Here is a 101,886-nt window from a genome sequence, read left to right on the forward strand (position 1 = left end):
GATGTGTATAAGAGACAGGGGAACCCTCCGCGGCGCCATCGCGTGCCTCGTCAGGGGGTGATGGTGGTCTGGTCGTCGATGATGTTGGTGGCGTCCATCAACGGACCCTGATCGGCTTGCGGGCCCTCCGCGTTGAGCTGAAGCACGAAGACCGCGCCTTGGCTCGGGATCACCACCGTCTTCTGCGCGATGACGCGGGTGCCGCCGTCCTTCTGATACGTGCCGCCGATCTGCCACGCCTGGAAGCCGCCGAGCGTGGACGCTTTGCCGTCACCGCTGCCCTCGTATCCGGGCAGGTTCTGCACCTCGCCCGGTGCGTACTGGATGATCTTCGCCGGGTCCACGTCGCCGGTGAACTTGGAGAACAGCGCCGAGACGGTGGGCGGATCGGCGGGGTTGCTGGGCTGGGTCATAACAATGCCGCCATACGACGTGCCGGAGTTCTGGTTGAGCTGCCAACCGGCGGGCACCGGAAGGTCGACGTTGGGGCCAGGATCGCCGTGGTGAACGGGTGTCTCGGTGATGTGGTTGTCCTTGACGTAGTCCGCGATGGTGTATTTCGCTTTCGCGGCCGGGGCGGAGCTGGTTGCAGCCGACGTCGTGGACGTCGAGGTGGATGTGGACGTCGAGGTCGACGATTGACTGCCGGACTTGTGGTCATTGCCGCAACCGACGAGCGCCAAACTCAGCGCTACGGAAATGGTTGCTAGCGTCAAATGTTTCATAATCCAATCTCCCGAAAATTGGGGCCGGTACCAGCGCCGGCCACGCCGAAATGACAGTAGCCGAAATGGCCTGCAACTTCGCCGGTATCTTTTGCACTTTTTGGCGGTAACGCGACCGGCCCGTAAATCGTTATCCAATTCGTGTGGAAAACACTCACCCAGAACCGCGTTGTCCAGTAAGAGACAGGTATGCGGTCACGAAGGGCCCTCGTCGCGCTGCTGGCGGCGTCGGTCGTCTTCATGGCTTTCGTCGCTGCGGCGCCGCCCATTGCGTACGACGGTGAGCCCGGATTCGTTGCCAATCCGGTCGACCACGTCGCCACGCTGGTGGGCACCGGGACGGGCGGCCAGACGGTGGGGGAGATCAACAACTTCCCCGGCGCCACCGTGCCGTTCGGAATGGTGCAGTATTCACCGGACACCGAGGGCAATTATGCCGGCTACAACTACGACAACCCGCGCTCTACCGGATTCAGCATGACCCACGCCTCTGTGGGCTGCGCCGCGTTCGGCGATATCTCAATGTTGCCGACCACCAACGCAATTGGCTCGCAGCCGTGGAGGGCCTGGGAGCGAATCGCCCACGACGACACCGAACGCGGCGTGCCGGGCTATTACACGGTGCGGTTTCCGGGAACCGGGGTGAAGGCGGAACTCACCGCCACCACGCGCACGGGTGTCGGCCGATTCAGCTTCCCGCGCAACGGCCGCCCCGCCCTCCTCCACGTGCGCTCCGGCGCATCGCTCGCGGGCAACTCCCGCGCCACCATCCAGATCGGTGAGGACAACACCACGATCACCGGCTGGGCCACCAGCGGCGGATTCTGCGGAAAGAACAACACCTACACGGTCTATTTCGCCATGAAGTTCAGCCAGCCCTTCACCTCCTACGGGGCCTGGGACGGCAATGCGGTTTATCCCGGTGCGCGCAGCGCGAATTCGCCATACAGCGGTGGATACGTCGAATTTCCGGCCGGGGCGGTGTTGGAGGTGCAGACCTCGATCTCCTACGTCGGCATCGACGGAGCTCGGGCCAACCTCGCGGCGGAGGGTGCTGCGAGCTTCGACGACGTCCGCGGCGCCGCGTCGAGAATGTGGAACACCTCGCTGTCTCGCATCGCGGTTGCCGGCCGCAATGCCGACGATCTGGAAACGTTCTACACCGCGCTGTATCGATCGCTGTTGCACCCCAACACCTTCAACGACGTGGACGGGCGTTACGTGGGATTCGACGGCGCCGTGCACACCGTGGCCGCGGGGCGCACGCAGTACGCCAACTTCTCTGACTGGGACACGTACCGATGTTTGGCGGCTTTGCAGGCGCTGCTGTTTCCGGACCGGGCGAGCGACATGGCCCAATCGCTGGTGAACGACGCCGAGCAGAGCGGAGCGTTGCCGCGCTGGGCGCTGGCCAACGCCGCGACCGCGGAGATGAGCGGGGACAACGTGGTACCGCTCATCGTGAACTTTCACGCCTTCGGGGCCGAGGACTTCGACACCAAAACGGCCCTGCGCTACATGGTGAATGCGGCGACGAAAGGCGGTGTCGGGCTTAACGGTTACGTCGAGCGGCCGGGAATCGACACGTACCAGCGATTCGGTTACGCGCCGTTCTCCTTCGAGTTCCGCACCGATGGCTGGGTCGCCGCCGCGTCGATCACGCTCGAGTGGTCGGTCGACGACTTCGCCATCTCGCGGTTCGCCGATTCGCTCGGAGACAAGGCGACCGCCGCCGAATTCCAGGTTCGGTCGCAGTACTGGCAGAACCTGTTCAATCCGACCACCCGGTACATCTCGCCCCGCAGCTGGACCACTTTCTTCCGCGCCGGCCCGGCGTTCGTGGTGTCCCCGTCGGACTTTGGCCAGGTCGGCTTCGACGAGGGCAACGCCGCGCAGTACGTCTGGTGGGTGCCGCACAACGTGGCCGGCCTGGTGACGGCGCTGGGGGGCCGCCCGGCGGTGGCCGGCCGGCTCGACGGTTTCACCAGGAAACTCAACGTCGGTCCCAACGAGCCCTATCTGTGGGCCGGCAACGAACCCGGCTTCGGCGTGCCGTGGCTGTACAACTACATCGGTCAACCCTGGAAGACGCAACGCACGGTCGACCGGGTCCGCGGGCTGTTCGGACCGACGGCCGACGGGGAGCCGGGCAACGACGATCTGGGCGCGCTGGCCAGCTGGTACGTCTGGGCTGCCCTGGGCCTCTACCCGAGCACCCCGGGGACCTCGATCCTTACCATGGCCGCGCCGCTCTTCGATCGTGCCGCGATCGCGCTTCCCGGCGGCAAAACCATTCGGATCTCCGCACCGGGTGCGTCCGGACCACACCACCTCAAATACATCAGCGGGCTGCGCGTCGACGGCCGGCCAAGCGATCACACGTGGTTGCCCGAGTCCTTCATCCGCACCGGCGGGGACCTGAACTTCTCGCTCGCCGGCTACCCGGACAGGCGTTGGGGCACAAATGAATCGTCCGCGCCGCCCTCGTTCGGTACGGGCAGTGCGGCCGTAACCGTCAACGTCCCCAGTCCCATCGTCACGATCGAGCCGGGCACGACGGGCACCGTGAAACTCGACGCCCAACGAATGATCGGTGATGCCGGCGGCTACACCGTCACCGGCACCGCCTCGGACGTCGGTATCACCGTGACGCCCACGACGGGACAGTTCTCCCCGGACGGGTCGGCGACCATCGACGTACCCATCAAGGTCGAACGGTCGGTGCCCCCGGAGTATTACCTGGTGTACTTGACCTCTGAGGTCGGCCAAAGCGCGCGCACCTCAACCATTCTCGTGGTCGTGCAGCCGGGAACGGAGTGATCCGGGGCGTGCTTTAGATCATTTCGTTCTTGGTCAACCACCGCATCACCGGCCAGCCGGCGAACACGGGCAGCCAGCAGGTGAGCACCCGATACAGCAGAACGGACGGCACGCCGACGGCCGCCGGCACCCCGAAGGCGGCCAGGCCACCGATCAGCGCCGCCTCGACCGCCCCGACCCCGCCGGGCGTCGGCGCGGCTGACGCCAGTGTCCCGCCGACCATGGTGACCACGGTGCAGGTGACGAACGAAGCACCACCGCCGAATGCTTCGACGCTGGTCCACAGGGCCAGCGCCGCACCCAGAGTCGTTCCCGCGCAGCCGAGTACGATCAGCGCCAGTCGTTTCGGTTCCCGGGCGACCTCGACGAGGTCGGTTGTCACCTCTTTGAGTTTGGGGCGCACGTCGGTGGCCAGCCAGCGTCGCAGCGTGGGGACGAACAGAAAAGTGCCGACAATCCCGAGCGCGAGGCCCGCGATCAGGTAGAGGACCGTGGCGGTGGGGACGAAGTGAGACAGGTTCATCGACGCCCCGGCGACGGTGCTGAACAGGATCAGCAACACGAGGTGCATGATCACCTGCACGGATTGCTGCAGGGCCACCGCCGTGGTGGCCCGCACGGCGGACAGCCCGCCACCCTTTTGCAGGTACCGTGTGCTCAGCGCGAGGCCGCCCACTCCTGCCGGGGTGGTGGTGGCGGCAAAAGTGTTGGCCACCTGCGCGATTGACAGCCGCCAGAAGTTCACCGTCTCGTCGGCGGCCGCCCACAGCGCGGCGGCCGCCCCGACGTAGGTCAGCGCCGAGACCCCCAGGCCCAGCAGCGCCCACCACCAGTTCGCGGTCCTCAGTTGGGAGAAGAACGTGGGCGCGGTGCTGATGAAGGGGTACGCGACATAGACCAGGGCGCCGAAGAGCACCAGTTGGATGATCTGGCCGCGGGTGAATCGGGTAATGGTTTCGGGTTTGATCCGATCGGCACCGGTCTGCCGCTTCACCTCCGCGCGGGCGGCCGATATGACGGCGCCCGCATCCGAGATGGACCTGCGAATGGGTCGCGGCACAGCGACTTTCGTCAATCGACGCGACGCGTTCAGGATGGTATCCCGGTCGAACGCCTCGATCGCGGCGGCCACCGCCGATTTGGGGTCATACAGGGCCGAGGTCGTCACCAGCAGCTGGGCGATGTCGGATTGAAGTTGAGCTTCGGTGGCGCCGTATTCGGCGCTGTGGAAGCCGCCGAAGAGCACGGCGCCGTCGTCGACGGTGATTTCGTTGCCCCGCAGGTCGCCATGCGCGATCTGCTGATCGTTGAGGCTCCGCAGCGCTCGCCACACCTTCTCCACCGGCGTGGACTGCGCGCATCGGCGGAGAGGCAGGCCATCAGGCGGCTTGTGCGAGTACAGGATCCAGCCCCGATCGAGGGTGGCGACGGCGATCGTCGCGGTGTTGGCCAGGTTCACCTGCCCGATGGCGATCGTCATCAGGGCGCGATGCTCGACGGCGCGGCGCATGGAGGTCACCAGGGGCGCGGTCTCGGTATCGCGCAGCCGCAGCTTGATCCACAGCTGGCGCAGCGTGCCGCCGCTGCGCTGATGCGGGCCGTAAAGCTCGACGACCGCTGCGCGGTCGGGCTCGTCGCCTCCGGCCGAAAGGACGAGCGGGCCGCGGCCAGCCGGCCGGACCACGCTGAGCCGCGAAACCACGAACCCGCGCCTGGCCATCGCGCGCACGGCCGCCTCCAGGGGCACCTCGAGCGCGGGGGTGCCGACCACGAGCACCACCAGCGAGCCGACGAGCCAGCCGACGGCCAGGCCCAGCAGGGCGCGGGCGGGCACGATGGCGCTGACGACGAGGTGGATCGGCACGAACGCCAGTAGCAACGCCCACCACCAATGCCGCCAGCGCGCGGGCAGCCACGGCCCCGAGACGGTCAGCACCGCCGCCAGCATCCCGATCCAGCGCGGGTCGTCGAGGAACTGCCCCAACACGGTCTGCAGGCGTTCGGAGAGGTCGAAGTGCCAGCGGGGCGCCGAAAACCCGTTGCCGCCCACCGACAGCGGCAGCGCCGCGAGTAGCGCGGCCGCCGCATACGCCCCGAGCAGTTTCCATTGCCGACCGACGATAAGACCGATCAAGATCATGAAGGGCAGGGCCAGGATCGCCAGGCCGTACGCGAGATACACCAGATCGGCCTGTCGGGGGGAGAGCACCCCGACGATCTGCGAGATCGACTTTTCCAGCGCGTCCCACTGCGGCCGGGTGATCAGCGAACTGGTGATCACCACGGCGAGGAAGGTCGCGCTCGCGGCCAGCCGCAGGATGTCGTTGGTGCGCCGGGTCAACGGCTGCAGCAAGCTGCCGGAAACGCTGATCTCGCGCCCGTCGACTCGCATGTTGTGACGATCCTTCGGATCCGTTCGGCGCCGCTGATCGATCCCGCTCGCCGGCTCGCCGACAACTTAACGCCCATACCCGCTTGCGCGACAGCTCCCACCCACCGGGCGCGCGTAGGGTCGTGTACGTAGGTGAGCTAGCGAATCGGAGGGCGTGAGCGTGGGGAGAACGGACAACGACACCTGGGAGATCACCGAGAGCGTGGGGGCGACGGCGTTGGGGGTGGCCTCCGCCCGCGCGGCCGAGACGCGCAGCGAGAATCCGTTGATCCGGGATCCCTTCGCGCAGGTTTTCCTCGACGCCGCCGGCGACGGGGTGTGGAACTGGCATTCGGCGCCGCAGCTGCCGGACGAACTCGTCGAGGCCGAACCCGAGTTGCCGTTGCAGATGCAGGCGATGGTCGGCTACATGGCCTCGCGTACAGCCTTTTTCGACGAGTTCTTCCTGGCCGCGACGCGCGCCGGCATCCGGCAGGCGGTGATCCTGGCGGCGGGCCTGGACGCGCGGGCATGGCGGCTGCAGTGGCCGGACGGCACGACCGTCTATGAGTTGGACCAGCCCCGGGTGCTGGACTTCAAATTGTCGACGCTGGCCGAACACGGGGCGCAGCCCGCGTGCCACCGGATCGCCGTCCCGGTCGACCTGCGCCACGATTGGCCGGCGGCGTTGCGGCAGGCCGGGTTCGACCCCTCGGCGCCCAGCGTGTGGTCGGCCGAGGGGCTGATGCCGTACCTGCCGGCCGCCGCACAGGAGCTGCTGTTCGACCGCGTCCACGGGCTGACCGCCCCCGGCAGCCGGGTGGCCGTGGAGGCGCTGGGTCCGAAGTTCCTCGATCCGGAGTTCCGCGCGAAGCGCTGTGCGCGGATGGACCGGGTCCGCGCCTTGATGGCGCGGGTGGACCCCGACCGAGAGGTGCCGAGGACCGACGAGCTGTGGTACTTCGAGGAGCGCGAGGACGTTGGTGACTGGTTCCGCCGCCATGGCTGGAGCGTGACCGTCACCCCGTCCGACAAGCTGATGGCCGGCTACGGCCGCGCGGCGCCCAAGGAGGTCGAGGACGCCGTGCCGGGAAACCTGTTCGTGTCCGCCGAGCGGGCGGGAAACTAGCGGCCGTCTGCTTCGGAGTCCTCGCGACGGCCAGCGCGCCAATGCCGGTATCCGCGGCGTGCGGCGAACGCGCCGACCACGGCGGTGACGCACCAGACCGCGATCGCGGCGTACGCCAACGGCGACGACCGGTTCCCGATCGAGGCGCCCAACGCGGTGTAGACGAACGCTCGCGGGACCGACCCGACGAACGCGCCAATGGCCATCTGCCACAACGGAACTCCGAATGCCCCGAACGCATAGGACGCGAGCGCGTCGGAGATGCCCGGGACGAAACGCTGACCGACCACCGCCCACAGGCCGCGGCGTTCGACCAAGGCGTCCATTCGGTCGGTTCGTTTCGGCCCCAACAGCGCACGCGCGCTGTCCCGGCCGGCCCGGCGGCCGATGAGGCTGGCGACGACCGCGGTACCCACGGTCGCGCCGAGCGTCACGAAGACACCGAGGACAGGACCGAACAACAGCCCGCTGGCCGCGGCCAGAATCGAGCCGGGCACGAACAACGCGCCCAGGACGGCCGATACGGCGACGTAGGTCACCGGCGCCGCCGGACCAGTCGCCGACACCGCGCGCCGCACCTCCTCGACGTTGATGATTCGCGCGATTGCGACCAGGTAGAACAGCACGAGGAGGAACACGACGAACACGCCGAGCCGCACGATGTGAGTACGCCGGGAGGTGGGGTGGGCGTCGGGTAAGGAATCGTCGCTGTCGTCCATGCTGACCGCGATTCTTCCGCACCGGCCCGCGAAAGATGTCACGGCCCGTGCGCGGCCGCCGTAGAGTGCTACGCATCAGGGAGTTGAATACCTGTGAGAGGCCTTCCTCGATGCCCGAGCACCCTGAACCACCGCGGGGCAAGCGGATCGTCGTCTGCCTCGACGGCACCGCCAACCAAATCGGAGCCGGGAATCTCACCAATGTCGCCAAGCTCTTCGAGATGCTGGAGAAGGACGATCCGGTCGGCCAGCTCGCCTACTACGACCCCGGTGTCGGCACCTTGGCGCCGGCATCGGCGCATTCGTCGCTGTCCCGCGCCAAGGACTTACTGTTCGAGCAGGCATTCGGCCTGGGGCTGAAAGGCAATGTCGCACAGGCCTACCGGTACGTGATGCAGCATTGGCGTCCCGGCGACGCGCTCTACATCTTCGGCTTCAGCCGCGGCGCCTACACCGCGCGTGCGTTGGCCGGCATGTTGCTGCGGCCGGGGTTGCTGCGGCCCGGCTCGGAGAACCTGCTGCCGTACGCGGTCGAAAAGTACGCCATCAACCGGTATTTCACCGAGGACGAATATGCCCACTGGGCCGAGTTCGCCCGCGCGTTCTGCTGGCGCACCGAGGACGAGCCGCTGTTCTCCACTGTGCGGCAGAACAGCCCGAATCAGGTGTGGTACCACGCGGTGCCGGTGGCGTATCTCGGTTTGTGGGACACCGTCAAGGCGGCCGGCTTCCTGCGGTTCGGCAACCTGCGCTGGCCCTACACCCGCTCGCTGCCCAACGTCGCGCGCATCCGGCACGCAGTCTCGATCGACGAACGCCGCCGTCCCTACCGGGAGTACCTCGTCGAACGCCATCCGCGGGGGCTGGAGGAACGCTGGTTCGCCGGCGTGCACGCCGACGTCGGCGGCACGTTCATGCCCGATCACCGGCTCGCGACGATCGCGTTGAAGTGGGTCACCGACGGGATCGTCGGCGAACTGGCGATCGACGCGGCGGCCTACCGGCAGCAGTGCGCGGTGACCGAAGACTTCGCGGACGCGCCGATCCACCACAACGGCAAGCTGTGGTATCTGGTCGGCTGCCGGCGCCGGCCGATGGGTCCCGACGCGCTGGTGCATCCGAGCGTGCTGGTGCGCCGTCGCGACGACCCGGGCTACTTACCGAATTTGACCGAAGAGACGCAACGGCTCAGCGCCGACCCGACCGACTGGACGTCCCCCGCGTTGTGAAGGAGAAACCCCATGGCACTCAGTTCGCTGACCACTCTCGACCAGTACAAAGCCGCGCCGTTTCCGCCAGGCTATCCCGACAACACGCGAACGTTCTACAGTCCGGTCGACCGTGTGCATGAGGCCCTCAAGGATTTGTTGACCTCGGCCGACAAGAGCGTCGTGGTCGCGATGTACGGCTACGATGACACCGAACTGAATTCGGTGCTGCAGTCCTCGCTGAACGACGAAAAGATCTATGTACAAATGAGTCTCGACTCCACGCAAGCCGCGGGGAAGTCCGAGCGCGCTCTGCTGGCCCCGTGGCTCAACGACAAGACCGGCAACAGCATCGCGATCGGTCACAGTGAGAAGTCGGCGATCATGCACCTGAAGATGGTGATCATCGACGGCGTCGACGTCATCACCGGTTCGACCAACTGGTCCACCGGCGGAGAATCCAAGCAGGACAACCAACTCACCGTGATCCGGGACCCGTACGTGTGCGCGGAAGCCCGTTCACGGATCGACATCATTCACGACGGCATGCTCAAGCAGATGGCGGCCAAGACGCAATCCGGCGGCGCGCACTAGGCGACACCGCCCTAACCTGAGGCGCGCAGCCGCTGCGCCAGTCCGGTCGCCCGCACGGCGCGGCGCTCGATCGCCGCGCGCACCGAAGCCTCGGAACCTGCCACCCGGACCTTGGTCTTCGCCCGCGTCACGGCCGTGTAGAACAATTCGCGGGTCAGCAGCCGCGAATCCTCCGGCGGCATCAGCACCGTCACCTCGTCGGCCTGGCTGCCCTGGCTCTTGTGGATCGTCATGGCATGCATGGTCTCGATGTCGGTGAGCCGGCTGGTCGCGAAGCTCAGCGTCCCGGCGGCGCCGGCGATGACGGCCCGCAGCCCGTCGCTGCCGACCACGACCACTCCGGCATCCCCGTTGTAGACCTTGAGCCCATAGTCGTTGGCGATCACCAGGACTGGCCGACCGGCATACCACGCCGACGATATCGGCTGACCGGTCTCCTCCGCGAGCCAGCGCTCCACCTGCCGGTTCCAGTGCGACACCCCGTACGGTCCGTGCCGGTGCGCGCACAACAGCCGGTGCTCGTCGAGCGTCGCCAACGCCGCCCCGGTGGCGCCGAGCACCGCGGCCTCCCGCACCCTCAGCGCGTGCGGAACCAGGACCGCGCGCAGCCGGTCGGTCGGCCCGTCGGAGTCGAGCCACTCGACGTGGTCGCTGCCGGCCCGCAGCAACTCCAGCACGCGGTCGGCGTCGCCGATCCGAATCGCTTCGGCCAGCGCACCGATCGACTCGCCGAAGCGATGCGGCGTGCGCAGGGCCGCGACCCGCACGTCGTCGCGGGTAGCGAGCCCGTCCACCAGATCGGCCAGCACCGCGCCGGCTTCCACCGAGGCGAGCTGGTCGGGATCGCCCACCAGGATCAGCCGGGTATCGGGTCGTACCGCCTCCAGCAGGCGGGCCATCATCGTCAGCGATACCATCGACGTCTCGTCCACGACGATGACGTCGTGCGGCAGCCGGTTTCCGCGATTGTGCTTGAATCGCACCGACGTATCCGGCCGCGAGCCCAGCAGTCGATGCAGCGTCGTCGCCGGCAAGCCCACCAGGCGCGCTCGGTCCGCGGCGTCCAGCCGCTGCACCTCGGCGGCCACCGCCTGGGCGAGCCGCGCCGCCGCCTTGCCGGTCGGCGCGGCCAGCGCGATCCGGGGCCGCGGGAGGCCGGCAAGCTCGGCCTGCCCGGCCAGCACGGCAAGCAGCCGCGCCACCGTGGTGGTCTTGCCGGTGCCCGGCCCGCCCGTCAGCACGGTAACCGCTTGCGAGACCGCGATTTCGGCGGCCGCCCGTTGCTCGTCATATCCGGGTGGAAAGAGCCGCTCCAGGGCGGGCGCATCGCTCTTCGCCCGGGGAACGGAAAGCGCGAGCAGGTCGGCGCACACCTGTTGCTCCTCGAGCCAGTACCGGTCCAGGTACATCAGTTCCCCGAACAGCCGCAGCACCGGCGGCGAGCCGAGCAGCGGACTGGACCGCACGGCGGCCATCCACTCGTCGGCGTCGGGCCAGGGCAGGTCCGCATCGCCGACCTGCGCGGCAACCGCCCGCAGGTCCACGCACACCGAACCGCCCCGCAGCGCGCGCACCAGCAGCGCGACCGCCAGCGCCACCCGCTCGTCGGGCTCGCCGGCGAGCGCCGTAAGCCGCTGCGCCACATGGATATCGGCGGCCTCGAAGACGCCGGCCTCGGTATACGTCCGCAGCAGGCCCTCGGCGGCGATCGCCTCCAGCGTCACGCGATCGCCCTCCCGTCGAGCAGGTCCGACAATTCGGCTACCAACGATGACGGCGGCCGCCAGCTGAACACCCCCGCCGGGTGCCCGTCGACCACGGGTGTGGTCGCGCCGCACATCCCGCGCACGAAGAGGTAGAGGACGCCGCCGAGATGCCGGGCCGGGTCGTAGTCGGGCAGCCGCCACCGCAGAAACCGGTGCAGCACAACGCTGTACAGCAGCGCCTGCAGCGGGTAGTCCGAGTGCAGCATCCCCTCGACCAGCCGTGGCCGCTCGTAATCGGCGGACGTCAGCGTCCTGTCGGGATCGCCGAGCCAGTTGGTTTTGTAGTCGACCACCAGATAGCGGTGCGCCGCGCCGTCGGGCACGCGCAGCACGGCGTCGACGGAGCCGGTGAGGTAGCCGCGCAACGGCTGATCACCAAGGGGGCGGCTGATCAACCGATCGGCATAGGACGCCAGCGCGTCGTCGGCCGGTAGGTGCGCGCGCAGTAGCGCCCCCATGTCCGCCAGGCGGATCTCGGGCGCTGCCGAGCGCAGATCGCCGCCGGCCAGCGGGAACTCGAAGTCCAACTCGCGCAACCGATCCCGGAGCCCGATCCGGCGCAGGGTCAGATCTCCGGCCAGCGGACCCAACGGCGTGTCGTGCATCGGCACCATGGCCGCGGCCAGCACGTCCGGGGCCACGTCGACCGGCCACCACACCGAGTGGCTGCGGATGTGCGACTCCAACTCGGCGGCCAGATCGGTGGCCAACGGGTCGGTCGTCTCCAGCACGGCGTGCACCAGCGTGCCGAACTTCGCGCCCATCGGCAGGTCCGCCATCGGCGACGGCACTTCCGGCCCGGATACGCCCTGGGCCAGCGGAATATCACCGGCTTCGTCGTCCAATTCGGTGACCTCCGGCTCGCTGCTCACCCCGATGGACCCGAAGGTTTCCGCCACCCGGATCAGGCCGGAGTACGAGGTGCGCCGCCACCCCGTGTCGATGGCGCGGTGAAAGTGGCGGCTGTCCAGGCCGGAGGGCACCGGCTCGGGCGGCACGGACGGCGCCGCGGCCACCACCGACCGCTCGATCACCGGACCGCCCGCCTCCTCCCATTCGCGCAATCGGGCCATCGCGTCGTCGTCGGAGATCTTGGGCGGTTCGCATCGGTCGGGTACGGAGGCCTCTCCCGGTCGGCGGCCGCGCAGCAACCGCGACAGTCCGCCGTTGGGCTCGTCGAACGCCGGCGACCACCACGCCACGACCTGTGCCTGGGCGCGGGTCAGCGCGACATAGGTCAGCCGGCTGTCGTCGCTGGCGTCCTCCTTGCGGCCCAGCCTCTCGACGGTTTGGAAGTCGGGACTGTCCTTGCCGCCGATGTGCAGGCAGCGCACGCCCTCGTCATGGAACAGCACCACGTCGCGGTCCTGGGTATTGCGGTTGAACGCGAACGGCAAATACACGATCGGGTATTGCAGGCCCTTGCTCACGAACACGGTCATGATCTGCACGGCCGCCGCATCACTGTCCAGGCGCCGGTTGCGTTCGGGCGCGCCGCCGCGTTCGTCGCGTTGCCTGCGCAGCCAGTCGCGGAGCGCGGGCAGGCTGGAGCGCTCCCGGTGCGCGACCTCCTGCAGCAGCTGCGCGATGTGTGCCAGGTCGGTCATGTGGCGTTCGCCGCCGTGGGCGGACAGCACGCGATCGCCCATGCCCGACAGCTGGGCGGCCTCGAAGATGGCCGCGACGCCGCGTTCGCGGGCGTGACCGGCCCACTCCCGCAACGTTTCCGCGACCCGGTCGGTCAGGGTGTCACCGCCGGCCGCCAGCGATTCCGCGGTCTCGCCGAAGAACATCGTCGCCGACGCGGCGCGCACCATGCCGGGCCGGTGCGGTTGGTCAAACGCCTCCAGCAGGCAGAGCCAGTCCTCGGCGGCGTCCGAGGAGAACACGTCGGAGTCGCCCGTGTACACCGCCGGTACGCCCGCGTCACACAGCGCCTTGAAGCAGGCGGCGGCGTCCTTGTGCTTCTCCACGATCACGGCGATGTCGCGGGCCTGCAGCGGACTGCCGCCGAACGTCGCGCCGGCCGCCAGCAACGCACGGACATCGGCGGCCAGGTCGGCGCCGATGTGCGCCCGCAGCTCGTCGATGGGTAGGTTTTGAATCCCGCGACGGCCCAACGTTTCTCGTTGCACCACCCGCAACCGGAACGGATCGTTGTGCGGGGCGCCGGCGAGCCGGTGACCCCGGTGGTAGGCGTCGACGTCGTCCACCACGATCGCGGGGTCGCCCAGTTGGGCGCCGCGCAGCACCACCTGCAGGCGATCGATGAGCGCCGCGTCGCTGCGCCAATTGACGGCCAGCGTCTTCTTCTCACCCGCCGTCTCGGCCGCCCGCAGATACGTCACGATGTCGCCGCCGCGAAACGCGTAGATGGCCTGCTTGGGATCACCGATGAGGATCACCGTCGAGCGCCCGCTGAACGCGCGGTCGATCACCTGCCATTGCACCGGGTCGGTGTCCTGGAACTCGTCGACCATGACGATCGGCCAGCGGTGATGCATGCGGACCCGCGCGGGGGAGTCGTCGGTGGCCAGCGCATCGGCGAGCCGGCTCAGCAGGTCGTCGTAGTCGAGGACGCCCAGCCGCCGCTTGCGCGTGTCGAGTTCCGCGAGAACGTCTTTCGCGAAGGTTACGCACACGGCGGCCCGCGAACCGGGCTCGGGGTCACGCGGCCGCAGCTGCGTCGAGGGATTCCTGACGACCTCACGCGCCAGCCGCAGCGCCTCGCGGTAACCCAGTGCCGGATCGTCGCGCTCCTGCCCGAAATGCGCGAGGTAGAGGTCGTCAACGATCTGGACGATCAGCTCGTCTAGGCTCTCCAGCAGCGTGACGTTCGCGGCGGTGTCGCCGGCCACGCCCAGCGACTTCAACACCAGCTGGCAGAACTGGTGCGTGGTGGCGATCGTCGCCGCGTCGAAGCGGGCCAGCGCGTCGCGGAGGCGCTGCTTGCGCACCGCGCGCTGGTCGTCGGTGCCCTCCAGAAGATAGGCCACCAGCTCGTTGGCGCCGGCACCGTCGCCGAAAGCGGCCACCGCCTCGACCATTTGGCCGCGCACGCGCTCCCGCAGCTCCTGGCTGGCGGCACGACCGAACGTGATGAGCAACATCTGGTCCAGCGTCGCCACACCCTCGGCGACGTAGCGGGTCACCAGGCCGGCCAGCGCGAACGTCTTGCCGGTGCCCGCGCTGGCCTGCAGCACGGTGGTGGACCGATTGGCGGGCAGCGGTCCGAGCAGGTCGAACCGCTCGATCATGTCGGCTTCCTTTCGGCACGCAGCATCGGCAGCCAAACCCGGGCGGCGTACGCGCCCAGCCGGGTGTCTTCGCTGTCGTGCTCCTCACCCGGGCGCGGCGGCCCCATCAGGTCGGTCAGCCGCGTGTTCTTGCCCCACGCGCGCACGTGTGCGGGTGCGGAGTCCTCCGCGGGATACCGCTCACTGGATTTCCACCGGTATTGCGCCTCGCGCAGCGGATCGTCGCCGCAGTGCCGGGCGGCCGCCCATGCATAGGATGTCTTGATGGGCAACGGAATCGGCTCCCGGCGCCCGGCGTCGTAGATCGCCACCAGCTCACGCAGCACCGCCGAGGCGTCCTCGTGTGGCCGCCCGAGCCCCTCCACCCGCGGGGTGGTGCCCCTCTTGAGGCGGCCGATGCACACCGCCGACCAGTCGCGGTCGGGGTCGTGAGCGATCAACGCCAGCAAGGGAATCCACGACTCGAGCAGATGCTTGCCGTCCAGCTTGGAGTAGGTCACCGACACCAGCCGCTCCCCGTACACCGGTGCCACCGTGCCCGTGAGCCGCCGTCCGGAGCCGAGATCGATGTCGACGTCGTACGCCCGGGCGTCGGCCCGGCGGTGCTGCTGCGCGGCGGCCGCCAGCAGGGCGGCCTGATCGCGAATCTCGGTTGCCCTGCGCCAGCCCAGTTGGCCCGGTGGCAGGGTCCCCCGTCGCCACTCGGCCTGCCGGGCGTCGTCCGGTGTCCACCCGCGCAGGATGTCGCTCAGCATCCGGTCGCCGACCGTCCACTCCTCGAGGCCGTCGAGGTCGACGGGCATGGCGTCCTGCACGCCGTCCACATCCCGCGGCAGCGTGAACTCCAGGGCGCGGAAGAAGCCCTTGACCGGGTCCTTGAAGAAGCTCACGAGGTCGGCGAGGACGACGTCCTCGGCCGGCGGTGCCGGCAGCGGTCCCGAAATGAACCGGGGCGCTTCGCCGCGTTCGCCCGCGGCGGCCCGCGCCGCCCGCAGCACGGTCGGGTCGAAGCTGAACGGATCTTTCGGCACCAGCTTTCCCGGGATGACGTTGCGAACGTCGAAGGGCTGCAACGGATGCTGGACGACGATGCGCCCGCGAACCTTGCCCGTCTTCTCGCTCGACGCGGTCATGTCCAGGGTGTCCAGAAGCTCGGCCAGCGGCACCGCGGGCGGGCGCGGCTGGCCCGAGTACTCGTTGGCGCCGGTGTAGGTGATCACCAGCTTCTCGGTGGCCGCGCCGATGGCGTCCAGCAGCAATTGCCTGTCCTCCGAACGGATGTCGCGTTCGCCGGTCATCGGGTCGCGGGCCAGCGCGTCGTCGCCGTCGACGACACCGAGCCGGGGGAACACGCCGTCGTCGAGGCCCACCAGGCACACCACCCGGTGCGGCACCGAGCGCATCGGGATCATGGTGCAGACCGTCAGCGTGCCGCTGCGGAAGTTGGCCCGCGTCGGGCGCCCGGCGAGGCGCCCCTCGAGCAGTGCCCGGATGTCGGGCAGGCGCAGCATCGTGCCGGCGTGCGGTCCGGCGTCGGCCAGCGTCGAGGCGAACTCCCGGTGCATCTGACTGGTCTGCCACAGGTCCGAGTCGTCGATGCGCGTCAGCAGATCGATACCGTCGGCCAGCGCGGCCAACCAGTCGCGCAACGGCCGCGCGCCCGTGAGCGAGTCGACCGCATGTTGCAGGCGTTCCACGAATTCGGCGAACTGCCCGGCCAATTGGACGCGATTGCTGCTGACATCGTCGAGGGGCAATGTCGCGTCCAGCCAGGCGTGCGAGTCGTCGGACATCGCGACGCCGGCCAGCACCCGGTCGATGCCGAAACGCCAAGTGTTGTGCACGAAGTCGACGTGGTACGGCCGCCTATGTTCCTGGTCGAACCCCCACCGGATGTTGGCCTGCCGGACCCAGCGGGTGATGGCCTCCAGGTCGTCGTCGGTGAAATCGAATCGGGCGCGCACGGGTGCCACCTCGGCGAAGTCGAGCACCTCGCTGGCCGTCACCCGGCTGCCGGCCAGCGCCAGCAACCGCGAGGCCACGCCGAGCAGCGGATTGGTCTGCAGCGGAGAGCGGTCTGCGAGCCGCACCCGCAACCGATGCGCGGGATGCGCGCCGTGCACCACGTCGCCCAGCCCGAAATCGGCGACGATCAGCGGCGCGTACGTCTCGATGTCCGGGCACATCACCAGGATGTCGCGCGGCTCCAGCGTCGGGTCGTCCTGCAGCAGGCCGAGCAACACCTCGCGCAGCACGTCGACCTGGCGCACCGGCCCGTGGCAGTTGTGTATCTGCACGGAGCGGTCATCGTCGGCGAGGTTACGCCCTTGCGGCCGAACGGTATCCGCGGCGATGTCGGATTGCAGCCAGCCGAGCAGCGTGCCGGGACGTTCCGGCACTGGGAGATGCTCGTCGGTCTGCGGATCGGCGGGCAGGCCGCGTTGGAGTTCACGCAGGTCGCGCCCGAGCGTGGCCAGCAGCGGATGGCCCACGGTGCGATGGCCGGTGTCCGCGCGGCGGGGGATGGCACCGCGGGTGTCGGCCAGCGCGCGCCACAATTGGTCGCTGGGATGAGGCAGCCACAGGTGCAACTCGTGGTGGGCGGACAACGCGTCCAGCAGCTCCAGGTCGGTGCACGCCAACCGGGTATGGCCGAACAGGGACAGCCGCGCCGGCAGGTCGGCCCGACCTTCGCGCAACCCGGTGAGGGTCTTCTGGTGCCGGATGTGCGGGGGATCGGCGGGCACGGCGGCGACCAGCGCCCGCCAGAGCTCCGGTTGCCAGGCCAGGTCGGGGTCGAGGTCACCCGGATCGCCCGCCAGCCAGTCGGCCAGCAGGCTCGGACGTTGCCTGGCGTACGAGGCGAACAGGCCGGCCAGCCGGCGTGCCACCGAGTAGCGGCGGCCGCGGCGCAGCTCGGCCTCCGCCTCCGTCGGCGCGAAGTGGCCCAAATGCGTTGCCAGGGTGCGGCACCACGGCTGATCCAGCGAGCGGTCGATCACCTGCAGCAGCGACCAGGCCATCGCGTCCGGCGACCACGGATCCTCGTCCGCGGGGCCGGTGAGTTCGGCGATCAGGGAGCCGGGGCTACGGAATACCACCCCGGCGCACACGCCATCATTACCCCGGGCACGACCGAGCACATGCGAGAGCCGCTGGCTGAGCCAGCGCTCCACGCCGCGCGCGGGCACCAGCACCAGTTCTTCGGCGAACGGGTCGGTCTGCGGGTTTGCCAGCAGGGCGCCGAGGCCGTCGGCAAGGAGATCGGTGCGTTCGGCACGGTGGAGATGAAGCGCCATTGCGGTGCAACGATAGACCCCGACACCGACACCGGGAGGCAGGACGGCCTTCGAGGTCGCGTGCCGGCGCGATCACCGGGCGGTGGTGACCCATCGCCCGCCGCGATAGCGACAAAAGTCCCTGCACCGGTCGGCTCCGCTGTGCCAGGCTGAACCCATGGCCGGCGTCGCGGATGCCATCGGGTGGGTGAGTAGGCAGATCGGGGACCGGGTTCCCAAGGCGGACCTGGATCAGCGCGACCCGGACTTCATCCGAGACCAGCTGCCCGGCACCTGGCTGGTGGCGTCGCTCTATTTCCGGGCCGACGTCCGCAGACTCGACCGCATCCCGGCGCACGGCCCGGTGCTGCTGGTCGGCAACCACAGCGGCGGCAACGTCCCGCCCGACACCTTCGTCTTCACCCTGGCGTTCTGCTCGTACTTCGGCGTGGAGCGCCCGTTCTATCAGCTCGCGCACAACCTGGTCACCCTCTACCCGCCGCTGCGCTGGCTGCGCAAATTCGGGACCGTGGCGGCCAGCCCCGAAAACGCCCGTCTCGCTTTGGAATCCGGCGCAGCCGTGCTGGTGTACCCGGGCGGCGACTACGAGGTCTTCCGCCCGTCCTGGCAGCGGCACGTCGTCGACTTCGGTGGCCGCAAAGGCTTCGTGCGGCTCGCCCGGGAGACCGGCGTGCCGATCGTTCCGGTGGCCAGCGTCGGCGGCCAGGAGACGGCATTCTTCCTCGGCCGCGCGCAGTGGCTGGCCAAACTGTTGCTGCTCGACAAGGTGGTCCGGCTCAAGAGTGTGCCGATCTCGCTGGCGCTGCCGTGGGGCCTCAACGTCAGCGACCTGCTCGGGCATATCCCGTTGCCCGCGAAGATCGTCATCGAGGTGCAGGAGCCGATCACGGTGCACGACGATGACCAGGCGGTGTACGACGCGGTGATCGCCAGCCTGCAGGCCGGTGTCGATCGGCTCGCCGCCCAACGCCGATTGCCGGTGATCGGCTGATGCGCGTCGAACGGCGGATCGTCGTCAATGCGGACCGCGACACCGTGTGGAAGGTGCTCAGCGACCCGGATCGCTACCCCTCGTTCCTGCCGCACCTGGAGCGCTGGGAGACCCTGACCGAGGGCCCGGCCCGGGTGGGCGCCCGCTACACCGTGCTGTGGAAGATCGGCTCGATCCCGGTGGGCGGCATCGCCGAAGTGGTGGAGTTCGATACGGCGCGGGATCTGGCCTGGATCAACATCACCGGCGTCACACAGCGGGGCCGGTTCCGGTTGCGCGACGGCGGGCCGGGCCGAACCCGGGTGACATTTCGGCTCGCCTACAGCTCGGAGGGCGGGCTGCTGGGCCTGATCGCCGATCGGGTGGCGGCGTTCTGGGTCGGTCGTTCCCTCGATGAGAGCCTGAAAAGCCTTCGGCGCCTTGTCGAGTCGTGACCTGCGCCTACTTGGCCAGCGTGAACTGGTTGATATCGATGTAGCCGTCCCGGAAAGCCTTGGCGCAACCGGTCAGATACCTCATGTATCGCTGGTACACCTCTTCGGACTGGATCGCGACCGCCTCGCTGTGGTGTGCCTCGAGCGCCGCGGCCCACAGGTCGAGCGTCCGGGCGTAGTGCAGCTGCAGCGACTGCCTGCGCAGGAGGTTGAAGCCCATCTTCGAGGCGTGGAACTCCACCATCTCGATCGGCGGCAACTGGCCGCCCGGGAAGATCTCAGTGGCGATGAAGCTGTTGAAGCTGGTCTGCTCCTCGGTCATTGGCAGGCCGCGTTCGAGGATCTGCTCCGGGGTGAACATGGTGATCGTGTGCAGCAGCATCACCCCGTCGTCGGGCAGCACCCGGAAGGCCGTCTGGAAGAAATCGTCGTAGCGGTCGTACCCGAAGTGCTCGAAAGCGCCGATGGAGACGATCCGGTCGACGGGCTCGTCGAACTGTTCCCAGCCCTGCAGCAGCACCCGCCTGCTGTGGGTGGTGTTCATGGCGTCGAACATCTTCTGCACATGGGCGGCCTGGTGCTCGGACAGCGTCAAGCCGATGACGTCGACGTCGTATTTCTCGATCGCGCGGCGCATGGTGCCGCCCCAGCCGCAGCCCACGTCCAGCAGCGTCATCCCCGGCCGCAGGCCCAGCTTGCCGAGTGCCAGGTCCATCTTGCGGAACTGCGCCTCTTCCAGCGGGATGTCTCGCATGCGATCGAAGTAGGCGCAGCTGTAGGTCATGGTGGGGTCGAGGAACAGCCGGAAGAAGTCGTCGGACAGGTCGTAGTGCGCCTGGACGTCCTCGAAGTGCGGCGTCAGGTTCTCCGTCATACCAGCTACGCGCCTTTCTGAAACCGGGCCATTCAGCTGTACACGAGCGGGCGGCTCAGCTGGTTCAACCCTGACTTCCCGTAACTGCCGGAATCAAACTTCGGCGCGCGTATGCGGGGAATTCGGATGAGGCTACCCCCGTTTACCCGGAGTCGGCTGGAGAATGAGGAGGAACAAATGGAGGCTTGGGACGCGATCCGCGCCCGGCGCAACGTCCGGCAGTACAAACCGGACTCGATTTCCGAAGACGACCTCAACCGCATCGCCGAGGCCGGGTGGCGCGCGCCGTCGGCGAAGAACCGCCAGCCGTGGGACTTCGTGATCGTCACGGACCGGGCGCAACTGCTGGACCTGTCCACCGTCTGGCAGGGCGCGGGGCACATCGCCGCCGCGGCGGCGGCGATTGCCATCGTGGTGCCCGTGCCGCCCGACGAGCGCCGGGTGGTGACCGACAATTACGACGTCGGGCAGGCCACGATGGCGATGATGATCGCGGCCACGGACCTGGGCATCGGGACCGGGCATTCGTCGGTGGGGGACCAGGAGAAGGCGCGGGCCATCCTCGGTGTCCCCGAGGACCGGCTGGTGGCCTTCCTGCTCGGCGTCGGCTATCCCGCCGACCGCCCGCTCGCCCCGATCCGCACACCGAACCGGCGGCCGTTCGACGAGGTCGTCCACCACGGTCGTTGGTGAGGAAGCGGTCTTAAGCTCTTCACCGTGCACGACCACCGGGGCGACTACGGAATCGACGGCTCGTTTCACACCGTCTCGGCGCGCTGGCAGGCGATGGGCATCGCCGCGCAGGCCGCCGCCCTGGCCGGGTGGGGCGCTATCAGCTGGGCGCGCGGCAAGCGGGTGCCGGCTGCGCTGGCAGCGACGTCAGCCGTTGGGATCGCCTCTAGCGCAGCCCTTTACGCGTACGCGACGCGGGTCGGCAAGTTCGTCGTGTGGGACCGGGTGCTGGGCGACCTCGAGCTGCGGGGCGACGAAACGGTGCTCGACCTCGGCTGTGGGCGCGGTGCGGTGCTGCTCGCCGCGGCCAAGCGGTTGCCGAGGGGCCGGGCGATCGGCGTCGATCTGTGGCACGCCGACCAGACTGACAACTCCCCGGCCGCCACCCTGGCGAACGCGGCGCTAGAGCACGTCGCCGATCGCGTCGAGGTGCACACCGCCGACATGGCCGCCCTGCCCGTGGCCGACGACAGCGTTGACGTGATCGTCAGCAACCTGGCTATCCACAACATCGCGACGCGCGCCGGCCGGCGCAAGGCTCTCGACGAAGCGGTCCGGGTGCTGCGCCCGGGTGGGCGGCTGGCCATCGCGGACCTATGGGAGACGCGCCAGCATGCCGCGCACCTACGGGAACTGGGTTGGCGAAACGTGCGGCGCCGCAACCTCGGCTGGCGTATGTACTACGGCGGTCCGTGGTTTTCCACCCGCCTGGTCACCGCGACGAAGCCGGGGTGAGGACCGCCCGATCCTCACGGCACGCGTCGCCGCCGGCGTGCATGCTTGGGGCCATGAACAGACACGAGATCACCGAGCAGATCGTCCTGGCCCGCCTGAGGCTCGGCCTGACGTGGCAGCAGCTGGCCGAGGCCATCGATCGGCCGGTGGTATGGACCACCTCGGCGCTGCTGGGCCAACACCCCATTCCCGCTGAGCTGGCAAGGATTCTCGCCGAGAAGCTGAACCTGGAGGAGTCGGTGGTGCCCGTGCTGGCGGCACCGCCCATGCGTGGCGGGCTGCCGACCGCCGTGCCGACCGACCCAACGATCTACCGCCTCTACGAGGCCCTGCAGGTTTACGGCGGCGCCATCAAGGAGCTGATCCACGAACAGTTCGGCGATGGCATCATGAGCGCGATCAACTTCAGCGTCGACCTGCAGAAGAAATCGCACCCGTCCGGCGACCGCGTCGTGGTGACCCTGGACGGCAAATTCCTTCCATATCAATGGGTTTCGGCGGGTGCCTGAAATGGCCGACGAGGCGAAGCCGGTAGACCTCGTTCTCTCCGGCGGCGGCGTGAAGTTCATCGGCCTGGTCGGCGCGGTCGCCGCGCTCATGGATGCCGGCTACTCGGCCTATCGGGTGTCGGGTGTTTCGGCCGGATCGGTGGTCGCGGTGATCTCGGCGGCCGCGTCCAACGGGGATCAACTGACCAGTGGTCAGGTCAGGGAACTCGCGCTGTCGGTGCCTTTGCGCAGTTGGCGGGACGCGGGCCCGGTGCCCTTCGTCGGGTCTGCCTGGGGGCTGGTGCGAGACACGGCCATGTACCGCGGCGATTTCGCCCACGAGTGGATCCGAAGCGAGCTGAAGAACCTGGGGGTTGTCACGTTCGGTGATCTCGCGCTCGACGACGCCGACCTTCCTCCCGAACGGCGCTACAAGGTGGCGGTCACGGTCGCCGATGTCACCGCGGCGCAGCTGGTGCGACTGCCCTGGGACTATCAGCGGCTTTACGGGCTCGATCCCGACGAGCAACCCGTCGCGGACGCGGTCCGCGCCTCGATGGCGATCCCGTTCTTCTACCCCCCGGTCAGGCTGACCGACACCATGGGGCTCACGTCGAACCTGGTCGACGGCGGGGTGCTGTCGAATTTCCCGGTCGACTCGCTGGACCGCACCGACGGTAAACCGCCGCGTTGGCCGACGTTCGGGATCACGGTGATGCCCAAGCTCGCCGAGGGCGTGGAACAGGTGTTCCCGGCGTTGCGCCCGCTGGGTTTCCTCAAGCAGTCGGCCCTGCTGCAAAGCCTCTTCACCACCATGCTGGTCGGCCATGACCAGGCACAGCTGAGCCTGCCGTGGGTCAAATGCCGCACCATCGGAGTCGCGTCCACCGACGTGAGCGTTCTCGACTTCGGTATTTCCAGGGGGCGCCTGGAAGAGCTCTGCGACAGGGGCTACGCGGCCGCGCAGGATTTCTTGTCGACCTGGGACTGGCCGGCGTATCTGGACCGCTTCCGATCGTCGCGGAAGTGAAGTGACGGCACGTCGCGCACATGTCAGACTGGCGGCGAGGAGGCGAAGGAACGCGGTGGCGGCTAGCAGCGGCCACCGCGTTCGCCATTCAGTTCATCAATACCTGTGGCGAAAGTTCCTTCAGCATCGCGTTGGCCCAGCGCATCTGGCGCAGCGTCTCGGGGTGGCAGCGCGACGCCAAGCTCAGCAGTTCGGGATCCTTGGCGGCCTGCGCGCCCTGGGCCAGCAGCTCCCAATCCAGTGACGCCCCCGCCGCCAGGCGGTGAATCCGCCGCAAGTCGGCGAGCAGCACCAGGCCGGGCTCCGGCCGGTGCCGCAAGATGCCGCTCATCCAGGACTGCACCCCTCCGGTGATCACGCGGGTGCGGGGCTCGGCGGACAGGTGCAGACCGTAGTGGCGGCCGTGCTCGGCCAGTTCGTTCAGGTGCTGCTGCGACCAGCCGGCCAGGTCTTGCGCCAGGTGATTGATGTCCTGGTCGCTGTGGTGCCGCGCGGCCACCAGGTTGAGCTTGTGGGCCAGCTTGCGTTCGGAGCGGTGCAGCTCGCGGATCGCCATTTTGAGCTTCATCGCCGGCCCCCGGTCGCCAGGACTTCGGTCACGCCGGCGGCCGCCCCGCCAGCCGTGGCGGGCACCGTCCCATTGACCGGCGCGGACGCCGTGGTGGTGGGCGCGTGCGCGGCGCCGTTTCTTTCGGCCTGGCCCGCTCGACTCTTCTGGATCCGAGCGGCCGCGGTCTTGTAGATCGGCTGCTTGGAAACAGGATCCCAATCGGTGGGGGTGAGTTCGTTGCCGGCCCGCTGGTGGGCCTTGCTGCCGGTGTCCCAATAGCCGTAATGGAAGGGCACGAACAAGACGCCGTCGCGGATGCCGCAGATGCGGGCGGCGCAGGTGACGCGGCCGCGCGGCGTGCCCACTTCCACAAGGTCGCCCTCGCCGATGCCCAGTCGCCGGGCGTCGGGTTCCGAGACTTCCACCCAGACGTCGGGCGCGGCATCCTGAAGTTGTTGTGCCCTAGCGGTTTTCGTGCGGGTGTGGAAGTGGTAGACGGTGCGGCCGGTGATCAACGCGAACGGATACTCGGAGCTGGGTCGCTCGTGCGGGGGAAGGTATTCGGCCGCCCTGATGATGGCCTTGCCGAAGGGATTCATGGAGCGGTATTCATCCGGCTGCAACGGGGCGCCCGTGATCAGGTCTTTGCCGTAGGCCTCGCAGTAGTCCGGTGCCGCCCAGAACTTGGCGTCGGCGTAGAGCCGTTCGGTGCCGTCGGGATGCTCTGCGTTGCAAGGCCACTGGATGCCGCTGCCGCCACGCAGCTTCTCATAACTCAGGCCGGTGTAGTCGCACGGCCGGCCCGCGGTGCATTGCTTCCACGCCTCGAACGCCGACTCGGGATCGGTCCACGGCGGGAACGGTTGGCCGTCCTTGTCGCGGAAATCCATCCGACGGGCATAGTCCAGGAAGATGTCGAGATCCGAACGCGCGGAACCCGGTGGCTCCACGGCCTTTTCGGACAGGTGGACGGTGCGGTCCGCGTTGGTGAAGGCACCGGTCTTCTCCCCCCACGCCGCGGCCGGCAACACCACGTCGGCCAGCGCAGCGGTCTCGGTCATGAAGATGTCCTGGACGATGAGGAACAGCCGCTCCTGGGAGAAGATGTCACGGATTCGCGGCAACTCCGGCAGGGACACCGCGGGATTGGTGGCGGTTACCCACAACATCCGCAGGGTCCCCTCCTCGGCGAAGCGGAACATCTGCATGGCATGGGTCGGCGGGGCGTAGTGCGGAATCTGGAGGGGCTCCAGGTTCCACAACTTCGCCAGTTCCTTGATGTGGGAGTCGTTGGACCAGTTGCGGAAGCCGGCCAGGTCCCCGTCCGCGCCGCACTCGCGGGTGTTCTCGGCGGTCGGCTGCCCGTTCATCTGCAGCACTCCGCAGCCGGGCTTGCCCAGCATGCCGCGCACCAGGTGAATGTTGTTGACCTGCACCGCCGCCGCGGTCGCCTGGTGTGATTGATAGAAGCCCTGCAACACGGTGGACAGCAACCGCTCGGCGGTGCCGAGTAGCCGCGCCGCGCGCCGGATGTCCTCGGCCGCCACCCCGCAAATCTCGGCGACCCGTTCCGGCGGGAACTCCTCGACCCGGCTGCGCAGCTCGCCGAAACCGACTGTGTGCGTGTCGATGTAGTCCCGGTCGATCCAACCGTGGCCGATGATCTCGTGCAGCAGGCCGTTCATCAACGCCACGTTGGTGCCGGGCAGCGGCGCGAGGTGAACGGTGGCGTGCCGGGCAACCGGCGTGAGCCGGGGGTCGACGCACACGATCGCCGGCGGCGAGTTGCCGGCCAGCCGGTCCAGCATCCTGGCCCACAACACCGTTTGCGTCTCGGCGACGTTGTGGCCGAACAGCGCGATGACGTCGGCATGGTCGACGTCGGTGTAGGAACCCGGCTGTCCGTCGCAGCCGAACGATTCCTTGAGGGCCTCGGCGGCCGTCGCGGTGCACAGGCGGGTGTTGCCGTCGACGTGGTTGGTGCCGATCGCCCCGTGCGCGATGGCCCCCTGGGTGTAGTACGCCTCGAGGAACAACTGCCCGGAGGTGTAGAAGCCGATGGAACTGGGGCCGTAGTTGTCGAGGAGTTGCCTGCTGCGAGCCACGATGTGGTCCATCGCGGTGTCCCAGTCGCACGGCCTCAATTCGCCGCCGACTCGAATCATCGGACTGGCCAACCGGTCTCGCGAGTTATTGGCCTGCCAGCCGAACAGGTCTTTGGGGTCGAGCCGGCCGTGGTTGACCCGGTCGACGGCGCGGCCCCGCACCCCCACGATCCGCCCGTCCTTGACGGCGATGTCCAGGCCGTCTCCGTTGGAATGCAACACGGCCGCCGACTGCACCCAGCGGTCCACCGACTCGGGCGTGACGCCGTCGGCCAGGTAGGTGTCGACGCGCTCGGGCCACCGCGTGCCCGGTTCGTACGGTGTCCGCGTTCCCCAGGGTTCCGCGATCCGGTCTACTGTCACGCCGGGGGCGTACCCGGCCGCCGGTGTCCAAAACGTCGTGGCCGGGGGGTCAGCGGCTGCTCTACAGCCCGAACTCGGCCTCGATGCCGTCGATCCCGGCCCGAATGGCCTTCAGCGCGTCGGCGCGGGCGCGCAACTTCGTTGCGGCGTGGGCGTGTTGGTGCAGACCGGCGAATTCACGCGCGGCCTCCTCGGCCCGACTCACCACCATCTCCGGCAGCACGATCTCGTCGACGAAGCCGGCGGCCAGCGCGGTCTCACCGAAGAACGTCTTGGCGAGCCCGGCGGCTTGCTGGTAAGCCGACTGCGTCAGCCGCAGCTTCATGATCTCCAGCGCCGCGTACGGGATGACCATGCCGATCGCCACCTCGTTGGCCTGAATGTTGTAGGCGTGCGCGGCCACTCGATGATCGCCGGACGACAGCAGGAACGCCCCCATCGCGATGGCGTGGCCGGTGCAGGCCATCACGACCGGCTTGGGATGGGACAGCAGCCGATAGGACAGCTCGAAGCCGCCCCGCAGCATGTCGATCGCCGGCTGCGCCTCGCCCGAGGTCAGGATCTTCAGGTCGAATCCGCCACTGAACACCCGGTCGTTGCCGGTGATCACCAGCGCCCCGGCGTTGTCCGCCTCGGCCCGGTCGATCGCCTCGCCCAGCGCCTGCTGCATCGTCGGACCCAAGGCGTTGACCTTGCCGTCGTCCATCTTGATGACCGCGATGGAATCCTTGAGGCTGTAGTGGACCGGGCCGCTCATCGGTTGCTGGCTCCTTGCCGTCACGCGGGCTGACTGTGGTGTTTGCCCAGGTCGTCCTCGGCATCGCCCCAGCGCAGGCTGACATCGGTGGGCTCATCGACCTGGCGGGTGCGCCATCTGTCCTGCGTTTCCCGCACCGCACCGTTGATCCGTTCGATCTCGCTGCGGAACACCTCGGGACGGGTTTCCTTACTCGCGTAGTGGAAGTAGGTCAGCAGCCCGCGCAGCAGCTCCAGCTTCTGCTTCTCCCGCTTCGCCAGGTCGTGGGTCGTCATCAGCTCGATGCGCTGGACGGGCGGCAGGGAGTCCCAGTCCAGCACCACCTGGGTCTCCAGCGGAACGCGCTCGCGCTCCCAGAACCGCCGCCCGTGCCGCCGCTCCGGCCGGTCGAAGTAGCTGATGGTGCCCGTGAAGCGAGACTCGATGCCACTGCCGATCTCGGCGCGGTCGAGCGCCGAATCCCACACCATGCGCCATTCCTGGCCGGGGGCCAGCACCGGCAACTCGCGGGGGAGTCGCAGTTCGGCGACGTCGGCGTAGCCATCGGTGGCGTTCTCGTATTCGGCCACCGTCGGCGGATTCATGAACGAGAACGTGATGTCGTACGCCGCGGTCTGACCGAAGTTCCTGACCACCAGTTCGATGACGTGCCAGTCGGCGGGATGCGGTTCCATGAACATCGCGACTTGCGGCCGGGTCTGCTCCGCGACCAGTCGGCGATTGCGGGTGATCTGCCGGTTGGTGAAGATCAGCGTGACGACGGCGAGCGCAATCGCCGCCCACGCCGCCCACGCGATCCAGGTGCTGGACCCAACGTGCGTCATTCCGTGCCAGCCGTCCTGGATCCACCCCATGGAAGCCACCCTCCGCTTATATCACAGGCCGATTGCCGGCTCGTCCCGATCGAGCGATCGCCGCCCGCCTCAGCCGCCCATCAGCATTCGCCACTGCGCCAGGTCTGCGGCGCGATAGACGTAGTTGGAACGCTTGACTTCCGACAACGATGCGCTCGGTTCCGCCGAATACCAGTGCCCGGGAAAAACCGTCGGGTCACCGGGCAGGGTCGCGAGTTGCTGCAGGCTGCGGTACATCTCGTCGGAGTCGCCGCCGGGAAAGTCGGTCCGGCCGCAGCCCTCCAGGAACAACGTGTCACCGGCCACGAGGCGACCATCGAGCAGGAAGCACTGGCTGCCGGGCGTGTGGCCCGGCGTGTGCAGCAACTCGATCTCGATGTCGCCGATGCTGACCTTGTCGTGATTCTCGTGGGCGGTGAGGTCACCCATGCCGATCCCGGTGACTCGCGAAACCCATTGTGCCTCATGGGTATTGACATGAACCGGCACGGCTTTCCGTTCCAGCAGCTCGGCCAGGCCCTGCAGGGTGAAGCCCATCATCGATCCGCCCACGTGGTCGGGATGATGATGGGTCACCAGCACCCCCGACAGGTGCATGCCGTCGGCCTCGAGCGTGTCGAGCAGTTCGCCGGCGGCGTAGGCGGGGTCGACCACCACGCAATCGCCCGTTTCACGGTCGCCGATCAGGTAGGCGAAGTTGCGCATTTGGGTCGCAAACATGTCGCCGGCGGCGAAATCGCGCCCCGAGAGCAGTTGCCGAAAGTACAGCCGGTCCGTTGACACGTGACCAGACTAGGACGTGCCCGCGAAGGGTCCGCAGCGCGCACGCGACTGAGGGGTCCAAAGCCCGTGGTTTGGTCCGGTTGCGCGCCAGGTTGTACCCTCTTTTAGGCCCGCGGCACTGTCGATTCGGGTGAACGGCCCCCTTAGCTCAGTCGGTAGAGCGTTTCCATGGTAAGGAAAAGGTCAACGGTTCGATTCCGTTAGGGGGCTCGGCGGACGCCGAGCAGGCGCGGCGGCTCAACCCCAAATGGGGTGGCCAGAGGCGATGTAGCTCAGTCGGTTAGAGCGAACGACTCATAATCGTTAGGTCGCCGGTTCGAGTCCGGCCATCGCTACAACACAACAATGCACTTTTGAGAGATTTGAGAGAGAACCGTCATGGCTTCCAGTACCGACGTACGGCCGAAGATCACCTTGGCATGCGAGGTGTGCAAGCACCGCAACTACATCACCAAGAAGAATCGGCGGAACGACCCCGACCGCATGGAGCTGAAGAAGTTCTGCCCGAACTGCGGCAAGCACCAGGCGCACCGAGAGACGCGCTAGCAGCGCCCGCGAGTGATTATTCAGACTGACTAGGTAGATTCTAGAGCCGTGCCGTTAACCGAAGACATCATCGGTATGCACTACCGCTATCCCGACTATTACGTCGTGGAGCGGGAGAAGATCCGCGAGCACGCCGTCGCCGTGCAAAACGACGACGCTGCATTCCTCGAGGAGAAGGCGGCGGCAGAACTCGGGTATGACGGGCTGTTGGCCCCGTTGACGTTCATCTGCGTGTTCGGCTACCAGGCGCAGACGGCGTTTTTCAAGTACGCGAACATCGCCGTCCAAGACGCGCAGATCGTTCAGGTCGACCAGGTGCTGAGGTTCAAGGCGCCGATCGTGGCGGGCGACAAGCTGTACTGCGACGTCTATGTGGATTCAATGCGGGTGTCGCACGGCACCCAGATCATCGTGACCAAGAACATCATCACCAACGAAGCCGGTGACGTTGTGCAGGAGACCTTCACGACCCTGGCGGGTCGTGCGGGTGAGGATGGAGAAGAGGGATTTTCTGATGCCACTGCGTGAGTTCAGCTCGGTGAAGGTGGGTGACCAGCTCCCCGAGCGGACCTACCCGCTGACCCGTCAGGATCTGGTGAACTACGCGGGCGTCTCGGGCGACCTGAACCCGATCCACTGGGACGACGAGATGGCCAAGGTCGTCGGGCTGGACACCGCGATCGCGCACGGCATGCTGACCATGGGCATCGGTGGCGGCTACGTCACCGCGTGGATCGGTGACCCCGGTGCGGTCACCGAGTACAACGTGCGGTTCACCGCGGTGGTGCCGGTGCCCAACGACGGCAAGGGCGCCGAGCTGGTCTTCAACGGCCGGGTGAAGTCGGTCGACCCGGAGACCAAGTCCGTGACCATCGCGCTGACGGCCACCACCGGCGGCAAGAAGATCTTCGGTAGGGCCATCGCGTCCGCGACTCTCGCGTAGCGGGGCCTGTTAATGGCGCTAAAAACCGATATCCGCGGAATGATCTGGCGGTACCCGGACTACTTCGTCGTGGGCCGTGAACAGCTCCGCCAGTTCGCCTTGGCCGTCAAGGACCGCCACCCGGCCCACTACAGGGAGGACGCGGCCGCCGCGCTCGGCCACGAAGCGATCCTCGCGCCGCTGACCTTCGCGACCATCTTCGCCAAGCTGGTCCAGCTGGATTTCTTCCGGCACGTCGACATCGGCATGGAAACTCTGGTGATCGTGCAGGTCGATCAGCGGTTCGTGTTTACCAAGCCGATCAAGGCCGGCGACAAGCTGTGGGCCCGGATGGACGTAATGTCGGTGGACGAGCGGTTCGGCGCCGACATCGTGGTCACCAAGAACATGTGCACGAACGAGCAGGGTGAGCTGGTCATGGAGGCCTACACCACGCTGATGGGCCAGCACGCCGACCAGGCGGAGAACCTGCGTTGGGACCCGGAGTCCGGGCAGGTCGTCAGAACGGCGTAATTAGTATCTGACTCGCGCGTCGATGTACACTCGGACCTCGGGGTTTTCCCAGCATCAGCGCGCTTTCCGTGAAGTCGAGCAATCGGAAGGCGCGCGTGTCATGTAAGCCCCGGTAGGTAAGCGCAGGTTGGCCTGCCAACCGCGAAGGGGCGTAGCTCAACTGGCAGAGCAGCGGTCTCCAAAACCGCAGGTTGCAGGTTCAAGTCCTGTCGCCCCTGCTGAACACGAAGGCGTGCCATGGTGGACACTGGAATAGTGGACGTCCACCACGGGACGGCCTGCGGGATACTAGCAAACTTAAGGAGCATGCGGTGAGCGACGAAGGCGACGCTGCCAACGACGCCACAAGCGACGGCGCTGACAGGGAGGACGACCGCGCGAACGGCGGTCGGACCGCTGTGGTGACGCGGCCGCAGCGCCCCACCGGCAAACGATCCCGGCAGCGGGCGGCCGACACCGGCGAGGACATCGACGTAGAGTCGGCGGACGAGGGCGAGGTTGCCAAAGCGGACAAGGCCACCAAGGGCGCCAAAGCCAAGAAGGCCAAGAAACCGAAGAAGCCAGGGGACCGTTCGGCCAACCCGTTCGTGTTCGTCTTCAACTACCTCAAGCAGGTGGTTGCCGAGATGCGGAAGGTTATTTGGCCCAACCGCAAGCAGATGCTCACCTACACATCGGTGGTGCTGGCGTTCCTGGCTTTCATGGTGGCGCTGGTCGGCCTCGCGGACTTCGGCCTCACCAAGCTTGTGCTGCTGGTGTTCGGCTGAGCGAGAAGATAGAGAGGACTGAAAACCGTGACTACCTTCGACGGTGACACGTCCGCGGGTGAAGCGGTCGACGTAGAAGAGCGCGCAGAGGGCGCTGCGGAGGCCCCGGAAACAGCCGCGGAAACGGTCGCAGAAGCGGCCCCGGAAACGGACGCCGAAACCTCAGCGGCCGAGGCTTCCGAGGAGTCGGCCGAAGAGGTCGACCCGGCGGCCGCGCTCAAGGCGGAACTGCGCCGCAAGCCCGGCGACTGGTACGTCATCCACTCCTACGCGGGATACGAGAACAAGGTCAAAGCCAATCTCGAGACCCGTGTGCAGAACCTGGACGTCGGCGACTACATCTTCCAGGTCGAGGTGCCCACCGAAGAGGTCACCGAGATCAAGAACGGTCAGCGCAAGCAGGTCAATCGCAAGGTGCTGCCCGGCTACATCCTGGTGCGCATGGATCTGACCGACGACTCGTGGGCCGCGGTGCGCAACACGCCGGGCGTCACCGGTTTCGTCGGGGCGACGTCGCGCCCGTCGGCCCTGACGCTCGACGACGTGGTCAAGTTCCTGCTGCCGCGGGGCGCGGCCAAGAAGGCCGCTAAGGGCGCGGCCACCACCGCCGCGGCCGCCGAGGCGGGCGGGCTGGAGCGTCCGGCCATCGAGGTCGACTACGAGGTCGGCGAATCGGTGACGGTCATGGACGGGCCATTCGCCACGCTGCCGGCGACCATCAGCGAGGTCAACGGCGAACAGCAGAAGCTCAAGGTGCTGGTGTCGATCTTCGGCCGCGAAACGCCGGTCGAATTGACGTTCAGCCAGGTCTCCAAGATTTAGCTCGGGCCCTTACGCCCACCCCCAGGAAGGAACACCAACATCTCATGGCCCCGAAGAAGAAAGTCGCTGGGCTGATCAAGCTGCAGATCGTGGCGGGGCAGGCCAACCCTGCGCCGCCGGTCGGACCCGCGCTCGGCCAGCATGGCGTCAACATCATGGAGTTCTGCAAGGCCTACAACGCGGCCACGGAGAGCCAGCGCGGCCAGGTCATCCCGGTGGAGATCACGGTCTACGAGGACCGCAGCTTCACCTTCGCCCTCAAGACGCCGCCCGCCGCCAAGCTGCTGCTCAAGGCCGCCGGCGTGGGCAAGGGCTCGGCCGAGCCGCACAAGACCAAGGTCGCCAAGGTCACCTGGGACCAGGTTCGTGAGATCGCCGAGACCAAGAAGACCGATCTCAACGCCAACGACATCGACGCCGCCGCCAAGATCATCGCCGGCACCGCCCGGTCGATGGGGATCACCGTCGAATAGTTCGAACACCAACACAGTGGGACGACGATGCGGGCCGCTGGCGACCCGAGGAGAAGTCCGACAAAATCAAACACCGTGGGAGGGCCAGCTTCGGCCCGCTAACCACGACCCAACACCGGATTGGATGAATCAATGAGCAAGAACAGCAAGGTATACCGCGCCGCCGCCGAGAAGGTGGACCGCAACAACCTGTACAGCCCGCTCGAGGCGGCCAAGCTCGCCAAGGAGACCGCGTCGGCCAAGCAGGACGCGACGGTCGAGGTGGCGATCCGGCTCGGCGTCGACCCCCGCAAGGCGGACCAGATGGTCCGCGGCACGGTCAACCTGCCGCACGGCACCGGTAAGACCGCCCGCGTCGCGGTGTTCGCGGTCGGCGACAAGGCCGAGCAGGCACAGGCCGCCGGCGCCGACATCGTCGGGAGCGACGACCTGATCGAGAAGATCCAGGGCGGCTTCCTGGACTTCGACGCCGCGATCGCGACCCCCGACCAGATGGCCAAGGTCGGCCGCATCGCTCGCGTGCTGGGCCCGCGCGGCCTGATGCCGAACCCCAAGACGGGCACCGTCACGCCCGACGTCGCCAAGGCCGTCGCCGACATCAAGGGCGGCAAGATCAACTTCCGCATCGACAAGCAGGCCAACCTGCACTTTGTCATCGGCAAGGCGTCCTTCGACGAGAAGGCCCTCGCCGAGAACTACGGCGCCGCGCTCGACGAGGTGTTGCGGCTCAAGCCGTCCGCCTCGAAGGGCCGCTACCTGAAGAAGATCACCGTGTCGACGACCACGGGCCCGGGCATCCCGGTCGACCCGGCCGTCACCCGCAACTTCGCGGACGCCTGAGTTTCTTCGCCGACGCGAATCACCCGCCACACTCCGCGATGCGGCGGCGCAGGAACTCGCGGCCCGGCTCGGAACCGTTGACTCGCAACGCTTCTCGGTACCAGATGACGGCATCGGCCGGCCTGCCCGCACGCCTGAGCAGGTCGGCGCGCACCGTCGCGACCAGATTGGAGCGGGCGAGCCGGGGGTCGTGGGCCACCTCGTCCAGGGCCGCGAGGCCGGCGTCGGGTCCGTCGCGGAAGCCGATCGCCAGGGCGCGGTTGGCGCGCACGACGGGCGAGTCGGTCAGCCCCAGCAGCCGGTCGTAGGCCGCGCAGATGGTGGCCCAGTCGGTCTGGTCCCAGGACGGCGCCGTCGCGTGCAGCGCGGCGATCACCGCCTGTGGCAGATAGGGGCCCGTCGAACCCTCGGCCCGGCGTAATCGGTCCAGCCCCCGGGCGATTCGGCCGCGGTCCCACCGGCGACGGTCCTGCTCCTCGAGCGGCACCAGCATTCCGGCGTCGTCGACCCGGGTGGCTCGTCGCGAATCGTGCAGCAGCACCAGGGCCGCCAGCGCGTGGGCCTCGGGCTCGTGCGGCATCAGCGCGCACAGCTCGCCGGCCAGCCTGATCCCCTCTTCGCACAGCTCGTCGCGGATCGCCGACGGGCCCGCCGTGGACCAATAGCCTTCGGTGAACACCGAGTAGACGCAACCGAGCACGTGCGGAGTGCGTTCGGGCAGCAACTCGGCGGGCGGCACCCGCAACGGGATGTTGGCGTGCCGAATCTTGTTCTTGGCGCGCGTGATTCGCTGCCCGATCGCCGCATCGGTCTGCAGCAGCGCGCGGGCGATCTCGGGGACGGTCAGCCCGGATACCAGCCGCAGGGTGAGCGCCAGTTGGGATTGGCGGTCCAGGGCGGGGTGCGCGCAGGTGAACATCATCCGCAGCTCGTCGTCACGAACGGGGGACGGGTCGGTGTGATCGGTGCGTGCCCGGATTTCGTCTATCACGGCCGCCAATTCCTTTCCGGGACGGACGGATTCGCGGCGCAGGCGGTCGCGCGCCCGGTTGCGGGCGACGGTCACCAGCCAACCGCCGGGATTGTCCGGCAGGCCGTCACGGCCCCAGCTGCGAAGCGCCTCGGCGCAGGCTTCCTGGACGGCGTCCTCCGCGATGGTGAGGTCGCCGGACCACCGCGCGAGCGCGGCGACGGCGGCCCCCCATTCCCGACGAAAGACGCCGTCCAGGTCGGACACCGGCGACGCTCAGAGCCCCGAGAGCCCAGCCAGCTGCCGCACCTGCACCGTCGAGGCGGGGATCATCGAGGCCAGCTTGACGGCCTCTTCGCGGTCCGCGGCACTCAACAGATAGATCCCGGTGGCGATTTCGGCGCCTTCCACATAGGGCCCGTCGGTGATCAGGACCTCGCCATCGCGCACCCGCACGGTCGTTGCCGTGGACCGATCGTGCAACGCGGCGCCGCCGATGATGTGATCGCCTGCGGCCGCATGGAGATCGGCGTGCTTTGCCGCCACCGCTTCCCACTCGGGTGTGCCCGGCGTGTGCGCGGATTCGGCTGGCTCCAGCAGCAGCGCGAGCCAGTCGTTGCCGGTGAGCCCGCGGGACAGCTCGACCGAGTGCACCGTGGGCCAGACCTCCACCGCGCCGAACGTGGCGAGCGGGACGTCACGCGCCAACGCCAGCGCCTCGTCGAGGTTTTCGGCTTCGAACAGGTAGAAGCCGCAGGCCACTTCGGCGGATTCGGCGAAGGGGCCGTCGGTGACCACCGGCGCATCCGGGCCGCCGGTGATGACCGCCGCGGCGGCGGCGGGCGCCAGGGCGTCCCCGGATTTGATCGCCGCGCCGGCCTTGGCGTGAAACTTTCCCCAGGCGGCCATCGCGTCCGGGCCTACGGGCGCGCGGTCCTGTTCCCTGCTGATCAATAAGGCGAAGTACTGCATCTCTCGTCACCTCCAGATAGCGAGCGAAGCCCCGTGCTCCACTCTCTACCTATCCGACGAACGACGCAGCCCTAATCCGACAGCGGCGGAGAAATCAGCTGACGGCTCCCGGCTTCAGGTACGTCACCAGGCTGACGTCGAGCGCCTCGTCGGTGAAGTAGTACTCGCAGCCGCGCAGGTACTTGATGTAGCGGTTGTAGACCTCTTCGGACGTGACCTCGATGGCCTTCTGCTTGTTGGACTCCAGTGTGTCGCCCCAGATGTGCAGCGTTTTGATGTAGTGCGGTCGCAGTGAAAGCGGTGCGGGTACAACGAATCCCGCCTTCTCGCCATGGTCGACCATCATCTGGGTGGACGGCAGCCGGCCACCCGGGAAGATCTCGGTGAGGATGAACTTGATGAACCGGGCCGTCTCGAACGTCAGCTTCTTGCCGCGGGCGGCCAGGTCGTACGGGTGGTAGCTGACACTGCTCTGAACGGTCATCCGGCCGTCGTCGGGCATGATGTCGAAAGTCCGCTTGAAGAAGTCGTCGTAGTTCTCGTGCCCGAAGTGCTCGAAGGCCTCGATCGACACGATGCGGTCGACGGGCTCGTTGAAGTCCTCCCAGTTCTGCAACCGCACCTCACACGACCGGTTGGTGTCGATGGAGGCCAACACCTGCTCACAGCGGGCGTGCTGGTTCTTGGACAGGGTCAGGCCGATGACGTTGACGTCGAACCGCTCGACCGCGCGCTTCATGGTGGTGCCCCAGCCGCAGCCGATGTCCAGCAGGGTCATCCCCGGCTTGAGGTCCAGCTGGTCCAGGTTCAGGTCGATCTTGGCGTACTGGGCCTCTTCCAGCGTCATGTCGTCACGCTCGAAGTAGGCGCAGCTGTAGGTCCGGGTGGGGTCTTGGAACAGGGCGAAGAAGTCGTCGGAGACGTCGTAGTGCGCCTGAATGTCCTCGGGGGCCGTGCGTATCTTCGTCGGGCTAGCCGGTTGATCAGCCATTTTCGTCTGGTTCTCCTGGATGAAGTTCACTGCGTATTTCCCACGGCTTTGCCTCGGGGGTGTGACGTGCAACGATACCCAACTCTACTTTTCCAGCGTGAATTGGTTGCAGTCGATGTACCCGGTGCGGAAAGCCCCGGCGCAGCCGGTCAGGTATTTCATGTAGCGCTCGTAGACCTCTTCGGACTGGATCCTGATGGCTTCGTCCCTGTGCGCCTGCAGGGTGCCGGCCCACAGATCGAGGGTCCTGGCGAAGTCGCTCCGCAGAGACTGGACGCCAGTCACCCGGAAGCCGACCTTCGCCGAGTGCTCCTCGATTTTCTCGATCATCGGCAGCCGTCCGCCCGGGAAGATGTCGGTCAGGATGAACTTGATGAACCTCGCCCAATTCATCGTCAGGGGCAGGCCACGCTCGATGGCCTGCTTTCCGTGCAATGCCGTGATCGAGTGGAGCAGCATCACGCCGTCGTCGGGCAGGGCGGCGTAGGCGAATTTGAAGAAGTCGTCGTAGCGGTGAAAGCCGAAGTGCTCCAACGCCTCGATGGTGACGATGCGGTCCACCGGTTCGCTGAAGTCGGCCCAGTCGCACAGCAGCGCCCGCCGCGACCGGCCGGTGTCGATGCCGTCGAGCACCTGCTGGCAATAGGCATGCTGATTTTTGGACAGGGTCAGCCCGACGACGTTGACGTCGTATTTCTCGGCGGCGCGTTTCAACACCGAACCCCAACCGCAGCCGACGTCGAGCAAGGTCATCCCCGGCTCGAGCCCCAGCTTGTCGAGCGTCAGGTCGAGCTTGGCGAGCTGCGCCTCCTGCAAGGTCATGTTCTCGCGGGGGAAATACGCGCAGCTGTAGGTGCGGGTCGGATCCTGGAAGAGCGCGAAGAATTCGTTCGACAGGTCGTAATGCGCCCGTACGTCGTCGAGATTGGACCGCGTACGAATAGCACCGGCCGGGTTGTCGGACATATCCCTCCCGAGCGGACGGGCACCAGAGAGGCGACCATCCTCGGGCGAGGCTACTCGCCGGGGATCGAAAACACCGCATTTGCGCGCGCGTGCGCCGGAGTTTTCGCGGGTCTGCCTCTCGGCCCCCGCGCAGGCGCTACTTGGTCAGCGTGTACTGGGCAACGTTGGAGATGCCCTTGCGGAACAGGTTCGCGCAGCCGGTGAGATAGCGCATGAAGCGGTCGTAGACCACTTCGGACTGGATGGCGATGGCGCGCTCGCGATTGGCCTCCAGATTGGCCGCCCACATGTCCAGGGTCCGCGCGTAATGCGGCTGCAGGTATTGGATCTGCTCGAGCGAGAAACCGCTGTCGCGTGAGAGGTCGACGATATCGGGTTCACCGCACATCTGCCCGCCGGGGAAGATCTCCTTGCCGAGAAAGTGCAGGAAACGCAGGTCTGACATCGTGATTTTCATGCCGACTTCGCGCCAGTGCGACTGCGGATGCGTGAAGATGCTGTGCATCAGCATCCGGCTGTCATCGGGGAGGGTCTTGTAGGCCCAATCCCAGAACGCGGGCCAACGTTCCTTCTTGAACGCGTCGAAGGCCTCGAAGCTGATGATCCGATCGACCTGCTCGTCGAACTCTTCCCAACCCTGCAGCCGGGCCTCGGCCCGCCGCGTCGTGGGAACGGCGGCCAGCCGTTCTTTGGTGCGCGCGTAGTGGTTGCGGCTCAGCGTGATGCCGATGACGTTCACGTCGTATTTCTCAACCGCGCGAACCACGGCCCCACCCCAGCCACACCCGACGTCGAGCAGCGTCATGCCCGGCTCGAGGTTCAGCTTGTCCAGCCCCAGATCGAGCTTGGCGAGCTGCGCCTCTTCCAGCGTCATGTCGTCGTTCTTGAAGTAGGCGCAGGTGTACACCATGTTGGGGTCGAGGAACAGCGCGAAGAAGTCGTCTGAGATGTCGTAGGTTGCCTGCGACTCTTCGTAATACGGCTTCAGTTTGGCCATTGGTGGACCCACCTCCTTGGACAACCGTACAACTCCGCGATACGGACTGGGCTCGCGGGGGAAGCGTTTCGTGCGAGTTGTTTTGGCTCAGTTCGCCTTGGCGAAGTTGCCCGCCAGCACGCCGATCACCTGGTCCCACAACTGCTGTGGCAGATCATGGCCCATCCCGTCAAATAACACCAATCGGGCACCGTCGATGGTCCTGGCCACCGCGCGGCCGCCGAACGGCCGCATCAGCTTGTCCGCCCGGCCGTGAATCACCACGGTCGGGGCGGCGGTCCGCCGGTTGTAATGCCTCAGGCTGCCGCTGCCCAGCACGGCGTCGAAATGCCGGGCGACACCCCAGGGGTAGTAACTGCGCTCGTAGCTTTCGATGGCCTCGGCCCGAAGTTGCTCCTCGGAGGCCAAAAAGCGCCGGCTGCCGATGATCTTGCTGACCCGGATGGAGTTGTCGACGATCACGTCGCGCGGCGAGCTCGGCGGCGGCCCCTTGATGAGGGCCAGCAGCTGGCGCGGACCGGGCGGCGGCAGGAAGGCCGAATTGTTGCTGGAGAAGATGACTCCGAGGGTTCTCGTCCGCTCGTGGAATCGCGCCGCGAAAATCTGGGCGATCATGCCGCCCATCGACGCGCCCACGATGTGCGCGTGCTCGATGCCCAGATGATCCAGCACGGCCGCGGCGTCGTCGGCCATGTCCTCGAGCTTGTATGCCGCTTCGCTCGGCAGGCCCAGCCAGGAGCGCGCGAGCCGCGTCACCAGCGGCTGACCCGAGCTGCGGTGCTGGGTTTTGCTCGACAGCCCGACGTCCCGGTTGTCGTACCGGATGACGCGCAGCCCGTGGCGGACCAGCCGCTCGCAGAAGCCGGTTCGCCACAACAGCAGCTGGGCGCCCAGCCCCATGATCAGTAGCACCGGTGGGTCGTCGATGTCGCCCATGTCCTCGTAGTAGAGCTTCAGGTCGCGGGAGGTGGCGTGCCCCGTGCGGATCTGCATCAGATTTCTTCGGACTGGTGCTCGCGGCTTACCTCGACCATGAAGTTCGCGAAGTAGCCGGTCAGCTGCGGATCGGACATCATCTGCCACTTGGGCGCGAGCAATTTCATGTACCGCTCGACGTAGAGGAACTGCTTGCCGATCAGCACCAGCTCGCGGGGCAGCTTGACGTCGTAGGCGTCGGCCAGGGCCGACAGCTGCCGCCCGATGTCGGCGTAGGACAGGTCCCCCAGCGTCTGCATGGTCAGCGGGGTGGCGAAGCGCTCCAGGTCCTTGGCGGCCTCGGCTTCGGGCTTCATGGTCCCGACGGCGCCCATCAGCACGACGATCTTGCCCGCCGCGGCGTGGTCCTTCTTGACCAGCAGCGCGTACACCAGCTCGCGCAGCAGCCAGCGGGTGCGCGGGTCGATGCGGCCCATGATCCCGAAGTCGAAGAACACGATGCGGCCCTGGTCGTCGACGTAGAGGTTGCCGGCGTGCAGGTCGCCGTGGAACAGCCCGTGCCGCAGGCCGCCCTCGAAAAGCGAGAACAGCAGCGCCTTCACCAGTTCGACCCCGTCGAACCCGGCCTTGCGGATGGCGGCGACGTCGTCGATGCGGATGCCCTGCACGCGCTCCATCGTCAGCACCCGCTCGGAGGTGAAGTCCCAATGCACCTGCGGCACCCGGATGTTCTTACCCAACGGCGACGCGTGCAGGTGCGAGACCCACGCGTCCATCGACTGCGCCTCGAGCCGGAAGTTCAGCTCCTCGGCCAGGTTGTCGGAGAAGTCGGCGACCACGTCCTGCGCCGAGAGCCGGCGGCCCAGCTTGGCCAGTTCGACGGCCTGGGCGAAGCGTTTGAGGATCTGCAGGTCGGCGGCCACCCGGCGCCGGATGCCCGGGCGCTGGATCTTGACGACCACCTCCTCGCCGGTGTGCAGGGTCGCGTAGTGCACCTGGGCGATCGACGCCGACGCGAACGGCGTCTCCTCCCACTTGGCGAACAGGTCGGCGGGATCGCCCCCGAGCTCCTCGACGAAGAGTTTGTGGACCTCTTCGGTGTCGGCGGGCGGCACCCGGTCGAGCAGGCCGCGGAATTCGCGGGACAGCGATTCGCCGAACGCCCCGGGGCTGGACGCGATGATCTGACCGAATTTCACGTACGTCGGGCCGAGGTCGGCGAAGGTCTGCGGGAGCTGCTTGAGCACCTTCTGCTGCCACGGGCCCTTGCCCGGCAGCTTCGTGACGACGCGCGCGGCGGTGCGGGTGACCTGCCAACCGGTGACGGCCACCCGGGCCGCTTCCACCGGCAGCGGCACCCGGTCGAGCCTGGCCACGTCTCGATGTTTGGTAGAGCTCATCCCAGCAGTCTGCCAAATCGGCGGAGTCAGTCCCAATTTCTCTAGCTCGGACGTCCGTCGCCTTTCCAGGGTTGCACCCACCCCTGGATCGCCCAGCCCTCCAGCCCGGCGATCAACTCGTACATGGTCGCGCCGTCGATGGTCTCGCGGATGATGTCGGCGTGCCCGGCGTGCCGGGCCAACTCGTTGATCACATGCAGGATCACCCAGCGCACCGACCAGGCCTCCTGGTCCTTGGGAAACCACGGGATGTCCTGCGGAACCGGCACCGCCGCGTCGAGGTCCGCGGTCTCCGCCAGGCGCAGCGACCTCGCGTTCTGTTCTTCGAATGCCCGCAGCAGGCCGGCCAGCGTCTCGTCGGGCCGCATCACGTGCTGATCCGCGAACTCCTTGGTGATCTGTTCGAACGGGCGAGTGTCTTTCGGCGGCGCGTCCGGGGCGGCCGCGACCCGCGCCATCCAGCTGCGCTGCATCCCGGTGGCGTGCTTGATCAGCCCGCCGATCGACAGCGCGCTGACCGACGGGGTCGACCGCGCCTGTTCGTCGGTCAGGCCGTAGGACACCGCGAAATACGCGCTTTGGTGGTAGGCCAGGTATTCGCGCAGGGCGCTGCGTTCGTCGGCTACGGGCCGGGCAAGAGCGGGCATTCTCAGGCCTTCCGGTCGGTGATCTGGCGATGAACGTAGAGGTCTCGAAGACAAGCGATCTCGGCGCCGTGGTGGATCGCTTCCCGGTTGATGTGCAGGACGAGCTCACTCAGCTGGTGCTCAGCGTAGGGCCCCTCCGCGGGACCGCAGCGGCGGCTTAGATCCGCTGCCGAGAGCGACCGCACTCCGTTGATCCACTTGGCGTAGCAGTCATCGAGCTGTCTTAATGCGGTGGCGGCGTCGGTGGCGTAGTTCCAACTCAGGTAGTCGGCGGGCGGCCCACCGAAATGGTTGTGGTTGCGCATGGCGAAAACTCCGACGATGACGTGTGCCACGCGCCAGGCGATCGTGGTGAACGGCGGCGGGGTGGGGGCCGGGTAGGTGTAGTCCACCGAACCGTCCGGCTGTACCGTCCAGCAGTTCGGCACCGGCCGCCAGAAATACTCGTGATCGGTCAGGCCTTCCAGCCGAGGGCGCAGATGTCCCCGCCAGTGCCAGTCGAGCTGGTCGGCCAGTTGGGTGGTGATGTCCGCCATGGCGCCTAGCTTTCCAGCAGTGGGTGACACCCGTAAGGTTCGGGGATGCAGCTGGTTTCGGCCCACTCGACCGAGCTGTTCGTCGGGCCGCCGGACACACCGTTGCAGCTCGCCCGCGTCACCGTTTCCGCAGTGGCCGCCCCGACCCCGGTCCGGGTCGACGGGGACGGTTTGACCGGGGAGGCCGTGGCCGGGGTCGGCGACGAGGTGATCGAGGTCCCGGTCAGGGTGGAACGTCCGGTCGTCGGGCAGCGGCGGGCGGCCCGGGCGCTGGCCGCCGGCGCTGCCGAGCCGTTCGAGTTCGTCGTGGCCGAGCCCGGCTGGACCATGTTCATGGTCAGCCACTTCCACTACGACCCGGTCTGGTGGAACACCCAGGGCGCCTACACCAGCGAGTGGACCGAGGACCCGCCGGGACGCGCCCGGCAGACAAACGGCTTCGCGCTGGTGCACGCGCACCTCGAAATGGCCCGCCGCGAGCCCGAGTACAAGTTCGTGCTGGCCGAGGTCGACTACCTCAAGCCCTATTGGGACACCCGCCCCGAGGACCGCGCCGACCTGCGCCGGTTCATCGCGCAGGGCCGGGTCGAGGTGATGGGCGGCACGTACAACGAACCCAACACCAACCTGACCAGCCCGGAAACAACCATCCGAAACCTGGTGCACGGCATGGGCTTTCAGCGGGATGTGCTGGGCGCCGACCCGGCCACGGCCTGGCAGCTGGACGTGTTCGGCCACGACCCGCAGTTCCCCGGGCTGGCCGCCGACGCCGGGCTGACGTCGAGCTCGTGGGCCCGGGGCCCGCACCACCAGTGGGGGCCGGCGCTGGGCGGCGGGGACGTCGAGCGGATGCAGTTCAGCAGCGAGTTCGAATGGATCTCGCCGTCGGGCCGCGGCCTGCTCACCCATTACATGCCCGCGCACTATTCGGCGGGCTGGTGGATGGATTCGGCGACGTCGGTGGCCGAGGCGGAGGACGCCACGCTCGAGCTGTTCGAACAGCTCAAAAGGGTCGCGCTGACGCGAAACGTGCTGCTGCCCGTGGGCACCGACTACACGCCGCCGAACAAGTGGGTCACCGCAATCCACCGCGACTGGGCCGCGCGCTACACCTGGCCGCGCTTCGTGTGCGCGCTGCCGCGGGAGTACTTCGCGGCCGTCCGCGCCGAACTGGCCGAGTGCGGTCTCGCGCCGTCGCCGCAGACCCGGGACATGAACCCGATCTACACCGGCAAGGACGTCTCCTTCATCGATACCAAGCAGGCCAACCGGGCCGCGGAGAACGCCGTCCTGGAGGCCGAGCGGTTCGCCGTGTTCGCCGGGCTGATGGCCGCCGCCGAGTACCCGCAGGCGGCGCTGGCCAAGGCGTGGGTACAGCTCGCGTACGGGGCGCACCACGACGGCATCACCGGCTCGGAATCCGACCAGGTCTACCTCGACCTGCTGACCGGCTGGCGCGACGCGTGGGAGCTGGGCCGCGCGACGCGCGACGCGTCGCTGGCGCTGCTTTCCAGCGCGGTCGACGGTGACGTCGTGGTGTGGAACCCGCTGGCGCAGACGCGGACCGACGTCGTCACCGCGCGGCTCGACCCGCCGCTCGCGGGCGGGGTCCGGGTGCTGGACGCCGACGGTGCCGAGTTGCCCGCACACGTCGAGCACGGCGGCCGGTCGGTCACCTGGCTGGCGCGGGAGGTGCCGTCGTTGGGGTGGCGGGCCTACCGGCTGGTTCCCCACGACGGCCCGAGCGGCTGGGAACCCGTGGCGGGCTCGGCGATCGCGAACGAGCACTACCGCTTGGAGGTCGACCCCTCGCGCGGCGGGGGAGTCGTGTCCCTGGTCGCGGACGGCCGTGAGCTGATCGCCGAGGGCCGGGTGGGCAACGAGCTCGCGGTCTACGAGGAGTACGCGGCGCACCCGACGCAGGCCGAGGGCCCCTGGCACCTGCTGCCGAAGGGGCCGGTGGTGTGCTCGTCGGAGTCACCGGCCCGGCCGCGGGCCTACCACGGCCCGCTGGGGCAGCGGATCGTCGTCACCGGGCGCATCGGCACCCTGCTGCGCTACACCCAGACCCTGACGCTGTGGCGCGAGATACCGCGAGTGGACTGCCGCACCACCATCGACGAATTCACCGGGGCCGACCGCCTGGTGCGGCTGCGCTGGCCGTGCCCGGTGCCGGGCGCCATGCCGGTCAGCGAGGTCGGTGACGCCGTCGTGGGGCGCGGCTTCGCGTTGCTGCATGACGGGACCGAATCGGTGGACACCGCGCGGCACCCGTGGACGCTGGACAACCCCGCCTACGGCTGGTTCGGCCTGTCCTCGGCGGCGCGGGTCCGGGTGGGCCCGCCGCACAGCCAAGCCGTGCGCGCGATCTCGGTGGCCGAGGTGGTGTCGCCTGACGAGGCGGTGTCCGGTCCGCTCGCCCGCGAGCTGATGGTTGCGCTGGTCCGCGCCGGGGTGACGGCGACCTGCAGCGGCGCGGACAAGCCGCGCTACGGCCACCTCGACGTCGATTCGAACCTGCCCGACGTGCGCATCGCGCTGGGCGGACCGGCCAGCAACGCGTTCACCAAGGCGGTGCTGGCGCAGGCGGAGCCGGTGTACGCGGAAGACCTCGACCGCCAGTTGGCGACGACGGGGCGGGCCAGGGTCTGGGTGCCGGCCGCGACGCAGTTGGCCGCGGTGTGGGTGCCGAGCGCGGACCTGCGCGCGCCGGACGCGCTGCCGGTGCTGGTGATCGCCGGCCGCGACGCGGAGAGCCTGGCCGCCGAGATCGCGTCGGTGGCCGACGACCTCGGCGACGCCGAAATCGTCGTAAGCCAAGGGGCGCCGGCGGGAACCGGCGAATTCGAGGACCGCACCGTCGCCCTGCTCAACCGGGGCGTGCCCAGCTTCGCCGTCGACGCCGAGGGCACCCTGCACACAGCGCTGATGCGGTCCTGCACCGGTTGGCCGTCGGGCATCTGGATCGACGAGCCGCGCCGCACCGCCCCGGACGGCTCGAACTTTCAACTGCAGCACTGGACACACGTCTTCGACTACGCGCTGGCCTGCGGGGCGGGTGACTGGCGGCGCGCCGAGATCCCCAGCCGCAGCGCACAGTTCTCCCACCCGCTGCTGGCGTGCGCGTCCGGCCGGGCGGGCGGCGCGTCGCCCGCGGCGGGATCCCTGCTGGGCGTCGAGCCCGCCGGCCGGGTGCAGCTGGCGGCGCTCAAGGCGGCCGGCAACCCGCTGACGGCGGGTAGCGCCCGGCCGGTCGACCCGAGCGCGGTGGCCCTGCGATTGGTGGAGACGACGGGGTCGCCAGCCAGCGTGGTGATCGGCTCGGACATCGGCGAGGTCAGCGACTTCCGCGACGCCGACCTTCTCGAAAAGCCGCGCGCCGGCAGCCGCCCGCTCGGCCTGCACGGCTATCAGGTGGCCACCGTGCTGGCCCGATTCCAAGCGCCCCCCGTGCCGACGGGGCCGCGCGTGGTGGCCCCGCAGGCGGAAGCCGCCCAGCCGTTGTACGCGCGCTACTGGCTGCACAACCGGGGCCCCGCACCGCTCGGCGGGCTGCCGGCCGTCGCTCATCTGCATCCGGCGCGGGTGGCCGCCGAGCCCGGCGACGAGGTCATGCTGCGCCTCACGGCGGCCAGCGACTGCAGCGACGCCACCCTGACCGCGGCGGTCACGCTGGTGTGTCCGCAGGGCTGGTCGGCCAAGCCCGACGAGCTACCCCTGACACTGCGCAGCGGCGAATACCTCGAGACCGACGTGGCGGTGTCGGTGCCCGCCCGCGCCGAGCCGGGGCTGTACCCGGTCCGCGCCCAGCTCCGCATCGGCGGGGAAGAGGTCCCGCCCGCGTGGCGACAGACGGTCGAGGATGTCTGCCTGGTCGAGGTCGGCGCGTGCCACGAGGCGCAGCCGGTCTACCTGGTCGACGGGCCGACCGACGTCGAGTTGACCGCCGGTGCCTCGGCGGTGCTGACCGTCAGGGTCGGCACCCACGCCGGTGCGGACCTCGCGCTCGAGGCGCACTTGATCAGCCCGTGGGGCACGTGGGAGTGGCTGGGCCCCGCCGCAGTGGGTGCCGTGCTGCCCGCGCACGGCACCGTTGACGTGCACTTCGACGTGAGCCCGCCGGCCGGGCTGGACCCCGGCCACTGGTGGGCCCTGGTCCGGTTCGGCTGCGCCGGCCGGCTGGTCTACACCCCGGCGGTACGGGTGACGGTGACATGAGCGTGGTCGCGACGGTTGCCGGCGTTCCGGTCCTTGTCGACGAGGTCGACGTGGCCGAAGCGCGGTTGCGCGGCGGGCCGGCCGCGGCCGCGCTGCCGGCCGGCGGCACCGCGGAGGGGCGTCAACTGCGGCGCTGGCTGACCCAGCTGATCGTGACCGGGTGGGTTGTCGCCGCCGAGGCCGACGCGCGCGGCCTGAGCGGGGCGGGTGCGCCGACCGAGGCCGAGCTGCTCCCCGACGCGACGGCCCGGCTGGAGCTCGGCAGCGTCGCCGCGGCCGCGCTGGCCGACCCGCGGGCGCGGGCGCTGTTCGCCTACATCACCGCCGCGGTGCGGGTCACCGACGAGGAGGTGGCCGCCTACCACGCCCGCAACCCGCTCCGGTTCGCCGAAGTGCGTCACGAGCAGCACGGCTGGCGGGGCCCGGCACTGGTCGGGCCGCCGCTGGACGACGTGCGGCCGGCGATCGCCGACCACCTGCGGGGTGCCGCGCGGCGGCGCGCCTTCCGGGTCTGGCTGGACGCACGGCGGGCCGAGCTGGTGCGGCTCGCTCCCGGCTACGAGCATCCCGGCGACCCCCGCCAACCCGACAACGTCCACCGGCACTGATCGCGATGCTCACCCTCTGCCTGGACATCGGCGGCACCAAGATCGCCGCCGGCCTTGCCGATCCCGATGGCACGCTGGTGCACACCGTCATCCGGCCCACGCCGGGCGGCGGTGGGGCGGAGGAGGTCTGGGCCGCGGTCGACGCGGCCATCGCCGACGCGCTGCGCGCGGCCGACGGTGCGGTCGCCGCCGTGGGCATCGGTTCCGCCGGCCCCATCGACCTGCGCGGCGGAACCGTCAGCCCCATCAACATCAAGGGCTGGCAAGGGTTTCCGCTGCGCGACAGGGTGGCCGCCGCCGTGCCGGGTGTGCCCGTGCGGCTCGGCGGTGACGGCTTGTGCATGGCGCTGGGTGAGCACTGGCGCGGCGCGGGTCGCGGCGCCGATTTCCTGCTGGGCATGGTGGTGTCCACCGGTGTGGGTGGCGGATTGGTGCTCGGCGGCGTCCCCTACACCGGCCGCACCGGCAATGCCGGCCACGTCGGGCACGTGGTGGTGGAGGACGAGGGGCCGCCCTGCGTGTGCGGCGGGCGCGGCTGCGTCGAGACCATCGCGTCCGGACCGTCGATGGTGCGGTGGGCGCGGGCCAACGGTTGGTCCGCGCCGCCCGCCGCGGGCGCCCGGGACCTGGCCGCCGCGGCGGCGGCCGGTGAGCCCGTCGCCGACCGGGCGTTCCGCCGGGGAGCCACCGCGCTCGCGGCGATGATCGCCTCGGTCGGCGCGGTCTGCGACCTGGACCTCGTCGTCATCGGGGGAGGCGTCGCGAACTCCGGCCGCCTGCTCTTCGACCCCTTGCGGGCGAAGCTGACCGAGTACGCCAGGCTGGACTTCCTGGCCGGGCTGCGGGTGGTGCCCGCCGAACTCGGCGGCGAGGCCGGACTGGTCGGCGCCGCCCGGCTGGCGGCCCTCGACTGACCGCCCGGTCACCTGGACGCCGCCGTTTTGGCTGACGGGGGCGGTCAGGCTATCCTGATGGCCGATCCACCGAAGACCGTCGGTCACCGAGAAATCGGTTGAAGGTCCGGGAGCATCCCGGCGGCCCACGCAGGAGGACGAGGCAACAACGCCGGCACCCGCCGGCGTCTTTCACGCCCCGGCCGCTTCCTGCGCCGGGGCGTTCGTCGTTCTAAAGGTGAATCACAGACGACACGTCGCATCGCTTTCACTTCAGGAGGTACGCATGGCCCGGGCTGACAAAGCCACCGCCGTTGCAGACATCGCCGAGCAGTTCAGGGAGGCGACCGCGACCCTGATCACCGAGTACCGCGGTTTGACCGTGGCCAACCTGGCCGACCTGCGCCGGTCGCTGAGCGGATCCGCCACCTACTCGGTGGCCAAGAACACGCTGATCAAGCGGGCGGCGTCGGAAGCCGGCGTCGAAGGTCTCGACGAACTGTTCGCCGGACCCACCGCCATCGCGTTCGTCACCGGGGAACCGGTCGACGCGGCCAAGGCGATCAAGACCTTCGCCAAGGACAACAAGGCGCTGGTCATCAAGGGCGGCTACATGGACGGCCGCGCGTTGACCGTCGCCGAGGTCGAGCGCATCGCCGACCTGGAGTCGCGCGAGGTGCTGCTGGCCAAGCTGGCCGGCGCGATGAAGGGCAACCTCGCCAAGGCCGCCGGCCTGTTCAACGCGCCCGCCTCGCAGGTTGCCCGCCTCGCGGCCGCGCTGCAGGAAAAGAAGGCCGCAGAAGCCCCCGCGGCGCCTGCAGCGGCCGCCCCAGAACCAGCTTCGGAAGCACCCACTGAGGCTCCGGAAACCCCGGCCGAAGCCGAATAACCCCAACCGCAAATCAGGAAGGACCCAAACACCATGGCGAAAATGTCTACCGACGACCTGCTCGACGCCTTCAAGGAAATGACCCTGTTGGAGCTCTCCGACTTCGTCAAGAAGTTCGAGGAGACCTTCGAGGTCACCGCGGCCGCTCCGGTCGCCGTCGCCGCGGCCGGCCCGGCCGCCGGTGGCGCCCCCGCCGAGGCCGCCGAGGAGCAGTCCGAGTTCGACGTCATCCTCGAGGCCGCCGGCGACAAGAAGATCGGCGTCATCAAGGTGGTCCGCGAGATCGTGTCCGGCCTGGGCCTCAAGGAGGCCAAGGACCTGGTCGACGGCGCGCCCAAGCCGCTGCTCGAGAAGGTCGCCAAGGAGGCCGCCGAGGAGGCCAAGACCAAGCTCGAGGCCGCCGGCGCCACCGTCACCGTCAAGTAGCTCCACTCGCAAAACCCCCGGGACCGCCCTGCGGCGCTCCCGGGGGTTTTCGTGTGCTCAGCCTGCCGACCGCAGGGACTGCGCCACCCGTTCTGGTGAATCGCCCAGCGCCACAAACAGTTTCAACGTCATTGATTTCATCACCGGCGCGACGGCGGCGCCGTCGTCGCCGTAGAAGCCGGCCAATTCGAGCATGACGAACCCGTGAAGAAACGCCCAGAACTGGGCGGCTGTGGAAACGACGGTCGCGTCGTCGGCTGCGGAACCAACGGTGATTCGCCCCGCCCGCGCGGACCGCTGCACCGCGCGAACCACATGCGCGAAGCTGGGAATATACCGCTCGATCTCGGCGACCGTGAGGGCCAAGACGTTGCCCGCCGGGGCATGAATGCCGTGAGCGCTGGTACTGCCGAACATCAGGCGATACATGTGCGGTCGCTCGATCGCATAGCGCCGGTACGCGGCACCGAGGGCGAACACATCGGCGACCGGGTCAGCGGTCTCCGGCACCATCAGCGCGGCGTCGAACTGCCGATAACCCTCCGCGGCCACCTCGGCGATCAGGCCCCGCATCCCGCCGAAATGCGTGTACACCGCCATCGTCGACTTTCCGGCCGCGCCGGCGACCTTGCGGGTCTGCAGCGCGTCGGGCCCATGCTCGTTGAGCAGGTCGACGGCCGCGGACAGCATCTCGTCACGGACACTGCGTTGCCCGGCCGGCGTGGTGCCCGAAGTCGCTTCTGAAGTCATCGTTGCCATCTTCCCATCCGCGGCGTAGCGTGCCTATAACAACGTCATATCAATGTTATAGGAGCTCAGCGATGACGTCCGCGCAAATCGCCGAAACCCGGAATCCCTATCTGGAGGGCCTGCTGGCGCCGGTGCGCGTCGAAGTGACCGCCACCGACCTGCCCGTCACCGGTCGCATCCCCGAGCACCTCGACGGACGCTATCTGCGCAACGGGCCCAATCCGGCCGAGGAGGTCGACCCCGCCACCTATCACTGGTTCAGCGGCGACGGGATGGTGCACGGCGTCGCGCTGCGCGACGGCAAAGCCCAGTGGTACCGCAACCGCTGGGTACGCAGCCTGTCGGTGTGCGCCGCCCTGGGCGAGCCGACGCCGGGCCGGCTCGACCCGCGGGCGGGGATGCTCTCGCTGGGCGCCAACACCAACGTCCTGGCCCACGCCGGTCGCACCCTGGCGCTGGTCGAGGGCGGTGTGGCCAACTACGAGCTGACCGACGAGCTGGACACCATCGGGACTTGCGACTTCGACGGCACCCTGGCCGGCGGCTACACCGCCCACCCGCACCGCGACCCGCGCACCGGCGAATTGCACGCCGTCTCTTACTCGTTCGCCCGCGGGCGGACCGTGCAGTACTCGGTGATCGACACCCAGGGGCGCGCGCGCCGCAGGGTGGACATCGAGGTGTCGGGGTCGCCGATGATGCACGACTTCTCGCTGACCGACAAGTACGTCGTCATCTACGACCTGCCGGTGACGTTCGACCCGATGCAGGTGCTGCCGGTGACCATGCCCCGCTGGCTCGGCCTGCCGGCCCGGCTGGTGATGCAGTCGCTGATCGGGCGCGTGCGGGTGCCGACCCCGCTCAACGCGATGATGAACCGAAACCCGAAGCACTCCGACCGGATGCCGTACGCCTGGGACCCCGACTACCCGGCGCGCATCGGGGTCATGCCGCGCGAAGGCGGAAACTCCGATATCCGCTGGTTCGACGTCGAACCCTGCTACGTCTACCACCCACTCAACGCCTACTCCGAGATGCGGGATGGGACCGAGGTTTTGGTGCTCGACGTGGTGCGGTACGCGCGGATGTTCGACCGCGACCGGCGCGGGCCCGGCGAAGCCCCGCCCACCCTCGAGCGCTGGACCATCAACCTCGCGACCGGCGCGGTGAGCACCGAATGCCGTGACGACCGGCCGCAGGAATTCCCGCGGATCAATGAGACGCTGCTGGGCCGGGAACACCGCTTCGGCTACACCGTCGGCGCGTCCTTCCAGGGCGCCGCGCCCGCGCTGTACAAGCACGACTACGCCACCGGGGGCAGCGTTGTTGCGCCGCTCGATGCGGACCTTTTGCTCGGCGAGATGTCCTTTGTGCCCAACCCCGGCGCCTCCCCAAAAGAACGAGCAGAGGACGACGGCATTCTGCTGGGCTACGGCTATCACCGCGGCCGCGACGAAGGCCAGTTGGTGTTGCTGGACGCCGCGACGCTCGAGCCGGTGGCCACCGTGCACCTGCCGCAGCGGGTGCCGATGGGCTTCCACGGCAACTGGGCGCCCACTGGCTAACGTGAGTTGAATAGGACGCCCTTCGCCGAGCGCGGCAGGATCTCAGGTCAGCCAATTTTTGCCGGCTGTGCCGCGCAACCCTGATGCCGTGCAGCAAGCGTGCGCTACAGTGACTCATGCCACATAAAAGGGCAGGTGGCGGGCATATGCGTCGACGGAAGGATCTCCCATGGGTGTCGCTATTGAGGTGAACGGCCTCACCAAGTCCTTCGGGTCGTCGAGGATTTGGGAAGACGTGACGCTGGAGATCCCTGCCGGGGAGGTCAGCGTCCTGCTGGGCCCGTCGGGTACCGGCAAATCGGTGTTCCTGAAGTCCCTGATCGGTCTGCTGCGACCGGAGCGCGGCTCGGTCGTCATCGACGGCACCGACATCCTGCAGTGCTCGGCCAAGGAGCTCTACGAGATCCGCACGCTGTTCGGCGTGATGTTCCAGGACGGCGCGCTGTTCGGTTCGATGAACCTGTTCGACAACGCGGCCTTCCCGCTGCGCGAGCACACCAAGAAGAAGGAAGGCGAGATCCGTGACATCGTCATGGAGAAGCTGACCATGGTGGGTCTGGGTGGCGACGAGAAGAAGTTCCCCGGCGAGATCTCCGGCGGTATGCGCAAGCGCGCCAGCCTGGCCCGCGCCCTGGTGATGGACCCGCAGATCATCCTTTGCGACGAGCCCGACTCGGGTCTGGACCCGGTTCGTACGGCCTACCTGAGCCAGCTGATCCTCGACATCAACGCCCAAATCGACGCCACCGTCCTGATCGTCACGCACAACATCAACATCGCCCGCACCGTGCCGGACAACATGGGCATGCTGTTCCGGCGCAAGCTCGTCATGTTCGGCCCGCGCGAGGTGCTGCTGACCAGTGACGAGCCGGTGGTGCGGCAGTTCCTCAACGGCCGCCGCATCGGGCCGATCGGCATGTCCGAGGAAAAGGACGAGTCGACGATGGCCGAGGAGCAGGCCGCCCTCGAGGCCGGTCAGCACGCCGGCGGTGTCGAGGAGATCGAGGGAGTGCCGCCGCAGATCGTCGCGTCGCCGGGAATGCCGGAGCGCAAGGCCGTCGGCCGGCGCCAGGCGCGGGTGCGCGAGATTCTGCACACCCTGCCGCAGAAGGCACAGGCCGCGATCATCGACGACATGGAGGGCACCCACAAGTACCGCGCGCACGAAGTCGGCGACTAGACGCCCGGTCCGAGCTTCGCGATAACATCGCGTAACTCGGCGGCCCGCCCTCTTGACGACGGGCCGTAAACCGGCCAGTCTGTTGGGCAGCATGTATCCAGTGGAAAGTCGAGATGCCAGCCAGCGCCGATGTCCCTGGATCGCTTGTGCTGGACAGTTGAGGAATGCGCCGCCCTGCGCTATTGTTGGACGTTGCGCTGGCTACCTCCTGCCCACCTCACCCGCCACTTGACAATGTGGTCTAAGCCTGAGCCCCCTCTGGCGGCTTAGTTCTTTAGTTGTGCGCGTGAGATTGGGACAGATTGTTCGCCGGCCAAACCGACACAATTCGCGGCGAACGCAACCGGTGGTCCCGGTTCTCGTGAGTCGCACGAGGTGCTGGAAGGATGCATCTTGGCTGATTCCCGCCAGAGCAAAACGGATCGCCCACAAAGTTCCTCTAATGGAAGTTCCTTAAACGGCTCCGTACCCGGAGCGCCCAACCGAGTTTCCTTCGCCAAGCTCCGCGAACCGCTCGAGGTTCCCGGCCTGCTCGACGTGCAGATCGACTCCTTCGAGTGGTTGATCGGCGCACCCCGTTGGCGCGAGGCCGCGGCCGCCCGCGGCGACGTCAAGCCGGTGGGTGGTCTCGAGGAGGTGCTCGACGAGCTCTCCCCGATCGAGGATTTCTCCGGCTCGATGTCGCTGTCGTTCTCCGACCCCCGCTTCGACGAGGTCAAGGCGCCGGTCGACGAGTGCAAAGACAAGGACATGACGTACGCGGCCCCGCTGTTCGTCACGGCCGAGTTCATCAACAACAACACCGGCGAGATCAAGAGCCAGACGGTGTTCATGGGCGACTTCCCGATGATGACCGAGAAGGGCACCTTCATCATCAACGGGACCGAGCGCGTGGTCGTCAGCCAGCTGGTGCGCTCGCCCGGCGTGTACTTCGACGAGAGCATCGACAAGTCCACCGAGAAGCTGCTGCACAGCGTCAAGGTGATCCCCAGCCGCGGCGCGTGGCTGGAGTTCGACGTCGACAAGCGCGACACCGTCGGCGTGCGCATCGACCGCAAGCGCCGCCAGCCCGTCACCGTGCTGCTCAAGGCGCTCGGCTGGACCAACGAGCGGATCCACGAGCGGTTCGGCTTCTCCGAGATCATGATGGGCACGCTGGAGAAGGACAACACCGCCGGCACCGACGAGGCGCTGCTGGACATCTACCGCAAGCTGCGTCCGGGCGAACCGCCGACCAAGGAGTCCGCGCAGACGCTGCTGGAGAACCTGTTCTTCAAGGAGAAGCGCTACGACCTGGCGCGTGTCGGCCGCTACAAGGTCAACAAGAAGCTGGGCCTGCACGCCGGTGAGCCGATCACGTCGTCGACGCTGACCGAGGAAGACGTCGTCGCGACCATCGAGTACCTGGTGCGCCTGCACGAGGGTCAGGCCACGATGACCGTCCCGGGCGGCATCGAGGTACCGGTGGAAACCGACGACATCGACCACTTCGGCAATCGCCGGCTGCGTACCGTCGGCGAGTTGATCCAGAACCAGATCCGGGTCGGCATGTCCCGGATGGAGCGGGTCGTCCGCGAGCGGATGACCACCCAGGACGTCGAGGCGATCACGCCGCAGACGCTGATCAACATCCGGCCGGTGGTCGCCGCCATCAAGGAGTTCTTCGGCACCAGCCAGCTCTCCCAGTTCATGGACCAGAACAACCCGCTGTCGGGTCTTACCCACAAGCGCCGCCTGTCGGCGCTGGGCCCGGGTGGTCTGTCCCGTGAGCGGGCCGGCCTGGAGGTCCGCGACGTGCACCCGTCGCACTACGGCCGGATGTGCCCGATCGAGACCCCGGAGGGTCCCAACATCGGCCTGATCGGCTCGCTGTCGGTGTACGCGCGGGTCAACCCGTTCGGCTTCATCGAGACGCCGTACCGCAAGGTGGTCGACGGTGTGGTCACCGACGAGATCCACTACCTGACCGCCGACGAGGAGGACCGCCACGTCGTGGCGCAGGCCAACTCGCCGATCGACGACAGCGGCCGGTTCGAAGAGTCGCGCGTCCTGGTTCGCCGCAAGGCGGGCGAGGTCGAGTACGTGCCGTCGTCCGAGGTGGACTACATGGACGTCTCGCCGCGCCAGATGGTGTCGGTGGCCACGGCCATGATTCCGTTCCTCGAGCACGACGACGCCAACCGTGCCCTGATGGGCGCCAACATGCAGCGCCAGGCGGTTCCGCTGGTGCGCAGCGAGGCGCCGCTGGTGGGCACCGGCATGGAGCTGCGCGCCGCGATCGACGCCGGCGACGTCGTCGTCGCGGACAAGGCCGGGGTGATCGAGGAGGTCTCCGCGGACTACATCACCGTGATGGCCGACGACGGCACCCGGCACACCTACCGGATGCGCAAGTTCGAGCGCTCCAACCACGGCACGTGCGCCAACCAGTCGCCGATCGTGGACGCCGGGGACCGGGTCGAGGCCGGCCAGGTCATCGCCGACGGTCCGTGCACCGAGAACGGTGAGATGGCGCTGGGCAAGAACCTGCTCGTGGCGATCATGCCGTGGGAGGGCCACAACTACGAGGACGCGATCATCCTCTCCAACCGCCTGGTCGAAGAGGACGTGCTCACCTCGATCCACATCGAGGAGCACGAGATCGACGCCCGCGACACCAAGCTGGGCGCCGAGGAGATCACCCGGGACATCCCGAACGTCTCCGACGAGGTGCTGGCTGACCTCGACGAGCGCGGCATCGTCCGCATCGGCGCCGAGGTCCGCGACGGCGACATCCTGGTCGGCAAGGTCACCCCGAAGGGGGAGACCGAGCTGACCCCGGAGGAGCGGCTGCTGCGGGCGATCTTCGGTGAGAAGGCCCGTGAGGTCCGCGACACCTCGCTGAAGGTGCCACACGGCGAGTCCGGCAAGGTCATCGGCATCCGGGTGTTCTCCCGCGAGGACGACGACGAGCTGCCCGCCGGTGTCAACGAGCTGGTGCGCGTCTACGTGGCCCAGAAGCGGAAGATCTCCGACGGCGACAAGCTCGCCGGCCGGCACGGCAACAAGGGCGTGATCGGCAAGATCCTGCCCGTCGAGGACATGCCGTTCCTGCCGGACGGCACGCCGGTGGACATCATCCTGAACACCCACGGTGTGCCGCGACGTATGAACATCGGCCAGATCCTGGAGACCCACCTCGGGTGGGTGGCCAAGTCCGGCTGGAACATCGAGGGTTCGCCCGACTGGGCGGCCAACCTGCCCAAGGCACTGCAGAGCGCGGAGCCCAACGCGATCGTCTCGACGCCGGTGTTCGACGGCGCCCGGGAGGCGGAGCTGCAGGGGCTGCTGTCCTGCACGCTGCCCAACCGGGACAACGAGGTGATGGTGAACGGCGACGGCAAGGCGGTGCTCTTCGACGGCCGCAGTGGTGAACCGTTCCCATACCCGGTGACGGTCGGCTTCATGTACATCATGAAGCTGCACCACCTGGTGGACGACAAGATCCACGCCCGCTCCACCGGTCCGTACTCGATGATCACCCAGCAGCCGCTGGGTGGTAAGGCGCAGTTCGGTGGCCAGCGGTTCGGTGAGATGGAGTGCTGGGCCATGCAGGCCTACGGCGCCGCGTACACGCTGCAGGAGCTGTTGACCATCAAGTCCGACGACACCGTCGGCCGGGTCAAGGTGTACGAGGCGATCGTCAAGGGCGAGAACATCCCCGAGCCGGGCATCCCGGAGTCGTTCAAGGTGCTGCTCAAGGAGCTGCAGTCGCTGTGTCTGAACGTCGAGGTGCTCTCGTCGGACGGCGCGGCGATCGAATTGCGCGAAGGCGAGGACGAGGACCTCGAGCGGGCTGCGGCCAACTTGGGAATCAACCTGTCCCGCAACGAATCCGCGTCCGTTGAGGACCTGGCTTAATCACTTTTAGTTACTAAACCCGCAAGGGGAAAGGAAGTTACGTGCTCGACGTCAACTTCTTCGATGAACTCCGTATCGGCCTGGCCACCGCGGAGGACATCAGGCAATGGTCTTACGGCGAGGTCAAGAAGCCGGAGACGATCAACTACCGCACGCTGAAGCCTGAGAAGGACGGCCTGTTCTGCGAGAAGATCTTCGGACCGACTCGCGACTGGGAGTGCTACTGCGGCAAGTACAAGCGCGTCCGCTTCAAGGGCATCATCTGTGAGCGCTGCGGCGTCGAGGTGACCCGCGCCAAGGTCCGCCGCGAGCGGATGGGCCACATCGAGCTTGCCGCGCCCGTCACGCACATCTGGTACTTCAAGGGTGTGCCGAGCCGGCTCGGTTACCTGCTCGACCTGGCCCCGAAGGATCTCGAGAAGATCATCTACTTCGCGGCGTACGTGATCACGTCGGTCGACGACGAGATGCGGCACAACGAGCTGTCCACGCTCGAGGCCGAAATGATGGTGGAGCGCAAGGCCGTTGAGGACCAGCGCGATGCCGACCTGGAGGCCCGCGCGCAGAAGCTCGAGGCCGACCTGGCCGAGCTGGAGGCCGAGGGCGCCAAGGCCGACGCCCGCCGCAAGGTGCGCGACGGCGGCGAGCGGGAGATGCGCCAGCTCCGTGACCGGGCCCAGCGTGAGCTGGACCGGCTGGAGGATATCTGGAGCACCTTCACCAAGCTGGCCCCCAAGCAGCTGATCGTCGACGAGAACCTCTACCGCGAGCTCGTCGACCGCTATGGCGAGTACTTCACCGGCGCCATGGGCGCGGAGTCGATCCAGAAGCTCATCGAGAACTTCGACATCGACGCCGAGGCCGACATCCTGCGTGACGTCATCCGAAACGGCAAGGGGCAGAAGAAGCTTCGCGCCCTCAAGCGGCTGAAGGTGGTCGCCGCCTTCCAGCAGTCGGGCAACTCGCCGATGGGCATGGTGCTCGACGCGGTGCCGGTCATCCCGCCGGAGCTGCGTCCGATGGTGCAGCTCGACGGTGGCCGGTTCGCCACGTCCGACCTGAATGACCTGTACCGCCGCGTGATCAACCGCAACAACCGCCTCAAGAGGCTGATCGACCTCGGTGCGCCCGAGATCATCGTCAACAACGAGAAGCGGATGCTGCAGGAGTCCGTCGACGCGCTGTTCGACAACGGCCGTCGTGGTCGTCCCGTCACCGGGCCGGGCAACCGTCCGCTCAAGTCCCTGTCGGATCTGCTGAAGGGCAAGCAGGGCCGGTTCCGCCAGAACCTGCTCGGTAAGCGTGTCGACTACTCGGGCCGTTCGGTCATCGTGGTCGGCCCGCAGCTCAAGCTGCACCAGTGTGGCCTGCCCAAGCTGATGGCGCTGGAGCTGTTCAAGCCGTTCGTGATGAAGCGGCTTGTCGACCTCAACCACGCGCAGAACATCAAGAGCGCCAAGCGCATGGTGGAGCGGCAGCGTCCCCAGGTGTGGGACGTCCTCGAAGAGGTCATCGCCGAGCACCCGGTGCTGCTGAACCGCGCACCCACCCTGCACCGGCTGGGCATCCAGGCCTTTGAGCCGATGCTGGTGGAAGGCAAGGCGATTCAGCTGCACCCGTTGGTGTGTGAGGCGTTCAACGCCGACTTCGACGGCGACCAGATGGCGGTGCATCTGCCGCTGAGCGCGGAGGCCCAGGCCGAGGCGCGCATCCTGATGCTGTCGAGTAACAACATCCTGTCGCCCGCGTCCGGACGTCCCCTGGCCATGCCGCGTCTGGACATGGTGACCGGGCTGTACTTCCTCACCACCGAGGTGGACGGCGACAAGGGCGGATTCCGTGCGGCCGCCAAGGATCAGCCGGAGGTCGGCGTGTACTCCTCGCCGGCCGAGGCGATCATGGCCGCCGACCGCGGCGTGCTGTCGGTGCGGGCCAAGATCAAGGTGCGACTGACGCAGCTGCGTCCGCCCGCCGAGATCGAGGCCGAGCTGTTCGGTGCCAACGGCTGGCAGCCGGGCGATGCCTGGATGGCCGAGACCACGCTGGGCCGGGTGCTGTTCAACGAGCTGCTGCCGGTGGGCTACGCGTTCGTGAACAAGCAGATGCACAAGAAGGTGCAGGCCGCCATCATCAACGACCTGGCCGAGCGCTACCCGATGATCGTGGTCGCGCAGACCGTCGACAAGCTCAAGGACGCCGGCTTCTACTGGGCGACCCGCAGCGGTGTCACCGTGTCGATGGCCGACGTGCTGGTTCCGCCCCGCAAAAAGGAGATCCTCGACCAGTACGAGGAGCGGGCCGAGAAGGTCGAAAAGCAGTTCCAGCGCGGCGCTTTGAACCACGACGAGCGCAACGAGGCACTGGTGGAGATCTGGAAGGAAGCCACCGACGAGGTCGGTCAGGCGCTGCGGGAGCACTACCCGGCCGACAACCCGATCATCACGATCGTCGACTCGGGTGCCACGGGTAACTTCACCCAGACCCGAACGCTGGCCGGCATGAAGGGCTTGGTGACCAACCCGAAGGGTGAGTTCATCCCGCGTCCGGTCAAGTCCTCGTTCCGTGAGGGCCTGACCGTGCTGGAGTACTTCATCAACACGCACGGCGCTCGAAAGGGCCTGGCGGACACCGCGTTGCGTACCGCCGACTCGGGTTACCTGACCCGTCGTCTGGTGGACGTCAGCCAGGACGTCATTGTCCGCGAGCACGACTGCGAGACCGAGCGCGGCATCCTCGTCGAGCTGGCCGAGCGTCAGCCCGACGGCACCCTGATCCGCGACCCGTACATCGAAACATCGGCGTACGCACGGACTCTGGGCGCCGACGCGGTCGACGAGGCCGGCAACGTCGTCGTGCGCCGCGGTGAGGACCTGGGTGACCCGGAGATCGACGCCCTGCTGGCGGCCGGCATCACGCAGGTCAAGGTGCGCTCGGTGCTGACCTGTACCACCGGCACCGGCGTGTGCGCGACCTGCTACGGGCGGTCCATGGCCACCGGAAAACTGGTCGACATCGGCGAGGCCGTCGGTATCGTCGCCGCCCAGTCCATCGGTGAGCCCGGCACGCAGCTGACCATGCGTACCTTCCACCAGGGTGGTGTCGGTGAGGACATCACCGGCGGTCTGCCCCGGGTGCAGGAGCTGTTCGAGGCCCGCGTCCCGCGCGGTAAGGCGCCGATCGCCGACCTCACCGGGCGGATCCGCCTCGAGGAGGGTGAGCGCTTCTACAAGATCACCGTCATTCCCGACGACGGGAGCGAGGAGGTCGTCTACGACAAGCTCTCCAAGCGGCAGCGGTTGCGGGTGTTCAAACACGACGACGGTTCCGAGCGGGTGCTTTCCGACGGCGACCACGTCGAGGTGGGCCAGCAGCTGATGGAGGGCTCGGCCGACCCGCACGAGGTGCTGCGCGTGCAGGGCCCCCGCGAGGTGCAGATCCACCTGGTCCGCGAGGTCCAGGAGGTCTACCGGGCCCAGGGTGTGTCGATCCACGACAAGCACATCGAGGTGATCGTGCGCCAGATGCTGCGCCGCGTCACCATCATCGACTCGGGTGCGACGGAGTTCCTGCCCGGCTCGCTGATCGACCGCGCGGAGTTCGAGGCGGAGAACCGCCGGGTGGTGGCCGAGGGCGGCGAGCCCGCCGCCGGCCGTCCGGTGCTGATGGGTATCACGAAGGCGTCGCTGGCCACCGACTCGTGGCTGAGCGCGGCGTCCTTCCAGGAGACCACGCGCGTGCTGACCGACGCGGCGATCAACTGCCGCAGCGACAAGCTGCAGGGTCTGAAGGAGAACGTGATCATCGGAAAGCTGATCCCGGCCGGAACCGGCATCAACCGGTACCGCAACATCCAGGTGCAGCCGACCGAGGAGGCCCGGGCCGCCGCGTACACGATCCCGTCCTACGAGGATCAGTACTACAGCCCGGACTTCGGCCAGGCCACCGGCGCCGCGGTGCCGCTGGACGATTACGGTTACAGCGACTACCGCTAGTTCGACAAGAAAAGAGCCCCCGCCCGGTGCGGGGGCTCTTTTCTTGTTCGCGAGCAGACACAAAATCGCATGAATCTGGCTGCGCTGGTGCGAGTGTCTGCTCGTCAGTCGAAGCGGTCAACGGCGATGAGTTCGGCCAGCGGTCCAGGTCTACCTTCTGACTGTCGAAGACCTCAGGAGGAACGCGTGGCCCAATTGCTCAGAGTCCAGAATTTCATGTTGTCGCGCGATGGGTTCGGCGCCGGGCTCAACCAGTGTTTCGAGCGCCCCTTCGGCGACGCCGACCAAGGTGCCCTGTTCGCCTGGGTCGGCGCGACCGCGAGTTGGGTGGGCCGCAGCGAGCCCGGCGGTAGTCGCGGCCTCGACGACTACTTCACCCGCGACTTCACCAACAACATCGGCGCGGAGATCATGGGCCGCAACAAGTTCAGCCCGTACCGCGGCCGGTGGCAGGACCATCCCGACTGGCAGGGGTGGTGGGGTGACGAGCCGCCGTTCCACACCCCAGTGTTCGTCATGACGCACTACGACCGTCCGCCGTTGGCGCTGTCGGACACGACGTTCCACTTCGTCTCCGGAGATCCGATGAGCGTCCTGGATCAGGCGAAGCTGGCCGCCGGCGGCAAGGACGTCCGGCTCGGAGGTGGCGCGAGCACCGTGCGCCGATTTCTCGACGCGGGCCTCGTCGACGCTCTTCACGTTGCGGTCGCGGAGGTGGAGATCGGCGCCGGATCGCGGCTCTGGGAGTCCCCCGAAGAGCTCGAGGACAGGTTCCACCACGAGGTGGTGCCCAGCGCCAGTGGGGTCACGCATCACTTGTTCTGGCGGCGATGACGGCCGCTCGCCAACTACACTGGCCGCGTGCTCATCGGTTCACACGTCCACAACGACGACCCGCTGGCCGCCGCGCAGGCGGATGGCGCCGACGCGGTGCAGTTCTTCCTGGGCAACCCGCAGAGCTGGAAGAAGCCCAAGCCGCGCGACGACGCCGAGGTGCTCAAGGCGTCCACCATCCCGCTGTACGTCCACGCGCCGTACCTGATCAACGTGGCATCGGCCAACAACCGCATCCGCATCCCGTCGCGCAAGATCCTGCAGGACACCTGCGACGCCGCCTCGGAGATCAACGCGACGGCCGTGATCGTGCACGGCGGCCATGCCGACGACGACGACATGGAGGCCGGCTTCGAACGCTGGGTCAAGGCGCTGGACTACCTGGAAACAGACGTGCAGGTGTACCTGGAGAACACCGCCGGCGGCGACCATGCGATGGCCCGCCACTTCGACACCATCGGCAGGTTGTGGGATCGCATCGGCGACAAGGGCGTTGGATTCTGCCTGGACACCTGCCACGCGTGGGCCGCGGGTGAGGAGCTTATCGACGCGGTCGACAGGATCAAGGCCCTGACCGGACGCATCGACCTGGTGCACTGCAACGACTCGCGCGACGCCGCCGGCTCGGGTGCCGACCGGCACGCCAACTTCGGCACCGGCCAGATCGATCCCGAGCTGCTCGCCGCGGTCGTCAGGGCGGCCGACGCGCCCGTCATCTGCGAGACGGCAGACGAGGGCCGCAAGGACGACATCGCGTTCCTGCGGGAAAAGACCAGCGGCTGAGTTACGGCCTGTGCTCGGTCGGCTCGCGGCGCTTCTCGGGGTAGTCCTTCTGGCTGTGGGTTGTTCGCCGCTGAAACCTGAGCCGCCCTCGGGCTTCGTCACCGGCACCAGCTTGCACCACATCAATGTGGGCGGACACGATCGCAGCTATCGGCTCTACGAGCCCCCGGGAGCATCGGCTTCGGCGCCGCTCGTCGTGGTGCTGCACGGCTATTCCGGGAGCGGGAGGCAAGTCGAAGGGGATTACGGCTGGGACGCATTGGCCGATTCGGCCAAGTTCGTCGTCGTCTACCCGGATGGGCTAGACCGGGCCTGGAACGTCGACGGGGAGGGCTGCTGCGGCCGGCCGGGCCGGGAGGGTGTCGACGACGTCGCCTTCGTCAGCGCGGCCGTCGCCGACATCGCCAAGCACGTCAGCACCGACCCCGCCCGCATCTACGTCAGCGGCATGAGCAACGGCGGCATCATGGCCTACACGCTGGCTTGCGCCACCGATATCTTCGCCGCGATCGGTCCGGTGGCCGGCACGCAGCTGAACCGCTGCCCCAACCCGCGTCCGATGTCGGTCATGCACATCCACGGCACCGCGGATCGGCTGGTGCCCTACGGCGGCGGGCAGGGGTTCAGCGTCATCAACGGACCCTCGGTACCGGACGTGAATGCGTTCTGGCGCAACGTCGATCAGTGCGCCGCCCCGGCCACCACGACGAATGGCCCCCTCACCACGTCGACGGCGGGATGCGCGGGCAGTCGCGGTGTCACGCTGATCACGATCGAGGCGGGCGGCCACGAGTGGCCCCCGTTCGCCGCGCGTACGCTGTGGGAATTCTTCGCCGCGCACCCAAGGTAACGCCCTATTACACCTCTTGTGCGGCTGTCGGAAAAATGTAACATGAGTGTCATGTCGGATACGCATGTCGTCACCAATCAGGTCCCTCCGCTGGAGAACTACAACCCCGCGACGTCCGCGGTGCTCGTCGAGGCCCTGATCCGCGAGGGCGGGGAATGGGGCTCAGAAGAGGTGAACGAGGTGGGCGCGATCGCGGGTGGCCGCGAAGCGCAGCGGTGGGGCGAGCTCGCCGACCGCAACCGGCCCATCCTGCACACCCACGACAAGTACGGCCACCGGGTCGACGAGGTCGAGTACGACCCGGCCTACCACGAGCTGATGCGCACGGCGATCGCCACCGGCATCCACGCCGCACCGTGGGCCGACGACCGCCCGGGCGCGCACGTGGTGCGCGCGGCGAAGATGTCGGTCTGGAACGTCGAGCCCGGCCACACCTGCCCGATCTCGATGACCTACGCCGTCGTTCCCGCGCTGCGCTACAACCCGGAGCTCGCGGCGGTCTACGAGCCCCTGCTGACCAGTCGTGACTACGATCCCGAACTCAAGCTGGCCACCACCAAGCGCGGCATCACCGCCGGCATGTCGATGACCGAGAAGCAGGGCGGATCCGACGTGCGCGCCGGCACCACGCAGGCGACCCCGAACGGCGATGGCAGCTACAGCCTGACCGGCCACAAGTGGTTCACCTCGGCGCCGATGTGCGACATCTTTCTTGTCCTCGCGCAGGCCCCGGGCGGGCTGTCGTGCTTCCTGCTGCCGCGGGTGCTGCCCGACGGCACCCGCAACCGAATGTTCCTGCAGCGGCTGAAGGACAAGCTCGGCAACCACGCCAACGCGTCGAGTGAAGTCGAATACTCTCGTGCGACCGCGTGGCTGGTGGGCGAGGAGGGCCGCGGCGTACGCACCATCATCGAGATGGTCAACCTGACCCGGCTGGACTGCACCCTGGGCAGCGCCACCAGCATGCGCACCGGATTGACCCGCGCCATCCACCACGCCCAGCACCGAAAGGCGTTCGGCGCCTACCTGATCGACCAGCCGCTGATGCGCAACGTGCTGGCCGACCTGGCCGTGGAGGCCGAGGCCGCGACCATCGTCGCGATGCGGATGGCCGGCGCCACCGACAAGGCGTTGCGCGGCGACGAGAAGGAGGCGCTGCTGCGCCGCATCGGCCTGGCGGCCAGCAAGTACTGGGTGTGCAAGCGCGCCACCCCGCACGCCGCCGAAGCGCTGGAATGCCTGGGCGGCAACGGCTACGTCGAGGACTCGGGCATGCCGCGGCTGTTCCGCGAGGCGCCGCTGATGGGCATCTGGGAGGGCTCGGGCAACGTCAGCGCGCTGGACACGTTGCGCGCCATGGCCACTCGGCCCGAATGCGTCGAGGTGCTGTTCACCGAACTGGCCGAAAGCGCCGGCGCGGACCCGCGACTCGGCGGTCATGTCGAGCGCCTGCGGCAGGACCTGTCCGACCTGAACACCATCGCGCACCGGGCCCGCAAGGTGGCCGAGGACATCTGTCTGGCGCTGCAGGGCTCGCTGCTGGTGCGCCACGGCCACCCCGCCGTCGCCGAGGCCTTCCTGACCACCCGGCTCGACCGCCAGTGGGGTGGGGCCTACGGCACCATGCCCGCCGGCCTGGACCTGGCCCCGATCCTCGAGCGTGCCCTGGTCAAGGGCTGAGTCCCAATATGACTCACGCGATCAGGCCGGTCGACTTCGACAACCTGAAGACCATGACCTACGAGGTCACCGACCGGGTTGCCCGGATCACCTTCAACCGGCCGGAGAAGGGCAACGCGATCGTCGCGGACACCCCGCTGGAGCTCTCGGCGCTGGTCGAGCGCGCCGACCTCGACCCCAATGTGCACGTCATCCTGGTGTCCGGCCGCGGCGAGGGGTTCTGCGCGGGCTTCGACCTGAGCGCCTACGCCGACCGCACCGGCTCGGCCGGCGGGACCGGGGCCTATGCGGGCACCGTACTGAGCGGAAAAACCCAGGCGGTCAACCACTTACCCGACCAGCCCTGGGACCCGATGATCGACTACCAGATGATGAGCCGGTTCGTGCGCGGTTTCTCCAGCCTGATGCACGCCGACAAGCCGACGGTGGTCAAGATCCACGGTTACTGCGTGGCCGGGGGCACCGACATCGCGCTGCATGCCGACCAGGTGATCGCCGCCGCCGACGCCAAGATCGGCTACCCGCCCACGCGGGTGTGGGGCGTCCCGGCGGCCGGGCTGTGGGCGCACCGGCTCGGCGACCAGCGCGCCAAGCGCCTGCTGTTCACCGGTGATTGCATCACCGGCGCGCAGGCCGCCGAATGGGGCCTGGCGGTCGAGGCGCCGGACCCGGCGGACCTCGACGAGCGCACCGAACGGCTCGTGCAGCGGATCGCCGCGGTGCCCGTCAACCAGCTGATGATGGTCAAGCTCGCGCTGAATTCGGCTCTGCTGCAACAGGGTGTGGCCACCAGCAGGATGGTCAGCACCGTGTTCGACGGCGTTGCCCGGCACACCCCGGAAGGGCACGCCTTCGTCGCCGACGCCGTGGAGCACGGCTTCCGGGACGCGGTGCGGCATCGCGACGAACCCTTCGGTGACTACGGCCGCCGCGCGTCACAGGTGTAACCCATGCCCACCATGACGGCCCGGTCGGTGGTGCTCAGCGTCCTGCTGGGGGCCCACCCGGCGTGCGCCAGCGCGAGTGAATTGGTCAAGCTCACTGCCGATTTCGGCATCAAAGAGACCACCCTGCGGGTGGCGCTGACCCGCATGGTGGGTGCGGGCGACCTGATCCGCTCCGCCGACGGCTACCGGCTCTCGGATCGCCTGCTGGCCCGCCAGCGGCGGCAGGACGACGCCATCAACCCGCGAGTCCGGCCGTGGCGCGGGGAGTGGATCACGCTGATCGTGACCAGCGTGGGCGGCGACGCACGCACCCGGGCGGCGCTTCGAACCGCCTTGCACGCCAAGCGATTCGGCGAACTGCGCGAAGGCGTCTGGATGCGACCCGACAACCTCGAGCTCGACCTCAACCCCGAGATCGACGCCCGCGTGCGCGTCCTGCGGGCACGCGACGACGATCCCGCCCAGTTGGCCGCCCAGCTGTGGGACCTGCCGGCCTGGGCCCGGGCCGGCAGCCGCATGCTCGACGAGATGGCCACCGCGCCAGACATTCCCGGCCGTTTCGTGGTCGCGGCGGCGACGGTGCGGCACCTGCTCACCGACCCGGTGCTGCCCGACGAACTGCTGCCGGACGACTGGCCCGGCGCACGGCTGCGCGCGGCTTACCACGACTTCGCCACCGAGTTGCTCGAGCGGCGCGAACCACTATTTGCGGAGGCAAAATGAACGATCCGGTGCGTATCGAACGCAACGGCCCGGTGACGACGGTGATCCTGAACCGCCCGGCGGCGCGCAACGCGGTCAACGGCCCCACCGCCGCGGCGCTGTACGCGGCGTTCGACCAATTCGACCGCGACGACACCGCGTCGGTCGCCGTCTTATGGGGGGACGGTGGAACATTCTGCGCCGGGGCCGATTTGAAGGCCTTCGGCACACCGGACGCGAACGCCGTGCACCGGACGGGCCCGGGCCCGATGGGTCCGACGCGGATGGTGTTGTCCAAACCCGTGATCGCCGCGGTGGGCGGCTACGCGGTCGCCGGGGGCCTGGAGTTGGCCCTCTGGTGCGACCTGCGGGTGGCCGAGGAGGACGCCGTGTTCGGGGTGTTCTGCCGCCGGTGGGGGGTGCCGCTGATCGATGGCGGCACCGTGCGGCTGCCGCGGCTGATCGGGCACAGCCGCGCGATGGACATGATTCTCACCGGCCGCGGCGTCAAGGCCGACGAAGCCCTCGCGATGGGGTTGGCCAACCGCGTCGTGCCCAATGGCCAGGCGCGGCAGGCGGCGGAGGAACTGGCCTCGCAACTGGCCGCGCTGCCGCAGCAGTGTCTGCGGTCCGACCGGCTTTCGGCGCTACATCAATGGGGGACAACGGAGCCCGAGGCGCTCGACTTCGAGTTCGCCAGCATCTCCCGCGTCGCCGCCGAGGCGAACGAGGGGGCCGGACGGTTCGCCGCGGGCGCGGGCCGGCACGGGGCATCCGCCGGCTAGCCGGCGCCTCGGGTCGTTCTCTTACGGCGCGAGCCTCACCCTGCCCGGCGGCGTGGGCGGCGTGGGCGGTGACTCCGGACCAGTGCCGCTACCGCCGGGAGGGCCGCCCGGCGCTGGAGCAGCGGGCGCCTCCGGTTGCGGTTCCTGCGCCGGGGGTGGCGGTTGTTGCCGTGGAGACGGCGTCGCGACCGGCGCGGGTGGCGTCAGGATCTGGGCTGTCGGCGGCGGCGGTGGCGGAAGTTGCGGTGGGTCCGGCTGGCCGGTTTCCCCCAAGGGGACCATGCGCACTGTCGATTGGGGCTCCCGAAGGTCGCTCCACGAGCTGGCGGCGATGTACGGATTCGAGGTGCTCCGCAGCGTCGATTCGTTCGATCCGGGCACGGGATTCGCCATGGCCTGAAGGGAAGCAATCTTCGGTTGATCGTTGGGGCAGTAGGCCTCGACCGCGGCGGAGATGAAGCGGGCAATGGTGCGGTTGACGCGGTCGGGAGGGTATTGGCCGCCACCGGAGTTGGCATTGAACGCCCGTTCCTTCATGTCGGCGACCACGCCGTCCACGGGCATTCCGCCATCGAGCTGGCGACAAATTCTGTGGGCTGTGGCGATGAGGCTCGGGACGTTCTCGAGCGCAGGGATTCCTTTCTGGTCGAGCAGCGCCACAAACTGATCGTCGGGGTTGGGGTCGGCCGCCGCTGCGCCGTGGGGCAGCATCGCGACGCCGGTCAGTACCACGATGGCCGTAACCAGTGCGCGGGCGTGGTTAGTGGTACGGGTGAGCATGGCTGGATTCCGTTCTGCTGGCAGAATCATATGCCCCGGATCTGCCCGCGGCACCTCGGCGGCGCGGCGTGCGGGTCAAACACCGCACGGCCGCAGAAGTAGCGGTGCCATTCGCCCCGGCCGCAACGCATCGGGGTATGAAAGTCGTTGTGGCGCAATGGCAACCTGCGTGCGCAAGCTACCTGATTGCCGGCTAGCCGCCCTTGGTGATGGTGTTGCCCGAACCCAGGTTGTCGACCTTAGGCTCACCGTCTTTGTAGGTGATGGTGTTGTTCAACCCGACCACGCTGATCCGGGTGTCCACCTTGTCCAGCGTGATCTTGTTGTCCGTGCCGCCAACGGTCACCGTCGCGCAGCTGCCGGTGACCGTCAGGGTGTTGTTGGAACCGCCCACGTTCAGCGACTTGCCGCTGGCGCAGTCAAGCGTCGCGGTGGTGCCCATCGATCCGTAGTTGAGCGTGTTGCCGATCTCGACCGACGCGGTGGTGCTCGCCCCGCTCGACCCCGTGGTGGGGGTCGCCCCGGCGCTCGTCGTCGTCGTGCTGCTCTTCGTTGTGGTCGTGGAACCGGCGGGCGGGTTGGCCGTCGAACTGCAACCGGCGATCAACACGGCCGCGACGGCCGGCACCACGGTGAGCGCGGTCAGCCCCGAGGGGCGGGCAAAGATGTGGGCGGACATTGTCTCTCGATTCCCCTCGATTTGGATGGCCTCAGGTTTGGATGGCGATGTGGTGTCGGGCTCAGCCGGGCACCTGCTGGAGCCGGTTGGTCATGCCCAGCTCGCGGCCGCGGTCCCAGAGGAACGGCGCGCCGTTGTGGTAGAACACCGTCTGGTCGTAGCCGTAGACGGTGATGTCGTGTGAGACGGAGTCGGCGACGACGGTGTTCGACGAGCCCATCACCGTCACCGCGTAACAGTTGCCGAGCGCGGTGACGTTGTTGAAGGAGCCGTTGACCAGCAGCGTGGCGTCGTTGCAGTCCAGCGTTTGCTGGATGCCCTGTCCGATGACATGGGTGTCGCCGTTCTTCGCGTGGGCCGCGGGAGCGGGGATTGCGGCGACGGTGATGACACAGGTTGCCAGCGACCCGGCGACGGTTGTCCAGTTCACTGCGGGCCCCCTCTTTGACGGGTGGATCTGCTCGATGAGATTACGTCCATCCGGTCGTGGCTGAAACGGTTTCGCGGTCGGCGTCAACTAGAGTCATTAGTTAAGCACCACGATCATCCCAAGCGAAGGGCCCCGCCATGGCAGCTCAGCCGGAAACGCCGTCGGCGGCCGGGCGCCCGCGCGCGGGACGAACCGGCTCGCGCCCGGCAAAGCTGAGCCGCGAAGGCATCATCGACGGCGCGCTCACCTTCCTGGACCGGGAGGGCTGGGACGCCCTCACCATCAACGCGCTGGCGATGCAGCTGGGCACGAAGGGGCCGTCGCTGTACAACCACGTGGACAGCCTGGAGGACCTGCGCCGCGCGGTGCGGATTCGCGTCATCGACGACATCATCACGATGCTGAACAGGGTCGGCGAGGGCCGCGCCCGCGACGACGCGGTGCTGGTCATGGCGGGCGCCTACCGCAGCTACGCCCATCACCACCCCGGCCGGTACTCGGCGTTCACCCGGATGCCACTGGGTGGAGACGACCCCGAGTACACGGCGGCGACCCGAGGCGCCGCCGCGCCGGTGATCTCGGTGCTGTCCTCCTACGGTCTCGACGGCGAAGAGGCGTTCCACGCGGCCCTGGAGTTCTGGTCCGCGCTGCACGGCTTCGTGCTGCTGGAAATGACCGGTGTCATGGACGACATCGACACCGACGCGCTGTTCTCGGACATGGTGCTGCGGCTGGCGGCAGGTCTGGAACGGCGCGTCGCGCACGGTTAACCGCCGCTTTGACCTGCAAGACCGGCGGCGGGTATTGTGGAGGCTCGTGCCTGGCGGCTTACGGCGCCTAACCGTAAGGAAGTGGATGCCGGGCAAATTCGCATGTCCACGATGCATCGGATCTTCTCCGGTGCGCAGCGCGTGCGACACACCCGGCCGCGGGGTAATGCGGCCGGACATAACTGCAGTACGAAGACTTGAGAACAGCCGACAGACGCACAACACGAACACAGAAAGCCGGTAGATGCCAACGATTCAGCAGCTGGTCCGCAAGGGTCGCCGCGACAAGATCGCCAAGGTCAAGACCGCGGCCCTGAAGGGCAGCCCGCAGCGCCGTGGCGTATGCACTCGCGTGTACACCACCACCCCGAAGAAGCCGAACTCGGCGCTTCGGAAGGTCGCGCGCGTGAAGCTGACGAGCCAGGTCGAGGTCACCGCCTACATCCCCGGCGAGGGCCACAACCTCCAGGAGCACTCGATGGTGCTGGTGCGTGGTGGCCGAGTCAAGGACCTGCCCGGTGTGCGGTACAAGATCATCCGCGGCTCGCTCGACACCCAGGGGGTCAAGAACCGCAAGCAGGCCCGCAGCCGTTACGGCGCGAAGAAGGAGAAGAGCTGATGCCGCGCAAGGGGCCCGCGCCGAAGCGTCCGTTGGTCAACGACCCCGTCTACGGGTCGCAACTGGTCACCCAGCTGGTGAACAAAGTTCTCCTGCAGGGGAAGAAATCGCTGGCCGAGCGCATTGTTTATGGTGCGCTCGAAAACGCCCGGGACAAGACGGGCACCGATCCCGTGATCACGCTCAAGCGCGCTCTCGACAACGTCAAGCCCGCGCTGGAGGTGCGCAGCCGCCGCGTCGGCGGTGCGACCTACCAGGTGCCGGTCGAGGTCCGTCCGGACCGGTCCACCACGCTCGCGCTGCGCTGGCTTGTCAGCTTCTCGCGGCAACGCCGGGAGAAGACGATGGTCGAGCGGCTGGCGAACGAGATCCTGGACGCCAGCAACGGCCTGGGGGCCTCCGTCAAGCGGCGTGAGGACACCCACAAGATGGCCGAGGCCAACCGCGCGTTTGCGCATTATCGCTGGTGACAGCTTCCGGCGATGATGCCGGCGGCTAAATAGACAGCAACCAAGCAATCGAAAGAGTGGGAAGACTTCTGTGGCACAGAAGGACGTGCTGACCGACCTCACCAAGGTCCGCAACATCGGCATCATGGCGCACATCGACGCCGGCAAGACGACGACGACGGAGCGCATCCTCTACTACACCGGTATCAGCTACAAGATCGGTGAGGTCCACGATGGCGCCGCCACCATGGACTGGATGGAGCAGGAGCAGGAGCGGGGAATCACCATCACCTCCGCGGCCACCACCTGCTTCTGGAACGACAACCAGATCAACATCATCGACACCCCCGGGCACGTCGACTTCACCGTCGAGGTGGAGCGCAGCCTGCGCGTGCTCGACGGTGCCGTCGCCGTCTTCGACGGCAAGGAGGGCGTCGAGCCGCAGTCCGAGCAGGTGTGGCGCCAGGCCGACAAGTACGACGTGCCGCGGATCTGCTTCGTCAACAAGATGGACAAGATCGGCGCCGACTTCTACTTCTCGGTGCGCACGATGGAAGAGCGCTTGGGCGCCAACGTCATCCCGATCCAGCTGCCCGTCGGCTCGGAAGGTGACTTCGAGGGCGTCGTCGACCTGGTCGAGATGAAGGCCAAGGTGTGGAGCGCCGAGGCCAAGCTCGGCGAGAAGTACGACGTCGTCGACATCCCGGCCGACCTGCAGGAGAAGGCCGACGAGTACCGCACCAAGCTGCTCGAGGCCGTCGCGGAAACCGATGAGGCGCTGCTGGAGAAGTACGTCGGTGGCGAAGCGCTCACCGTCGACGAGATCAAGGGTGCGCTGCGCAAGCTCACCATCAACTCCGAGGCCTACCTCGTGCTGTGCGGCAGCGCGTTCAAGAACAAGGGCGTGCAGCCCATGCTGGACGCGGTCATCGACTACCTGCCTTCGCCGCTGGACGTGCCGCCTGCCGTCGGGCACGCGCCGGGCAAGGAGGACGTTGAGATCACGCGGAAGCCGTCGACCGACGAGCCGTTCTCCGCGCTGGCGTTCAAGGTCGCGACGCACCCGTTCTTCGGCAAGCTGACCTACGTCCGGGTGTACTCGGGCAAGGTCGACTCCGGCAGCCAGGTCATCAACGCCACCAAGGGCAAGAAGGAGCGGCTGGGCAAGCTGTTCCAGATGCACTCCAACAAGGAGAACCCGGTGGAGACCGCCTCGGCGGGGCACATCTACGCGGTGATCGGCCTGAAGGACACCACCACCGGTGACACCCTGAGCGACCCGAACGACCAGATCGTGCTGGAGTCGATGACCTTCCCCGACCCGGTCATCGAGGTGGCCATCGAGCCGAAGACCAAGAGCGACCAGGAGAAGCTGAGCCTGTCGATCCAGAAGCTCGCCGAGGAGGACCCGACCTTCAAGGTCCACCAGGACTCGGAGACCGGTCAGACCGTGATCGGTGGCATGGGCGAGTTGCACCTGGACATCCTGGTCGACCGCATGCGCCGCGAGTTCAAGGTCGAGGCCAACGTCGGCAAGCCGCAGGTCGCCTACAAGGAGACCATCAAGCGGGCCGTGGACAAGGTCGAGTTCACCCACAAGAAGCAGACCGGCGGTTCCGGCCAGTTCGCGAAGGTGCTGATCAGCCTCGAGCCGTTCCACGGCGAGGATGGCGCCACCTACGAGTTCGAGAACAAGGTCACAGGTGGCCGCATCCCGCGTGAGTACATCCCTTCGGTGGACGCCGGTGCGCAGGACGCCATGCAGTACGGCGTGCTGGCCGGCTACCCGCTGGTGAACTTGAAGGTCACCCTGCTCGACGGCGCCTTCCACGAGGTGGACTCGTCGGAGATGGCGTTCAAGATCGCCGGTTCCCAGGTGCTGAAGAAGGCTGCGCAGCAAGCCCAGCCGGTGATCCTGGAACCGATCATGGCCGTCGAGGTCACCACGCCCGAGGACTACATGGGCGACGTGATCGGCGACTTGAACTCCCGCCGTGGCCAGATCCAGGCCATGGAGGAGCGGAGCGGTGCACGCGTCGTCAAGGCGCACGTGCCGCTGTCGGAGATGTTCGGCTACGTCGGCGACCTGAGGTCCAAGACCCAAGGCCGGGCGAACTACTCCATGGTGTTCGACTCGTACGCCGAAGTGCCGGCGAACGTGTCGAAGGAGATCATCGCGAAGGCGACGGGTCAGTAAATATCGCCTCGGAGTAATCTTGCCGGGTCATTGCAAAGCCTTGGGCGCGGCACAACTGAAAACACCAACACTGCTTTAACGAGCACCAACAGTCCAGGAGGACAACGAAGTGGCGAAGGCGAAGTTCGAGCGGACGAAGCCGCACGTCAACATTGGGACCATCGGTCACGTTGACCACGGCAAGACGACGCTGACCGCGGCTATCACCAAGGTTCTGCACGACAAGTACCCGGACCTGAACGAGTCCCGCGCGTTCGACCAGATCGACAACGCTCCCGAGGAGCGTCAGCGCGGTATCACGATCAACATCTCCCACGTGGAGTACCAGACCGACAAGCGGCACTATGCCCACGTCGACGCCCCGGGTCACGCCGACTACATCAAGAACATGATCACCGGTGCGGCCCAGATGGACGGTGCGATCCTGGTGGTTGCCGCCACCGACGGCCCGATGCCGCAGACCCGCGAGCACGTGCTGCTCGCGCGTCAGGTCGGGGTGCCCTACATCCTGGTCGCGCTGAACAAGGCCGACATGGTCGACGACGAGGAGCTGCTCGAGCTCGTCGAGCTGGAGGTCCGCGAGCTGCTGGCCGCCCAGGAGTTCGACGAGGAGGCCCCGGTGATCCGGGTCTCGGCGCTCAAGGCGCTCGAGGGCGACGAGAAGTGGGTCAAGTCGGTCGAGGAGCTGATGGAGGCCGTCGACGAGTCGATCCCGGACCCGGTCCGCGAGACCGACAAGCCGTTCCTGATGCCCGTCGAGGACGTCTTCACCATCACCGGTCGTGGCACCGTGGTCACCGGTCGTGTCGAGCGCGGTGTGGTCAACGTGAACGAGGAAGTCGAGATCGTCGGCATCAAGCCGACCAGCACCAAGACCACCGTCACCGGTGTGGAGATGTTCCGCAAGCTGCTCGACCAGGGTCAGGCCGGCGACAACGTCGGGCTGCTGCTGCGTGGTATCAAGCGCGAGGACGTCGAGCGCGGTCAGGTCGTCGTGAAGCCCGGCACCACCACGCCGCACACCGAGTTCGAGGGCAGCGTCTACATCCTGTCCAAGGACGAGGGCGGCCGGCACACGCCGTTCTTCAACAACTACCGTCCGCAGTTCTACTTCCGCACCACCGACGTGACCGGTGTGGTGACGCTGCCGGAGGGCACCGAAATGGTGATGCCCGGTGACAACACCAACATCTCGGTGAAGCTGATCCAGCCCGTCGCCATGGACGACGGTCTGCGGTTCGCGATCCGCGAGGGTGGCCGCACCGTCGGCGCCGGCCGGGTCGTCAAGATCATCAAGTAGGTCCAGTTCGCCGTAGAGCCCGGATCGCCGATTTCGGCGGTCCGGGCTTTACGCGTTTTCCGGGCCGGATGTTGACGATTCCGCTACGATTCCGGGACAAGGGAGTCGGGGGAAGATGGCCGGGAGGTTCGGATGTCCTTCGTATTCGCGACGCCCGAGTACGTCGCCGCCGCGGCGTCGGATTTAGCCAGGATCGGCTGGACGATCACGTCGGCGAACTCGATGGCGCTGGGGCCGACGTCGAGCGTGCTTGCCCCGGGTGCCGACGAGGTGTCGACCGGTATCGCGACGCTGTTCGACGCGCATTCTCAGGTCTACCAGGCGCTCAGCGCTCAGGCCGCCGTGTTTCACAACCAGTTCGTGCAGCTGATGAACGGCGGCGCGGCGCAGTATCTCGCCACCGAGGCCGCCAACACCACGCCCCTGCAGTCCGCGGCGGCCCCCGCGTCGATGGCGGCGCAGCTGCCTGCGGTGACGGCCGCGGGCGGTTCGGCGCCGGGTGTGCCGGCGGGACCCCTGATGTCGGCGGTCGGGCCGGCCTCGGCGATCGCCGGTGCGCAGGCACCGGCCAGCCCGACGGTGGCCGCGGCCACCACGGGGCCGGCCGTGGTGGCCCCGGCCACCACATCGGCGACGCCGGTGCGGATGGTGACCCCCGCCTATACCCCGGCCACCACGCAGCCCGCGGCGCCGGCCCCGGCGCCGGTCAATCCGCTCGCGTCGACGCCGGCGCAGGTGGAGACACCGCAGGCCGCCGCGGCCCCGGCGATGCCGGTATCGACCGGCACGCCGGTCAAGATGGTGTCGGCCCATTCGCCCGCCGCGCCGACGTCGGCGGAGTCTTCTGCGCGCCCCGCGCCCGCACTGATACCCAAGGTGGACTGACGCCGGGCCGGTTTGCGTTTATGGCGCGCGCGGTGACATCGCGACAGCTAACCTGACACGAAAATCCCAGCAAGGGTAAGGAGACGCTCGTGTTGGCGCGCTATCTGAAGGCACAGTTGGTGGTTTTGCTGTGCGGCGGCCTGGTCGGGCCGATTTTCCTGATCGTCTACTTCACCCTCGGCCTGGGCAGCCTGCTGCAGTGGATGTTCTACGTCGGCCTGCTCATCACGGTGGCCGACGTGCTCATCGCGCTCGCGCTGGCCAACTACGGCGCGAAGTCCTCGGCCAAGACGGCGGAGCTCGAACAGAACGGGGTGCTGGCGCTCGCCCAAATCACCGGCGTCACCGAGACGGGGACGTGGATCAACAACCAGCAGGTGGTGAAGGTGAACCTGCACATCTCCGGGCCGGGTTTTCTGCCGTTCGACAGCGAAGACCGGGTGATCGCGAGCGTGACCCGGCTCGGCAACCTGAGCGCCCGCAAGGTGGTGGTGCTGGTCAACCCCACCACCAACGAGTACCGAATCGACTGGGAGCGAAGCGCGTTGGTCAACGGTCTGGTGCCGGCGCAGTTCACCGTGGCCGAGGACAACAGGACCTACGACCTGAGCGGGCAGGCCGGCCCGTTGATGGAGATCCTGCAGATTCTCAAGGCCAACAACGTTCCGCTCAACCGGATGGTGGACATCCGGTCGAACCCGGGGCTGCGCCAGCAGGTCCAGGCGGTGGTGCGCCGCGCGGCCGAACAACAGGCGCCGGCCCCGCAGGCCGCCCAGCCAGCCGCTGCCGCGGGCCCGGCACCGGTGGTGACGCCCCCGCAGCCGTCGATCGCTCAGCGGCTTCAGGAGCTCGAGACGTTGCGCGCCAGTGGCGCGCTGACCGACCAGGAGTACAACAGCCGGCGGGCCCAGATCATCTCCGAAATCTGATCGGCGGGCGAGTTAGAACAGGTTTCAGTTTCGCTGCTAGCCTGGCTGCGTGGCGGGACAAACTGGATCACTGCAGGGGCGGGTGGCTTTCATTACCGGCGCCGCCCGCGCCCAGGGCCGTTCGCACGCGGTGCGGCTGGCCCGCGAGGGCGCCGACATCATCGCGCTCGACATCTGCGCCCCGGCGTCAAAGAGCCTGACCTACACGCCGGCCACGCCGGAGGACCTCATCGAGACCGTCCGCCTGGTGGAAGCCGAGGGCCGCAAGGTGCTGGCCCGTGAAGCGGACATCCGGGACGACGCCGCGCTGCGCCAACTGGTGGCCGACGGCGTCGAACAATTCGGACGGCTCGACATCGTGGTGGCCAACGCGGGAGTCCTGAGCTGGGGCCGGCTTTGGGAGCTGACCGATGAGCAGTGGGACACGGTGATCGGGGTCAACCTGACCGGCACCTGGCGCACACTGCGCGCCACCGTGCCCGCCATGATCGAAGCCGGCAACGGGGGCTCGATCGTGGTGGTCAGCTCGTCGGCGGGGCTGAAAGCCACTCCGGGCAACGGGCATTACTCGGCCAGCAAGCACGGACTCACCGCGCTGACGAACACCCTCGCCATCGAGCTCGGCGAATACAACATCCGGGTCAACTCCATCCACCCCTACTCGGTCGACACCCCGATGATCGAGCCGGAGGCGATGATGGAGATATTTGCCCGCCATCCCAGCTTCGTGCACAGCTTCCCCCCGATGCCCTTGCAGCCCAACGGCTTCATGACGCCAGACGAAGTGGCCGATGTCGTGGCGTGGCTAGCTGGCGACGGCTCTGGCACGGTGACCGGCACGCAGATCCCCGTGGACAAGGGCGCCTTGAAGTATTGACCGGCGATCGTGGTATGAACTCCACGTGACCGCTAGCAAAGGAATTGTGATCGTCGGTGGTGGTCTGGCCGCTGCCCGGACCGCCGAGCAGCTGCGCCGATCCGAGTACGCCGGCCGCGTCACGATCATCAGCGATGAGGTGCACGTGCCCTACGATCGCCCGCCGCTGTCAAAAGAGGTGCTGCGCAAAGAGGTCGACGACGTGGCCCTCAAACCGCGCGAGTGGTACGACGAGAACGACATCACCCTGCGGCTGGGTGCGGCGGCCACCAGCCTGGACACCGCGGCCCAGACGGTGACGCTGGCCGACGGGTCCGTGATCGGATACGACGAACTCGTCATCGCGACCGGCTTGGTGCCGCGACGCATCCCGACGCTGCCCGATCTGGCGGGCATCCGGGTGCTGCGCACGTTCGACGAGAGCATGGCGTTGCGCGAGCACGCCTCCGCGTGCCAGCGTGCCGTCGTCGTCGGCGCCGGCTTCATCGGCTGTGAGGTGGCGGCGAGCCTACGCAGCCTCGGGGTGGACGTCGTGTTGGTTGAGCCGCAGCCGACGCCCCTGGCGTCGGTGCTCGGCGAGCGGATCGGCGAGCTGGTCGCGCGCCTGCACCGCGCGGAGGGGGTCGACGTGCGCCTCGGTGTCGGGGTGGCCGAAGTGCGCGGCGACGAGCGGGTGGACACCGTAATGCTGACCGACGGCACCGAGCTCGCCGCGGACCTGGTGGTCGTCGGCATCGGATCCCACCCCGCCACGGGCTGGCTCGAGGGCAGCGGCATCGAGGTCGACAACGGCGTGCTCTGCGACGAGGCCGGACGGACCAGCGCGCCGAACGTGTGGGCGCTCGGTGACGTCGCCTCCTGGCGCGACGCGACGGGACATCAAGCGCGCGTGGAACATTGGAGCAACGTCGCCGACCAGACCCGCGTGGTGGTGCCCGCGATGCTGGGGCAGGAAGTCTCGTCGTCCGTGGTCGTTCCGTACTTCTGGAGCGACCAGTACGACGTCAAGATCCAGTGCCTCGGCGAGCCCGAAGCCACTGACACCGTCCACCTCGTCGAAGACGACGGCCGCAAGTTCCTGGCCTATTACGAGCGCGACGGGGTGCTGGTCGGGGTGGTGGGTGGCGGGATGCCCGGCAAGGTCATGAAGGTGCGCGCCAAGATCGCAGCCGGCGCGCCCATCGCGGATTTGCTGGGCTGACTCTGGCGGAAGCAGCTGCGCCCCAGCAGTTTTCGTGTCCAGGGCTCACAGCCAGCGCACCGGCGGGCCATGCGGATGGCATTCGCCGAGTATCTCGAGGTCGCCGCCCGGCCAGCGGCGCGCCCGCACCAAGAACCGGATGGGTGAGTCGGGCCGGTCGCGCGCCGGCTCCAGGGTGAGGTGGACGAACGGCGATCGCTCATCCGCCTGCTCGCCCAGCGCCTGTACGCGCGCGCGGACGGTGTCCCGCTCCTCGCCGGACAGGTATTGCCAGGTGATGGAATGCCACAGCACGGTAAGCGCGCCCGCGGCCAGCGTCAGGCCGGCGACCGCGTCGGCCGCCGTCTGGCGCTCCAGCCCGGCCGGCATCCGCCGGGCGACCTCGATGGCGCCGCGCAACCGCTCTAGTCGGGCGCTCTGGTCGGGCCACACGTAGCTCAACACGGTGAGCTCCCCGTCGGCCCCGGTGACGTCGATGGGTGCGATGTCATAGCCGTGCCGCTCGACGATCCGTACCCGGCCGTGCGGCAGCGCGCCGCGCCACGCGTCCTCGATGGTCACCGGCGAATCGCCCGGCCCCCACTGGCCGCCGGCGAATCGATAACCGTAATGGTCTCCGCGCAGGTTCAGCCCCGCGCTCGATCCGACCTCGAAAAGCCTTATCGGCAGGTCGAATTCACAATTGACGTGCAACAGGCCGCCGATGAGCGCGGCGGACCGCCCGACCTCGTTGGTCTGGGGCGGTTGCCGCAACGCCGCGCGCAGGGCCTCGGAGTGGCCGGCCGCGACGTCCTTGATCTCCGGCCACGCCGACTCGGCGTCCCAGCTGCCCCCGGTGCTGGGATACCACCGGCGCAATTGCGCTGCCCGGCCGTCGAGCACCAATCGGTGCAGCCCGCCGAGCAGCCGCAGGGGCACCGCAAGGCGCGACGGGTCGTCCTCGTGCCCGGACAAGATGGCGGCGAAGACGCCGCCGGCGACGACGTCGATGGCCACCAGCTCGAAAAGCTCCCCGTACATCGGTGAGCCCGAGCCTGCGCAGAACCGCCCCTGCGCGCGCAGGGTGTGCAGCAGGTGGTCACCGGTCACCGATCCAGCCTGTCCAGTCCGGCGCCGACAACGTCAAACGCGTTGCCCAGGGCGGTCGGCAGCGGGACGGACTCGTCACCCAGCCAGTGCTCGTAGGCCGACAGCGCCACCGCGAGCATGGTCCAGGCGGCCGTCTGGGGCAGCAGGTCGGTCGTCTTGCGGTCCGACCGGCGGGCCACGAACCCGGCGATCACTTCGCGCCAGCCCGCGTACATCGTCATCGAATAGGCCTGCAGTTCGGCCGTCTGCAGGATCACCCGCATGCGCTCGCGGTGCCGCGCGGTCTCGGACTCGTCAAAGGTGTTGAAAGCCAACAGCGCATCGCGCAGTGCCTGGCCCAGCGGCACCCGCGGATCGACGTTGTCGAGCAAGTCGCGCAGGTGCGCGAGGTGGGTGTCGAAGTCGCCCCAGGGGATGGCGTTCTTGGACGCGTAGTAGCGAAACAGCGTCCGCCGCGAGATGCCGGCGGCCCGCGCGACGTCGTCGACGCTGACATCGGCGAAACCGCGGGCGCTGAACAGTTCGATGGCGACGTCGGTGATGTGGTGCGGAGTTGTCGAGCGGCGACGGCCCACCCGTGGCTGCGGCACCATGCGACCCCGCCCTTCCGTTTCGGCACTCGATGCCATATTCTGACGAAGCTTGTGACTCGATCCCCATCGTTGTCAAGAACCGACGAAAGGCAATGACCCGTGGACCACGAAACCGAGACCGAGACCCAGCTCGTCGCCGAGACCCTGGTCGAAGAGGTGTCCATCGACGGCATGTGCGGGGTCTACTGACCCGCGTGTTCGACCCCGACCACGGCTGGCGGTTGCACCCACAGGTGGCGGTTCGACCCGAACCGTTCGGGGCGCTGCTCTATCACTTCGGCACCCGCAAGCTGTCCTTTCTCAAGAACCGCACCATTCTGACGGTGGTGCGGTCGCTGGCCGACCATCCCGATGTGCATTCCGCCTGCCGCGCGGCGGGTGTGGACGACTCGGGGGAGGCGCCGTACTTACACGCGCTAGGCGTGTTGGCCGATTCGAAGATGTTGGTACCTCAGGAGGTTCCATGACCGCCGGACTGGCCAGAGTGCCGCGGCTCATCGAGCAGTTCGAGAGCGGGCTGGATGCGCCAATCTGCCTGACGTGGGAGCTGACGTACGCCTGCAACCTGGCGTGCGTGCACTGCCTGTCGTCCTCGGGTAAACGGGATCCGCGGGAGCTGTCCACCCGGCAGTGCATGGACATCATCGACGAGCTCGAACGCATGCAGGTGTTCTACGTCAACATCGGCGGCGGGGAGCCCACCGTGCGCCCGGACTTCTGGGAGCTGGTCGATTACGCCACCGCGCACCACGTCGGGGTGAAGTTCTCCACCAACGGGGTCCGCATCACCGAAGAGGTCGCCGCCCGGTTGGCCGCCAGCGACTACGTCGATGTCCAGATCTCGCTGGACGGGGCCACCGCGGAGGTCAACGACGCGGTCCGGGGCCCGGGATCCTTCGCCATGGCCGTGCGCGCGCTCGAAAACCTGGCCAACGCGGGCTTTGCCGACGCGAAGATCTCCGTCGTGGTCACCCGGCACAACGTCGACCAGCTCGACGAATTCGCCGCGCTGGCAAGCCGTTACGGCGCCACCTTGCGGATCACGCGGCTGCGTCCCTCGGGCCGGGGTGCGGACGTCTGGGAGGACCTGCACCCCACAGCCGAGCAGCAGGTGCAGCTCTACGACTGGCTGGTGGCCAAGGGGGAGCGGGTTCTCACCGGCGACTCCTTCTTCCATCTGTCGCCGTTGGGGTCCTCCGGCGCGCTGGCCGGGCTGAACATGTGCGGTGCCGGCCGGGTGGTGTGCCTGATCGACCCGGTGGGCGACGTGTATGCCTGCCCGTTCGCCATCCACGACCGTTTCCTGGCCGGAAATGTTCTGTCGGACGGTGGGTTCGACCAGGTCTGGAAGAACGCACCGCTGTTCCGTGAGCTCCGCGAACCGCAGTCCGCGGGCGCGTGCGGCAGCTGCGGCCACTACGACGCCTGCCGGGGCGGCTGCATGGCGGCCAAGTTCTTCACCGGCCTGCCGATGGACGGGCCGGATCCCGAATGCGTCCAGGGGCACAGCGCGTCGGCGCTGGCCCGCCGGCGCGAGACGCCGCGCCCTCGGGCCGACCATTCCCACGGGCGGCGGGTTCGCCAGCCGGTGCCCTTGACGCTGTCGGTGCGGCCGCCGGACGTGCCACCAGCACGGCTGTGCAACGAAAGCCCAGTGTGATCATGGCCGGCCAGTGGTTTGAAACCGTCGCCATCGCGCAGCAGCGCGCGAAGCGGCGGCTGCCGAAATCCGTTTACTCGGCGCTGCTTGCGGGCAGCGAAAAGGGAGTCACCGTCTCCGATAACGTCGCGGCGTTTGGTGAACTCGGATTCGCCCCGCACGTCGTGGGCGCGCAGGAAAAGCGCGACCTATCGACTACCGTGATGGGACAAGATATTTCGATGCCGGTGCTGATTTCGCCAACCGGTGTCCAGGCGGTCGATCCGGACGGTGAGGTCGCGGTCGCGCGGGCTGCGGCGGCGCGGGGAACGGCGATGGGCCTGTCCTCTTTCGCCAGCAAACCGATCGAGGAGGTCATCGCCGCCAATCCCAAGATCTTCTTCCAGGTGTACTGGCTGGGCGGGCGCGACGCGATCGCCGAGCGGGTGGAACGGGCGCGCCAGGCCGGTGCGGTCGGTTTGATCGTCACCACCGACTGGTCGTTCTCCCACGGGCGCGACTGGGGTAGTCCCCAGATTCCCGAAGCGATGAACCTGCGGACCGTCCTGCGGCAGTCTCCGGAAGCGGTGTTCAAGCCACGCTGGCTGTGGAAATACGGCAAGACACTGCGCCCGCCGGATTTGCGGGTGCCCAACCAGGGTCGCCGCGGTGAATCCGGTCCGCCTTTTTTTGCGGCCTACGGCGAGTGGATGGGTACGCCGCCCCCGACGTGGGAGGACATCGCCTGGCTACGCGAGCTGTGGGGCGGCCCCTTCATGCTCAAGGGCGTGATGCGTGTCGATGACGCGAAAAGGGCTGTGGATGCCGGTGTTTCGGCGATTTCGGTGTCGAACCACGGTGGTAACAACCTCGACGGCACGCCGGCCTCCATCCGCGCCCTGCCCGCGGTGGCCGCCGCGGTCGGCGATGAGGTCGAGGTGCTGCTCGATGGTGGCATCCGCCGCGGCAGCGACGTCGTCAAGGCCGTGGCGCTCGGGGCGCGCGCGGTGATGATCGGCCGCGCCTACCTGTGGGGCCTCGCTGCGGCCGGCCAGGCGGGCGTGGAGAACGTGCTCGACATCCTGCGCGGGGGCATCGACTCGGCGCTGATGGGTCTGGGCCATGCCAGCGTCCACGACCTCGGCCCGGAGGACATCCTGGTGCCGGCCGGCTTCACCCGGGCGCTGGGTGTCCCGTCCGGCGGGGCCGACTGATCGGCTAATCACCGATATCCCGGGCAGATTTACCCGGAATGCTCGGCGGCCCTAAAACGGTGGTACACGCGTGGTATCCGTGACGAACGAGCACAAATTTCGAACCCCTGATGAACCAGTCAGAAAAAAAATGTTTTCTCCGAACAACAATTGGTGCACGCCAGGTGAATTCGTCCTACCATCACCGAGTGCCCGTACTCGGCGAATTGGCAATGGCGACGTCAAGCCAGCTATCGGGCACCTCGCCGTCGATATTGATCCCGCTGGGGTCGACCGAACAGCACGGCCCGCATCTGCCGTTGGACACCGACACCCGGATCGCCACCGCGGTCGCCCGTGGGGCTCGGGCCGGTCTCGAAGCGCGCCTCAAGCGCGAGTGGTTGCTGGCGCCGGCCATCGCCTACGGCGCCAGCGGCGAGCACCAGAGTTTCGCCGGAACGATCTCCATCGGCACCGAAGCCCTGACGATGCTGCTCGTCGAGTACGGCCGGTCGGCCGCTAGCTGGGCCAACCGCCTCGTCTTCGTCAACGGCCACGGCGGCAACGTCGCCGCGCTGACCGCGGCGGTGTCGCGGCTGCGGGCCGAGGGCCGCGACGCCGGCTGGTGCCCATGCCTGGCCGACGGCGGCGATGCCCACGCCGGGCACACCGAAACATCGATGTTGCTGCACATCTCGCCCGGAGACGTACTGACCGACCGGTGGCTCGCCGGCAACCGGGCGCCGCTGCCGGAATTACTCCCGTCGATGCGGCGCGGGGGAGTCGCGGCGGTCAGCCCCGTGGGCGTGCTGGGGGACCCGACAACCGCGACGGCCGCCGAGGGCAAGCGCATCCTCGCCGAGATGGTCGACGGCTGTGTCCGGCGAGTGGCCCGGTGGTCGCCCGGGCACGACGGGATGCTTACATGACGGCGGCCCGGCTGCCGGATGGCTTCGCCGTCCAGGTCGACCGGCGGGTGCGGGTGCTCGGTGATGGCTCTGCGCTGCTCGGTGGTTCGCCGACCCGGCTGCTGAAGCTGGCGCCGGCCGCCCAGGACATGCTGTGCGACGGCCGGCTGAAGGTTCGCGACGACGTCAGTGCCCAGCTGGCCCGCACCCTGCTGGACGCCACGGTGGCGCATCCGCGGCCGGCGGGCGGCCCGTCGCACAACGACGTCACCGTGGTAATTCCGGTGCGCAACAACCTTTCCGGGGTTCGCCGCTTGGTGAGCTCACTGCGCGGCCTGCGGGTCATCGTGGTGGACGACGGTTCGTTCCCGCCGATCGAGCCGGACGATTTCATCGGCGCGCACTGCGACGTCGAAGTATTGCGGCACTCCCGCTCCAGGGGCCCGGCCGCCGCCCGCAACACCGGGTTGGCCGCCTGCAGCACCGACTACGTCGCGTTTCTGGATTCCGACGTCGCGCCGCGGCGCGGCTGGCTGGAGGCGCTGCTCGGGCATTTCTGCGATCCCACCGTCGCCCTGTCCGCGCCGCGCATCGTCGGCTTGTCGCCCAGTGAAAATGTGGTGGCCCGCTACGAGGCGGTGCACTCGTCGCTCGACCTCGGCGAGCGCGAGGCGCCCGTGCTGCCCCACAGCCAGGTGTCCTACGTGCCCAGCGCGGCGATCATCTGTCGGTGCTCCGCCCTCCGCAGTGTCGGCGGGTTCGACGAGACCCTGCAATCCGGTGAGGATGTCGACCTGTGCTGGCGGCTCATCGAGTCCGGCGCCCGGCTGCGCTACGAACCCATCGCGGTGGTCGCTCACGACCACCGCACCGAACTGCGGGATTGGCTCGCGCGCAAGGCGTTCTATGGCGGATCGGCGGCCCCGCTCTCGGTTCGCCACCCGGACAAGACGGCCCCGGTGGTGATCTCCGGCTGGGCGCTGATGACCTGGATCCTGATGGCGTTCGGGACCAGCCTGTCCCAACTGGCGTCCGTCGTCGTCGCCGTCCTGACTGGTCGCAGGATCGCCAGGGCGATGCGCGGCGCCGAGACGTCCATCGCCGACGTGGCGATGATCGCGACCCGTGGCCTGTGGTCGGCGGCGCTGCAGCTGGCGTCGGCCCTGTGTCGGCACTATTGGCCGGTGGCGCTGCTTGCCGCCACGCTGTCGCGACATTTCCGACGCGTCGTGCTGGTCGCGGCGATCATGGACGGCGTGGTGGACTGGCTGCGACGCCGCGACGCCGTCGGCGACGATGCCGAACCGATCGGCCTGCTGACCTATCTCTTGCTCAAGCGGGTCGACGACCTGGCGTACGGCCTCGGGTTGTGGTGGGGTGTGGTGCGGGAGCGCAACCTGCGGGCGCTGAAACCCCAGATTCGGAGCTAGCCGCCACCTTGACCCGCCCTTGAGTAAGGCCGCCCCGCACAGCGACGTGCTGATCGTCGGTGCCGGTAGCGCTGGATCGGTTGTCGCCGAACGTCTTTCTGCCGAGCCGGGCTGTGTGGTGGCCGTCCTCGAGGCGGGGCCGGCCCTCGATGATCCGGGATTGCTCGCACAAACCGCGAACGGGTTGCAGCTGCCGATCGGGGTCGGCAGCCCGCTGGTGCGCCGTTATCAGACGAGCCTGACCGATCGACCCATGCGCGCGCATCCGATCGTGCGCGGGGCGACCGTCGGCGGCTCGGGCGCAATCAATGGCGGCTACTTCTGCCGCGGATTGCCGCGCGACTTCGACCGGTTATCGCTACCCGGATGGGCCTGGTCCGACGTCCTCGAGAGCTTCCGCGCCATCGAGACCGACCTGGACTTCAGCGGGCCGGCCCATGGCGACAGCGGTCCCATCCGGGTCCGTCGTACCCACGAAATGACGGGAACCACCGAGCGTTTCATCACCGCCGCGCAGCGCGCCGGGTTCGACTGGATCGAAGATCTCAATGACTGTGGGCCGGAACTGGTTTCGGGAATGGGCGCCGTCCCGCTCAACATCGTGGACGGTGTGCGTACCGGATCCGGCGCGGGATTTCTGCTGCCGGCGCTGCGCCGGCCGAACCTGACATTGCACTCCCGGACGCGCGCCGCGCGGTTGCGCTTCGCCGGCACCGCCGCCGCGGGTGTCGACGTGATCGGCCCGCACGGCCGCTTGACGCTGACCGCAGACCGGATCGTGTTGTGTGCCGGTGCCATCCAAACGGCACAGCTGCTGATGCTCTCCGGCATCGGAGCCGAGGAGGGACTGCGCTCCGTCGGCGTACCCGTGGTGAAGCCGTTGCCGGTGGGGGCGTCGTTCAGCGATCACCCCGAGTGGGTGTTGCCCACCGATTGGACGGTGGCTCCCGGCCGGCCTGTGCTCGAAGTCGTGCTCAGCACCGCCGATGGCCTCGAGATCAGACCCTACACAGGGGGATTCGTCGCGATGACCGGGGACGGCACCGCCGGTCATGCGGACTGGCCGCACATCGGGGTTGCGCTCATGCGGCCGCGCGCGCGGGGGCGCATTACGCTGGCGTCGGCGGACCCCGAGGCGGCGCCCCGCATCGAGCACCGTTACGACAGCGAGCCCGAGGACGTCGCGGCGCTACGCCAAGGCGCCGAACTGGCCCGCGAATTGGCGCGTACCGCAACGCATGTCGGTGAGCCCGTATGGTCCACGTCGCAACATCTCTGCGGCACAGCGCCGATGGGCGCCGATAACGACCCGCGGGCCGTCGTCGACCATCGCTGCCGGGTGCACGGCATCGACAACCTTTGGGTGATCGACGGCTCGATCCTGCCCGCCATCACCAGCCGGGGGCCGCACGCCACCGTGGTCATGATCGGTCATCGGGCCGCCGAATTCGTTCGGTGATGCGGACAGAGCGTGAGGGCGGGCCTCAAGGGTGAGGCATGAGGCCCGCCCCGCGAGCGGCGATTGTTCATGCGGTCCACGTAGACGGCCACGGCAAGTGGCAGTGCGCGCGCGAGTGGTGCTTCCCGCGAAAATACGTCGCAATATCCGTGGACTGCACGGTCGCCATTTCACTGTTCGATTGCCCGTGCTTGTCTCTTTTCGGTTACCTCCCTTCGCCGATGCGTGAAACATGTCGGCAGGCCGGAGGTGAACGCTGCCGGGCCCAGATCAGGGAGACCAGCCAGCGAGCCCGCCGCGCGAGGGTGTGCGCCGCGCGTCCGGCGCGCGTCGACTCGGTGGACACCAGGGTGCTCGTCTGGCGCCGGCAGCGCCGCACCGTGGGAAACTCACAGCTGGGGTGCCGAGCCGGCTCGCTCCCTCGCCTCAGGCGTATCCATTCGGCCTCCACGATCGCCGCCGCCTCACGCATCACCGGGCATACCGGCTCGACCACGCTCGTAACACCCATCAACACCACATCCACCTCGCCTCGCAGAGATGATCTGTATCTGTCGATATACATCTGGTGATACCAGAACCGGCAGAGGTTTTCAAGCATTGAACCCGCTGTCGGACAACAGTATTGGACGAAGCGGTGCTGGCCTGGCGGCGTGTCAGCGACGGCGGCCGGACAGCATCCCGCGCACCGGCCGAAGCTGCCGGCCGTCGCGGCCCGGCGCCCAAACCGCGATCAGCAGCGCGGCGGCGGCGACGATCACGGCCATCGTGATCGTCGACGCGTGCAAGGCCGCGAGGAACGCGCCCTTACTGATGTCGGCCAGCTGGTGGCCCTGGGGCCCCATCCGGCCTGCCACCTCGACGGCTTTGGCCAGCGAATCGGTGGCCGGCCCCCGGACGGGCCCGGGAAAGTCCGCCAACTTCGGGGCGAGCTCGTGCGAATAGCGGCCGGCCAGAATCGAACCGGCCACCGCGATTCCCAACGCGCCGCCCATCTCCCGGGACGTATCGTTCACCGCGGAGGCGACGCCCTGCTTCTCGTCGGGCACCGCTCCCATGATCGCCGATGTCGTCGGCGCCGTGCAGATTCCGATGCCGGTTGCCAGTATCAGTGTGGGCCAGGCGAATTCCAGATAGGAAGAGTGCAGGTTCAACCGGTACATGCACGCGAATCCGACCGCCATCAGCAGCGTGCCGATGAAGAGCACGAGCCGCAGGCCCAGCTTGGGCACGTACCAGAACGACAGCGCCGAGAAGATGCCCAGCGGCACCATGAACGGGCCGAACGAGATTGCCGTCGCCAGGGCCGAGTAGCCCATGATCTGTTGCACGTATTGCATGCCGATGTAGAAGAACCCGAACGTGGCGCCGAACAGGATGACGATCGCGGCGACGCCGGTGGCGAAATTCGGGTCGGCGAACAACCGGACGTCCAGCAGGGGTTGCCTGCTGCGCCGCGCGAGACGCAGCTCGACGGCACCGAACGCCGCCGCGAGCACCGCGCCCGCGACGAGCCCGCCCCAGACCAGGGGGTTGCTCCATCCGCGGGTCGGCGCCTCCAGGATCGCTGCCACGGCGATCGCCACCGCGGCGCCGATCAGGACCGCGCCCAGCCCATCGATCCGCGGGGCGCCGCCGTCGCGGGACGAGGCGACGGTGCACGCTAGCGCGAAGATCACCAGCCCGGCGGCGCCGAGTGACCAGAAGATCGCGTGCCAGTCCCAAAAGCGAAGCAGCAAACCGGAACCAATCATGCCCAGCACGCCGCCGGATCCGGCCGTGCCGGCCCAGATCCCGACCGCCTTGGTGCGCTCGGCCTTCGGATAGGCCACGCTCAGCAGCGACAGCGTTGCCGGCATCACGAAGGCGGCGCCGATCCCGGCCACCGCGCGGCCGGCGATGATCTGCGCCGGACTGTGCATCATCGCCGGAGCCATCGAGCCCACCGAGAAGACCACCAAGCCGATCAGCAGGGCGCCGCGTCTGCCGTAGCGGTCGCCGATCGCGCCCGCGGGCAACAGCAGGCAGGCCAGGGCCACGGTGTATCCGTCGACGATCCAGTTCAGCTGCGACTGGGTGGCCGAGGTAGCCACCGCCAGGTCTCCCAGCGCGGTGTTCAGCGCCGTCATCGACGCGACAACCAGGGCGACTCCCATGCAGGCGACGGCCAGCGTCCAGTTTCTCGCTCGGAGACTATTGCCGATGCTGACTGCATCAGTACGCTGGTCAGGCCGGACCAGGGTTTCGACCATGATGCGCCTCCTCACGGTGGCGTTGGGAAGTTTCGAGACCGATAGTCTTGTAGGTAGACCGATAGTCTCGTTCCCAAACAGGGAGGTGGGTCACAATCACCGGCAGTACCAGCGACCCCCGCCCAGCGCGCTCGCGGGCCCGTTTGCTCGAGGCCGCCGCCACGCTGCTGAGTTCCGGTGGGCCCAGCGCGGTGACCGTCGACGCGGTCACCCGTACCGCCAACGTCGCGAGAGCCACGTTGTATCGCCATTTCCCGAGCGGAAACGATTTGCTGGCAGCGGCTTTCAACAGCCTCATCCCGCCGTCGCCCACGCCGCCGGCCGAGGGTTCGCTGCGCGACCGCCTGGTTGCGGTGGTGTTGGCGCAGGCCGAGTCGGTGGCCCAGGCGCCCGTCGTCATGACGGCGATGTCGTGGCTGGCCCTGGGCCGCGACCTGGACGAGATGCCGGAACCCCGGGACAGCCAGGCGGTGGACAGCGCGGCGATCACCACGCTGCGCGAGCGCATCGCCCAGCAGTACGCCGCCCCGTTCGACGCCATCTTCGACAGCCCGGAGGCCGACGAGCTCGGCGAGGTGGACCGCTCCCGGGCCATCGCGCTGCTCATCGGCCCCCTGGTGCTGGGGCGCCTTTCCACGCTTCCCGACTTCGATTACCGCGAGTGCGCGCTCGCGGCCGTCGACGGTTTCCTCTATGTTCAGCGCGCACACAACCGGGCCGGCGCGGCGAGCGTCGAATCGGCGGGTGCCTGAGGCCGGCGACGGCCGCTGACCAGCGGGTTGACCGCCCGGCGGGGCCGGGCCGGCGGCGTTCGGCCGGGATTTGGCCAAACCCATGATCTAGGGCATACTGTTCAGGTTGCCTTGGGCCGGGTTTGCGCCTGGTCGGGCATACGACCAGCGCCCAAACGGGCGCGTCCGGTCCCATCCTTGGAGCGCGACAAATTTTGTCGCGGTCCAGGCTGCGTGAGGGTGACACACCCGACCGCGGGGGCCGGTGGACCACGACAGGTAAACAGCGGCGCAGTATCCGGCGCGACGCTCGATCGGCCCAGGGTGACCCGGGCTCGATCAGCGCGCTGGGAGCACCAGGTCCGGACACGGATTTTTGTAAGTGGAGTGAGGGTAGGAGAAGCGTGGCGGGACAAAAGATCCGCATCAGGCTCAAGGCCTACGACCATGAGGCCATCGACGCATCGGCGCGCAAAATCGTCGAGACCGTCGTCCGCACGGGTGCCAGTGTCGTAGGTCCGGTGCCGCTGCCGACTGAGAAGAACGTGTACTGCGTCATTCGCTCTCCGCATAAGTACAAGGACTCGCGGGAGCACTTCGAGATGCGTACTCACAAGCGGTTGATCGACATCCTCGACCCGACGCCGAAGACCGTCGACGCGCTGATGCGCATCGACCTTCCGGCCAGTGTCGACGTCAACATCCAGTAGGGGCTTGGTGAACTCATGGCAAGAAAAGGCATTCTGGGTACCAAGCTGGGCATGACGCAGGTGTTCGACGAGAACAACCGGGTCGTCCCGGTGACGGTGGTCAAAGCGGGGCCCAACGTGGTCACCCGCATCCGCACACCCGAGCGCGACGGCTACAGTGCCGTCCAGCTGGCCTACGGCGAGATCAGCCCCCGCAAGGTGAACAAGCCGGTGACCGGTCAGTACAGCGCCGCGGGCGTGAACCCGCGCCGGCACCTCGCCGAGTTGCGGCTGGATGACGAGGCCGCGACCAGCGAATACGAAGTCGGCCAGGAGCTGACGGCGGAGATCTTCGCCGACGGCGCCTATGTCGACGTGACCGGTACCTCCAAGGGCAAGGGCTTCGCCGGCACCATGAAGCGCCACGGCTTCCGCGGCCAGGGCGCCAGCCACGGTGCCCAGGCGGTGCACCGCCGTCCGGGTTCCATCGGCGGCTGCGCCACCCCCGCGCGCGTCTTCAAGGGCACCCGGATGGCCGGCCGGATGGGTAACGACCGGGTGACGGTGCAGAACCTGGTGGTGCACAAGGTTGATGCCGAGAACGGCGTGCTGCTGATCAAGGGTGCGGTCCCCGGCCGCACCGGTGGACTCGTGGTGGTCCGCAGCGCGATCAAACGAGGTGAGAAGTAATGGCGACTAAAGGCCAGACACTCAAGATTGACGTCAAGACGCCGGACGGCAAGGTCGACGGTTCGGTCGAATTGCCGGCCGAATTGTTCGACGCCCCGGCCAATATCGCGTTGATGCACCAGGTGGTCACCGCGCAGCGGGCGGCGGCGCGCCAGGGCACGCACTCGACCAAGACCCGCGGCGAGGTCAGCGGCGGTGGACGTAAGCCGTACCGGCAGAAGGGAACCGGTCGTGCCCGTCAGGGTTCGACGCGGGCCCCGCAGTTCACCGGCGGTGGCGTTGTGCACGGCCCGAAGCCGCGCGACTACTCCCAGCGCACCCCCAAGAAGATGATCGTCGCGGCGTTGCGCGGCGCGTTGTCGGACCGGGCGCGCAACGGCCGCATTCATGCGGTCACCGAGCTGGTGTCGGGCCAGACGCCGTCGACCAAGAACGCCAGGGTATTCCTGGGCACGCTGACCGACCGCAAGAAGGTGCTGATCGTGATCGGCCGCAGCGACGAGGCCGGCGCCAAGAGCGTGCGCAACCTGCCCGGTGTGCACATCCTGACGCCCGACCAGCTCAACACCTATGACGTGCTGCGCTCCGACGACGTGGTGTTCAGTGTTGAGGCGCTCAACGCCTACATCAGTGCCCAGGCGGGCGCCAACACCGCTAGCACCGAGGAGGTATCGGCGTAGATGGCGACCATCACCGACCCCCGCGACATCATCCTGGCCCCGGTCATCTCGGAAAAGTCCTACGGGCTTCTGGATGACAACGTGTACACCTTTGTGGTGCACCCCGATTCGAACAAGACGCAGATCAAGATCGCCATCGAGAAGATCTTCTCCGTCAAGGTCATATCGGTGAACACCGCGAATCGACAGGGCAAGCGCAAGCGCACCAGGACCGGATACGGCAAGCGCAAGGGCACCAAGCGCGCCATCGTCACGCTGGCGCCCGGTAGCAAGCCCATCGACCTGTTCGGGGCCCCGGCCTAGCCGCGCGCGAGAGAAAGACCTGATTAGACATGGCAATTCGTAAGTACAAGCCGACGAGCCCCGGCCGCCGCGGCTCCAGCGTTTCCGACTTCGCCGAGGTCACCCGCTCGGAGCCGGAGAAGTCGTTGGTGCGCCCGCTGCACGGCCACGGTGGCCGTAACGCACACGGCCGCATCACCACCCGCCACAAGGGCGGCGGCCACAAGCGGGCCTACCGGGTGATCGACTTCCGTCGCAACGACAAGGACGGCGTCAACGCCAAGGTCGCGCACATCGAGTACGACCCGAACCGGACCGCCAACATCGCGCTGCTGCACTTCCTGGACGGCGAGAAGCGTTACATCATCGCGCCGCAAGGCCTTTCGCAGGGGGACGTGGTGGAGTCGGGCGCGAACGCCGACATCAAGCCCGGCAACAACCTGCCGCTGCGCAACATCCCCGCCGGTACCGTGATCCACGCGGTGGAACTTCGGCCGGGCGGTGGCGCCAAGCTGGCGCGGTCCGCCGGCTCGAGCATCCAGTTGCTCGGTAAAGAGGGCACATACGCCTCGCTGCGTATGCCCAGCGGTGAAATCCGCCGCGTCGACGTGCGCTGCCGCGCCACGGTCGGCGAGGTGGGCAACGCCGAGCAGGCAAACATCAACTGGGGCAAGGCCGGCCGGATGCGGTGGAAGGGCAAGCGCCCTTCGGTCCGTGGTGTGGTCATGAACCCGGTGGACCACCCGCACGGTGGTGGTGAGGGTAAGACCTCCGGTGGTCGCCACCCGGTGAGCCCGTGGGGCAAGCCGGAGGGCCGCACCCGCCACCCGAACAAGGCCAGCAGCAAACTCATCGTCCGGCGCCGGCGCACCGGCAAGAAGCACGGTCGCTGAGGAAGTTCCGGGACTAGGAGTACAAGCACATGCCACGCAGCCTGAAGAAGGGCCCGTTCGTCGACGACCACCTCCTCAAGAAGGTGGACGTCCAGAACGAGAAGAACACCAAGCAGGTCATCAAGACCTGGTCTCGGCGTTCGACGATCATCCCGGACTTCATCGGTCACACCTTTGCCGTCCACGATGGACGCAAGCATGTCCCGGTGTTCGTCACCGAGTCGATGGTCGGTCACAAGCTTGGTGAATTCGCGCCGACGCGAACCTTCAAGGGGCACATCAAGGACGACCGGAAGGCCAAACGGCGATGACCACAACTGAATTCCCGTCGGCGGTCGCCAAGGCGCGGTTCGTGCGGGTCTCACCGACAAAGGCACGCCGGGTGATCGACCTGGTGCGGGGCCGGTCGGTGGCCGACGCGCTCGACATCCTGCGCTGGGCGCCCCAGGCGGCCAGCGAGCCGGTAGCCAAGGTGATCGCGAGCGCCGCGGCGAACGCGCAGAACAACAACGGGCTGGACCCGGCCACCCTGGTGGTCGCCACGGTGTATGCCGACGAGGGCCCGACCGCCAAGCGCATTCGCCCGCGCGCTCAGGGTCGCGCGTTCCGGATCCGCAAGCGCACCAGCCACATCACGGTCGTGGTGGAGAGCCGGCCGGCCAAGGACCAACGTTCGGCGAAGTCGACGAGGGCCCGCCGCGCGGAGGCCAGCAAGGCCGCGGCGAAGGCGCCCGCGAAGAAGGCCGCCACCAAGGCGCCCGCCAAGAAGGCACCTGCGAAGAAGGCTGCGGCGAAAACCGCCGAGGCGAAGACTTCTAAGGCAACTGCTGAGACCTCGGAAGCGAAGGGAGGCTCAGACTAGTGGGCCAGAAGATCAATCCGCACGGCTTCCGGCTGGGTATCACCACCGACTGGAAGTCCCGCTGGTACGCCGACAAGCAGTACGCGGACTACGTCAAAGAAGACGTCGCGATCCGCAAGCTGCTGTCGACCGGGCTGGAGCGCGCCGGCATCGCCGACGTGGAGATCGAGCGCACCCGCGACCGGGTGCGCGTCGACATCCACACCGCGCGCCCCGGCATCGTCATCGGCCGTCGCGGCACCGAGGCCGACCGCATCCGTGCGGACCTGGAGAAGCTGACCGGCAAGCAGGTTCAGCTCAACATCCTCGAAGTCCGCAACCCCGAGTCCCAGGCGCAATTGGTGGCCCAGGGCGTCGCCGAGCAGCTGAGCAACCGGGTGGCGTTCCGCCGTGCGATGCGTAAGGCCATCCAGTCGGCGATGCGTCAGCCCAACGTCAAGGGCATCCGGGTGCAGTGCTCGGGTCGCTTGGGCGGTGCGGAGATGAGCCGCTCGGAGTTCTACCGCGAGGGGCGGGTGCCGCTGCACACGCTGCGCGCCGACATCGACTACGGCCTGTACGAGGCCAAGACCACCTTCGGCCGGATCGGTGTGAAGGTGTGGATCTACAAGGGCGACATCGTCGGCGGGAAACGCGAACCGGCCGTAGCCGCTCCGGCGGGCGCCGACCGTCCGCGCCGCGAGCGTCCGTCGGGCACGCGCCCCCGGCGCAGCGGTGCGTCGGGCACCACGGCGACCAGCACCGAGGCCGGCCGGGCCGCCGCGGGCGCCGAAGAAAGCACTGCGGCCGCAGCGGCCGAGGCCGCGCCCGCCGCAGAACCGGAGAGCACGGAGAGCTGAATCATGTTGATTCCCCGCAGGGTTAAACACCGTAAGCAGCACCACCCCCGCCAGCGCGGCATCGCCAGCGGCGGCACGGCGGTGAACTTCGGTGACTACGGCATCCAGGCCCTGGAGCACGCCTACGTCACCAACCGGCAGATCGAGTCCGCGCGTATCGCGATCAACCGCCACATCAAGCGTGGCGGGAAGGTGTGGATCAACGTCTTCCCGGACCGCCCGCTGACCAAGAAGCCCGCCGAAACCCGGATGGGTTCGGGTAAGGGCTCGCCGGAATGGTGGGTGGTCAACGTCAAGCCGGGCCGCGTGCTGTTCGAGCTGAGCTACCCCAACGAGCAGGTGGCCCGGGAGGCCCTTACCCGTGCAATCCACAAGCTGCCGATCAAGGCACGCATCGTGACCCGAGAGGATCAGTTCTGATGGCAGTGGGAATTTCGCCTGGCGAACTGCGTGAGCTCACCGACGAGGAGCTGACCGAGCGTCTGCGCGAATCCAAGGAAGAGCTGTTCAACCTGCGTTTCCAGATGGCGACGGGGCAGCTGTCCAACAACCGCCGGCTGCGCGCGGTGCGGCAGGAGATCGCGCGCGTGTACACCGTGCTGCGCGAACGAGAACTGGGCCTGGCTTCCGGGCCCGACGGTAAGGAATCCTGATGGCAGAAGCGAAGAAGGCGGCCCCGAAGGCGGCTCCTAAGGCGGCCGCAAAGGACGCACCCTCGAAAGAGAAGGGCCCCCAGCACACTCCGGCCAACCCGAAGGTGCGTGGCCGGCGTAAGGTCCGCATCGGTTACGTGGTGAGCGACAAGATGCAGAAGACCATCGTGGTCGAGCTGGAAGACCGCGTGCGTCACCCGCTGTACGGCAAGATCATCCGTACCACCAAGAAGGTGAAGGCGCACGACGAGAACAGCACCGCGGGCATCGGCGACCGCGTCTCGCTGATGGAGACGCGTCCGACGTCGGCGACCAAACGGTGGCGGCTCGTCGAAATACTCGAGAAGGCCAAGTAGCCCCCAAGGAACATCAGAACGCCCGAGACTTTAGGGTCTTGGGCGTTTTGCTTTGCCGGGTGGGGGCACCGCTCGCTTGCGGGCGAGACGCCGCCGAAAAAAGATCGTAATTCTCGCAGTGGCGCTACGCTCGGCGCATGTCGACTGACTCCCGTGACTTCCAAGGCAAGATCGAGCTAGATATCCGGGACTCCGAGCCCGACTGGGGCCCATACGCCGCGCCGACCGCACCGGAGAACTCGCCGAACATCCTGTACCTGGTCTGGGACGACACCGGCATCGCGACGTGGGACTGTTTCGGCGGCCTGGTCGAGATGCCCGCCATGACCCGCATCGCCGAGCGTGGTGTGCGGCTGTCGCAATTTCACACCACCGCGCTGTGCTCGCCGACCCGGGCCTCGCTGCTGACCGGCCGCAACGCCACCACCGTCGGCATGGCCACGATCGAGGAGTTCACCGACGCGTTCCCGAATGCCAACGGCCGGATCCCGTTCGATACCGCGCTGCTCTCCGAAGTGCTCACCGAGCGCGGCTACAACACGTACTGCATCGGCAAGTGGCACCTGACGCCGCTCGAAGAGTCCAATCTGGCTTCGACGAAACGACATTGGCCGACCTCGCGCGGCTTCGAACGGTTCTACGGTTTCCTGGGCGGCGAGACCGACCAGTGGTATCCCGACCTGATGTACGACAACCATCCGGTCAACCCGCCGGGCACGCCCGAGGACGGCTATCACCTCTCGAAGGACATCGCCGACAAGACCATCGAATTCATCCGCGACGCCAAGGTGATCGCGCCGGACAAGCCGTGGTTCAGCTACGTGTGCCCGGGCGCCGGGCACGCGCCGCACCACGTCTTCTCCGAATGGGCGGACCGCTACGCCGGCCGCTTCGACATGGGCTACGAGGCCTACCGCGAGATCGTGCTGGAAAACCAGAAGTCGATGGGCATCGTGCCGCCGGACACCGAACTCTCTCCGGTCAACCCGTACCTGGACGTCAAGGGGCCGCAGGGCGAGCCCTGGCCGCTGCAGGACACGGTGCGGCCGTGGGATTCACTGAACGCCGACGAGAAGAAGCTGTTCTCCCGGATGGCCGAGGTGTTCGCCGGCTTCCTCAGCTACACCGACGCCCAAATCGGCCGGATCCTGGACTATTTGGAGGAATCCGGTCAAATGGACAACACCCTCATCGTGGTGATTTCCGACAACGGCGCCAGCGGGGAGGGCGGCCCGAACGGATCGGTCAACGAGGGCAAGTTCTTCAACGGCTACATCGACACCGTCGAAGAGAGCATGAAGCTGTTCGACCACCTCGGCGGCCCGGAGACCTACAACCATTACCCGATCGGCTGGGCGATGGCCTTCAACACCCCGTACAAGCTGTACAAGCGGTACGCGTCGCACGAGGGCGGCATCGCCGACACGGCGATCATCTCGTGGCCCAATGGTGTTGCCGCACATGGGGAGATCCGCGACAACTACGTCAACGTCTGCGACATCACGCCCACGGTCTACGACCTGCTGGGCATGACGCCCCCCGACACCGTCCGGGGCATCGCGCAGAAGCCATTGGATGGCGTGAGTTTCAAAGCGGCCCTTGCTGATCCGGCCGCCGACACCGGAAAGCAGACCCAGTTCTACTCCATGCTGGGCACCCGCGGGATTTGGCATCAGGGTTGGTTCGCCAACACCGTCCATGCGGCCACGCCGGCCGGCTGGTCGCACTTCGACGACGACCGCTGGGAGCTGTTCCACATCGACGCCGACCGCAGCCAGTGCCACGACCTGGCCGCCGAGCACCCGGACAAGCTCGAAGAACTCAAGGCGCTGTGGTACTCCGAAGCCGCCAAGTACAACGGGTTGCCGCTCTCGGACCTGAACATCCTCGAGACGATGACGCGGTTCCGCCCGTATCTCGGCGGTGACCGGTCCAGCTACGTCTACTACCCCGACTGCGCGGACGTGAGCAGCGGCGCCGCCGCCGAAATCCGCGGCAGGTCGTTCGCGGTGCTGGCCGAGGTGAGCGTGGATACCACCGGCGCGGAAGGGGTGCTGTTCAAGCAGGGCGGCGCCCACGGCGGGCACGTGCTGTTCATCCAGGATGGGCGCCTGCATTACGTCTACAACTTCCTGGGCGAACGGCAGCAGACGGTCTCCTCATCGGGCGCGGTGCCGCTCGGCAGGCACCTGCTCGGCGTGAACTATTCGCGGACCGGAACCGTGCCGAACAGCCACACGCCGCTCGGCGACGTCACGTTGTTCATCGACGACGAAGTGGTCGGCACGCTCGCGGACGTGCAGACCCAGCCCGGAACGTTCGGGATCGCGGGTGCCGGGATCACCGTCGGCCGCAACGGCGGCTCGGGAGTGTGCAGCCGCTACAAAGCGCCGTTCTCATTCACCGGGGGCACCATCGCGCAGGTCACCGTCGACCTGTCCGGCCGGCCCTATGTAGACGTGGAAGCTGAAATTGCGCTTGCGTTTTCGCGCGACTGAAGCCCTGGCGCTGTGCTTGTTGGCGCTCGCTGCGGTGGGATGTGAGACGACCACCGGCGGAACGGCCATCGGTGGCACCGCCGCGTCGACGTCGGCCACCACGCGAGTTTCCGACCCGGCCGAGCCGGTGCCCGGCATCGAAACCACGCTGCCCGACCACATTCCGCCCAATGCCTTGGTGTGCTTCCCGCCGCCCGCCAGCGGCTCCATGACCAAGGCATCGGTGGCGGACCCGGTGGCGCCCGTGCTTACGGTCCCGTTGCCCGACGGCTGGAATGCGGCCCCCGGCACGGGCGACGTGGCGTTGAGGTCGACCGGCCCCGACGGCATGTCGGTGCGCGTGACCATCGCCCGCACCGACCTCGACCCCGGTGGCGCGTTCCTGCGTTACGCCACCGACTTGGGCACGGCGACCCCGGGGGCCAAGGTCACCGTCACGGCGGCCCAATTCTGCGGTTACAGCAGCCAGCTGCTCAGCGGGACCAACGGAGGGGCCGGAGCAAACGAGTTCGCCGACCGCATCACCCACATCTGGACCAACACCCAGGCGTACCTGGTCGCCATCCATCTGGAGGGGCCCGGCAAAGCGCCCGGTTTCGAAGCGGCAAAATCGACGGTAATGCAGCAATTCGCCGTCATTATCCCCTGAAATTTGCCGTTGTCCCTGTTAGCATTTGGCCGGTGATGCCTCAATGACCGCCGGGACTCCGGCGCCTCCCGCGCCGCCGGCGCCCGCCAACCACCGGGGTCGGCAAATTGCCATCGCTTTTGGAATCGTCGCCTCCATCATTGTCATCTACGCTCTTTCGCTGATCGCTGTGCACCTGCTGGCAAAGTCGGCGCCCGCGCTCCCCTCGGTGGATTTGAGCAAGGTGGAGGCTGAAGACAGCGTCGTTCAGGTACGGCTGGAGAAGCTGGATACCGTCGCGAACCGCTTGACGGTGAATGTGACCGTCTACCCCAAGGATTCGTTGTACGACAAGAACTTCGGGGTGCTGACCACCGACGCCGCAGTGCGCCTGTATCCCGACAACGACCTCGGCGACCTGCAATACCCGGTCGGAAAATCGCCGGCCCAGGTCAGCACGACCATCGTCGCGCACGGCGATCCCGCCAACTGGCCGTTCGACACGTACAAGACCGAGGTCATCGCCGCAGACGTGTTCACCGGTACCGGCGCCAGCCGCGAAAAGGCACCTGCCCGCGTCGAGGCGACCGGAAAGTTGGACGGCTGGGACGCCACCGTCACCCGCGTCCACGACCCCGAGGACGCCAACCCCGATGTGCAGGACGATCTGATCATCACGCTGCAACGGTCCAAGGGCGCGCTGATCTTTGACGTCGGCATCTGCCTGGTCCTCATCGCCCTGCCGGTGCTGGCATTGTGGGTGGCCATCCCGATGGCGTTGGGCCGGACCACCTTCCTGCCGCCGTTGGGAACCTGGTTCGCGGCGCTGCTGTTCGCCGTCGTCCCGCTGCGCAACTTCCTGCCAGGATCTCCACCGCCGGGTTCCTGGATCGACCAGGCCGTCGTGCTGTGGGTATTGATAGGGCTGGTTTCGGCGATGTCCCTGTTCATCGTCGCCTGGTGGCGATCCCGCGAGAAAAAGCCGCCGAAGAGGGCCTGACGCCTACTCCGGATTCGGTGCCTCCACCGAGCTGATCGCGTCGACGGCGCTCGAGACCCTGGCCTGGAAGTTGGGCGACAGCGGGATGTATCCGCTCTTCGCCAGCTCCACCTGGCCGGGTCCGATCGCCGCCTGCAGGAACGCCTTGACGGCCTTGGCGACGTCCAGCGTCGGGTACTTCGAGCAGACGATCTCGTAGGTGGCCAAGACGATCGGGTAGACGTCGGGCTGGGCGGGGTTGTAGAACGACGAGATGTCGAGCACCAGGTCGTTGCCGCTACCGACGATCTTGGCGCCGGTGATGGTCTTGCCGACGGTGTCGGTGCCGATCCGCACCGGCCGCAACGACCTGCGGCTCGCCGGGGTTTTGATCTCGGCGGCGTAAAGCCCTTGCTGCAGCGCGAAAGACAGCTCGTTGTAACTGATTGCGCCCTCGGTCGATTTCACCAGTGTCGCGGTGCCGTTGTTGCCGGTGGCGCCGGTGCCGACGCCGCCGTTGAACGCCTTGCCGGTGCCCTTGCTCCAGGCCCCGCCGGACGCGGCCTGCAGGTAGGACTGGAAGTTGTCTGTGGTCCCGGACGCGTCGCTGCGGTAGATGACACGAATCTCTTCGGCCGGCATCGATGCGTTGAGCGCGGTGAGCGCCGGGTCATCCCAGCGCGTGATGGTGCCGTCGAAGATCTTGGCTATCGTCGACGCGTCGAGCACCAAGGAGTCGACCGAGCCGAGGTTGTAGGTGATGGCCAGCGGGCCGAACACCACCGGCAGGTTCCACGCGTCGGCGCCGGCGCAGCGTTGTTTGGCCGCGGCATATTGGTCTCCGGACAGCGGCGTGTCCGATCCGCCGAAATCCGTTTTGCCGTCCAGGAAGTCGCCAATTCCGGCCCCCGATCCGTTCGCGGTGTAGTTGAGGGTCTGGCCGGCGCAGACCTTCCCGTAGGCGGCGACGAACTTCGTCATCGCGTTGGCCTGCGCGGTCGAACCGCTGGCCGTCAGAGCCTGCTTGCCGCCGCACTCCACCTTGGCGCCGGCGGCGTACGCCAGCATCGGGTGGGAATCGGTGCTGCATGCTGAGACCGCCACTGCCGCTGCAGCGAACAGGCTGATGGCGGCCGCCGGTGGATTGCGCTTCACGTTGGTTGGCTCCTGGGGACTACGGATTCGGCGCGGTCGACGTTGACGGCGGCTGACTCGGCGCGAGCAGGCGACGGTGCAGGTGAGGCCCGGCGGCGACGGCGAGCAGAGGGGCTTCGCCCCGTTTCGACACACGTCGAGACTTACCGTTATCCCAGCCGGCAAGCAAACAAACATCGGGTGAACTGATCCTTCGGCCAGGCGGAGTGCCGGTGTGCGCGACGAGCGGACGAATCGCCCTGGGAGGGATTCGCTGCCGGGCGGCCTGCCGCTGGCTATCTTGGTGCAACATGCCTGATAGAGATCGATATTCATTTTCCGGCTCGCGAGCACAGTAAGTTCGCTACCATCTGTCTCGTGCCGCCGAGGGCGGCGGATTGGTCAACCTCGACGAAGGCAGGAAGATGACCCATCACACGCCGCCGCAGCAGCAGCCCGCAACGCCCGCAACGCCTTCGCCTGGCACTGCGACGTTGGTGGCTCCCGAAACGTCGTCGCGCAAGCCCAGGCGGCGCCTCGTCATCGGTCTGGGTGCCCTGCTGGCCTTTGTTTCGGTCTATGCGTTATCTCTGTTCGGCTTCCACCTGCTGGCCAGTTCCGGGGCCCCACTCAAGCCGCCGGACCTGAACGCAACCGGTGATACCGTCGTGCTGGTCCGCCTCGAGAAGCTGGACACCATCGCCAATCGCCTGACGGTGAAAGTGCTTGTGATTCCAGAAGACTCGATGTTCGACAAACGCCTTGACGTGTTGAAGACCGACACCGCGGTCCGCATGGATCCGCCCAACGACCTGGGTGACCTTCAATACCCGGCGGGGAAGTCGCCGGCGCAGGTTGCCACCACGATCGAGGCGCACGGAAACCCCAACGACTGGCCGTTCGATTCGTACCGCACCGATACACTCTCGGCCGATGTCCTCGTTGGCCAAGGCGACGCCCGCCAATACATCCCCGCCCGGGTTGAGGTCACCGGCGCGTTGGATGGCTGGGACGTGAGCGTCCAGCGCGTCGGTGAAGCCAGCCAGGATTCAGACCGGCCGGACAACGTGGTCATCACGCTGCACCGGGCCAAGGGTCCGCTGATCTTCGACCTCGGCATCTGCCTTGTCCTCTTCGCCCTGCCGACCTTGGCGTTCGCGGTGGCCATCCAGATCGCCTTGGGCAGGCGCAAATTCGTGCCGCCCTTCGTGACGTGGTTCGCGGCGATGCTTTTCGCCGTCATACCCATCCGCAACTTCCTTCCCGGCTCGCCACCACCCGGGGCATGGATCGACCAGGCGCTGGTGATCTGGGTGCTGCTCGCGCTTGTCGGGGCGATGGGGTTGTACATGCTCACGTGGTATCGGCAATCCGACTGAGCCGCTCGT

96 protein-coding genes and 3 tRNA genes are annotated in these 101,886 nt (G+C 67.8%); 69 read left to right on the forward strand and 30 right to left on the reverse strand.

Going from position 1 to position 101,886, the window contains the following annotated elements:
• Nucleotides 1-50: 50 nt before the first annotated feature.
• Complete coding sequence (locus A5781_RS21645; RefSeq protein WP_067211636.1) at nt 51-725, reverse strand: LpqN/LpqT family lipoprotein; 675 nt, start codon at nt 723-725, stop codon at nt 51-53.
• Nucleotides 726-914: 189 nt separating this feature from the next.
• Between A5781_RS21645 and A5781_RS21650 the strand changes: the two genes are divergently transcribed.
• Nucleotides 915-3,545 (forward strand): GH92 family glycosyl hydrolase, encoded by a 2,631-nt coding sequence (locus A5781_RS21650; RefSeq protein WP_067211641.1) that lies wholly within the window; start codon nt 915-917, stop codon nt 3,543-3,545.
• A 13-nt stretch (nt 3,546-3,558) separates the two neighbouring features.
• Here A5781_RS21650 and A5781_RS21655 read toward each other — a convergent pair whose 3' ends face one another.
• Nucleotides 3,559-5,937: a lysylphosphatidylglycerol synthase transmembrane domain-containing protein gene (locus A5781_RS21655; RefSeq protein WP_067211646.1), complete on the reverse strand. Its 2,379-nt coding sequence runs from the start codon at nt 5,935-5,937 to the stop codon at nt 3,559-3,561.
• A 160-nt stretch (nt 5,938-6,097) separates the two neighbouring features.
• On the opposite strand from A5781_RS21655, the gene A5781_RS21660 reads away from it, so the two are divergent.
• The gene (locus A5781_RS21660) at nt 6,098-7,045 is read left to right on the forward strand and encodes a class I SAM-dependent methyltransferase (protein ID WP_067211886.1); all 948 of its coding nucleotides are present in this window, start codon (nt 6,098-6,100) and stop codon (nt 7,043-7,045) included.
• On the opposite strand, the gene A5781_RS21665 is transcribed toward A5781_RS21660, so the two are convergent.
• On the reverse strand, nt 7,042-7,764 hold the full coding sequence (locus A5781_RS21665; RefSeq protein WP_067211651.1) for a TVP38/TMEM64 family protein: 723 nt from the start codon (nt 7,762-7,764) through the stop codon (nt 7,042-7,044). The two genes, A5781_RS21660 and A5781_RS21665, sit on opposite strands and share 4 nt — an antisense overlap.
• 110 nt (nt 7,765-7,874) lie before the next feature.
• Here A5781_RS21665 and A5781_RS21670 point away from each other — a divergent pair, with 110 nt between their 5' ends.
• Nucleotides 7,875-8,993 carry a DUF2235 domain-containing protein gene (locus A5781_RS21670; RefSeq protein ID WP_067211654.1) on the forward strand — a complete coding sequence of 373 codons (1,119 nt, stop codon included), beginning with the start codon at nt 7,875-7,877 and terminating at the stop codon, nt 8,991-8,993.
• 12 nt (nt 8,994-9,005) lie between these two features.
• Nucleotides 9,006-9,566, forward strand: coding sequence for a phospholipase D-like domain-containing protein (locus A5781_RS21675; RefSeq protein ID WP_067211658.1), 561 nt, complete (start codon nt 9,006-9,008; stop codon nt 9,564-9,566).
• An 11-nt stretch (nt 9,567-9,577) separates the two neighbouring features.
• Here the strand turns inward: A5781_RS21675 and recD are convergent, their stop codons facing one another.
• Genes recD through recC form a run of 3 tightly spaced genes read right to left on the reverse strand, consistent with a single transcriptional unit; the run spans nt 9,578 to nt 17,888 of the window.
• Entirely contained in the window at nt 9,578-11,290 is a 1,713-nt protein-coding gene (gene recD, locus A5781_RS21680) for an exodeoxyribonuclease V subunit alpha (RefSeq protein WP_067211661.1), read from the reverse strand.
• Nucleotides 11,287-14,586 carry an exodeoxyribonuclease V subunit beta gene (gene recB, locus A5781_RS21685; protein WP_067211889.1) on the reverse strand — a complete coding sequence of 1,100 codons (3,300 nt, stop codon included), beginning with the start codon at nt 14,584-14,586 and terminating at the stop codon, nt 11,287-11,289. The genes recD and recB overlap by 4 nt, the downstream gene beginning before the upstream one ends.
• Nucleotides 14,586-17,888 carry an exodeoxyribonuclease V subunit gamma gene (gene recC / locus A5781_RS21690; RefSeq protein ID WP_067211664.1) on the reverse strand — a complete coding sequence of 1,101 codons (3,303 nt, stop codon included), beginning with the start codon at nt 17,886-17,888 and terminating at the stop codon, nt 14,586-14,588. The genes recB and recC overlap by 1 nt, the downstream gene beginning before the upstream one ends.
• 157 nt (nt 17,889-18,045) lie before the next feature.
• Between recC and A5781_RS21695 the strand changes: the two genes are divergently transcribed.
• Together A5781_RS21695 and A5781_RS21700 are read left to right on the forward strand one after the other, a co-directional pair.
• Nucleotides 18,046-18,879, forward strand: coding sequence for a lysophospholipid acyltransferase family protein (locus A5781_RS21695; protein WP_067211667.1), 834 nt, complete (start codon nt 18,046-18,048; stop codon nt 18,877-18,879).
• Nucleotides 18,879-19,313 carry an SRPBCC family protein gene (locus A5781_RS21700; protein ID WP_067211670.1) on the forward strand — a complete coding sequence of 145 codons (435 nt, stop codon included), beginning with the start codon at nt 18,879-18,881 and terminating at the stop codon, nt 19,311-19,313. The genes A5781_RS21695 and A5781_RS21700 overlap by 1 nt, the downstream gene beginning before the upstream one ends.
• A gap of 7 nt (nt 19,314-19,320) precedes the next feature.
• On the opposite strand, the gene A5781_RS21705 is transcribed toward A5781_RS21700, so the two are convergent.
• Nucleotides 19,321-20,187 carry a cyclopropane mycolic acid synthase family methyltransferase gene (locus tag A5781_RS21705; protein ID WP_067211672.1) on the reverse strand — a complete coding sequence of 289 codons (867 nt, stop codon included), beginning with the start codon at nt 20,185-20,187 and terminating at the stop codon, nt 19,321-19,323.
• Nucleotides 20,188-20,364: 177 nt separating this feature from the next.
• Between A5781_RS21705 and A5781_RS21710 the strand changes: the two genes are divergently transcribed.
• Genes A5781_RS21710 through A5781_RS21725 form a run of 4 tightly spaced genes read left to right on the forward strand, consistent with a single transcriptional unit; the run spans nt 20,365 to nt 23,172 of the window.
• The gene (locus A5781_RS21710; protein WP_067211675.1) at nt 20,365-20,880 is read left to right on the forward strand and encodes a nitroreductase family protein; all 516 of its coding nucleotides are present in this window, start codon (nt 20,365-20,367) and stop codon (nt 20,878-20,880) included.
• A 24-nt stretch (nt 20,881-20,904) separates the two neighbouring features.
• Complete coding sequence (locus A5781_RS21715; protein ID WP_067211678.1) at nt 20,905-21,654, forward strand: class I SAM-dependent methyltransferase; 750 nt, start codon at nt 20,905-20,907, stop codon at nt 21,652-21,654.
• A gap of 41 nt (nt 21,655-21,695) precedes the next feature.
• On the forward strand, nt 21,696-22,163 hold the full coding sequence (gene cynS / locus A5781_RS21720; RefSeq protein ID WP_067211681.1) for a cyanase: 468 nt from the start codon (nt 21,696-21,698) through the stop codon (nt 22,161-22,163).
• A 1-nt stretch (nt 22,164) separates the two neighbouring features.
• Nucleotides 22,165-23,172: a patatin-like phospholipase family protein gene (locus A5781_RS21725; protein ID WP_067211684.1), complete on the forward strand. Its 1,008-nt coding sequence runs from the start codon at nt 22,165-22,167 to the stop codon at nt 23,170-23,172.
• A gap of 88 nt (nt 23,173-23,260) precedes the next feature.
• Here A5781_RS21725 and A5781_RS21730 read toward each other — a convergent pair whose 3' ends face one another.
• From A5781_RS21730 to A5781_RS21750, 5 genes are all read right to left on the reverse strand, one after another.
• The gene (locus A5781_RS21730) at nt 23,261-23,740 is read right to left on the reverse strand and encodes a hypothetical protein (protein ID WP_067211686.1); all 480 of its coding nucleotides are present in this window, start codon (nt 23,738-23,740) and stop codon (nt 23,261-23,263) included.
• Nucleotides 23,737-26,190 (reverse strand): molybdopterin oxidoreductase family protein, encoded by a 2,454-nt coding sequence (locus A5781_RS21735; RefSeq protein ID WP_067211689.1) that lies wholly within the window; start codon nt 26,188-26,190, stop codon nt 23,737-23,739. Before A5781_RS21735 ends, A5781_RS21730 begins: the two co-directional genes overlap by 4 nt.
• Nucleotides 26,191-26,251: 61 nt before the next feature.
• The gene (locus A5781_RS21740) at nt 26,252-26,947 is read right to left on the reverse strand and encodes a crotonase/enoyl-CoA hydratase family protein (protein WP_067211692.1); all 696 of its coding nucleotides are present in this window, start codon (nt 26,945-26,947) and stop codon (nt 26,252-26,254) included.
• Between the two features lie 20 nt (nt 26,948-26,967).
• Entirely contained in the window at nt 26,968-27,801 is an 834-nt protein-coding gene (locus A5781_RS21745; protein WP_067211695.1) for a hypothetical protein, read from the reverse strand.
• Between the two features lie 69 nt (nt 27,802-27,870).
• The gene (locus A5781_RS21750; protein ID WP_067211698.1) at nt 27,871-28,584 is read right to left on the reverse strand and encodes an MBL fold metallo-hydrolase; all 714 of its coding nucleotides are present in this window, start codon (nt 28,582-28,584) and stop codon (nt 27,871-27,873) included.
• A gap of 137 nt (nt 28,585-28,721) precedes the next feature.
• On the opposite strand from A5781_RS21750, the gene A5781_RS21755 reads away from it, so the two are divergent.
• From A5781_RS21755 to rplA, 11 genes are all read left to right on the forward strand, one after another.
• Nucleotides 28,722-28,794: transfer RNA gene (locus A5781_RS21755), tRNA-Thr, on the forward strand.
• Nucleotides 28,795-28,845: 51 nt separating this feature from the next.
• Nucleotides 28,846-28,919 (forward strand) — tRNA-Met (locus A5781_RS21760).
• A 43-nt stretch (nt 28,920-28,962) separates the two neighbouring features.
• Complete coding sequence (gene rpmG, locus A5781_RS21765) at nt 28,963-29,130, forward strand: 50S ribosomal protein L33 (RefSeq protein ID WP_007167776.1); 168 nt, start codon at nt 28,963-28,965, stop codon at nt 29,128-29,130.
• Between the two features lie 48 nt (nt 29,131-29,178).
• Nucleotides 29,179-29,658 (forward strand): (3R)-hydroxyacyl-ACP dehydratase subunit HadA, encoded by a 480-nt coding sequence (hadA, locus tag A5781_RS21770; protein ID WP_067211701.1) that lies wholly within the window; start codon nt 29,179-29,181, stop codon nt 29,656-29,658.
• A complete protein-coding gene (gene hadB, locus A5781_RS21775; RefSeq protein ID WP_067211706.1) occupies nt 29,645-30,073 on the forward strand; it encodes a (3R)-hydroxyacyl-ACP dehydratase subunit HadB in 429 nt (142 codons plus the stop codon). The genes hadA and hadB overlap by 14 nt, the downstream gene beginning before the upstream one ends.
• A gap of 12 nt (nt 30,074-30,085) precedes the next feature.
• On the forward strand, nt 30,086-30,586 hold the full coding sequence (gene hadC / locus A5781_RS21780; RefSeq protein ID WP_067211708.1) for a (3R)-hydroxyacyl-ACP dehydratase subunit HadC: 501 nt from the start codon (nt 30,086-30,088) through the stop codon (nt 30,584-30,586).
• 145 nt (nt 30,587-30,731) lie between these two features.
• Nucleotides 30,732-30,804: transfer RNA gene (locus tag A5781_RS21785), tRNA-Trp, on the forward strand.
• A 93-nt stretch (nt 30,805-30,897) separates the two neighbouring features.
• Nucleotides 30,898-31,353 (forward strand): preprotein translocase subunit SecE, encoded by a 456-nt coding sequence (secE, locus tag A5781_RS21790; RefSeq protein WP_067211711.1) that lies wholly within the window; start codon nt 30,898-30,900, stop codon nt 31,351-31,353.
• A 27-nt stretch (nt 31,354-31,380) separates the two neighbouring features.
• Nucleotides 31,381-32,175: a transcription termination/antitermination protein NusG gene (gene nusG / locus A5781_RS21795; protein WP_067211713.1), complete on the forward strand. Its 795-nt coding sequence runs from the start codon at nt 31,381-31,383 to the stop codon at nt 32,173-32,175.
• Nucleotides 32,176-32,219: 44 nt separating this feature from the next.
• Nucleotides 32,220-32,648, forward strand: coding sequence for a 50S ribosomal protein L11 (gene rplK / locus A5781_RS21800; RefSeq protein WP_067211717.1), 429 nt, complete (start codon nt 32,220-32,222; stop codon nt 32,646-32,648).
• A gap of 132 nt (nt 32,649-32,780) precedes the next feature.
• Nucleotides 32,781-33,488, forward strand: coding sequence for a 50S ribosomal protein L1 (gene rplA / locus A5781_RS21805; protein ID WP_067211722.1), 708 nt, complete (start codon nt 32,781-32,783; stop codon nt 33,486-33,488).
• 19 nt (nt 33,489-33,507) lie between these two features.
• Here the strand turns inward: rplA and A5781_RS21810 are convergent, their stop codons facing one another.
• The 9 genes from A5781_RS21810 to A5781_RS21850 all read right to left on the reverse strand — a co-directional run bounded on the left by A5781_RS21810 (nt 33,508) and on the right by A5781_RS21850 (nt 41,903).
• Nucleotides 33,508-34,725 (reverse strand): RNA polymerase sigma factor, encoded by a 1,218-nt coding sequence (locus A5781_RS21810; RefSeq protein WP_067211725.1) that lies wholly within the window; start codon nt 34,723-34,725, stop codon nt 33,508-33,510.
• A 9-nt stretch (nt 34,726-34,734) separates the two neighbouring features.
• On the reverse strand, nt 34,735-35,430 hold the full coding sequence (locus tag A5781_RS21815; RefSeq protein WP_067211728.1) for a YciI family protein: 696 nt from the start codon (nt 35,428-35,430) through the stop codon (nt 34,735-34,737).
• Between the two features lie 94 nt (nt 35,431-35,524).
• Nucleotides 35,525-36,421, reverse strand: coding sequence for a hydroxymycolate synthase MmaA4 (mmaA4, locus tag A5781_RS21820; protein ID WP_067211892.1), 897 nt, complete (start codon nt 36,419-36,421; stop codon nt 35,525-35,527).
• Between the two features lie 84 nt (nt 36,422-36,505).
• Entirely contained in the window at nt 36,506-37,387 is an 882-nt protein-coding gene (locus tag A5781_RS21825) for a cyclopropane mycolic acid synthase family methyltransferase (protein WP_067211730.1), read from the reverse strand.
• A 136-nt stretch (nt 37,388-37,523) separates the two neighbouring features.
• Entirely contained in the window at nt 37,524-38,384 is an 861-nt protein-coding gene (locus A5781_RS21830) for a cyclopropane mycolic acid synthase family methyltransferase (RefSeq protein ID WP_067211737.1), read from the reverse strand.
• Nucleotides 38,385-38,471: 87 nt separating this feature from the next.
• Nucleotides 38,472-39,377: an alpha/beta fold hydrolase gene (locus A5781_RS21835; RefSeq protein WP_067211740.1), complete on the reverse strand. Its 906-nt coding sequence runs from the start codon at nt 39,375-39,377 to the stop codon at nt 38,472-38,474.
• Entirely contained in the window at nt 39,377-40,720 is a 1,344-nt protein-coding gene (locus A5781_RS21840; RefSeq protein WP_067211743.1) for an AarF/ABC1/UbiB kinase family protein, read from the reverse strand. The genes A5781_RS21835 and A5781_RS21840 overlap by 1 nt, the downstream gene beginning before the upstream one ends.
• 41 nt (nt 40,721-40,761) lie before the next feature.
• A complete protein-coding gene (locus A5781_RS21845) occupies nt 40,762-41,367 on the reverse strand; it encodes a DinB family protein (protein WP_067211746.1) in 606 nt (201 codons plus the stop codon).
• A gap of 2 nt (nt 41,368-41,369) precedes the next feature.
• A complete protein-coding gene (locus A5781_RS21850) occupies nt 41,370-41,903 on the reverse strand; it encodes a DinB family protein (RefSeq protein WP_067211748.1) in 534 nt (177 codons plus the stop codon).
• A gap of 45 nt (nt 41,904-41,948) precedes the next feature.
• Between A5781_RS21850 and A5781_RS21855 the strand changes: the two genes are divergently transcribed.
• From A5781_RS21855 to rplL, 5 genes are all read left to right on the forward strand, one after another.
• Complete coding sequence (locus tag A5781_RS21855) at nt 41,949-46,121, forward strand: NEW3 domain-containing protein (protein ID WP_067211751.1); 4,173 nt, start codon at nt 41,949-41,951, stop codon at nt 46,119-46,121.
• Nucleotides 46,118-46,729 (forward strand): malonyl CoA-ACP transacylase, encoded by a 612-nt coding sequence (locus A5781_RS21860; RefSeq protein WP_067211754.1) that lies wholly within the window; start codon nt 46,118-46,120, stop codon nt 46,727-46,729. The genes A5781_RS21855 and A5781_RS21860 overlap by 4 nt, the downstream gene beginning before the upstream one ends.
• A gap of 5 nt (nt 46,730-46,734) precedes the next feature.
• Nucleotides 46,735-47,643, forward strand: a complete 909-nt coding sequence (locus A5781_RS21865) for an ROK family protein (RefSeq protein ID WP_067211757.1) — start codon at nt 46,735-46,737, stop codon at nt 47,641-47,643.
• A gap of 265 nt (nt 47,644-47,908) precedes the next feature.
• Nucleotides 47,909-48,511, forward strand: coding sequence for a 50S ribosomal protein L10 (rplJ, locus tag A5781_RS21870; protein ID WP_067211760.1), 603 nt, complete (start codon nt 47,909-47,911; stop codon nt 48,509-48,511).
• A gap of 33 nt (nt 48,512-48,544) precedes the next feature.
• A complete protein-coding gene (gene rplL, locus A5781_RS21875) occupies nt 48,545-48,937 on the forward strand; it encodes a 50S ribosomal protein L7/L12 (RefSeq protein ID WP_066951972.1) in 393 nt (130 codons plus the stop codon).
• A 57-nt stretch (nt 48,938-48,994) separates the two neighbouring features.
• Here the strand turns inward: rplL and A5781_RS21880 are convergent, their stop codons facing one another.
• On the reverse strand, nt 48,995-49,696 hold the full coding sequence (locus tag A5781_RS21880; RefSeq protein ID WP_369817780.1) for a TetR/AcrR family transcriptional regulator: 702 nt from the start codon (nt 49,694-49,696) through the stop codon (nt 48,995-48,997).
• Nucleotides 49,697-49,758: 62 nt separating this feature from the next.
• Here A5781_RS21880 and A5781_RS21885 point away from each other — a divergent pair, with 62 nt between their 5' ends.
• From A5781_RS21885 to A5781_RS21935, 11 genes are all read left to right on the forward strand, one after another.
• Complete coding sequence (locus A5781_RS21885) at nt 49,759-51,252, forward strand: carotenoid oxygenase family protein (RefSeq protein ID WP_067211763.1); 1,494 nt, start codon at nt 49,759-49,761, stop codon at nt 51,250-51,252.
• Between the two features lie 169 nt (nt 51,253-51,421).
• Nucleotides 51,422-52,432 carry an ABC transporter ATP-binding protein gene (locus A5781_RS21890; protein WP_046186730.1) on the forward strand — a complete coding sequence of 337 codons (1,011 nt, stop codon included), beginning with the start codon at nt 51,422-51,424 and terminating at the stop codon, nt 52,430-52,432.
• A 393-nt stretch (nt 52,433-52,825) separates the two neighbouring features.
• The gene (locus tag A5781_RS21895; protein ID WP_156624934.1) at nt 52,826-56,332 is read left to right on the forward strand and encodes a DNA-directed RNA polymerase subunit beta; all 3,507 of its coding nucleotides are present in this window, start codon (nt 52,826-52,828) and stop codon (nt 56,330-56,332) included.
• A 41-nt stretch (nt 56,333-56,373) separates the two neighbouring features.
• Nucleotides 56,374-60,324 (forward strand): DNA-directed RNA polymerase subunit beta', encoded by a 3,951-nt coding sequence (locus tag A5781_RS21900; protein WP_067211767.1) that lies wholly within the window; start codon nt 56,374-56,376, stop codon nt 60,322-60,324.
• Nucleotides 60,325-60,510: 186 nt separating this feature from the next.
• Nucleotides 60,511-61,158, forward strand: a complete 648-nt coding sequence (locus A5781_RS21905) for a dihydrofolate reductase family protein (RefSeq protein WP_067211770.1) — start codon at nt 60,511-60,513, stop codon at nt 61,156-61,158.
• A gap of 27 nt (nt 61,159-61,185) precedes the next feature.
• The gene (locus A5781_RS21910) at nt 61,186-61,941 is read left to right on the forward strand and encodes a deoxyribonuclease IV (RefSeq protein ID WP_067211772.1); all 756 of its coding nucleotides are present in this window, start codon (nt 61,186-61,188) and stop codon (nt 61,939-61,941) included.
• A 10-nt stretch (nt 61,942-61,951) separates the two neighbouring features.
• Entirely contained in the window at nt 61,952-62,791 is an 840-nt protein-coding gene (locus tag A5781_RS21915; protein ID WP_067211775.1) for a PHB depolymerase family esterase, read from the forward strand.
• A 51-nt stretch (nt 62,792-62,842) separates the two neighbouring features.
• The gene (locus tag A5781_RS21920) at nt 62,843-64,471 is read left to right on the forward strand and encodes an acyl-CoA dehydrogenase family protein (RefSeq protein WP_067211778.1); all 1,629 of its coding nucleotides are present in this window, start codon (nt 62,843-62,845) and stop codon (nt 64,469-64,471) included.
• A gap of 8 nt (nt 64,472-64,479) precedes the next feature.
• On the forward strand, nt 64,480-65,418 hold the full coding sequence (locus tag A5781_RS21925) for a crotonase/enoyl-CoA hydratase family protein (protein ID WP_067211782.1): 939 nt from the start codon (nt 64,480-64,482) through the stop codon (nt 65,416-65,418).
• Between the two features lie 3 nt (nt 65,419-65,421).
• On the forward strand, nt 65,422-66,141 hold the full coding sequence (locus tag A5781_RS21930) for a PaaX family transcriptional regulator C-terminal domain-containing protein (protein ID WP_067211785.1): 720 nt from the start codon (nt 65,422-65,424) through the stop codon (nt 66,139-66,141).
• Complete coding sequence (locus tag A5781_RS21935; protein WP_067211788.1) at nt 66,138-66,905, forward strand: crotonase/enoyl-CoA hydratase family protein; 768 nt, start codon at nt 66,138-66,140, stop codon at nt 66,903-66,905. The genes A5781_RS21930 and A5781_RS21935 overlap by 4 nt, the downstream gene beginning before the upstream one ends.
• Nucleotides 66,906-66,926: 21 nt before the next feature.
• Here A5781_RS21935 and A5781_RS21940 read toward each other — a convergent pair whose 3' ends face one another.
• The 3 genes from A5781_RS21940 to A5781_RS21950 all read right to left on the reverse strand — a co-directional run bounded on the left by A5781_RS21940 (nt 66,927) and on the right by A5781_RS21950 (nt 68,794).
• Entirely contained in the window at nt 66,927-67,685 is a 759-nt protein-coding gene (locus A5781_RS21940; protein ID WP_067211791.1) for a DUF732 domain-containing protein, read from the reverse strand.
• 193 nt (nt 67,686-67,878) lie between these two features.
• Nucleotides 67,879-68,364 carry a DUF3060 domain-containing protein gene (locus tag A5781_RS21945; protein ID WP_067211794.1) on the reverse strand — a complete coding sequence of 162 codons (486 nt, stop codon included), beginning with the start codon at nt 68,362-68,364 and terminating at the stop codon, nt 67,879-67,881.
• Between the two features lie 61 nt (nt 68,365-68,425).
• Nucleotides 68,426-68,794, reverse strand: coding sequence for a DUF3060 domain-containing protein (locus tag A5781_RS21950; protein ID WP_067211797.1), 369 nt, complete (start codon nt 68,792-68,794; stop codon nt 68,426-68,428).
• A gap of 137 nt (nt 68,795-68,931) precedes the next feature.
• Between A5781_RS21950 and A5781_RS21955 the strand changes: the two genes are divergently transcribed.
• From A5781_RS21955 to A5781_RS21995, 9 genes are all read left to right on the forward strand, one after another.
• Nucleotides 68,932-69,564, forward strand: a complete 633-nt coding sequence (locus A5781_RS21955) for a TetR/AcrR family transcriptional regulator (protein WP_067211800.1) — start codon at nt 68,932-68,934, stop codon at nt 69,562-69,564.
• Between the two features lie 244 nt (nt 69,565-69,808).
• Nucleotides 69,809-70,183: a 30S ribosomal protein S12 gene (gene rpsL / locus A5781_RS21960; protein ID WP_007167812.1), complete on the forward strand. Its 375-nt coding sequence runs from the start codon at nt 69,809-69,811 to the stop codon at nt 70,181-70,183.
• On the forward strand, nt 70,183-70,653 hold the full coding sequence (gene rpsG / locus A5781_RS21965; RefSeq protein WP_007167813.1) for a 30S ribosomal protein S7: 471 nt from the start codon (nt 70,183-70,185) through the stop codon (nt 70,651-70,653). The genes rpsL and rpsG overlap by 1 nt, the downstream gene beginning before the upstream one ends.
• 70 nt (nt 70,654-70,723) lie before the next feature.
• Nucleotides 70,724-72,829 (forward strand): elongation factor G, encoded by a 2,106-nt coding sequence (gene fusA, locus A5781_RS21970; protein WP_082939470.1) that lies wholly within the window; start codon nt 70,724-70,726, stop codon nt 72,827-72,829.
• A gap of 109 nt (nt 72,830-72,938) precedes the next feature.
• The gene (tuf, locus tag A5781_RS21975) at nt 72,939-74,129 is read left to right on the forward strand and encodes an elongation factor Tu (protein WP_067211802.1); all 1,191 of its coding nucleotides are present in this window, start codon (nt 72,939-72,941) and stop codon (nt 74,127-74,129) included.
• Between the two features lie 132 nt (nt 74,130-74,261).
• A complete protein-coding gene (locus tag A5781_RS25290; RefSeq protein ID WP_082939471.1) occupies nt 74,262-75,014 on the forward strand; it encodes a PE family protein in 753 nt (250 codons plus the stop codon).
• Nucleotides 75,015-75,103: 89 nt separating this feature from the next.
• A complete protein-coding gene (locus A5781_RS21985) occupies nt 75,104-75,943 on the forward strand; it encodes an SHOCT domain-containing protein (RefSeq protein ID WP_067211805.1) in 840 nt (279 codons plus the stop codon).
• Between the two features lie 49 nt (nt 75,944-75,992).
• The gene (locus A5781_RS21990; RefSeq protein ID WP_067211808.1) at nt 75,993-76,820 is read left to right on the forward strand and encodes a mycofactocin-coupled SDR family oxidoreductase; all 828 of its coding nucleotides are present in this window, start codon (nt 75,993-75,995) and stop codon (nt 76,818-76,820) included.
• Nucleotides 76,816-78,021 (forward strand): NAD(P)/FAD-dependent oxidoreductase, encoded by a 1,206-nt coding sequence (locus A5781_RS21995; protein WP_156624937.1) that lies wholly within the window; start codon nt 76,816-76,818, stop codon nt 78,019-78,021. The genes A5781_RS21990 and A5781_RS21995 overlap by 5 nt, the downstream gene beginning before the upstream one ends.
• Nucleotides 78,022-78,066: 45 nt before the next feature.
• Here the strand turns inward: A5781_RS21995 and A5781_RS22000 are convergent, their stop codons facing one another.
• Together A5781_RS22000 and mftR are read right to left on the reverse strand one after the other, a co-directional pair.
• A complete protein-coding gene (locus A5781_RS22000) occupies nt 78,067-79,110 on the reverse strand; it encodes a DUF2332 domain-containing protein (protein ID WP_067211815.1) in 1,044 nt (347 codons plus the stop codon).
• Nucleotides 79,107-79,703 carry a mycofactocin system transcriptional regulator gene (gene mftR, locus A5781_RS22005; RefSeq protein ID WP_197503869.1) on the reverse strand — a complete coding sequence of 199 codons (597 nt, stop codon included), beginning with the start codon at nt 79,701-79,703 and terminating at the stop codon, nt 79,107-79,109. The genes A5781_RS22000 and mftR overlap by 4 nt, the downstream gene beginning before the upstream one ends.
• Before the next feature lie 99 nt (nt 79,704-79,802).
• Between mftR and mftA the strand changes: the two genes are divergently transcribed.
• The 7 genes from mftA (at nt 79,803) to mftG (ending at nt 86,332) form a co-directional block, all read left to right on the forward strand.
• Entirely contained in the window at nt 79,803-79,892 is a 90-nt protein-coding gene (gene mftA / locus A5781_RS22010) for a mycofactocin precursor MftA (RefSeq protein ID WP_040621348.1), read from the forward strand.
• Nucleotides 79,877-80,170, forward strand: coding sequence for a mycofactocin biosynthesis chaperone MftB (mftB, locus tag A5781_RS22015; RefSeq protein WP_067211819.1), 294 nt, complete (start codon nt 79,877-79,879; stop codon nt 80,168-80,170). Before mftA ends, mftB begins: the two co-directional genes overlap by 16 nt.
• Nucleotides 80,167-81,363 (forward strand): mycofactocin radical SAM maturase, encoded by a 1,197-nt coding sequence (gene mftC / locus A5781_RS22020; protein WP_067211826.1) that lies wholly within the window; start codon nt 80,167-80,169, stop codon nt 81,361-81,363. Before mftB ends, mftC begins: the two co-directional genes overlap by 4 nt.
• 2 nt (nt 81,364-81,365) lie before the next feature.
• Nucleotides 81,366-82,556: a pre-mycofactocin synthase MftD gene (gene mftD / locus A5781_RS22025; protein WP_067211909.1), complete on the forward strand. Its 1,191-nt coding sequence runs from the start codon at nt 81,366-81,368 to the stop codon at nt 82,554-82,556.
• Nucleotides 82,557-82,720: 164 nt separating this feature from the next.
• Nucleotides 82,721-83,464, forward strand: a complete 744-nt coding sequence (gene mftE, locus A5781_RS22030) for a mycofactocin biosynthesis peptidyl-dipeptidase MftE (RefSeq protein ID WP_067211829.1) — start codon at nt 82,721-82,723, stop codon at nt 83,462-83,464.
• Nucleotides 83,461-84,873, forward strand: coding sequence for a mycofactocin biosynthesis glycosyltransferase MftF (mftF, locus tag A5781_RS22035; protein WP_067211832.1), 1,413 nt, complete (start codon nt 83,461-83,463; stop codon nt 84,871-84,873). Before mftE ends, mftF begins: the two co-directional genes overlap by 4 nt.
• A gap of 19 nt (nt 84,874-84,892) precedes the next feature.
• Nucleotides 84,893-86,332: a mycofactocin system GMC family oxidoreductase MftG gene (gene mftG, locus A5781_RS22040; RefSeq protein WP_067211836.1), complete on the forward strand. Its 1,440-nt coding sequence runs from the start codon at nt 84,893-84,895 to the stop codon at nt 86,330-86,332.
• 205 nt (nt 86,333-86,537) lie between these two features.
• Here the strand turns inward: mftG and A5781_RS22045 are convergent, their stop codons facing one another.
• Together A5781_RS22045 and A5781_RS22050 are read right to left on the reverse strand one after the other, a co-directional pair.
• Nucleotides 86,538-86,843, reverse strand: coding sequence for a hypothetical protein (locus A5781_RS22045; RefSeq protein WP_156624940.1), 306 nt, complete (start codon nt 86,841-86,843; stop codon nt 86,538-86,540).
• 145 nt (nt 86,844-86,988) lie between these two features.
• Nucleotides 86,989-88,488, reverse strand: a complete 1,500-nt coding sequence (locus A5781_RS22050; protein WP_231990773.1) for an MFS transporter — start codon at nt 88,486-88,488, stop codon at nt 86,989-86,991.
• A 239-nt stretch (nt 88,489-88,727) separates the two neighbouring features.
• Between A5781_RS22050 and A5781_RS22055 the strand changes: the two genes are divergently transcribed.
• The 15 genes from A5781_RS22055 to A5781_RS22125 all read left to right on the forward strand — a co-directional run bounded on the left by A5781_RS22055 (nt 88,728) and on the right by A5781_RS22125 (nt 99,385).
• Nucleotides 88,728-89,336, forward strand: coding sequence for a TetR/AcrR family transcriptional regulator (locus A5781_RS22055; RefSeq protein WP_082939473.1), 609 nt, complete (start codon nt 88,728-88,730; stop codon nt 89,334-89,336).
• Nucleotides 89,337-89,719: 383 nt separating this feature from the next.
• Nucleotides 89,720-90,025, forward strand: coding sequence for a 30S ribosomal protein S10 (gene rpsJ, locus A5781_RS22060; protein ID WP_003873519.1), 306 nt, complete (start codon nt 89,720-89,722; stop codon nt 90,023-90,025).
• A gap of 15 nt (nt 90,026-90,040) precedes the next feature.
• Nucleotides 90,041-90,694, forward strand: coding sequence for a 50S ribosomal protein L3 (rplC, locus tag A5781_RS22065; protein WP_067211851.1), 654 nt, complete (start codon nt 90,041-90,043; stop codon nt 90,692-90,694).
• Nucleotides 90,694-91,374, forward strand: a complete 681-nt coding sequence (rplD, locus tag A5781_RS22070; protein ID WP_067211854.1) for a 50S ribosomal protein L4 — start codon at nt 90,694-90,696, stop codon at nt 91,372-91,374. Before rplC ends, rplD begins: the two co-directional genes overlap by 1 nt.
• Nucleotides 91,375-91,677 (forward strand): 50S ribosomal protein L23, encoded by a 303-nt coding sequence (rplW, locus tag A5781_RS22075; protein ID WP_067211857.1) that lies wholly within the window; start codon nt 91,375-91,377, stop codon nt 91,675-91,677. It begins immediately after the preceding gene.
• Nucleotides 91,678-91,706: 29 nt separating this feature from the next.
• Nucleotides 91,707-92,549, forward strand: coding sequence for a 50S ribosomal protein L2 (gene rplB, locus A5781_RS22080; protein ID WP_067211861.1), 843 nt, complete (start codon nt 91,707-91,709; stop codon nt 92,547-92,549).
• A 29-nt stretch (nt 92,550-92,578) separates the two neighbouring features.
• Entirely contained in the window at nt 92,579-92,860 is a 282-nt protein-coding gene (gene rpsS / locus A5781_RS22085; RefSeq protein ID WP_006245110.1) for a 30S ribosomal protein S19, read from the forward strand.
• The gene (rplV, locus tag A5781_RS22090; RefSeq protein WP_066951918.1) at nt 92,857-93,411 is read left to right on the forward strand and encodes a 50S ribosomal protein L22; all 555 of its coding nucleotides are present in this window, start codon (nt 92,857-92,859) and stop codon (nt 93,409-93,411) included. Before rpsS ends, rplV begins: the two co-directional genes overlap by 4 nt.
• A complete protein-coding gene (gene rpsC / locus A5781_RS22095; protein WP_067211864.1) occupies nt 93,411-94,250 on the forward strand; it encodes a 30S ribosomal protein S3 in 840 nt (279 codons plus the stop codon). Before rplV ends, rpsC begins: the two co-directional genes overlap by 1 nt.
• Nucleotides 94,251-94,253: 3 nt before the next feature.
• Nucleotides 94,254-94,670, forward strand: a complete 417-nt coding sequence (gene rplP, locus A5781_RS22100) for a 50S ribosomal protein L16 (protein WP_067211869.1) — start codon at nt 94,254-94,256, stop codon at nt 94,668-94,670.
• Nucleotides 94,670-94,903 (forward strand): 50S ribosomal protein L29, encoded by a 234-nt coding sequence (gene rpmC / locus A5781_RS22105; RefSeq protein WP_066951916.1) that lies wholly within the window; start codon nt 94,670-94,672, stop codon nt 94,901-94,903. The genes rplP and rpmC overlap by 1 nt, the downstream gene beginning before the upstream one ends.
• Nucleotides 94,900-95,259, forward strand: a complete 360-nt coding sequence (gene rpsQ, locus A5781_RS22110; protein ID WP_369816424.1) for a 30S ribosomal protein S17 — start codon at nt 94,900-94,902, stop codon at nt 95,257-95,259. The genes rpmC and rpsQ overlap by 4 nt, the downstream gene beginning before the upstream one ends.
• Nucleotides 95,260-95,396: 137 nt before the next feature.
• Nucleotides 95,397-97,757, forward strand: coding sequence for an arylsulfatase (locus tag A5781_RS22115; protein WP_067211876.1), 2,361 nt, complete (start codon nt 95,397-95,399; stop codon nt 97,755-97,757).
• Nucleotides 97,738-98,406, forward strand: coding sequence for a hypothetical protein (locus A5781_RS25975; RefSeq protein ID WP_231990774.1), 669 nt, complete (start codon nt 97,738-97,740; stop codon nt 98,404-98,406). Before A5781_RS22115 ends, A5781_RS25975 begins: the two co-directional genes overlap by 20 nt.
• 43 nt (nt 98,407-98,449) lie before the next feature.
• Nucleotides 98,450-99,385 carry a DUF4436 domain-containing protein gene (locus A5781_RS22125; RefSeq protein WP_067211879.1) on the forward strand — a complete coding sequence of 312 codons (936 nt, stop codon included), beginning with the start codon at nt 98,450-98,452 and terminating at the stop codon, nt 99,383-99,385.
• Nucleotides 99,386-99,388: 3 nt separating this feature from the next.
• Here A5781_RS22125 and pstS read toward each other — a convergent pair whose 3' ends face one another.
• The gene (gene pstS, locus A5781_RS22130; RefSeq protein ID WP_067211882.1) at nt 99,389-100,519 is read right to left on the reverse strand and encodes a phosphate ABC transporter substrate-binding protein PstS; all 1,131 of its coding nucleotides are present in this window, start codon (nt 100,517-100,519) and stop codon (nt 99,389-99,391) included.
• Nucleotides 100,520-100,923: 404 nt separating this feature from the next.
• On the opposite strand from pstS, the gene A5781_RS22135 reads away from it, so the two are divergent.
• Entirely contained in the window at nt 100,924-101,877 is a 954-nt protein-coding gene (locus tag A5781_RS22135) for a DUF4436 domain-containing protein (protein WP_067211920.1), read from the forward strand.
• The last annotated feature ends 9 nt before the right edge of the window (nt 101,878-101,886 follow it).

It is taken from the genome of Mycobacterium sp. 852002-30065_SCH5024008 (assembly GCF_001665645.1).
In the GTDB taxonomy this organism is placed as follows: domain Bacteria; phylum Actinomycetota; class Actinomycetes; order Mycobacteriales; family Mycobacteriaceae; genus Mycobacterium; species Mycobacterium paraffinicum.

What these genes read in the sequence shown, in the direction of transcription:
- A5781_RS21645 (WP_067211636.1), bottom strand. Translation starts at nt 725, where the DNA reads ATGAAACATTTGACGCTAGCAACCATTTCCGTAGCGCTGAGTTTGGCG.
- A5781_RS21650 (WP_067211641.1), top strand. Translation starts at nt 915, where the DNA reads ATGCGGTCACGAAGGGCCCTCGTCGCGCTGCTGGCGGCGTCGGTCGTC.
- A5781_RS21655 (WP_067211646.1), bottom strand. Translation starts at nt 5,937, where the DNA reads ATGCGAGTCGACGGGCGCGAGATCAGCGTTTCCGGCAGCTTGCTGCAG.
- A5781_RS21665 (WP_067211651.1), bottom strand. Translation starts at nt 7,764, where the DNA reads ATGGACGACAGCGACGATTCCTTACCCGACGCCCACCCCACCTCCCGG.
- A5781_RS21670 (WP_067211654.1), top strand. Translation starts at nt 7,875, where the DNA reads ATGCCCGAGCACCCTGAACCACCGCGGGGCAAGCGGATCGTCGTCTGC.
- A5781_RS21675 (WP_067211658.1), top strand. Translation starts at nt 9,006, where the DNA reads ATGGCACTCAGTTCGCTGACCACTCTCGACCAGTACAAAGCCGCGCCG.
- recC (WP_067211664.1), bottom strand. Translation starts at nt 17,888, where the DNA reads ATGGCGCTTCATCTCCACCGTGCCGAACGCACCGATCTCCTTGCCGAC.
- A5781_RS21695 (WP_067211667.1), top strand. Translation starts at nt 18,046, where the DNA reads ATGGCCGGCGTCGCGGATGCCATCGGGTGGGTGAGTAGGCAGATCGGG.
- A5781_RS21700 (WP_067211670.1), top strand. Translation starts at nt 18,879, where the DNA reads ATGCGCGTCGAACGGCGGATCGTCGTCAATGCGGACCGCGACACCGTG.
- A5781_RS21705 (WP_067211672.1), bottom strand. Translation starts at nt 20,187, where the DNA reads ATGACGGAGAACCTGACGCCGCACTTCGAGGACGTCCAGGCGCACTAC.
- A5781_RS21710 (WP_067211675.1), top strand. Translation starts at nt 20,365, where the DNA reads ATGGAGGCTTGGGACGCGATCCGCGCCCGGCGCAACGTCCGGCAGTAC.
- cynS (WP_067211681.1), top strand. Translation starts at nt 21,696, where the DNA reads ATGCTTGGGGCCATGAACAGACACGAGATCACCGAGCAGATCGTCCTG.
- A5781_RS21725 (WP_067211684.1), top strand. Translation starts at nt 22,165, where the DNA reads ATGGCCGACGAGGCGAAGCCGGTAGACCTCGTTCTCTCCGGCGGCGGC.
- A5781_RS21730 (WP_067211686.1), bottom strand. Translation starts at nt 23,740, where the DNA reads ATGAAGCTCAAAATGGCGATCCGCGAGCTGCACCGCTCCGAACGCAAG.
- A5781_RS21740 (WP_067211692.1), bottom strand. Translation starts at nt 26,947, where the DNA reads ATGAGCGGCCCGGTCCACTACAGCCTCAAGGATTCCATCGCGGTCATC.
- A5781_RS21745 (WP_067211695.1), bottom strand. Translation starts at nt 27,801, where the DNA reads ATGGGGTGGATCCAGGACGGCTGGCACGGAATGACGCACGTTGGGTCC.
- rpmG (WP_007167776.1), top strand. Translation starts at nt 28,963, where the DNA reads ATGGCTTCCAGTACCGACGTACGGCCGAAGATCACCTTGGCATGCGAG.
- hadB (WP_067211706.1), top strand. Translation starts at nt 29,645, where the DNA reads ATGCCACTGCGTGAGTTCAGCTCGGTGAAGGTGGGTGACCAGCTCCCC.
- hadC (WP_067211708.1), top strand. Translation starts at nt 30,086, where the DNA reads ATGGCGCTAAAAACCGATATCCGCGGAATGATCTGGCGGTACCCGGAC.
- rplK (WP_067211717.1), top strand. Translation starts at nt 32,220, where the DNA reads ATGGCCCCGAAGAAGAAAGTCGCTGGGCTGATCAAGCTGCAGATCGTG.
- rplA (WP_067211722.1), top strand. Translation starts at nt 32,781, where the DNA reads ATGAGCAAGAACAGCAAGGTATACCGCGCCGCCGCCGAGAAGGTGGAC.
- A5781_RS21815 (WP_067211728.1), bottom strand. Translation starts at nt 35,430, where the DNA reads ATGCAGTACTTCGCCTTATTGATCAGCAGGGAACAGGACCGCGCGCCC.
- mmaA4 (WP_067211892.1), bottom strand. Translation starts at nt 36,421, where the DNA reads ATGGCTGATCAACCGGCTAGCCCGACGAAGATACGCACGGCCCCCGAG.
- A5781_RS21825 (WP_067211730.1), bottom strand. Translation starts at nt 37,387, where the DNA reads ATGTCCGACAACCCGGCCGGTGCTATTCGTACGCGGTCCAATCTCGAC.
- A5781_RS21830 (WP_067211737.1), bottom strand. Translation starts at nt 38,384, where the DNA reads ATGGCCAAACTGAAGCCGTATTACGAAGAGTCGCAGGCAACCTACGAC.
- A5781_RS21835 (WP_067211740.1), bottom strand. Translation starts at nt 39,377, where the DNA reads ATGCAGATCCGCACGGGGCACGCCACCTCCCGCGACCTGAAGCTCTAC.
- A5781_RS21840 (WP_067211743.1), bottom strand. Translation starts at nt 40,720, where the DNA reads ATGAGCTCTACCAAACATCGAGACGTGGCCAGGCTCGACCGGGTGCCG.
- A5781_RS21845 (WP_067211746.1), bottom strand. Translation starts at nt 41,367, where the DNA reads ATGCCCGCTCTTGCCCGGCCCGTAGCCGACGAACGCAGCGCCCTGCGC.
- A5781_RS21850 (WP_067211748.1), bottom strand. Translation starts at nt 41,903, where the DNA reads ATGGCGGACATCACCACCCAACTGGCCGACCAGCTCGACTGGCACTGG.
- A5781_RS21855 (WP_067211751.1), top strand. Translation starts at nt 41,949, where the DNA reads ATGCAGCTGGTTTCGGCCCACTCGACCGAGCTGTTCGTCGGGCCGCCG.
- A5781_RS21860 (WP_067211754.1), top strand. Translation starts at nt 46,118, where the DNA reads ATGAGCGTGGTCGCGACGGTTGCCGGCGTTCCGGTCCTTGTCGACGAG.
- A5781_RS21865 (WP_067211757.1), top strand. Translation starts at nt 46,735, where the DNA reads ATGCTCACCCTCTGCCTGGACATCGGCGGCACCAAGATCGCCGCCGGC.
- rplJ (WP_067211760.1), top strand. Translation starts at nt 47,909, where the DNA reads ATGGCCCGGGCTGACAAAGCCACCGCCGTTGCAGACATCGCCGAGCAG.
- rplL (WP_066951972.1), top strand. Translation starts at nt 48,545, where the DNA reads ATGGCGAAAATGTCTACCGACGACCTGCTCGACGCCTTCAAGGAAATG.
- A5781_RS21880 (WP_369817780.1), bottom strand. Translation starts at nt 49,696, where the DNA reads ATGGCAACGATGACTTCAGAAGCGACTTCGGGCACCACGCCGGCCGGG.
- A5781_RS21885 (WP_067211763.1), top strand. Translation starts at nt 49,759, where the DNA reads ATGACGTCCGCGCAAATCGCCGAAACCCGGAATCCCTATCTGGAGGGC.
- A5781_RS21890 (WP_046186730.1), top strand. Translation starts at nt 51,422, where the DNA reads ATGGGTGTCGCTATTGAGGTGAACGGCCTCACCAAGTCCTTCGGGTCG.
- A5781_RS21920 (WP_067211778.1), top strand. Translation starts at nt 62,843, where the DNA reads ATGTCGGATACGCATGTCGTCACCAATCAGGTCCCTCCGCTGGAGAAC.
- A5781_RS21925 (WP_067211782.1), top strand. Translation starts at nt 64,480, where the DNA reads ATGACTCACGCGATCAGGCCGGTCGACTTCGACAACCTGAAGACCATG.
- A5781_RS21930 (WP_067211785.1), top strand. Translation starts at nt 65,422, where the DNA reads ATGCCCACCATGACGGCCCGGTCGGTGGTGCTCAGCGTCCTGCTGGGG.
- A5781_RS21935 (WP_067211788.1), top strand. Translation starts at nt 66,138, where the DNA reads ATGAACGATCCGGTGCGTATCGAACGCAACGGCCCGGTGACGACGGTG.
- A5781_RS21940 (WP_067211791.1), bottom strand. Translation starts at nt 67,685, where the DNA reads ATGCTCACCCGTACCACTAACCACGCCCGCGCACTGGTTACGGCCATC.
- A5781_RS21945 (WP_067211794.1), bottom strand. Translation starts at nt 68,364, where the DNA reads ATGTCCGCCCACATCTTTGCCCGCCCCTCGGGGCTGACCGCGCTCACC.
- A5781_RS21955 (WP_067211800.1), top strand. Translation starts at nt 68,932, where the DNA reads ATGGCAGCTCAGCCGGAAACGCCGTCGGCGGCCGGGCGCCCGCGCGCG.
- rpsL (WP_007167812.1), top strand. Translation starts at nt 69,809, where the DNA reads ATGCCAACGATTCAGCAGCTGGTCCGCAAGGGTCGCCGCGACAAGATC.
- rpsG (WP_007167813.1), top strand. Translation starts at nt 70,183, where the DNA reads ATGCCGCGCAAGGGGCCCGCGCCGAAGCGTCCGTTGGTCAACGACCCC.
- A5781_RS25290 (WP_082939471.1), top strand. Translation starts at nt 74,262, where the DNA reads ATGTCCTTCGTATTCGCGACGCCCGAGTACGTCGCCGCCGCGGCGTCG.
- mftR (WP_197503869.1), bottom strand. Translation starts at nt 79,703, where the DNA reads ATGGTGCCGCAGCCACGGGTGGGCCGTCGCCGCTCGACAACTCCGCAC.
- mftC (WP_067211826.1), top strand. Translation starts at nt 80,167, where the DNA reads ATGACCGCCGGACTGGCCAGAGTGCCGCGGCTCATCGAGCAGTTCGAG.
- mftD (WP_067211909.1), top strand. Translation starts at nt 81,366, where the DNA reads ATGGCCGGCCAGTGGTTTGAAACCGTCGCCATCGCGCAGCAGCGCGCG.
- mftF (WP_067211832.1), top strand. Translation starts at nt 83,461, where the DNA reads ATGACGGCGGCCCGGCTGCCGGATGGCTTCGCCGTCCAGGTCGACCGG.
- A5781_RS22045 (WP_156624940.1), bottom strand. Translation starts at nt 86,843, where the DNA reads ATGGGTGTTACGAGCGTGGTCGAGCCGGTATGCCCGGTGATGCGTGAG.
- A5781_RS22050 (WP_231990773.1), bottom strand. Translation starts at nt 88,488, where the DNA reads ATGGGAGTCGCCCTGGTTGTCGCGTCGATGACGGCGCTGAACACCGCG.
- rplC (WP_067211851.1), top strand. Translation starts at nt 90,041, where the DNA reads ATGGCAAGAAAAGGCATTCTGGGTACCAAGCTGGGCATGACGCAGGTG.
- rplD (WP_067211854.1), top strand. Translation starts at nt 90,694, where the DNA reads ATGGCGACTAAAGGCCAGACACTCAAGATTGACGTCAAGACGCCGGAC.
- rplW (WP_067211857.1), top strand. Translation starts at nt 91,375, where the DNA reads ATGGCGACCATCACCGACCCCCGCGACATCATCCTGGCCCCGGTCATC.
- rplB (WP_067211861.1), top strand. Translation starts at nt 91,707, where the DNA reads ATGGCAATTCGTAAGTACAAGCCGACGAGCCCCGGCCGCCGCGGCTCC.
- rpsS (WP_006245110.1), top strand. Translation starts at nt 92,579, where the DNA reads ATGCCACGCAGCCTGAAGAAGGGCCCGTTCGTCGACGACCACCTCCTC.
- rplV (WP_066951918.1), top strand. Translation starts at nt 92,857, where the DNA reads ATGACCACAACTGAATTCCCGTCGGCGGTCGCCAAGGCGCGGTTCGTG.
- rplP (WP_067211869.1), top strand. Translation starts at nt 94,254, where the DNA reads ATGTTGATTCCCCGCAGGGTTAAACACCGTAAGCAGCACCACCCCCGC.
- rpmC (WP_066951916.1), top strand. Translation starts at nt 94,670, where the DNA reads ATGGCAGTGGGAATTTCGCCTGGCGAACTGCGTGAGCTCACCGACGAG.
- A5781_RS22115 (WP_067211876.1), top strand. Translation starts at nt 95,397, where the DNA reads ATGTCGACTGACTCCCGTGACTTCCAAGGCAAGATCGAGCTAGATATC.
- A5781_RS22125 (WP_067211879.1), top strand. Translation starts at nt 98,450, where the DNA reads ATGACCGCCGGGACTCCGGCGCCTCCCGCGCCGCCGGCGCCCGCCAAC.
- A5781_RS22135 (WP_067211920.1), top strand. Translation starts at nt 100,924, where the DNA reads ATGACCCATCACACGCCGCCGCAGCAGCAGCCCGCAACGCCCGCAACG.